The following is a 115,343-nucleotide window of genomic DNA, read 5'->3' as shown; positions in this document are numbered from 1 at the left end:
TAGATACGTTGGTGGCAACCGGAATATTCCAAACTGTGGCCAGGCGCAGAAGGGCTTTAACATCCGGATCATGAGGCACGGCGTTGAGTGGATCCCAGAAGAAGATCAGCACATCAATTTTCCCTTCAGAGATCAGTGCGCCGACCTGCTGATCGCCGCCCATTGGACCGCTAAGCATGGCGTTGACATCCATGCCGGTCGCGCGTTGAATGAGATTTCCTGTCGTGCCTGTCGCATAGAGGACATGCTTTTCTAACAATGGCTGGTGGCGTTCTACCCAGCTCATCAGCATCTGTTTACAGTGATCATGTGCAACCAGCGCAATATGCTTACGCGCCGGTAAAGTGCGAGTCGTCAGTTCCATAGTACAGCTCCCAAGTTAACCTTATTACAGAGTACTGGAAGCGTTTGACGCTGCAAGAGAAAGACAAAAAAAATGCGTAGGTGAACATAAACGTCATGAGGGTGGCTGTTTCTCTGCCCATTGCAGAAAATTACTTCGTGTTTGCGCATCGGCCTGGCCAAACCAATATTTCAAACGCTGTTCGGTGAGTGTTTGTGACTGCGGCGGCACCCGATCCAGTTCAGAGACCCCTGAGAGCAATGCGCTGTCATCTGCCATCATAGTAGCAAATTGTGGGAGTGAAGCATGCTTAGACGATTTGTTATAGCGTTCAGTCTCGAGTTCATAATCCACGATTTTTGCCGATGAGGTAATCGACAAAATATCCAGCTTGACCGGAATGGGCATGGAATCGCCATCTAATAGTTCCACTCGGGGAGCTTCATCGAAATGCGTTGCGTCACGTTCGTTGTTCAGACGGGGGAGATGAAAATTGACCTGACTAACCAACTGAGTATCAAAACTGATGACCAGCGGAGGAGAAATATACAGACGTTCTTCATGGCTGGAGAGACGAATCGTTTTCTCAACGCGAAAGACAAGCTGATGCCGACCATTCTCCAGCTCAATACTGTCGGCACCGCGCAGTAAAGAGCTGGACACCTTTTTTCCGTCCAGCACCAGCAGGTCAATATCATTAGACAGGCGCAAAGAGGTCGCACAAACGGTTACCGGCAAAAACAGAGCAATCAGGGCTGTCACAATGCCGGTTTTCATAAGGTTCTCCTGTCCAGAAGATTTCTGTATAAGATGTATCTAAATTTTTCGACAATCATGTTTACTAACATATAGACATATTTTCTAGTTTAGCTCTCATGCGCCAGTATGGGATGAATGGTTGCGACGTCAGCTTTGTCGTACACTTTGCAAAACAGCCTGGAGGAAGACGATGAAAGAGACCGATATTGCTGGCATTTTGACATCTACCCGTACGATTGCGCTGGTAGGAGCAAGCGATAAACCCGATCGCCCGAGCTATCGGGTGATGAAGTATTTACTCGATCAGGGTTATCACGTTATCCCCGTGTCTCCTAAAGTTGCCGGGAAAACGCTGCTGGGGCAGCAGGGCTATGCGACACTGGCAGACGTACCAGAGAAAGTGGATATGGTGGATGTCTTTAGAAACTCAGAAGCAGCATGGGGAGTCGCACAGGAGGCTATTGCTATTGGTGCGAAGACTTTGTGGATGCAGCTTGGCGTGATTAATGAGCAGGCTGCCGTGCTGGCGCGCGATGCGGGCCTGGCGGTAGTGATGGATCGTTGCCCGGCGATTGAAATCCCCAGACTGGGACTGGCGAAGTAAGGTTGTACTGTTGCCGGATGGCGCATTGTATATCCGGCCTACAACTGTGTTTGTCGTAGGCCGGATAAAATGTTGTCAGTTGCGCAGGCGTGGAGCCTGGAGCTGTTTACGGATTGTCCGTGCCAGTTCATCCATCGATGGTTGCTCTGGATGTTCTTCCTGTAGCTCGCTACTCAACTGTGCTTCAGCCAGATACGTATGTACTGGCAGGCCATTATCGTCTTCCATCACCACGTGATACCAGGGAGCGGCGCGAAGTTCGTCGTTAACCGCCAACTCATCAGGTGACGGGTCATCAAGCGAATATTCCGGGTCGATATCCACGACCACTCCGAGGTAACCTAACAGGGAATGGCGGACCTGCTGGCCGATACCGAATTTGCTGGCAATCATAGTCACCTCCCGGGAAATAGATACCCTCTATGTAAGGGTAATATTCCACTTTTCAAGTTACATGATGCGACAGGCAAACCCTTTCAGATACAGCCCTTCCGGGTAGGTAGCGATCACAGGATGATCGGCGGCCTGACGGAACTGCTCTATAAATTGTACATCACGCCCGGCATCTATTGCGGCATCGGCGATGATTTTCTGAAATAAATCGGTGGTCATCAATCCGGAGCAGGAGAATGTCAGCAGTACGCCACCCGGATTCAGCAACTGAATTGCCAGCATATTGATGTCTTTATAGCCACGGCAGGCGCCCATCAACTGGCTCTTGTTTTCGACAAACTTCGGCGGGTCCATCACGATAACATCAAATTTCTCACCACGATCGCGATATGCGCGCAGCAACTTGAACACGTCATCACGCACAAACTCAGCTTTGCTCAGATCCAGCTTGTTCAGCTCTACGTTCTGGCGGGCAATATCGAGCGCTTCCTGGGAGGTGTCGACGCTGACCACCTGACGGCATCCGCCCATTAATGCTGAAACCGCAAAGCCGCCGGTATAAGAGAAACAGTTCAGGACACGTTTGTTTTCCACGTAACGACGCGTGGCCAGGCGGCTGTCACGCTGATCGAGGTAATAACCGGTTTTATGTCCGTGCTGAATATCAACCAGTAGTTTCATCCCGTGCTCTTCAATCGGCAGTAGAGCTGGCGGCAGTTCACCCGTGACGGGGCCCTGAGTCAGTTCCATGCCTTCTTTTTTACGCACGGCAACATCGCTACGGTCATAAATTCCGCACTCCGGGAAGACAACCTGCAGGGCGCTAATCAATGCGGCGCGTTGATATTCAGCACCGGCGCTGAGCAACTGCAATACCAGGAAGTTGCCGAAGCGGTCAATGGTGACGCCCGGCAGACCATCGGATTCGCCGGCGATCAGACGGTAGCTATCCAAACCATCTTTGTTCGCCAGCCAGTCTCGCCATTTCTGTGCTTGTTGCAGACGGCGGGTAAAGAAATCAATATCGATGGATTCAGACTTGTCGAATGTCCAGACGCGTGCACGGATCTGCGACGCGGGTGAGTACGCGCCGCGTGCTAACCATTTACCCTGATGGTCAACAATATCGATGGTTTCACCGAGGTTGGCTTTACCTTCCATACGTGCGACGGCACCGGAAAATACCCACGGATGGCGACGAAGTAATGATTTTTCGCGCCCTTTGGCTAACACTAAACGTACACTCATAATTTACTATTCTGTCAATTCAAAGAAATGGGCGCCATTGTCCTGAGTTTTACGTGTATTTGCAACGCGCACCGCGATGATAAGGAGAACCATAATGTCGAAAGTCTGCATAATTGCCTGGGTCTATGGCCGGGTACAGGGGGTGGGGTTTCGCTATACCACTCAGCATGAAGCGCAACGGCTGGGATTGACTGGCTACTCGAAGAATATGGATGACGGCAGCGTAGAGGTTGTCGCCTGCGGTGAAAGCGACCGGGTGGAACAACTGATGAAGTGGTTAAAAGCCGGGGGCCCGCGTAGCGCCAGGGTAGACAGAGTCCTCAGCGAACCGCATCGGCCTGGCGAAGAGTTAACGGGATTTAGTATCCGCTATTAAATACATTTGACCGGTTTTGGCAGACCGGCAATTTTGGTTGCCTGCTTGGCCGGACCTTTCGGGAACAGGCGGTAGAGATAACGGCTGTTGCCTTTCTCTTCGCCAAACTTATTGGCCATCGCTTTGACCAGCATACGAATAGCGGGGGAGGTATTAAACTCCAGATAAAACTCGCGCACAAAGCGCACTACTTCCCAGTGTTCAACTGACAGCGTAATTCCTTCGTTTTCAGCAATGGCAACTGCCAGCGGTTCGCTCCATTCGGTTGTGTCTTTTAAATAGCCTTCGCTATCAGTACTGATTTCTTTACCTTCAAAGATCAACATAATTCTTCACTGCGTTAGTCAAACTGGCGGCAGTTTACCAAAAAAGAAAGCCCCGCATAAGCGGGGCTGGATAATGTACGTAGTCATTTTAATCGCGGCTGGCGAAGCCCAGAATGCTCAGCAGGCTGACGAAGATGTTGTACAGCGATACATACAGGCTGACGGTTGCACGGATGTAGTTGGTTTCACCACCACGGATGATGTTGCTGGTTTCAAACAGGATGGCACCTGAAGAAATCAGGATAAACACCGCGCTAATCGCCAGATGCAGCGCTGGCAGTTGCAGGAAGATATTCGCAACCATACCAATCAGCACCACCACGATACCTGCCATCAGCATACCGCCGAGGAAGGACATGTCTTTACGCGTGGTCAGAACATACGCAGAGCAGCTGAAGAAGACCAGCGCCGTACCACCCAGTGCCATACCGATCACGTCACCCATACCTGCCGACAGGTAAGTGTTCAGAATCGGTCCCAGGATGTAACCCAGGAAACCGGTGAAAGCGAAAGCAGACAGAATACCTACTGGTTTATCTGCCGTTTTGTAGGTCAGGAACATCAGACCATACATACCAACCAGCGTCAGAATCAGACCCGGAGATGGCAGCATCAGTACTGTACTGGCAGTTGCGGTGATCGCTGAAAACGCCAGCGTCAGGCTGAGCAGGAAATAGGTATTACGCAGCACCTTATGTGTGCTGAGTAGCGATGTACGATCGCGCGAAGAACTAATAATACGATCCATGAGTCACTCTCTTATGACAGATGTAATTAATGATGGAGGATAATGAAATCAAGGGGAATGACACAGCGGTTTTACCCATCTTTACGCATTTTAACACGCCAGGCTTAAGCATATTATTTCAACAAAAGCTCCCGAATCAGATGTTAGCACTATAAGTGCAAAAATGTCAGATCCACCTCTCCCAGGTAACTGAAAAATATTGCGTTATTCCCGAATCTCTCTGACAGTGACAGCGGTGTTTACATAAAACAGAGCAATAAGGTAAAGGGAATGACTCAACATAAATCGAAGATATTGACGTTTACGCTGTTGGCTGTCTGTTTGATGTCTATTAACGGCGCGGCAAGGGCGGCAAATGTGCCTGCAGGTACACTACTTGCAGAAAAACAGGAGCTGGTCAGAAACAACGGCAGTGAGCCAGCCTCACTGGATCCGCATAAAGTCGAAAGCAACGTTGAGTTTAATTTAATCAGCGATATGTTCGATGGGCTGGTGGCCGTAAACCTGGATGGCACTATTGCGCCCCGTCTTGCTGCCTCCTGGGAGAATAAAGATAACACTGTCTGGACCTTCCATTTACGCCCAGGCATAACCTGGTCAGATGGATCGGCTATTACTGCACAGGATGTCGTCTGGAGCTGGCAGCGCCTGGTTTCACCGCAAACTACCTCACCCTATGCCTCTTATCTGGGCAATATACATGTCGCAAATGCGGTTGATATTGCTCAGGGGAAAAAAGATCCCGCGACGCTTGGGGTCAAGGCGCTGAATGACACCACGCTGGAAATTACCCTGACGCAGCCGACAGCGGCATTTTTAGCGATGCTGGCGCATCCATCGCTGGTGCCGCTGGATAAAGTGCTGATTGGCCGCTTTGGCGATAAGTGGACTCGTCCGGAGCACTTTGTCAGCAGTGGTGCGTATAAGTTGTCGCAGTGGGTCGTCAACGAGCGGATTGTTGCCGTGCGCAACCCGCATTACTGGGACGATCAGCACACGGTCATTAATAAAGTGACGTATTTGCCCATCAGTTCAGAGGCTGCAGACGTTAACCGTTACAAAGCCGGGGAAATCGATATTGTTTTTAGTGTTCCGGTCAATCAGTTCGCTCAATTGAAAAAGACGATGGGTGATGAACTCCATGTCTCACCTCAGCTTTCAACTTATTATTATCAGTTTAATACCACGCGTGCGCCGTTTAACGACCCACGCGTGCGTCGGGCGTTGAATATGGCGCTGGATAAGGACATCATCGCACAAAAGGTGATGGGACAGGGACAGCGTGCGGCGTGGGTTATCAGCCAGCCTGAAATTGGCGGGGTAAAATTACACGCGCCGGACTACGCATCATGGCCACTCGACAAACGCATTGCCGAGGCAAAAAAACTGCTGGCGGAAGCGGGCTACGGCCCTGAGCATCCGCTTAACTTAAATCTGCTCTACAACACTTTCGAAACGCATCAGCGAATCGCGATTGCCGCCTCGTCAATGTGGAAGAAAAATCTTGGCGTTGAGGCAAAACTGCAGAACCAGGAATGGAAAACGATGCTGGATACCATGCACACCGGCAATTTTGACGTCGTACGCTATGCATGGATAGCGGATTACGACGATGCGTCGAGTTTCCTCAATATTTTCCGCACAGGTGATAGTGAAAACACCACCCGATACAGTAATCCAGCCTTTGACGAAGCGATGCACAATGCGGCGAAAGCAACTTCGCTCCAGGAGCGAGGCAAATATTACCAGCAGGCTGAAGACCTTTTAGGGGAAGATGTGCCAGCGATTCCGGTTTACCACTATGTTCGTACCCATCTGGTGAAGCCATGGGTGGGGGGATTTGCACCGGATAACCGGGGAAACTACTACACCAAAGATATGTACATCAAAAAACAGTAAACAGCAGCAGCCCGGATTTGTGCTGAATAAACGGTCAATTTGTTGTTATTTAAGTCGATTAACAACATTTTGGCTGTTTTTTAGGCAAACGAACACATTGGTGCTTTACAGGTTCGTTCGGGATGTTTATAGTGCGCCTCATTGGAAGCGTGGCCGAGCGGTTGAAGGCACCGGTCTTGAAAACCGGCGACCCGAAAGGGTTCTAGAGTTCGAATCTCTACGCTTCCGCCAATTTATTAACAGAATCAATAACTTAAGAGTTAGTTTTGATTTTGTACTGCATAAAGTATTGCATCAAAAGCCCGTGTAAACGGGCTTTTTTTGTATCTAAAATCCCTGTTTTTCATCAAAAAACTTATCCAGTCTTCATCCCTTCCTGTACAACAAAACCCTTTAAAAGCAGAAATACGATAGCAGGGAGCCTCCGGAGATTTAGTAATCGACGGATGATTTCACACCAATCTTAAGAACCTACCAGCAATAAGCTCAGCTGACCTACGCCATTACTGGACAACCTGTTGTTCTGTCAGTTAAAACAACTAAAAAAGGTAAAACGGACAGCACAGTAATGAAACGAAGTGAACTCAGGAAACTATTGGAAGAATGGTTTGATGTAGAGCGGTATGAAGCGATAAAGGAACTCACCCTTCAGCAATTCTATGTTGAGGTTGAGCGGCGTATCTTGGCTTACAAGATGTTGCTGAAACGGGATACATTACCGCCTCTGAACAGACTTTTATTAGATGATTACCGCTATAAGATCCTCAGAGGTGAAATTTTTTTTAGCGGCGACACGTCCACGCAAGGACATGGGCTTGCCAGAACTTACGCAGTGGTCCCCGTAACCCGGAGCAACGCACAATTATATGCGAAAAGTTTAACTCTGATTGGAACCCATCCTGAAACATCCCAAAGAAGTCAGTCTGAATATATGTCGGAGTACCTGAAGGAATCCGGCATCAAAAGTCTGTCCTCAATTACTGTCGATATCTTCCTGCAAGAGGCTTCAACCGAAGATATCATCGAACACCTGAAGGTGCTCATTCCCCAATGGAAAAAACAGCTAAAAATGAACGATCCGGCTGTTCGGAAGTATCGTTTTGGTAAAAGCACGTTGAGAAAAATCATCGACTATCGACTCATCCCTATGATGGATCTCATTTTTTGGGGGGCAGATAATAATGATACCAAAATCTCACTGTCGCTGATGTCATCGCTGCTTCATGAGAACAGCGAGAAGGATAGGGATGAGGGAATGCTTAAGGTGACTGACTATCCGCTGGCTATGGCGTTGCTGACAGACGAGAACTATCTGAAATCGTTTGAAGATTACATGATGGAAAACAATGTATTAAAAGACACAAAAATTGTAGATCACGTCAAAGACGAGAAGAAGAAAGAAGATAAGTAAAAAAGGGTTACGTTCGCCCTGAGCGAACGTGATCACATCCATCCTCAACCATTTTTTTTCTGTTCACCTACCCCCATTTTTTTCGAAAAAGTCTTTTGCCAACATCCCTAAAACGCCATAAGCGAATTAGCTATTATTGTCCTCGTTGAAACAACAGAGGAAAAAACAAATGAGAAATGAAATCGCAGGTAAAAGATTAATCCGTGTTCCTGAAGTTCTTAGAAGAGTCGGATTTAGTCGAACCACAATGTATGAGCTTATTAAGGAAGGCCGATTCCCGGATAAGGTAATCATAGGGGCAAGATCTGTAGCCTTTGTGGAAAGTGAGATTGATGCTTGGATTGAAAATACTATTTCAGATTCACGCAAAAATAATAAATAACATAAAAGAGGAAGCGAAAATGAAAGTGCAAAAAATAGAAATAAATGTTAGCAATGATGATACAAAATACTTTGTTCTGAAAAGCGGGGAAGACTATGACTACTATTTGCGATGTATGCATGAGTATATGGGGGAAAGATTCTATCATAACCTTGAAGACGATGGTTATATGGAGGGTGTTTTAAAATCAATAATAGAGAATGGTAAGAAAGATTTTAATGAGTTCTTGAAAAAACATAAATATAAAGCATCGATTAAAAACGTATATTTTGATGAAGTGCTTGTCAACCTGAGGCAGATACATCATGTGATGAGTCACTATATTTTATATACATAATCGCTGTCGTCATCTATTCGGCCCCGCAAGGGGCTAATATAAAACGAAATGAATAAAATAAGCATTTAATTATGAGGATATAAGTATGTCTAAAGAAACTGTTATTGAAAATAAATCAACAGAACTGTTTTATGATCTTGCTTGTAGATCGTTTACAGCAAGCTGGAATCTGTTCATGGAAGTGAATGGTGATGGAGATGCCAATGACTATCTGGATGATCCGGATTTTATGAGTCCATTTATTATTTATGTGATTGACCATATTCAGAATAACTTTGAGAGATTTACCACGCAAGAAGGAAACTGTGGTGATATTAATCAGGTCAACTTTGAACAAGTAGCAGCCTTACTGGTAGGGTATTCAGAAAACTTTAGAAAGTAAGAACTAATCTTGCCCCGGAAGGGGCTAACTATAAACAAAAGGAAAAACAGATGAATAATGATATGACAGTAATCGTAAGTATGTTATGTGAAAAAACACCTAAAGTGATGAACCTTATCCAAGAGAGCTTGGATATATTTATCGCATTAAGAGGTAGCTCTGTCGAAGAAATCATGAATGATAAGACCTTGTTAGATGATTTAAATCGTTATGTAAATGAGACACTGTATGATGAGATGGATGTGGAATATGGTTCTGTAATCATCAAAATAGTATCTAATAAATAGTATTAATACCTTCTCGATATGTATCTAATGTTTAACTTAATAAAAGGAATCAGTATGAAAGAGATTATTTTAAATGAAAGTAATAAAATGGTAGTAGATTTTATCACAAATGTATTACAGGGGTATTGCGAAACGATCTATAGTATCTCTGAAAAACAGCCTGAAACAGCCATGAATATTTTAACAGGGGAAATGTTATCAGAGATACTTTATGATGTGTTGATTACCTGTGAAGTTGAAGACTATGTTAAAAGTGGAAGAGGCAAAGATGTATCTGAGATCAACATGGATAAGTTAAAGGAAACGATTTTATACTGGCATAAAGAGCATATCATTGAACTTGTACTGAAAAACATAAAACCGGATGGTGCTGAGGAGCGTATTTACTGGAAGTTAAAAATGACTGTGAATCAGTATTGAAAAATGGCAATATTCCCTCGTGTGTAGGGAAATAATCCTGTAATGAACTGGAGATAACCAATATGATTGATGAATTCCATGTTATGTATATGTATAAAAAAATCCAAGCTGAAGCTGCGACGACAGATATGAAAACACTGGAACAGCTTTTGAAGAAGTTCCGCCAAGTTGTCGCGGAGCGCCGGGAAGAATACTATCAGGAGATTGGTGAGAAAAAGGCTCAGAAATTGAGGGCCAAGAGATTACAACAGTTGCTTGAGATAATGGGGCGTGATCGTGTATCACCGGTGGATCTCATTGACTGGCGATAGCCAGTCATAATATTGTAGCTTCAACAAGCAACGGAGGTGTCTATGGGCTGGGAGCTTCATATAATAAGAACGGAAAATTGGTTCGATAGCGCAAGCAATCCAATCAGTAGTGAGGAATGGCTCCAGCTTGTTAATGATGATAAAGAACTATCAATAGATCGCAAGAATGGGGAGTTTTTTGCTATATGGAGTGGTCAAAGTGAACACGATGAACGTTGGCTTGATTGGAATGATGGAAGGATTTCGACTAAGCATCCAGACGAGGCGCTTTATTGTAAGATGTTGCAGATAGCTGATAAGTTAAATGCTGTAGTTGTTGATGAGGATGACCATAAATATTTGCTATCAAGCGAACTGATGAATCCGTTATGGGCTAATTCGTCATATACTAGTAAAAACACATCTTTATGGCACTGGTTAATTTCAAAGATAAAATAATATTTCCCATAATAAAATAGTTGATTGTTATAACATAAGACAAATTAACGGTTGTATTTAACTACTATATCTAAATAGATGGAATGAAAAATGACATCTTACGCTAGTGATTTAATTATTTCGCCCTTTTATTTTTGCTAGGTTAGTGTATAATGACTCTTTGAATATAGTGAAAGTACATTTGAGTGTATATTACTTTTTATAGTGATCAAAATGGACAAAAAAATAGAGTTTCTCTATCAATCTATCAGTGATGTTCAGAGTACAATTAGGGCGATTGATGTTAAAATTGGTTTTCTGTTTGTCGTTGCTTTCATGCCAATAACGTTGGTGAAAGATATATCTGACGCTGTTTTGTTGTTGTGGAAACAATATGATATCTGTAAGCTGCTCATCATTATAATGATATGTTCTTGGATTGTGTCCGTGTTGTATTTGTTTTTAGCATTAACTTCTATATCAAATCCTACTTCTGGGATTTATGGGCAAAAACCGAAAGGAATATTTTACGGTGATGGCATTTTTAAAATTGAGTATTCATTTATTGGATCTTTTATAAAAGCAAAGGCAAACTACACGGTAAAAGATGTTTTTGATCTGTTACCCGATGAAACGCAGATAATGCATGAGTTAATTTATGAAAAGATGAAGTTAACTTATATCAGGGAAATGAAGTTCTGCCGATACGCTATTTGCACGAAGTTTATTTATGTCTGGCTATCATTAAGTATTGGATTGTATCTTTACTCCTTAACTATCAAGTAAACATTATGGATAATGCAAAAAAAGATCAGATAAAAGATATTGTTAATACCGCTCTGGACCGGGCTGAATTGCATTGGGAAAATGGTGGGAAAACAATAGTTGTTCATGAAAGCCTTGCAAAAGCTAATTTAGGAATGGAAGGATATGCGATAGATGCCGCTGTTCCATCAATGTTGCCCGGACACCCTTGGGTCTCTGAAGATGAGACAATCATTAGTGAGTTTGTTGCTTTCGTTGCCGATATGCGCGACTCAACAAAACACTTATTAAACGCAATATCTGCAAGGACAGCTAAAGTATCGCAACTGCAACGGGTATTTTATGAAACCTCGGCGCTTTTACCTGCTTTAGCAAAAACAGTAGAATTTGAAGGGGGGCAAGTAACAGAGTATTTAGGTGATGGTATTCTTGCATTTTTTAAAGTGAGCGAAGATGACAGAGCCGATGCTATGTATCGTGCTAGACGAGCAGCAATTGATTCAATAGAGGATACGCGTAATATTATTAATATGGCTCTTTCAGAGCGATATTCATTACCAGCGCTGGATATTGGTGTAGGACTTGCAATGAGCAAAGCTATTGTCTCGTTAGTTGGATTGCCTTCAAGTAAGCAACCTAAAGCATTTGGTGAGTGTGTATTTAGGGCGACGAAAATGTCTTCAGGAAGAAATGAAGTTTGTGTAGATGAGCGTATGCAGAAATTCTGGCCTAAATCAAAAGGTGGGCGTGTGGTTTTTAGGCTAAAAACGTTTGGAGAGGGAGAAAAGGCTGTTTCTGGATATCTGATGGGGAAAAGTTAATATTCATAATATTAGAGAAGTAAGCAGTAGCGAAAATCTGTACTTAATCAAAGTAACTCACGTCTTGGCAGAAACTGTATAGAATAATAACTTTAACGTTTCTGCCAGATTAGAAGAAGTGAATTTAATCTTTAAATATTTTTTATGCTTGCCCTCTTGCTATTGCAAGTACATGATCAACACTATTTATCAATAGTGCTTGATGAGAGGAAAATTGAGTATCAAGTGGTGGTTTTAGATCATTGTGTGACCCAAAATCATCTTTATTCGCAGTAACGAATATGATTTTCTCATTAAAACCAGCCCCCCGTAGTTCTTGACATAACTCTAAAAAGCATTCAACAATTTCACAATCTTTTGGCTCAAGTTTTCCTTTTCTAGCTGGTGCTTCAAGTTTGCGAACTCTCTGCATTGCTTTTAGCGTATGATCATTAGTTCTTTCAATACACCGACAAGAGTTTAGAAATGATTCTGATAAGGACTTTATTTTACTAGATATACTGAGACCTGAAAATTTCGGTGGCATAGAGTAATTGGTATTTAAAACTAAGTTAGTCACGTTAATTGTCGAACTTATACTACGATCTAGCTTTTTTATTTCTTTCTCCATAGTAGAAAGAACAGCATCTATATTATCAATCCACTCCTCGTTAACGTTTTGGCAGGAAACTAACCAACAAGACTTGCCATTTATTTTGATGAGTTCAAGCATGTTGCTTGCATAAGATTCTGACAATCCATATAAATGGATAGAATTTAATATATCTAATATTGAGCATGTATCAAAGAAAAACACAGGTTGTTCATCTTTCAACAATTCATCTTTGACTTTGTTTATTGATAAATACATGAATCATCGCTCCATGTATGTGATTAGATCTCTAGCAAACTCATACTCTATAACTAGCTTATGTGCTGAATCTTCGCTCCAACCTTGTTCACATAATACACGTACAAGATCAGAAGTATTCACATGTTTATCTTTTTTACATGTTTCGACAATAAATGCAAACCATCTTTCTTGATCACTAGGATGTGAACTTCCTGTTGATTTATTCGCTAAAGCTGAAAATTGCTTTAATAGCTTTCCAGCTTCATCTCCTACAACATCTTCTGCAGTTAAGAAATCCGAGGTTATTTCAACATCAATTTTTAACTCTAGTGCAACTGGTTTCAAGCACGAGTTATAGAAATCCGTAATTATTGCATTATATTCCTCGTAGTTTAGCTGTCCTTTTTCTAAAGGTACAACATTAGGAATATACCAAATATTATTTTCTTTCTGGAAGATGCTTAGACCAGCATCAGGTAAAATGTTATCACCTGACCGTTTAAAGCTAAAAGCAATTTCGCCTAAGTATTTTGAGTTTTCCTCACTTTCATATGCTCGACTCCAGTGGTTTTTTGTGGCATCAGTAACCTTTGAAATAAAATCTTTTATCGATTTATCATCAATTTTTATAAATACATCTTTGAATGTTTTCATTTTTATCCTCGTGGTGACGATTTTTATCATTAACTATTTTTATAAAAATCAGATCAAATACAGACATAGTGGTTTCGAAATAGCTTTTGCAAAAAATAAATTAACTCGAACAACACGCATCATTTATATGATTAAAAATTTTCGACTAGGCTCATAATCTAACATTAGGGTAATTAGGTCAAGAACAGATTTGAAGATGGGTATCTATATCAAACTCGACGATTCTGGAGCGTAGAAGAGCAGGGGACCAGTAAAAACGGATTAAATATTGAGTTTGGAATTGACGGATGGTATCCCAGCTAGTCGATCTTATGATTTTAAACAGCCATTTTCCTTCGTTTTGGACTTGATGACTCAAAATCTAATGAGATAGAAGAAAGCTGTTCGAGACTCAGCTCAACAGAGCGCTGGAACTCAAGAGCGGCCTCTGTGCGTTGTTTTATCACCAGAGCAATGATTTCGGCATCACTTTTTTCTTCAATGGCTTTCCTGTAAAGTATTCGGTCATTAATTAAATCAAAATTCCCTGATGATTTAGCAGCGGTGTTAGCTGCTGAGTGACTTATAGGATTAAGCTCACTAATAAAGCTACCCAAAAGAGATTGTCTCTTCTTATCCAGTCTGCGCAGCGTAGTATATGCAGATCTATATTTATTAATTTCATATGCAAATGCATCATCATCACGTAGTTTACGGTATCCAGTTCTATATTCCTCCATCGATGGATGATTTTTGAGTTCTTCAATCGTATTAAAATATGCTAATAAATCACTGTTGTCTAATTGTACTTTTCTCATATATACCTCGTTAATAAAGAGTGGATATATTTATATATTAAGGTATATAGAGAAGGTGTCAAATTAATGATAGGGTTAAATATTTTATTTTTACTTTCGTAGAATAAAAACTATCAAGTATGTTTTTTCCCTTATTGTTGTCCTGTTTTAGGATGCAGCTTTTAAATAGATGTCGATATCAGCTACTTCTTTTCTTGCCGCTTCATTTTCTTTTGTTCTTTTATATGCTTTTCTTGGTTTATCGATCTGGACACTGTTTTTAGCATTAGGAACAGCATTATTTTTCTTCTTCTTGCTAAAAACAAAGGCATCTGTGTAGATCTCTTTATTTTTAGTATCCAAAGATAAGTTTCGTCTTTCTTTCTGTGAAAGATCTGCATAATACTCTGGATATTGTTCAATATCAGCATTGAGGCTTTTAGCATTACTCAAATGCTCTTTACGTTTCTCATCAAGTTGATGACTCATACCCTTGGCAAAAATATTAGAGTTGATATACAGGTGTCCATGATGTTCAACCAGAATACCTTTTTGTTTTAGCTTTTTGAATATGTTTGACATATTACCGGATGCGATATTCAACGCTTTACAGAGTGATGATTGTGAAAGGTTGATTAGGTTTCCAAACTCCATATATTCTAAGATATAAGTCAATACGCGGAATTCATTCTTCGATATGTCCAGATCAGAAAAAACACGAAAGTTAGAAGTGAAAGCAAATACATAAGGCTGTGCAAATGAGATCGCTTTATCTTCTTCTGCTGCAATAACGGTGGTTGATTTTATATCTTTGTTTTGTAGCAAGTGTCTTGCGATATCAATCTTTTGCTCTGTGGTTAATGTTTCAAATAAGCGAAGTAGTTCAGTGTCATTAGTATTCATATTATTCTCTCTTATAGTTTTTATTATTCTTATTTTAATACTATGCAGAAAAATGAAAGTCAATAGTAAAACTATAAATAAAATAGAACTTTTATTATTATGACATTGCTATATGTTAAAAAAACTATGTTTAAACATAGATTCCGCTATGTTTAAACATAGGACGGTTCTATGTTTAAACATAGGTATCTGCTATGTTTAAACATAGGAAAAAAAGGTGTGAAGCCTTGATTTTATTGGGCTGGGACAGTGCTTATAATTAAATAATTAGTAAGAAGTTAAGAGAGTCTAGCTTTCCTTTTACCGTATGTGCAGAGAGTTTTACGTAAAAATATGTGGTTTCTGGAGAGTTATTTGCAGCGAAGTGATTGTTTCATACAATCACGCAGCGCTGCTGGTGTTTCAGGAATACTGCAATTGTTTTACCTTTATTTTATTGGCGGCTGTCGCCGCTATTCTCTATGGATAAATCCATCATTAACAGGGGTGAACCCTGTTTCAGCAATGTGATTGTCTTGAGCAATCACTAAGTGCTGCTTCTATGAATATAGTTTTCCTATGCGTTTAAGAGCAAATGCTATATGTTTTAGTGCTAACATTATTTTGATATATAGGATCATATATATCTTATTATAATTAAAAGAACAGAGATTGATCCTTTTGGCTTTTCCCTCAAACATAGCAAATACCATTGTTAAAACGGTAAATATATTTTACAGCGTTAGGGCGTAGCCGTGCGTCAGCACATGAGCTTTAGCTCATAAGATAAATATCTCTTCAAAAGAATAAGATAAAACAGGTAACGCGTTAATTAACAGAAGTTAAATTTGATTTTCACCAATTTTATATGGTATTAAATGACAAAAAAGAAGGAAAATAAAGGATGAACAACATTAAGATTATTACGCTCTATCATACAAATGAAAAAATACCATTTATAACTTGTATAGTTAAAAATGTTGAAGAGAATGAACAAGGAATAAAACTCACTTTGGAAAGTGGTGATAATATCCATGTCAAAGATTATGACTATTTCTTCTTATCAGAATCAGCAAATGAGTTTGATCAGGAACGAATGATTAATACATACAGAAGATTGATTTCTGAACTGAGCCAAGTTAGCGAAGAAACAATAGAGTCATTGCTACCGAAGACGCTAAGTTATATAACAACTCAACTCACCACATAACACAGGTAATTGATCTGGATGATTATGATTATTGCAGGGGATAATAATCAATACATCTTATTGGCTCAAGCTGATAAACGTGTGGGATCTAAATAATATACATAAAACTCTTTAATGTTGTATCGATACACAAACTCTACCGATAAATGTTTTATAAAGAGTTTTAGCGTGGAATGAAATGGATAAAAGGTCATTTTTAAAAAGCCTTAACCTTGTCGTAAAGTTAAGGCTGTCAGATATAGTTATTTAGTCAATATAGATAACGTTTTTAGCATCCAACTTACTTGTTCACTAAAAGGGTATTTCCCAAAAAGTAGATCATCATGCGTTATCCATATTGGGTTAAAAATTAATAATGCAGATGTGAATACACTAATTAGTATCAAGCTAATGAACCATCTACTGCGTAAAATACCTTTATCAATACTCCAACTGGCTAAATGTTTATCTAATCTAACTTTAATCCAATTTCGTCGCCAAATATAACCAGTTGTAGAAATAATCAAAGACATAATTATGATGAATAATCCACAATAATGTGCTACCGATTGAAGGGAATCCCAAAGCTCTTGCTGAGTTCCCCATCGACTGAACGGAGTCATATATATATTTTTTGTATCTTGCTGCCAGTGATGGTTAAAAGCTGTATAGATTGGCATAAGCAGGTAGATTATAAGAGAACTCATAATGGCCCACTTAATGACGGACCAGCGCTGGATTGCTGTTACGACTCGCTTGAGGCTGGTTAATGCTTCATCAAGATATGTTGTAGTGAACCCTCTGTTGAGTGCCTCGCGCAGCATATCACCGGATTTTCCTCGCCTGTTAGCTTCAAGCATATCCTGATGTGCTTCTGATTCCATAAAGGTATGGATCGTTTTTCGACTGATTGACGCAATAAGAGGATTGAGTAATTTGTTTTTTGTTGTACTGTAGACAAGATTATCCAAATCACTTTTAAGCATTAGCTCGATCACATGACCCGCATCAAGTATATGAGGGTTAATTCCGTAAACAATCCAGTGAATTTGATGATTATTTGCCTGTGGTAGTGGGCTGTTAAAACGAGCAAATGGAACTGAAGCGTCATAGCGGAAATTTACCTGACGTGCTTCATCATCAATCCCATCTGACTGCAACTCGACTTCACCGTATTGAGCAAGATTGGGTATTCCCGCTTTATAGAGGCCATCTTTGATAAAGGTTTGTACGTCATGGCTGAAATACACTAACTGGTATGTTGGCACTGCCACACTGTGCAACTGAGTGATCTGTGTTATTTCTCCTGTACCTTTACAGGGAGAGCATTGTTGGCGACCTGAACCATGACAATAACTACATTTAACTCTACCGCCAGAGCAAGAAGTACAGTGCTGATAGTAACTTTCACTACGCATTTGCTTTGTGTAATGATCATAATGACTACGGTGTGCTAGTATTTGACCATTACCGCCACAGCTCGAACAAGTCGTTTTACCAGAACCATGACAATGTGAACAGTTTATCTGTCCTCGTCCATTACAGTTAGAGCAGTCCTCTGTCAGGCAAACGTGGCGAGGGTGGGAATAGATCTTGGTATCCTGACGGACCTGCCCGTATGGTCGAGAAAGTATCAATGCACGAGCCTCTCGCAACGTCTCTTGACGTGATAGTACCGCGCTGGTTTCTGCTTTGAGTGCATCTGTATATCTGAGTGCATTGTAAAAAACCAATGTGCTATCTGTCGCTGCTACTCGTCCTGCTTGGCTATGTTTCTCGGCCTCAGTACGGAAATCAAGTCGTAAGCTAATCTGGTAGCTGAAATCAATCTGTTCCTGAAGTGTTAGTATGAGTTTATCTGATTGTAATCTTGTAGAGCGTTCAACAAAGTCTTGTATGTTTTTCGTGCAGGACGATAACCAAGCTTCTTTCATATTTAATCCTTTATGAAGCATGTATCAATTCGAAAAAGATTAAATGAACGGCATTCAATGATCAACAGAAAAACGAATAAGAAGTATTTTCTCATTATTTTTAATAGTCTCTGTGGTTTTGAGTGTAATTTAACTTAAGGGCGATGAAAAATCGTCAGGTAGGTTAAATAAAAAATAATATTGCAATGGAGATATTAATAGTGGTGTTTTATGAACAGCAAAAAATAAAAATCATACTGACGTAAGTCCCTTTTTGTATTGAGTGAGATTCCAGCAAAGTGGTATTTGAAATATAAATTACTCTGCTTCCCCAACAGAACCAATAGAGAACACTATCTAATCATGGGAAGGGCGTATTAGCTTTGTCCAAGAATGAAACTATCCTCTTCACCCTGCCTGCATCAACATTCGAATGAGCGACGTGTTACGCCGCCTCTCCTGATTCATATCTTACGATATGCACTCTCAATTGATCGATATTAAAGATCGATAATTTATATTTGATAGTCCTTAGCTATCAAAATGAGGTGGATTGATCGGTGTTTTAATTGTTTATATCGATCGATTATAAGCATATGATAGCTTTATCCTATCAAATGATTTGAATTCGATCGATACAAACGATATGACGAACAGGAAAATAAATTGAATCCTATCAATTGATTAACGCTTTTTTACAGCCCAGAGAGACCAACCTATGGGTAGGGCTGTCTTTGACATAAAGTTTCCACACATTGGGGATAGATATGAAATTACGGATAGTGATGCCACTGGTGCTGTCTGCCGCCGCACTAACAGGATGCCAGCAGCTCAACGATGGCGTGAATACAGTTAATGGAGCAATCAGTTCTTCGTTGTCTTCAGTAGGTAAAGCGCTGGGGGGAACTGCCACCACTCAAAGCCTTGGCCCGGTATCGTCTGTATCTGGCCTTGGTGCTGTCTGCAAAGACTATGAAGAAAATGCAATGGCAGCAGAAAAGAAATGGACAGGCAAAAGGATCTCTATCATCAATGCCACTGTTCTTGAAGTTACGAAGGGCAGAAGTGCCAGCGATATGATGACGGGAATGCCCAAAACAGCCCCTAACTATTACCTTTTATTTAAAACCTCTGATACGAGTTACTGCGGCGGTATGGTCTGGCTGGATTACTACTCTGGTATTGATGATGCAGTTCTTACTTATAAGAAAGGGCAGAAAGTCAGCGTCACCGGAACGGTAAACAATTTCGAAGTCCGTGGGTTCGCTACCGTCAACAATGCCGATATGCCAGTTCGTCTGGTTGTTCTGAAAAACGGCACAATCAATCATTAATTCCGGGATAACACTATGCGTAAAATTTTACTCGTGGCGGGTCTTGCTGTTCTTGTATCGGGATGCGGTGAAAAAGGCGATTTTAAGAAAGCGATCAACGCGAAACTATCACAATCAAAGCTGTGCTACTCCCTGCAGGACAACGACATTGTATTCAATAAAGGTTTTCCGATTAAGGTTAACCGTGGCTACCATTCTGCCGGATACAGTGCTAGTGATGAAATCCTTAAGGGACTTGTTGAACAAGGGCTGCTCACTGTTTCACAACAGGCAAATGGCTTTAGCAGTGTTGATGTTCTGGAAGTCACGGACAAGGGCCAAGAGGTTGAGTTTTGGGACCGTGAGAAAGGTGCCTGTGTTGGTCATCGGGAAGTTGCTGAGATAAAGGAATGGACCGAACCGGGAAATGGTAATCAGAAAGTTGTTCGCGTTTCTTATACATGGAGGTTGGCGGATGTTCCTTCATGGGTGGACAAAAAAGCGTTCTCCAGCGTCAAGGGCATGAATGAACCTGAAGATGGCATGATTAATCTTGTTAAAACCAGCAATGGCTGGAAAGCGATTTAAGGGGGCTATTATGGAAAACAATACAATCCAGTGTCCGTTTTGCCTGAAAGAGAGCCAGCGCGGTGTGTATGTTTGTACTGGCTGCATGGCGACTGTTTTATATGGGGCTTACCCCAGCTGGTATGCTGCTATTGCTATCTTATTGTCCTTCGGCTTGTCTGTACTGATTGGTATGTCTACAGGCATGGCAGGGGCTGCTATCAGCCTACCGATAATTGCAGCTGTTGGGTTTGTCGCTGGCAAGGCGATCTTCTCTGACAATGTTGTGTTTAGGCGAAGAATGTAATATTAAATTATAAGTATTTAAACCACATCTCATAAAACAGGATGTGGTTTTTTATTTTGCAAGTATAAAAAATAAAATAAGGACTAATATTTGACATAACAGTATGGATGGTTTAAATAATTATATATTTTATGATAGAGGTTAATTAATGAAAATCCATGATTGTGCAATGAAAGGGGATGTCATATCCCCCGAACAAAATGAATCTACCCTTGTAAGAAGGGATTCTTATTCAAATGAGAATAAATCGATTCCGAAGATACTGTTTGATAACTCCCATCAATGGAAAGTTTTTCAATCAGTACTAAAGAAGCTAAAGGAATATCCTGTAAACAATAATACCATGTAGGAGATTTTCCTAGAAAAGTAGGATCTTTTACCATCCTTGCTATTTCCTCTAAGTGTACTTGTTCTTCAGCTTCACCGTGAGGATAATATGCTGAGGCTGCCAAGCATTTTATCATAAACATATCATTTAGATGAAAATCAACTGCAGCAATAATGTCTAAATTTTGTGGGTTAATTTTTAGTCGGAACTCTCTGTGATTTAGACAGTATGTCTTATTATTAATAGTAAAACATCTGTGGCCGAATACTAAAGCTTGCTTGTCAGTAATCTCACGTCCATCAGGTAGACCATGCCCTTCAGGGGATAAATCGGTTGTAAGGCAAACTGATTTAAGCTTTATTGCTTCATTAACATAAGTATCAGTCGCCAGAATACGCCCAGAATCCAGAATACCTTTTAAACCAATTGCTGTCGTAAAATGATGAAATTCGTGCATTTGGTGAACAACCTCATTTAAATTAGCTATTCAAGCATATGAGCATGGATGACATACACCAGTCAACCAATTTTGACTTACTATAAATGGTGGTGAAATGAATGGTAGTGGAGTATGACTATATTCTGTTTATTTATTTTTATTAGGTTTTTTATCTTATCATTACTTAAATATGGAAAGACAAGTATTGAATAAGTGTCTATACTTTTCTCAATTGCATTGATGCCAAGATCTGTATCGTTAAGTCCGGTTCATGGTTCGTGATGTTTTGCGATTGTTCAGAGCATACTCACCGGCCTTGTATTCCCTTTAGAGAGTTACTATTTGGTATAGCTATATAGCAATCTGTGAATTGACTTGTTTTCTTTTGAGGCATAAAATCACGAAATATTATTCGTATTTTATTAACTAAAGTTTTTATGGTGAATAGGTAATGAATAATAAACTTAGTCAGTTATACATCAAGAATATTAATGCTCTCAATGAATATAGTAAAAAGCATTCAGATAAAAATCTACATGGACCACTTCTTTTAAATATCAGTAATTATTCATCTCAGAAATTAAAGCTAATGGTTGTGGGGCAGGAGACGTTTGGCTGGAATAAATCTCCTTCTATAGTAGATCAAAGAGCTACGTATCAAAAATTTAATTTTGGATCATCATATTATAGTAGTGCTTTTTGGAATGTAATTAGGAAGGTGGAAAGATCACTAAATATTGAACCATATGCTATAGCGTGGTCAAATCTCAATCGATTTGATGTTGATTGTGGGTCACCAGATCGCACGGAACTTGCACAAGATATTGCTTCTCTAGACTATCTCGTTAAGGAAGAGGTTAGTATTCTTAAACCAGATATATGTATATTTTTTACGAATCACAAGTATGATAAAAGACTGAGTGATTTATACCGAGATCTGGTTTTTGATAATGTTAATGGATTGCCAAAGAAACATTTTTCAAGATTACATCATCCAGATCTTCCGAAGTATACGCTTAGAGCGCCACATCCTAGAACAATCAGAACGCAGCGATGGGAAGATGATTTTATTATGGCTGTTTCACAATTTAAAAATGGTTGATTAGCAATTTATTATTTAATAACACATGCCATGAAAAAGGAGATATTGGATGTAATTATTATCTCTTTTTTCTTATTATCTATGATTTGGCGGTTTTAAACGCGGTATATATTTTCTTTTGCTTTCAGACTGTATGGGAGTAATTAGATCTGGACTAATATTATGTTCTGTCTGAACGAGTTTAGGACGACTTGGAAAACGCCTGATCTCCTCTTTGGTTGGACTATAAGTGTCACTGTTAAATCTGGCACGTCTTTCATACTCAGCGCGTGACACATAGATGCCTTGGACCTCATCAAAGACATAGTTTTCAGCGATACGTTTATCATGTTCAGCATCCACTGAAACTGGGGACTGTTTCTTTCTGGCCCAGACGAATTTCTCTTTTATGTATCCGACGACCAACAGTGTGAAACGTTTGAAAATCCCATCCTGACGAGGTTCAACATGCTTCCTCTTAGCTTTAACAGGAGCGCGTTTAATCGCTCTTGTTGTTGAAGAGGATGGGTTTTTCAGCGTAGTGCGTGTATGAGGTGCAGGGGCAACCAGAACAGGCTTTTGCGTGTCTGAAGATGAAGCTTTCCCGGTATTATCCGGGATAACAATTTCTTCAGGTTTAGAAAGTGCATGAACCGTAAAGCTGGCAACATCAACAACGATGTCTAATGGTAAATCCTTAAAGGCAAAGTAGGCTTCAACAGCTTCTTTTTTCTGCTCATCACGTATGGCTTGCTCTGCAGCACGTTGTTCCTGAGCGGCTACAGTGCCCCAACGATCACGAGGGATATGAAGTATTGGGTCGCGGTTTGTTTCAATAGCTTTAGCCAGCCAGATTGCTTTCTCTTCATTGGTAGCGGCAGCGGTAGCCTGTTCTAGGGCTTCCTCATACTGAACCCTGATAGAACGGTGATCAACGCGTTCATCACGACCATACAGTTCAAGGAAGCTATTACAGATGTCCTGCCAGCCTTTACGCCAGCTATCAAGGGTTTCAGGTTTATCCCACTCACGGACCTTTTTACCAAAGCCGGTAGAAAGAACCTCACGGGTTGTTCCCATGATATGGATATGCGGGTTATGACCATTAATATCGTGGATAACAACATCAGCAATGATGCCTTGCTTGGTAAAGTGCTCAAGAACAAAAGCTGCAGTGAGTTCAATGCTCTGCTCGGGCGTTAGCTCAGCAGGAAGGGCAATTTTAAACTCTTTGGCAAGACGGGCATCTTTTCTCTTCTCTGAGGCTTCGACAGCATTCCAGAGTGTTTCACTGTCAACAATCAGGGCAGGTGGGGTATTTTCAGGTGCAAAAATGTGCGCAAAGGCAAGGTCCTTTTTATGTGCTGTTTTGCGACCACACACTTCACCTGTTCTGTTATCGAAGAACACTTTACGGTGACGATATGCAGCAGAGTTAACCGAAGACTGGCCTTCGCCTCTGCTGATGTTCACCATTTTAAAACTGTATATCGCCATCCAAGTATTCCTCAATGCCAAATGCTGCTTTTCGTTTTACGTAAGGAAAACGCCGGGGTTGACGTTGACCTTGATTTTGTTTCCGAAGGAAACGGTTTTAGCCTGCGGCAGGCAACCGTCGGTAGACCCCACGGCATTAGAGCGAAGCGATAATGCGTAAGTGGGCATTGCTTTATTTTTTATCGCCATAAATGGCTCAAAAATAACGGCAATGTATAAGGCTTTCCTTTATTAATTAATACTAAATATATGAATGGCTGTAAAACAAACCGCCGAATTAAGCGGCGCAATCTGGATGGGCGGGCGAAGTATTCCGCGATATTACACAAATTGGACTTTGATAGCGTCCGTAGGACAAAAAGAGTGTTAATTTATCCCGTTTTAAGGCGGGAAAGCACTAAAACAAATAAAATGGCTGAGGTTATAGTTTGTTTTCCCTGTTGCACAATGAACAGGTGAGGATAAGAAACTAGAGTAGAATATCGGAAGGTGAAATGAAAATCACTGATAAACAAAAATAAGTAACGTGTAGAGTATTAGACAAAATGGTTAGTGATTAATATTGCATAGGATTGCTTGATTTTATATTTCAGATGTTATTTATACTGAAGGATCTCCGCTGGAGATGGATGGAAAGATGTTCCAGTGCTGGAGGGAAAGATCGCTCTACCAGTTGGCATAATATTGAACTCGCACAATCTTATAAATTGAAAGAGAGGGCGGGTAATGCAATCACCAAAAAATGATCAAACCACAGGGTTGCTGACTCTCATAGGATGGGAATCCGAAGTAGACTTGAAGATTGTATTTAAATGAATAATGTAGGTGAGGATAAATAAAAATGTATTAAAAAACCGCAAATGGAGCGTTCAAGCTTTTAAGCTATTCGACAGTGCTTTTCGATTAGCATCAAGCTGAGTGAGCGTAAACGATTTTATTTTTACCTGTGGTAGATGGGAGAATGCTTTATAGATAATAGGCAGCTTCAAAGAATAACTTGTAATCTCAATAACAGGGCAGGGATACCTATCAGCCTCGCTCATGAGCTGATCGATCATATCTGCGGCTAAACTTTCCCCCAATACATCCTCAAACGATGGAGTTCTTGAGGGAAAACTGATTACCTTACTCATTTGCTACCACGACGACGAGATTCACCATTCGCTTCGTTCAACAACTCCTTTGTTACTGATTGTGTTGTTGATTTGACTACTTTTTCTATAATTGCTGTAAGGCCGCGTGGCCCACCTAACGTTTTGATTCTACCGTTACGTGCAGCACCACCCGAAGACACTTTCTTCGTTCTGGGGTTGTTGTATGGTTTGCAAAACTCATCAATCTCAGCCATAGGAGCCTCACTTATAAGATTTAGAACGAAAAAACGTTGTATCAGTCAAGCTCAACGTTAACAAGATCATTTTCTAAGTCAAGACTATAAAATTTTGGTATCAGCTAACTATATAAAAACACAGACTTTATTTTTGAGACTTTCTCATTGAGCATTTTCTGTGTCATAGTGATATCAAGATTGTCATAAACCTACTCCCTGTCAGGAAGGTTGCTGGTTTACTCACTCTTTTCTTGACATAAAATTTGGTCCGCAACTTTAAGATGTATTAATTGCTTGGCATCAGTTATTTTCTTTAGTGAACATGGACCTTCCTGATATACATCATAAAATTTAGTTTTTTACACATAACAGCTTTTCCAGTAATTTATTGAGGCAAGCAGTATCGCCATCCGATATGAAAACTTTAGTTATCATCTTAAGTTAGATGATGTTAATTCAAGCATAATTTGCCAAAGTAAATTATTTACTATAAAAGAATATAAGAACATAACATTAACGGGGTGAATATGAATATAGGTGAATTATGTGAGTCAGAAATAATAATGATCTGTGTTAATGCTGCATTATGGACTATTAACATTGGCTTTATGAGCATTTGGGTTGTCAGATAAAATATTACACCTTACTTATTGATTTATCTGTAAATTGTGTTAGTACATAATCAGGAAATCAATACAGGGAGGTTTTATGTATAAAAATAATGATGAAGCCATCGATCTCGAAGCAAAACGATTACTTGATAATGGAATCTATACCGATCTGGAAAAGGCATATAGTGAAGCAGAAAAGATAATAACAGAGGTGCGAGTTGAATTTAAAAAGAGGCAGGAAAAAAAACAGTTCCGATCTCGGATTAAATCAATCAAACGAGCACTTTCAGATGATGAGTTCAGGAATAATGTTCCTTATAATCATAGAAATCAATGGAGTAAATAATGAATGATGATGAAATAAAAAATACCTATCTAACAGGTAAAGCCTTTCTGGGGGATAGAAGCAGGGCCGAAATAAAGAAAACACTTGAGCAAAAAATTGCGGGAGCACAAAATAAGCTCAATTATCTAAAAGCGAAAGAAAAAAGAGATAGCAAAAAAGAAAATACACGACAAAAAATAATTCTCGGTGCAGAGGTTGCCAAGGTTTTAAACTGTGATATTAGTGAGGTAGATAAACAATTACTATTTGGTTTGTTGTTGGAGGTTCCATCCTTACATACACATGATATTGAACGGTATAAAATAAATGGAAAAATCTACATCGAAAGAGTCCTCAAAAAATTCAGACCATAAAATCAATTCACGTCCGAACAGCTCTCCGGCTTAAAACTTGTTTTAGGCTGGGGAGCTGTTGACCAAGCCCCAGAGGGCGCGGTAGTCAATTTTTACGGCCATCCGTGGCAATAAATTACAACCAAACTCAGATGGCAAAGTCTTCAAGAGCTTTACCACCTTCTAGTGCAGCAGCAATAGCTTTTGGTGTACGACCTTGACCCGTCCATGTCTTTTCATCACCATTTTCGTCAATGTACTTGTATTTAGCAGGACGAGGAGCACGAACAGTAGCCGGACGGGAAGATTTAGGATTGCCCAGCAGTTCAGATGGATCAATACCATCTTCAAGCAGTTGTGCACGAAGCGCTTCAATTTTGGCCTGACGTTCAGCATTTTGTTGCAGTGCAAGTGATTCTTCTTGGCGTCTGTCTTCAACAATAGCAGTTAATTTTCCCAGCATATCTTCCAGAGTAGCCAGATCTGTTTCTCGTGCCTGAGCGCGAAGGGTACGGATGTTATTAAGTGCTTTAATAGCTTCAGTCATTATCTTTTATCCTGAATGTTTAAGGTCATGAGCAGGATAACATAAAAAAGATGATAATGGATAAAATTACCCCTCTTAAAATTATTTATTAAGTGTTTTTTATGGATTATATCTTAACCAACCTTGACCTCTTTTTTATTTTTGTTAATTGATATGTACGTGAAACAAAAAGGACGATGAAAATGAAAAAACAAAATAAGAAAGGGTTCTCATTACTGGAACTCATTTTGGTGCTGGGTGTCGGTAGTATGATGGCTTTTATGCGTTTTCAGGATATGAGAAATGATCAGGAAACGGTGATTGCTAAGGCTGTTGGTCAACAAATGAAGCAGATAGGGGAGGCGGTAAATGGATATATTAATATCCGGTACGACAAGCTTTCTACTCTGACCTCAAGCAGTAGTCAGTCAAGCGATCCGGGTCCCCGTACCTGTAATGGTTCAGGTTGTGAAATCACTTATCAGACACTCATTAATGAAGGGTTATTGCCAATATCATATACCGGGGTAAATGCCCAGAAATCTTCTTATAAGATAATGTTAAAACGTTCAGGAGCTACTCCTAACTATGTGGTTAATGGCTTAATCACAACAACTTTACCTTGGAGTGAAAGCGGAAAACTTCGCTACGATTTATTAGGTAAAGCTATGCAGGAAGCGGGTATTGATAGCGGAATGACGCAATCAGCAGCTTTAGTATCAGGTCTACAGGGCGCATGGACCGAGACATCATCAGCTTTTAATAATATTACTGCAGCGGGTCTACTGGCGTATCGTGTTGGATACGATTCTTCTATGTATTCAGTGTATTTGCGTCGTGATGGCACATTACCTATGACAGGTAATTTAAACATGGGTAATCAGGACATAAATAATGCCAGAAACATAACGGCAGTGGGAATCACAACTACGGAGGCATTACGAACTAGCGGGGTAGCGGTGATAGGCACAACATTAGACGTTGGCGGTGTGGCAACATTAAACTCTGATTTGGTTGTAGCGGGTAATGGCCAAGTCAATGGAAATTTAAATTCTAATAATAGCGTATCAGGAACAACCATAACGTCCAGAGGTGAGACCTATACTAATAACTGGTTCAGAACTATGGGAGATGGGGGGATTTATTTCCAAAAATATGGTGGTGGATGGAATATGACAGATTCCAATACTATAACAGCATATAATGGTAAAAACATTCAGACTTCAGCAGGATTATATGGCGGATACGTTAAATCAACCGGGAATATAGATGCTAATGGAACAGTTAACGCTGGATATGTATGGGCATCAGGAAACCTTAATTCTAACTACGTACACTCTAACGGCAATATTGATGCAGCTGGAAAAGTTTATGGTGCTGGTGGAGTTGTGTCAGGTGGTAGAACAACAGTTGGAGAGTATCTTCATCTAAATGGAGTGGCCTATGCTGGAAATGGATGTTCTCCTAATGGTTTGCAAGGGCGAGCAGTTGATGGTTCTATATTATCTTGTACTAATGGTGTATGGAAAGAAGGAGGCGGAAGTGTAAATAGGATGTTTATTATTGTTGAAGGGAAGTGTTATGTTCCAAATAAAGATACAGGAGGTTGTTCTTGTCCAAACGACCCTAATCGTCTAAAACAAATAGAAGTGTCAAGATATCGAGGAAATGAATGTAATAATGGTGGAAGTAACTGTAGAGAGCCGGATAGAAGACTATACACATTTAATTAGGTGACTGGCGGGATTCCGAGCAGTTCATTTTGCCATGATGACGAATCACCTACGACTGGTAATTTAAACATAGATAATCAGGGTGCAAATAATTTCAGAAATATAATGGAAAAAGTTGCAACAATTTCATGGATATTACATTTGACTGTTAGGTTAATGGAGTGCTCAATTAAATAACGCTGTTTCAGGTGAAACGATATCATCTCAGCGGGAATCAAAAAATGGTTTTAATTAAGTGCTGGTGAATATTTTCAACTCAATGGCGTTGCTGTCAGTGACGTAGGTCGTTCACCGAATGGTTTATAGGGAAGAACCAGTGGGGGGACAACTTTTATCCTGTGTTAATAGCGTGTGGCAAGGAACAGGAAGTTGATTCTTTAAAACGCCACTTCCTCAAACCGTACAGTGTACTTCCCGAAATAGTTCAGGTAATGGAAGACGAATCTATATGGCTAAAATAGATGAATCAGGTCAATTATATATAGGAGTTTCTTCAAATTTTGGTATGGATACAGGTTGGGCTAAAGGCACTCTCAATGCATTTGTTGATTTTAAGGGGAGTTCTATAACTCAAAATTTGATTTTAGTGAGCGTCTATAGCTGGCTTGACTCTACCAGATATCTTATCTTGAAAGATTATAAAGTAATAAAGGCAAACTAAACATGTTAAATTGTCTTAATATTTAATTTAATTTTTACTGATGTTATCTATATGCTTTGGTCTGTCCAGTTAGTGAGATAATTAAATAAATAACAAAGATAAGTCATACGGTTTTGATTATAGTCTTTAATCCTGTGCAGTGTGCGAACGTGTTTAAAAGGGCCGAGAGACCCTTTCTTTCGACTCGGTCTAAATGACATTGTTCATGTCAATTGAATATCCTGCTTCCTTTAATTCTCTTGCTAACCGCACTTTCCATCCTTCATTAGAATCTATTTTTTCATAGGTAATACCAAGAGCATCTGTTGGAATTTCAATGTCATCTTTTATAAGAACCATTGTCTTCTCTCTACCTAACAATGCTGTAAAATAACCAAGTTCGAGAATGACGTTTTGACGAGCTCGTAGACTTTTGTTTTGCTCTTTATTTACAGGATAGCCATAGTCATCAGGAGTCATCAATATTACTGCGAAACCTGCTCTTTTAGCAAACTCTTGAAATTTTTCAATTATAGTCATTCCTTTATTTATTTGCTCTTGCAAGATTACTGGTTCAACTCCAAGTTTTTCTAAAAATCTTGCAACTGAATGCTTCGTACCATCGTCATGACCATGAACTAAGAAAACAGAGTTGTTTTCGGGTAATTCTGTTTTTAGTTCTGACTCATCAAATTTTTCCGCATTAAAAATACCCTCAGTCCCTATACTTGAAACCCATTTTCCTCTTAACTTATTTTTATTAATTAAAGTGCAAACTACTGTAACCTTCCCTAACATGACCATTGGGTTTTTATTACCCGGACTTAGTTCAAGATATAAGTTTTCATCTATTTTACCAGAAATTTGGTATTCGTATGAACCAAGTGCAAGTTCATGAATCTTTGCGGACCCACTTACATTATTATTTTCTACATTTAAAGTAAAACTAATTCCACCTTGGTTTGTGCCTGATATATCACCAGTCCAATAGCCAGAATAGACATCATTTAACATCTTCTTCTCCTTTTACGTATGTTACATGTAAGTGATTTATTATGCAGGAATACGTTTACCGATAGCTTGTCCTGCGAAATGACCTTAGCTTAAGGGTTCCATTATTTCACTATATACAGAAGTTCGTCCATTCATTCATTAACGCAACCCGTTTAGGCCATAATGTCCCACGTTGATATGCTGCTTCGGCCTTATCTGCCAACTGGTGAGCCAGCGCATGTTCAATGACCTCACGTTGATGATCTGTGGTTTCGCCAGCCCAATCACGAAAGGTTGAACGGAAGCCATGTTGTGTTAAGCCACTGTGTCCCATCCGTTTCAATACAGCCAGCAATGACATATCTGATAGCTGTCCTCCACGCGGGGCAGGGAATACGAGATTATTGTCCTTAAAGCGCGGTAAATCCTTTAACAGGACAATGGCTGCATCAGACAGTGGAACCCTATGTTCTTTGCTGGCTTTCATTCTGCTGGCAGGGATGGTCCAAGTTTTATTCTTCAGATCTATTTCTGACCATTCAGCGCCACGGACTTCACCAGAGCGCGAAACTGTCAGTATTGAAAACTCAAGTGCTCGCGCTGAAATGCCTGCTCGTTTACGTAGTTCGGTCATGAACGAACCGATCTCGTTGTAGGGTAATGCAGCATGATGCTTTTGGGTCTGAACCTTGCTTGGCATTGGCAGGAGGGGCTTAAGCATACCTTTCCATGAAGCAGGGTTATCGCCCTCAAAGTATTCTTTCGCTTTTGCGTAATCAATGATCGCTTCAATGCGACCACGCAGACGGCTGGCAGTTTCGTTTTTTGTTAACCAGATTGGTTCAAGTATCGCTAATAGGTCAGTCTTTGTAATCTCAGCGATGGGTTTTTGACCAATAACAGGATAAGCATACGTTTCCAGCGTGGACCGCCATTGGGCAATGTGTTTCTGGTTCTTTAGCTCTTTGGTCTTAATTGCGATAACGTCTTCAGCACAGCTAGCAAAGGATTTGTTCTTGTGGGCCAGAAGTTCCTGATGCGCTTTATGGGCGTGCTTTTCTGCAAGAGGGTCAATGCCATTACGGATTTGTTTACGCAGCTCACGAGCTTTATCACGCGCTTCTGCTAATGAAACTTCAGGGTAGGGGCCTAGGCCCATGTTTAAACGTCTCGGAACGGTTCTTCCTAGAGCATTTACTCTTACCCCCATAGCAACGCAAAGCACCCATGAACGCGACTGGCCTCTGTTTCGAAGATACAGGCCGTCAACGCCACCGACGGCAAAAGAACCTTCTTTTTTCAACTTAGCGACTGCGAGTCCGGTGAGTTCTTTTGCTTTTTTCGGCATAGTAAAATCCTGTCATACAAACCGCCATGCATAAGGTACTGCATAAAATGTCAGATTTTTTCGGATGTAGCAAGACGTCTTTGAACAATCTGTTTTGACAACTTATTGTTTATTAATGGTAAAAATAAACAATTTCTGACATTCTCGGACATTAAATTGGCGGACTACGCTTCCGCCAAACATGAAAAGGGGTTACCGAAAGGTAACCCCTTTTTGCTTTTGAAGCATTAGAATAGACTTGCAATCTTCACCAATCCCCTTATGTAACATTCAAACACTTGCCTACCCCAATCCCAGGCTTTTCTTTTTAGTGCTATACGCTGCAATTTAACTGCACATTGAAAGTCTTTCCATATTGGCGTGGCTGAAGGCATGGCCATGATGTATTCATGACCTGTAAAAGCCTTAACTGAACCCAGGCCAGTCCAGTAGTGTTTGCCTGGGGGGCAAGTTCAGATCATCAGCAAATTGATGCGTTGCGCAGAAGGACATTGTCGGTACTAGTGAGACGGTTACCCATAAACGTTATTTCTGGCTAAAAAGCTGACGCGGATAGAGTCATTCATCCACAGTTTTTCTGAATGTCTGCCGGGCAGGTACCGAGCTGGGCAATCCGTAGCCGAGAAATCGAATCTGATGAGTTTGGTTTTTTATAAAAAATACGCCCTGCTTACCTGTAGGTGCGGCTCATCGCCGCACTCTTAACATATTCACGGATGGCTAATAAATCGGGACAGGCGTTGGCGCAAAAAGCGGTTTTCCTGCCGCAGTTGCGCGTTCTCCTCGAGCAACGTCAGTGCGACGGCAATTCCTGGCCAGTCAAGCGCCAGTTCATGGCGCAGACGCAGTGCGCGTTGCACCACGGTCAGTGCATGGTCATCAAAGGTCTCATCTTCACGGGGTTCGATTACCCCTAAACCGACAATTTCATTCAGTTCTTCTGCAGAAACACCGGTATGCAGACAAAACTCGGTAATGGTAAAGGTAACGGTCACGTTAGCCATTATGCTTTCCCCCACTCTTTGCGCGGATCAAAGGACTTCTGCGCATCCGCCAGCTGTTGCCACAAGGCGGCGCTGTTGTCGTCAGGTTTCGGCGGCATCACGATTTTGATGACCGCGTACAGGTCGCCAGTCTGTTTTTTACCGACCAGACCTTTGCCTTTGATACGTAATCGCTGTCCAGCCTGGCTTCCTGCGGGGATGGTCAGCAAAATACTCTCTTTGAGTGTTGGTACAGTCACTTTTGCGCCCAATGCGGCTTCCCATGGGGCAAGCGGAACGACAACTTCCAGATCCTGATTAACAATATCAAACAGCGGATGCGGCGCGATATGAATCACCAGCCACAAATCACCGTTCGGGCCACCGTTTTCACCAGGGGTTCCCTGACCTTTCAGGCGAATGCGCTGCCCATTGCCGACACCGGCCGGGATCTTAACGTTGAGGGTTTTGGGGATTTCCCGCTCGATCATGCCAAACGCATTGTATACCGGCAGGTTGTAACTGATGGTGCGGCTATGCTCAGCAAGGGTTTCTTCGAGGAAAACGGCGACCTCGATTTCAATATCATGCCCGCGACTGGCGTGGCGCTGCCGTGACTGATGTGCGTGCTGGCCAAAAATTGAAGAGAAGATATCGTCGAAATCTTCAGCGCTGTAGCTTTGACCTTCTCCTTGCTGGAACTGACGATTAAACTGCGGGTCGTTGCGATGCTGCCACAGCTGGTCGTATTCGGCGCGGCGCTGTTCATCGCTCAGTACTTCCCAGGCTTCGGCAACTTCTTTAAAACGAGCTTCAGCGTCGGGTTCTTTGCTGACATCGGGATGGTATTTTCGCGCGAGACGACGGTAGGCGGTCTTGATTGTCTTGAGATCGTCTGTCGGCTTCACGCCCATAATGGCGTAATAATCCTTTAATTCCATAGCGTTCTCTCGTGTAAATCAACACATGAAGAAGGCAATCCCTCTCAAAAGGTATCACCGTTAAGTTTAGGGTAATCCCGATAGGCGCGAATGCCAACCATGAAAAAGGGGGGCGCAGGTCATAAAAGGGTCACCGGCTAATGCGGTGAGCCTGCTTGTTTATTTACCTGTCATACTCACATTTTCCCTTTTCACCAGACTGTTCGTTGTTGAGCGAAGCATCGCATTTTATCCAGTAATAGAGTGGCTGAAATTAACAAGGGAGAGATACTGAATGATCGCCGTTATTTTTGAAGCAGATGTGCATCCTCAGGCTGGAGAGCGATATCTTCAACTGGCCTCAGAGCTGAAGCTGTTGTTGGCAGAGATCCCTGGGTTTATTTCTATCGAACGATTTCAGAGCATTAATACGCCCGGGAAAATGCTGTCACTTTCATGGTGGGAGGATGAGGATGCAGTGCGCAGGTGGAAATGCAACGTCAGGCATCAGGCCGCACAACAGGAGGGTAAGCAGTTGATTTTTCATACTACAGAATACGTGTTGCCTCTGTTTTGAAGGATTACGCCTCTGAATAAGGTTCTGCCAGCGTATATGACAGCTGACAGTCAATAATGTCTGCCTGTAGCAACAGGAGCCAGAACAGGCTCTGGCTCCTGTTGGTGGTGCGTCAGTAATATTAACGGCTTATCAAGGTCTGGAAAAAAGAAAACGAACGGTATCAGCGTAGTTCTGGACAAAAGCGTTAACGTTATCTGATTTTAATCCTTTCGGGTTAATCATATATTTACCCTTGATAAAGATAGCCGGTACACCTTTCAGGTCTACCGCTTTAGCCAACTCCTGTTGCTTCGCCGTTAATGATTTTACGGCAAAGCTATTCCAGGCAGCATCATAGTCATTTGCACTGACACCAGCGCGGATAAATACATTGCGAATATCATCTGCTGTTTTAACAGTTTGTTTTTTCTGCACGGCATCAAACAGTAAAGGTTTTACTTTATCTTCCACGTTTAACAGCATAGCGACAGACCACGCGTGCGTCATCTCCGGCCCCAACGGACCTAAGAAATCAACGTGATACTCAGTAAGTTTGACATCAGTAGGTAATGCTTTTTTCACATTATCAGTGACTTCCAGAACTTCATCGTATTGGTAGCATGAAGGGCAATAAAATGAAAAGAACTTAAGCGCAGCGGGCGCTGACGCAACTGGCTTTTCAAGTGAATTATATTCCTTGCCATCGGTAAATGTTGCTGCCTGAACGCTCACAGTAAAAATCAGGCCTAGAAGAGGAAGTAAGATTTTTTTCATTTCCATATACTCTAAATAACATTTAACAAACAATTGTTTTGATGATGAACATGATGTTCATGGCGGTAAGTTATAATACAATATTTATCCGAAAATGTGCTGGCCCTTACTTTCATTTACGCAGGCATATCTGCTGGCATACTTGTCATTCAATTTCATGGTCAGTGGTGAAATACTTGTAGGGACGCTTTGTGAATAGTAAATAATAAACCCCGTGATATTTTTAGCTTTGTTTTATTAGCGTCATTATTTTGCAATAATGAAATTAATTAACAATATTAATTATCATTTCTGGGCAGCGCGCTGGGGCGGAATGAGAATTGACCGGCCTCTGCCGACATAACTTTACAGGGTAAAGGTTGCCAAAACCTCGCCAGTGACTAAGATAACTCGCGTCAATCAGTGAGGGTATAATGGCGAAACGTCAACGGATGGGATGGTGGTTCCTCTGCCTGGCATGTGTTGTGGTGATGGTATGCACCGCGCAGCGCATGGCGGGTCTGCACGCGTTGCAGATGAACACCACGACCACTGCTGTTGTCGCGAGCGCCCAGGCCGATACCGATGAAGCTTCGCCCGTTACGCCTTGTGAGCTGAGCGCAAAATCATTGCTGGCTGCACCGCCAGTATTGTTTGAAGGCGCGATTCTGGTGCTATGTTTGCTGCTGTCGCTGTTGGCACCCGTGCGGGCATTTCGCCTACCTTTTTTCCCTCCGCGCGCTATCTCGCCGCCCACTCTCCGGGTGCATCTCCGATTTTGTGTCTTCCGTGAATGACAGCGCAGCCGTTGCAGACTGTTAGATAATTATTCACGGAGAAAAAATATGAAGACTGTTTCCAGGCAGGCGCTGCTCTGCCTGTTATTGCTATGGCTGCCCGTATCCTGGGCGGCTGATATCGGCTGGCAGCGTTCACCCGATAACAATCACGCCAGTGTGCGGTTACGTGCCGATACAGCAGCAGACGGTGAAACCCGTCTGCTGCTCGATGTTAAACTGGAGGATGGCTGGAAAACCTACTGGCGATCGCCGGGTGAGGGCGGTGTAGCACCGTCCATCGCCTGGAAAGATAAAATGCCTGCTGTTGATTGGTACTGGCCGACTCCCGCGCGTTTTGAGGTCGCCAATATCACCACCCAGGGATATCACGATAATGTCACCTTCCCGATGGTAGTACGTGGCACCACGCCAGCCGCCCTTAACGGTGTATTGACCCTATCAACCTGCAGCAATGTCTGCCTGTTAACGGATTTTCCCTTTTCCGTGACGCCGAGCGTCCAGGACCCGTCTTTTGCTCATGACTATGCGCAAGCGATGGGGCAGATACCGCTGGCCAGCGGGCTGACCGATGCGCTTAGTGCCGGGGCGCGAGCCGGAGAGCTGGTGGTTGAGGCTCGTCGTGTGGGGGGCTGGTCTGCGCCAGGCCTGTACCTGGACACCGTTGATGATGCGGATTTTGGTATGCCGCAAATCCGCGTAGAGGGCGAAATACTACGGGCAACGGTTCCGGTTCATGACAGCTGGGGGGAAGGGGCGCCGAATCTTCGTGGTAAACAACTTACACTGGTGCTGGCAGATAACGGTGTTGCCCAGGAAAGTCGTCTTGCGATTGGCGAAGCCCCGGTTGTTGAAAACGCTTCACTCCCGCTGTGGCAAGTGGCGCTTATGGCGTTATTGGGCGGTTTGATTCTCAACCTGATGCCCTGCGTTTTACCGGTTCTGGGCATGAAGCTGGGCTCTATTTTACTGGTTGAGGAGAAAAGCCGTCTTCAGGTTCGCCGCCAGTTTCTGGCATCGGTGGCTGGGATCCTGGTCTCTTTTATGGCTCTCGCGCTGCTGATGACGGTGCTGCGCCTGACCAATCAGGCGCTTGGTTGGGGGATCCAGTTCCAGAGTCCGTGGTTTATCGGCTTTATGATGCTGGTGATGCTGACGTTCAGCGCCAGCCTGTTTGGGCTGTTTGAATTTCGCCTTCCTTCAGCAATGACCACCATACTGGCAACTCGCGGCGGTAACGGCTTGTCAGGGCATTTCTGGCAGGGCGCGTTTGCGACGTTGCTTGCCACGCCGTGCAGTGCGCCGTTCCTGGGGACGGCAGTGGCGGTGGCGTTGACCGCCTCGCTGCCGACGCTATGGGGGCTGTTCCTCGCGCTCGGGCTGGGGATGAGTTTGCCATGGTTGCTGGTGGCACTGCGTCCGGGTCTGGCGCTGCGTCTGCCGCGTCCGGGGCGTTGGATGAATATCTTGCGGCGTCTTCTTGGCGTGATGATGCTTGGCTCGGCTATTTGGCTGGCAACATTGCTGCTCCCGCACCTGGGGTTCGCAAGCCAAAGTACAGCCAAAGAGAGTGTGAACTGGCAACCGCTGAGCGAGCAGGCCATTGAAGATGCACTGGCTCAGCATAAGCGCGTAGTTGTAGATGTGACGGCTGACTGGTGCATTACCTGTAAAGTCAATAAATTCAATGTCCTACAAAAAGAAGATGTCCAGACTGCACTGCAACAACCCGATGTGGTGGCTCTGCGGGGTGACTGGACGCTGCCCTCTGAAGCGATCACCGAATTCCTGAAAAAACGCGGCCAGGTTGCTGTGCCGTTCAACCAAATTTATGGTCCCGGTTTGCCGCAAGGTCAGGCATTGCCGACGTTGTTAACCCGCGATGCGCTGCTGAATACACTGGCCGATGCCAAAGGAGTGAACCCATGAAAATGATGATTGTCCTGCTGCTAACCCTGTTTTCTGCCGTCAGTATCGCGAAAGAGCCTGCACCGTTTACCCTGGAACAGGAGAAGCAAATTGAAGCATTAATTCAGGAAGCCCTGTTTAACGATCCCAACAGCCCGCGGATTGGCGCAAAGCAGGCAAAACTGACCCTGATAAACTTCACCGATTACAACTGCCCATACTGCAAGCAATTGGATCCGATGCTGGAAAAAATTGTACAGAAATATCCTGATGTGGCGGTGGTGATTAAACCGCTGCCGTTTAAAGGGGAGAGTTCGGTTCTGTCGGCGCGAACCGCGCTGACGACCTGGCGTGAGCATCCGCAGCAGTTTCTGGCGTTACATGAGAAACTGATGCAGAAGAAGGGCTACCACACGGCAGTGAGTATTAAACAGGCACAGGAGAAAGCCGCTGCCAGCCCTGTGACGCTGGATGCACAAAGTGAGGAGACGCTGAGCACCAACCTGCAACTGGCACGTCTGGTCGGTGTGCGAGGCACGCCTGCAACGATTATTGGCGATGAGCTGATCCCGGGTGCAGTACCGTGGGAAACACTGGAAGAGGTGGTCAAAGAAAAGCTGGCGGCCGCAAATGGTCAGTAAACTGCGCCGCTGGCTGCGCGAAGGACTGATCTTACTGGTGTTATTCGCCGGGGCGATGTTGTTGATGGATGCCTGGCGAGCGCCCCAGCTTCCCGTAGCGTTTGACAGTACGCCTTTGCAGACGCTGGATGGTGAAAACGTTACTCTGGCCTCGCTCAGCAAAGAGGAGCCAGTGCTGATCTATTTCTGGGCGAGTTGGTGCGGCGTGTGTCGGTTCACGACACCGGAAGTCGCCAGACTGTACTCAGAAGGCGAGAACGTGATAACCATTGCGCTGCGTTCTGGTAATGAGGCGGAGGTGACGCGCTGGCTGGCGCGTAAAGGCGTAGACTTTCCCGTCATCAACGATGCCGACGGGACCATCTCCCGCAGCTGGGACATCAGCGTCACGCCAACGCTGGTCGTGATGTCGCACGGTCGCGTGGTGTCGACAACCAGCGGCTGGACCAGTTACTGGGGAATGAAGCTACGCCTCTGGTGGGCAAAAAACGTCTGATTCTGATGCCGGGGAAACCCGGCATTTTTTTACGATAAAAAGGTAAGAAAAACATGTTGTTCTGATATTGGATCCTGAAATTATATACTAATAGTTATATATTTTTGATTTTTTCTGTAGTTGCAAATTCACAAAGGTAATGGCATATCTGATGGTGTTTTAAATATCTTATTTCTCGCAGGGATTAAAGAATAATGCGCAAGGGTAAAGTTATTGTTATATCAATGATGTTTTTTTGTATCCTTATTTTTATTGCTGCTATTGTCTGGTTTATGATGTATCAGGGGGAACTCGCTGAACCTACCGGTGAAGAGAAACATGCCGCCATTCTGCATGCTTCAGGCCTGTTGAAATCAGATGCGCAGGATAAAAAAACAATTAACAATTTGTATCAACGTTATATTTTAGCGCGTAAGGTTAATCTGGATTCCGGTGAATGGGTAGCTGATGACGTCCAGACGCAGGGATGTAAAAAACTCGCTCCGGAACATGATCCCGCGAAGATCCATCAGCGCTGTACGATTGCAGATGTATATCTTGTAAAAGATAAAAGCAATAAAATTCAACAAATTATACTCCCTGTTTTCGGTAAGGGCGCGAAGTCAATGATGTATGCCTTTCTGGCTCTTGACCCAGACGGACGTACGGTTAAAAACCTGTATTACTATCAGCAGCGGGAAACTCCTTTTTTGGGAGCCAGAGTGGAAGATGAGAGTTGGCGCAAGCAATGGCCGGGTAAAAAAGTGGTTGATAATAACTGGATGCCAGCACTAAGAATAACTCAGGAGAAACCACAGAATATCGATGAATATACAGTAGATGGTATTTCTGGTGCGACCCTGACATCGAATGGGGTTGAGAGAAGCATCAACTACTGGACAGGCGAACAGGGTTACGGCCGTTTTTTACAACGGATTACTCGTGGTCCTGATATAATAGTTCCCTGATCGCTTTTGTTTTAAATAACGTTTATCTTCATACTCATTGCCGGCCTCATTTGCGTCAGTGAGTATGGGGCAACTCAATTCCATATCACTGATAAATTCTCCTGTATTGACGGCATCATTAATAAATCCCGAATGTCTCAATTTCGTATTCATCACATTTTCATGAGATAAATTTACATAACTTGTTACCTATTGACATTTTTATGATCCAGGTCATGTACAACGCAAGCCAAAATCGATAATGATAATAATTATCATTTGTATTTTACGGGATGCGTACCGTGCGTAAGTTCTGTGTTTTCCTGCTGACCACTTTGTGTAGCTTGCTTGTAAGCCTTCATGTATGGGCCGCAACAAACTATGCTCCGTTAATTGAGGATATTGAACAACGTCTTGATAAAACAGCAGAACTTTACTCTCAGCAACAAACTGATGAAGCGCGGCGAACGGTGCAAATGGCTTACTTTGAGGTATTTGAAAACCTTGAAGGTCCTATTCGAATCAACATTTCCGCCAGCAAAAGTTATGAGATGGAAAGCGCTTTTGGTGAGATTCGTCGCATGATTGGCGAAAAAAAATCGCTCTCTGACGTGCAGTCTAAAATCGACTGGCTCAAAGCCTCGCTGCGCGAAGTTGAACCTGTGTTAGATGGCGGACATCGCCTGGTTGCCGAAGAGCAGCACAATGCGTTTTCCAGGACAGATATCGCCGTACACTGGCAAGAAAGTTTTCGCGTTATCGACGATTTGTTGGCTCAGGCAGTAAATAACTATCAGGCCGGGAATTTAAGCGTAGCCAGCCAGAACGTTCAACAAGCGCACTATCAGGGTTTTAAAAACTCAGAGATGGAAATGTCGGTCAGACAGAATCGATCGGCAAAAGACGCTGCTGCGATTAACCAGCAATTTTCTGCGTTGATTGCGCTCACCGCAGAGCCGGATCGCCTTAATGATGTCTCTTATCAGGTCACGACGTTGTTACAGGATATTGAGGATCTTCTGCCTGGTCTGCCTACTACCCGTGACGAACAGCAGGTTACGGCGGTGCAAAACACGGGGAATACGCCCACGGCACAGGATGATATAGCCCGCGCAGACTGGGCTGCCGTCTCGTTGGGTATCCATCAAAGTATTCAGAAAGCGATTGCCCGTTACCAGGAGGGCGATGCGAAGAATGCCATTCTGGATGTGCAAGACAGTTATTTTGACCGCTTTGAAGCTAGCGGTATGGAAAACAAAATCGGTTCTCGCGATTCGGCATTTAAAACCTCGCTGGAGGCTTACTTCACGCGTCTGGTTAGTCTGATGAAAGCGGGTCAGCCAGTGGAAAGACTCAACGCTGAAGCCAGCGCACTGGAGCAGGATTTACAAAAAGCAGTGGTGATGTTGGGGGAAGGAGAAGAAACCCAGTGGAGCCTGCTGCTCTACAGCCTGATGATTATCGTGCGCGAAGGACTGGAGGCCCTGCTTATTGTGGCGGCCATCGTGGCTTATATGGTGAAAAACAATCACCAGGATAAGCTTCCGTTAATTCGCCAGTCGGTGATTGTCGCGTTAATCGCAAGCGTTATTACCGCTGTGATATTCCAACTCCTGTTCACGAATTCCGGCGCCAGCCGAGAACTGCTGGAAGGCGTAACGATGCTGATTGCCGTCGTCATGCTGTTCTTCATGAGCTACTGGTTACTGTCTAAAGTCGAGGCTCGCCACTGGAAAGCATGGCTGGAAGGGAAACTGTCCCACTCACTTTCCCGTGGTTCACTGGTTGGACTGTGGCTTACCAGCTTCCTGGCGGTTTACCGCGAAGGGGCGGAGACCGTGCTGTTTTACTACGCCCTGATCGGGGATGCGAATGATATTTCTGGGCATATGGCGATTGCGGCAGGTTTTGTTATCGGCTGTGTTGTTCTGCTGGTCGCCTGGCTCATCATGCGCTACTCGGTTGTACGCCTGCCTTTGAAGCCGTTCTTTATGTTTACCGGCAGTTTTATGTACCTGATGGCCTTTGTATTTGCGGGCAAAGGGGTTCTGGAACTGGTGGAAGGTAAGCTGTTCCAGCCAACGTTGATTAACGGCTTCCCTGAAATCAGTTGGTTGGGAATTTATCCCTACGTGGAAACGTTATTACCGCAGGCCATATTGCTACTTGCGGCGCTGGTGGCGCTGTGGGTGATGCGGCGGAAAAGCACTGTTCCTGGGGAAACGATAAAAACTAATCTATAGCTGTTATTTGAGACGAGAGGATATGTCTGATGACCATGAAGAAAACCCTGATTGCCAGTGCAGTGATGGCCGGTATTTTCACTGCTCCGGCAGCGTTTGCCTTTAAGGAGTATCCGGCAGGCGAGCCTGTCACCATGAATGAGATGGAACTGGCCGCTGTGTACCTGCAGCCAATCGATATGGAACCGCGTGGCATGGGATTACCGGCAGCAAAAGCCGATATTCACCTTGAGGCGGATATTCATGCCGTGGAAGGCAGTAAAAATGGTTTTGGCGCAGGCGAATGGATCCCTTATCTGACTATCAGTTACACCTTGATTAACAGTGATACGGGTGAAAAACAAGAAGGTACGTTCATGCCGATGGTTGCCAGCGATGGCCCTCATTACGGTGCGAACATCAAAATGATGGGGGTGGGTAACTATAAAGTGACCTATCACATCGAACCGCCGTCAAAAGCAGGTATGCACCGTCATACAGACAGTGAGACCGGCGTTGGTCGCTGGTGGAAACCATTTGATGTGAGTTATGAATTTAAATACGTCGGCCTGAACTAAGCGCTTTTCCATCAGGCTGCTTGATTTGCCATTTTAGACCGGGCAGTGCTCACAATCTTACGTACGAAGTGTACCCACGATTTGTTTTGCGCTGCTCATGTCTTAACTGACCGCGAACTTATCCCCCTGATGGGCAGGCTCTAAATTATCGATGTACCTGGATAGTTACATCATTCAATCCGCCGTACAGAGTCGATGTTATGAGTTATTTTTTTGTCACGACGCTACAGGTTTTTTTCTGCATTGCGCTGCTCTCCGGGGTTCTCTGGAGTCGCATCGATCCCCCTTCATTGCGCCCACTCGTCTGGACCTTATTCACAGGCTTAATCCTTGGCGTGCTGGTGGGACTTACCCTCCGCGGCTCGCAGCCAGTGCAATTGTTGCTGGTTGGCACAGAAGTGATGATTACGCTGCTGTTTGTGTTGAGCTTCTGGTGGGTATCAAAGCGCATTCGCTACCTGTGGCAAGGGATTTTGGTGTTTGGCGCAGCCCGACATTGGGCTTTGGATCCCAATCTCGGCGGATTAACCAGCACCCATGTGCTAAATACCGATCTGCTGTTGAATCTGACGGCAATGCTATTGGCATTTGCGATCCTCTGCCTGGCGGGGGTACTGAGCGCCATGCTGTTGCGTCGTATTCGTGGACTCTACTGGCCGTTGACGCTGATTCTGATGGTCATGATTTGGCTGCCATTAAGCGGTAATTTGTTGCTGCTGTTAATGAAACTGCAGGTGCTACCGCTGGCGAAATCGCTATTGAGTTTCGTGGCCAAAGTGACAAACAACGCGGCGATGTATAACTGGTTGGGGGCCGCCTTATTACTTGCTCTGGCACTGTGCTGGGTACCGGCGTTGTTACACGCGATCCGCCAGACGCGTAAAGCCGATGAGCCGATTGCTTATCGACTGGCGCTGGCGCATCGTCGAAATGCATTTCGTCTTTGGCTGGTCACGTTAGGTTGTGCGGTGGTGGTGATCGCCGGGCAACTGTGGTGGGAAAAAGTCGCCTCTCAACCGCCGCAGTTGTCAGAAGCCATTCCGGTACAACTTGCCAGTGATGGCATGGTTCATCTGCCAATAGAACGACTCCGTGATGGCAAGCTGCACCGCTTTGTTTGGGTGGCCGATGATGGTAAAGCGGTACGTTTTTTCGTGATTAACCGCTATCCCGACAAGTTGCGTTTGGGGGTGGTTTTTGATGCCTGTCTACTGTGTGGCGATCAGGGTTACGTGATGGAAGGTAATCAGGTTATCTGCGTGGCATGCGGGGTACACATTTTCATTCCTTCGATTGGTAAACCTGGTGGTTGCAATCCGGTGCCAATTGAAAACTGGCGTAATGATGAGAAAGAGCTGGTGATCCCAGGTAAAGAGCTGGCTGCTGGCGTGAATTACTTCTCGACGGTCATGACCATCAAGGTGACCGACCCAGTTGATGGTTCCACATTGACCAATACTTCTGCTGACTACAAATACAGCTATGGTGGCAAAACCTGGTTTTTCTCGTCCGAGGCCAATTACGATCGCTTCCGTAAAACTCCGGAACAGTTCGTCCCTGCTGAATTGAGGGAGGAGTAACAAAATGCTGTGGCGAATGTTACGACAATCCTGGGGGCGTAATCTCCGACGCAAGGGGCTGGCTATTATGACCGTCTTTCTTGCGTCCAGCCTTATCTCCGCCCTGCTGGCGGTGTCGATTGATATTGGCGATAAAATGTCCAGAGAATTGAAGTCCTATGGTGCCAATATTTTGATTGAACCTGCCGGACAGGCGGCGCTGCCTGCACTTTTCAGTGAAAACAGTAATCCACTATCAGGACAGGATTTCCTTGATGAAGCGGAACTCCCCAACATTAAGGATATCTTCTGGCGCAACAACATTGTCGGCTTTGCCCCTATGCTTGGCGGTGATGTCGACGTTAACGGCAAAGAAGTACGTATTCTCGGCACCTTCTTCAGCCAACCGGTAGATATTCCAGATGAAGAAGGGTTTGAGACGGGGCAAAAAACGGTAAGCCCGTTCTGGCAAGTGACAGGCCACTGGCCGCAAGAGCCTGCTGGTGATGCTCCTCAAACACTGGTAGGGCATGCGTTGGCGCGACAAACGGGCTGGAAGCCAGGCGATCAACTGGTGATCCGTACCAGCAATACAACGGTGAATGTGACCGTCAGCGGCATCCTCTCCAGCGGCGGGGATGAGGATAACCAACTGGTTATGCCGTTGAGCACGGCGCAAACGTTGCTGGGTTTACCCGGCAAAGTGCAGGCCATTCGTGTCTCGGCGCTGACGGTGCCGGAAAATGAGTTGTCGCGTCGGGCGCGTGAAAATCTCGATGCACTGAATGCTGAAGAGTACGACCTTTGGTACTGCACGGCCTATGTCTCGTCCATTGCTCATCAACTGGAGGAGGCTATTTCCGGTGCAGAAGTTCGCCCTGTGTGGCAGGTTGCTGCATCTGAGGGGGTTGTAATCGATAAAATTCAGTTGCTGATGGCCGTCGTGACCGTCGCAGCACTGGCAGCTTCGGCTATGGGAATCGCGTCACTGATGACCAGCACCATTATGGAGCGCGCTAAAGAGATCGGCCTGATGAAGGCGCTTGGCGCGCATCAGTGGCAAATCATGCTGTTGTTCTATCTTGAAGCCGCGTCCAGTGGACTGGCCGGTGGGGCATTGGGATGTGTTGCTGGATGGGGAATGGCGAAAGCGATTGGCCTGATGCTATTTGATGCGCCATTGAATTTTGCCTGGATTGTGGTGCCATGTGTATTGGTTATTGCGGTCCTGATTGCCCTGATTGGCACCTGGTTCCCGGCCCGCCGTATTGCCCGCCTGTATCCTGTGGAGGTGCTGTATGGCCGCTAAACGTACCATGCTCTGGTTGCTGGTATGGCGGGCGCTGCGTCTGCGTTTTCAGCGAGTTAGCGTAGTATTTGCCGCATTGATGGTCGGGGCGACCATTGTGACCGCGCTATCTGCGGTGTGGTTCGACATCAATACCAAAATGAGTGAAGAATTGCGGACCTTTGGCGCAAATTTCTACATCGGGCCAGGCCATGGCTCCAGCATGCCGCAGCAAGCGTTGCAGACTATTTTAGATCAGGCACCGCAAGGCCTGGTTCACGGAGCCAGTCCTTGGCTTTACGGTATGGCGCGTACCGAGCTGGAGAAGGTGGTGATTGTCGGCGTGTGGTTTGAATCCTTGCAAAAGCTGGTGCCGTACTGGCAGGTTCAGGGGAGTTGGATTGGTGTTAGCTTTGACGATCGCAATGCGATGATTGGCGTCAAATTGGCTGAGCGTCTTAACGTCCAACCGGGCGATAACATCATCCTGGTGGATCACAATCAGCGCAAAAACTTACAGATAAAAGGCATTGTTGAAGCCGGTGATGCGACAGATAACATGCTAATTGTGAGTCTTGATGTGGCGCAGGCGTGGTTGCATCAGCCCGATAAAATCAGCCATGGGCTGCTGAGTGTCAGTAACGATGTCGGTCAGGTGGAAAACTATGCCAGCCGATTGCAGGCTCAATACCCGGATCTGGAGATCCGTCCTATACGGAAAGTCTCCGCATCAGAAGGACAGGTACTGGATAAAATAAAAGGGTTAATGGGGCTGGTATCGGTTGTGATCCTTGCGCTGTCATCTTTGTGCGTGAATACCACGTTGATGGCCATTGTGGGTGAGCGGGCCAGGGAATTTGCGCTGCAAAAAGCGTTGGGGGCCAGCAACGGTGATATTGTCCGGCAAATTCTCCTTGAAACCTGCATTATCGCGCTGGCTGCAGTGGTTTGTGGGTGGATCTTAGGGTACATGTTGGCCCAACTACTGGGACTGACCGTATTCAATGCCGCAATAGCGCTACGCTGGCCAGTGCTGCCCATCACCCTGACATTATCTTTACTGGTCGCCATTCTGGCGGCGATTGTTCCGGTCCGTCGCGCGGTTAGCGTCGAACCCGCAAAAGTGTTGAAAGGAGAGTAACGCAATGTCCGTTGTGCAGACCCCGTCAATGGCGATTGAAACCCGCCATTTATATAAACGGTTCGGCGATGTTACCGCCTTAGATGACATTAACCTGCAAATAGTGCAGGGGGAGTTTGTCGCGATTATGGGCGCTTCTGGTTCGGGTAAAACGACACTGATGAATATTCTGACCTGCCTGGACACCGCGACAGAAGGTCAGGTGTTTTTAGATGGGATTGATGCTGCCGCACTGGATGAAGAGGGGCGTCGCCGTTTTCGTGCTGAGAAAATAGGGTTGGTATTCCAGCAGTTTCATCTGATCCCGTTTTTAACCGCGCTGGAGAATATCATGCTGGCGCAACACTACCATAGCGTGGTAGATGAAGCGGCGGCCAGGAAGGTTCTGGAACAAGTCGGTCTTGGGCATCGAGTGACGCACCTGCCGAGTCAACTTTCTGGGGGAGAGCAGCAACGGGTGTGCATTGCCCGGGCGCTGGTCAATGAGCCGCCGGTGATTTTTGCCGATGAACCTACGGGTAACCTTGACGAAGAGAATGAACAGCGGGTGTTGGATCTACTCACTGACCTGCATCGGCAGGGGCGCACGATTGTGATGGTGACGCATAATCCGGCGCTTGGGTTATTTGCCGATCGTATTATCCGTTTGCAGCATGGCAAATATCAGGGTGAGGAGGCGAATCAACATGCGCTGGATTAACATATTAACTTTCGCCATTTTGGTTCTGATTAGTGGGTGTAAAGAAGAGAAGTTGGTGGTTGGGCAGCAAGCCCCGGCGCTGGCAACATTCGACCTGCAGGGGGGAGAAGCAGGGCTTGAACGCTGGCGTGGAAAGGCTGTTTATCTAAACTTTTGGTCGGCGGGATGCGGTGGCTGTCTTGCCGAAATGGACGCGCTGGAAGCGCTAAGTAAAAAGTGGGGCGATAACGTTGTGGTCGTGGCCGTGAATACCGATCCGGCGACGGTTAACATAGATAACTTACTGGCGAAACATCAGGTTTCTTACCCGGTACTCCGCGATCAGCTTAAGATTTCCCAGGAGCGCTATCAGGTCATCGGCACGCCAACCTCTGTGTTAATTGACAGGGACGGTCGTGTACTGGAATTACACCAGGGGATGCGGAAACCGCCTGAGTTAGATGCAACGTTTGCGCGACTGGCCGCCCGATGAACGCGATACAAAGAGAAACACTATATGGCATTCAGGTGGAATAAAGAGAGTCTGGCCGTCCTGCGTGAAAACGCAGGCGTTCTCACGACGGAGCAGATTGCGGGGATGCTTCGCACTAATATTACGGTTGTGCGCAATATGGCGTACCGACTGAAACTCAGCCTGCGGGTATCCGCCTACAATCAAAAACGTATTGAGCAGGTACAAACTCTCTATACGTCTTCTGAACCACTAAATCTGAAAGAGATTGCTGCAAAAACTGGACTGACATTCAGTACGGTGCAATACATTGTATATGTGAAATTAAAAAGTAAACCATATACCAAACGGGAATATGTTTCCTTTGAAACTGATGATGCGGTTCATTATCGGATACAACGAGAGTTCATTGATACTGAGCGTTCCCTTTTACACAACATCCCAGATAACACGTGCTTTCATCAATTGTATCTGACAGACGGAACCTTATATTGTGCACGTAATATCCGCAGCGAAGTGATTATCTGCGAATAATTGGATGGCATATTTCGTCACCCGACGAAGCAAGTATTCATAGTTGCGTTTAACCTGGCTTATCTTTTTTTGTGGGAAAATAAAGAATGGCCAATGTATACGCATTTGAACCCTCCCTGGTGATGATGATTACCGTCACGTTTGTCCTCGCCGGGATGGTGAAAGGTGTCACCGGTATGGGTTTGCCCACGGTGGCGATGGGGATCCTCGGATCGCTTATTTCTCCGGTCGCGGCGGCGGCGATGTTGCTGTTACCCTCTCTAATTAGCAATCTGTTTCAGTTTGGCGGTGGTGGTAACACTGGCCGATTGCTGCAACGATTGTGGCCTATGCTGCTGGCGGTGGTGATTGCCACTTTGCTTGCCAGTGTCTGGATCACCGGGGGCGACACAACCCGGACCCAGTTTGCGCTGGGTATGGCACTGGTTGCTTATGCTATCTGGACGCTGGCGGGAAAGAAAATTACCGTGGATCCGCAGCGTGAAAAACCCTTTTCCCTTGTCATTGGATTCGTGACCGGTTTATTGACGGGGGGAACGGGGGTATTTGTCATGCCCGCCGTGCCATGGATCCAGTCTTTGGGCTTTGAAAAGGATGAACTGGTACAGGCGCTTGGGATCTCTTTTACGTTTTCGACACTGGCGTTAGCACTGGGCTTGTGGTGGCACAACGCGCTGCCCGTACAATCCCTAAGTTTGTCGGCTTTGGCCATTGTTCCTGCACTTATTGGCCAGTGGATAGGAACCCGTGTGCGAAGAGTTATTTCTCCGCTCGTGTTTAAACGCTGTTTTCTGTTTTGTCTGATCGGGCTTGGCGTAGAGATGATGCTGCGAGCGGCGTGACCTGTGCAGTGACTTTAGGGCGCTCTCATGGCATCGTTCATTCAGCTATTTAGGGTCAAAGGGGGCGTTATGGCATCAGTGGTGTTAAATGAAGAAGAGGACGATCTGGAGTCGAGAATGGCGCTTACTGCGGCGGCAATGGCCGATAAGTCGCGCTCGCGTATGCTGTGTGCTTTGATGGATGGGCGCGCCTGGACTGCAACCGAACTTAGCGCTGTGGCGGATGTGTCTGCGTCGACCGCCAGCGCGCATCTGGCGCGTCTGTGCGAACAACGCTTTGTTGTGGCGCTTGCGCAGGGCAGGCATCGTTATTTTCGCCTTGCGAGTCACGATATCGCCGAACTGCTGGAGCGCCTGATGGGCGTGGCGTGGAGCACATCCGTACCACGAAAAATTACTACGCCGTTAAGCTTGCGGCATGCGCGAACTTGCTACGATCATCTGGCTGGAGAGGTGGCGGTAAGGCTGTTCGATACGCTGGTTTCCCGCCAGTGGTTAACGCCGGATGGCGAAACGCTGACATTACTTGGACAGGAAAAGCTGGCGCTGATGGGGATTGTCCTCACTGCTGGCTCATCCCGGCGGAAATTAACCTGTGGTTGTCTGGACTGGAGCGAACGACGTTATCATCCCGGCGGCGTGCTTGGCGCATCGCTGCTGCGCTGGTTGATTGAAAAGCAATGGATAAAAACGCAGACAGGCAGCCGCCACGTTACCTTTACCCCACTTGGTGTGCGCAAACTTCAGACGGAGTTTGGCATCCAAACGACACGGTAGATGCCCCATTTTTGCGAAAGCCTTCCCGGAAAAATGTCATATATCTGTCACACTCTGTGGTGATTGATAACAACAAGAGGTCGTAGGGATGAATAAATCGTTAATCGCCGCCGCTGTGGCAGGGGCTGTATTACTGTCCACCGCCGCGCAGGCGCAGACCGCGCCGGAAGGCTATCAGCTTCAACAAGTATTGATGATGAGTCGGCATAACTTACGCGCACCTTTAGCCAATAACGGCAGCGTTCTTGAGCAGTCCACCCCCAAACAATGGCCAGAATGGGATGTCCCCGGCGGACAACTCACCACCAAAGGCGGCGTGCTGGAAATCTATATGGGTCACTATATGCGAGAGTGGCTGGCAGAGCAGGGGATGGTGAAATCGGGCGAATGTCCGGCACCGGATACGGTTTATACCTATGCTAACAGCCTGCAGCGCACTGTTGCTACGGCGCAGTTCTTTGTCACCGGTGCTTTCCCTGGTTGCGATGTTCCGGTCCATCATCAGGAAAAAATGGGCACCATGGATCCCACCTTTAATCCGGTGATCACCGATGATTCCGCCGCCTTCAGCCAGCAGGCCGTACAGGCCATGGAGAAAGAGCGTAGCAAAATGCAGCTCAACGATAGCTATCAGTTGCTTGAGCAAATGACCGACTACAAAGACTCTCCATCCTGCAAAGAAAAACAGCAGTGTTCCCTGACCGATGCCAAAGATACGTTCAGCGCGAAATACCAGCAGGAGCCAGGCGTATCGGGGCCGCTAAAGGTGGGAAATTCGCTGGTTGATGCCTTCACCTTGCAATATTACGAAGGCTTCCCGATGGACAAGGTTGCCTGGGGCGAGATTAAATCCGATCAACAATGGAAGGTGCTGTCGAAGCTGAAAAACGGCTATCAGGACAGTCTGTTCACCTCCCCGGAAGTGGCGCAGAACGTCGCTAAACCGCTGGTGAAATATATTGATAATGCGCTGGTTACTGAACGCGCGAAAGCACCGAAAATAACTGTGCTGGTGGGACATGACTCAAACATCGCTTCGCTGCTCACCGCGCTGGATTTCAAACCCTACCAGCTTCACGATCAGAACGAGCGTACGCCGATTGGCGGGAAGATTGTCTTCCAGCGCTGGCATGACAGCAACGCAAATCGTGATCTGATGAAAATCGAGTATGTGTATCAGAGCTCGCAGCAGTTGCGTAATGCAGACGTTCTGACGCTGAAATCCCCGGCGCAGCGCGTAACGCTTGAGCTGAAAGGATGTCCGATAGATGCGGATGGTTTTTGCCCGATAGATAAGTTCGACAGCGTGCTGAATGAGGCGGCGAAGTAAAAGAAAAACTCCCCCGTGTTTGCGGGGGAGTCTGAGCGCTAGACGTTTTTACGTTCGATAGTCTGTTCACCCCAAAAGAGCGAATCTTTGTCTGTTTTTTCAAAGGCTTTGATGAGTACCTCGTCGCTACCTTCTTCCCAAATTTTTTCCGCCAGTTTTTCGTCATAATTCGCGACTTCAAAAATGGCTTCGGCTATTTCCGGCGATGTATTGCGCAGACTTGCCCATTCACCAACGTGATGAGCTTTCGCTTCTTGAGTTGGCATTCGAATCCTCCTGTTGAAGATTAGCCGTTGAGTTTTACTGCCAGACCCGCGACATATTCACCCTGATAGCGGGCGATAGATAACTCTTCCTGACTTGGCTGACGAGAGCCGTCGCCTCCGGCGATGGTCGTTGCGCCGTAAGGTGTGCCTCCACGAACTTGTGAGACATCAAACAGTTCTTGCGCCGCATAACCGATGGGTACAATCACCATCCCATGGTGGGCAAGTGTTGTCCAGGTTGATGTAATGGTTTGTTCCTGACCGCCGCCAGTGCCTGTTGAGCTGAATACGCTGGCGAGTTTGCCGTAAAGGCCGCCAGAAGCCCACAGTCCGCCAGTCTGGTCGAGGAAGGTGCGCATCTGGCCGGACATATTGCCAAAGCGTGTCGGGGTACCAAAAATAATGGCGTCGTAATCAGCCAGTTCTTGCGGGGTGGCGACTGGTGCGTTTTGGGTTTTGCCGCCAGCCTTGAGGAAAATCTCAGGCTGCATGGTCTCTGGTACGCGCTTAATAATCACTTCCGCGCCATCTACCTTATTTGCGCCTTCTGCGACTGCATGGGCCATAGTTTCAATGTGTCCGTACATGGAATAATAAAGCACCAGAACTTTTGCCATTTTACACTACTCCTCGAGTTAACTGTGTCCGTAGCGATTCGCTACCTCCCTTTAAAGATATGACGTACGGCCAGGAGTGCAAATTTCACAATCACTTCTTTGATTTATAACAATTTTTATAACAACTGTTTTTGTTGCAAAATGATACATTTTTAACCGAGCGGAATTTGGTAGCCATAAGAAAGACTTATTGATTTCATGCCGCGATTATTAACATCTGGCGGCCATTCCTGTTGCAGAATATTACAGTTCGCCGGTTATCCGGCTACTCTTCACTATGCTTAATCCCACGCAGTAAAAATCAGGGCACGGCCCTTGCGCTGCGTGAGGTATCACTCCTCAGTACCTATGCAATATGATGGCTAATCAATGACGGAGGTCAGTAATGGCAAACCATCGGGGCGGTTCCGGCAACTTTGCGGAAGACCGCGAAAGAGCATCAGAAGCAGGTCGAAAAGGTGGCCAGCACAGCGGGGGCAACTTCAAGAATGACCCGCAACGCGCTTCAGAAGCAGGAAAAAAAGGGGGCAAGAATAGTCACGGCAATAACAAATCGTAATTGTCGGGCTGTCTGTTAGAGATATCGTGACGGCTGAGTGTTCAGAGACAGACGTTACGTCGCCACCGCCGCCGGGTCGTTCCGGCGGTTTTTTTTGTCTGCAAGGTTGAACTGTAACAAAACGCAACGCAGACTAATGACATTCAGATAATCGGGTGTCTCATGTCATTACTTTCTCGTTATTCCTTCTCTGTTAAACCCCAGGAGGCGATCCTCATTGTGATCACCATGTTCTGGGGCGGAACGTTTTTGGCTGTGCAATATGCTGTCACGCTGAGCGGTCCCTTTTTCTTTGTCGGCGTGCGTTTTGCCACCGCCGCGCTGGCGGTCGCGCTTTTGTCGTTATGCACATTGCATAAGCTAACGTGGCTGGAATTCAAAGCAGGCGTGGCAATCGGTATCGCCATTGCGCTGGGCTATAGTCTGCAAACCTGGGGACTACAGTTTATTCCCAGCAGTAAATCGGCGTTTATTACTGCGATGTACGTGCCACTGGTACCGCTTTTACAATGGCTGTGTCTGGGACGTATGCCCGGACTGATGCCGTGTGTCGGTATTGTGCTGGCTTTTATCGGGTTGATTTTTCTCGCCGGGCCAGGAGGCAATTTGCTGGCTTTGGGCGAAGGAGAGTGGATCACGCTCGCCGGCGCGGTGGCGATTGCGGCGGAAATTATCCTGATTAGCGCGTGGGCGGGAAAAGTGGATGTGCGGCGGGTAACGGTGGTACAACTGGCAACTGCTTCAATCGTGGCGTTTATTGCAATGGCCCCAGCCGGAGAGTCCGTACCGCCGATGTCAACCGGATTGCTGGTTGTGGCGTTGGGGCTGGGGATTTTCAGTGCGATTATCCAGGTCACCATGAACTGGGCGCAGCGCAGCGTTTCGCCGACACGCGCAACGGTAATCTATACCGGTGAGCCTGTATGGGCGGGGATTTTTGGTCGACTCGCAGGGGAACGCCTGCCGCTGCTTGCTCTGTTGGGGGCGGCATTCATTATCATTGGCGTACTGGTCAGCGAACTCAAGTTCAAAAAGAAGAAAGCCGTCCAGCAGGAGGCTCCGCCCGAGTCGCTTTAATTTAACGTTTCAGTGTGCGATTTGTTATGCTGGCGCCCTCAGAACAAGGAGAGGGTGCATGGCTCAAGGCGCAGAGAAAAAAACAGGTAAACGCTCGCAGGCCGTGAGTGCAAAACGCCAGGCTATCTTAACCGCGGCATTAAATGTCTTTTCCCAGTATGGCATTCATGGCACGCGTCTGGAGCAGATTGCGGAACTGGCGGGGGTGTCTAAAACGAATCTGCTTTATTACTACCCTTCTAAAGAAGTGCTCTATATTGCCGTATTACGCCAGATCCTCGATATCTGGCTGGCACCGCTGAAGGCCTTTCGCGAGGACTTTGCGCCACTGGCGGCGATTAAAGAGTACATCCGACTCAAACTGGAAGTGTCCCGCGATTATCCCCAGGCATCGCGACTATTTTGTATGGAAATGCTGGCAGGCGCGCCGTTGTTGATGGCTGAATTAACTGGCGATCTCAAAACGCTGATTGATGAGAAATCTGCGCTGATTGCTGGGTGGATTAAAAGCGGGAAGCTGGCGCCGGTCGATCCGCATCATCTGATTTTTATGATTTGGGCTTCAACCCAGCATTACGCCGATTTTGCCCCACAGGTAGAGGCAGTGACGGGCGCAACACTGCGTGATGAAGCCTTTTTTAACCAAACCGTTGAGAGCGTACAGCGGATGATTATTGAAGGGATCCGCGTGCGTTAACCTGCCGGCGGTAACGGGCAGCTTAAGTCACCCTCTTCGCACTGTAAGAGCGAGGCGAGAAACGCTTCGCGCTCGTTGGTTTTGTCCGTTAAACACTGGCTGGTGATCATCGACTGTATGCTGCCGCCTTCCGTGCCTGAACTGATCAATGCGCAGTCTGCATCGCGCAGGGTAATCCATGCGACCTGTGCTTTTTTCAGTAAATCACGTTGGGTGGGGGCGGCGCGCTTCAGTGCATTCTGATAAGTATCATTTAGCTTTGCGTCGGCCGTCTTATACTGCTCAGCGGCGCAGGTATTCATTTCAATTTGGTTGTTCGCGTTGGCGCAGTCATCCGCCAGCACCTGGCCGCTCAGCAGCAGTGCGGCACAGGTCAGTACAATTCGTTTCATGCTTCCCTCTGGCTTCATAAAAAAGGCTCCGTTGCCGGAGCCTTAATTAACCACAACCTTAGCCGATTGTCATCAGGCTGGCGTTCCCCCCGGCAGCGGCAGTATTGACGCTCAGGGAACGTTCAATGTACAGCCTCTCCAGCAGAATATTGCTTTCGCCACGGGCAAAGCCCTGGACCGAGACAATCGCCCCTTCGCGGGCTGCCACAGATTCGCACAATGCGCGAAGCTGATCGGAATCGCCGTGGAAAATAACGGCATCAAACGGCTGCGAGGCGATGTTGTCCGCTTTGGCAAATTGAATGCGCCCGGAGACCGCGGCTGGCAGGCGTTTTGCCAGGTCGCGATGGAACGTATCATCTGGCCACAGGATTAAGCTACCAACGGAAGCCACCGCGGCAACCTGTACCAGTGCATCCTGCTCATCATCGGCGATACACAGCACGCGTTCGCGCGGCAACAGCGTCCAGGTATTGCGCTCGCCGGTTGGTCCTGGCAGCAAACGCTGGGTACCGGCCTGTGCCAGTTCGCCAAACTGCTGACAGAGCGCATGCAGCGACGGGCGATCGATTGCCCATGCGGTGAGCGCTTCCAGCGGTTGAATCAGCGCTGATTTAAGCTGTGCATCGACAGGGTAGTCTGCATCCTGACGCGCAAGCGTAATGCCTAACGCATTTTCCGGACGGTTAGCCAGCAGGCGGTACAGATACAGCGGTCCACCCGCTTTTGGTCCGGTGCCTGACAAGCCTTCGCCACCGAATGGCTGTACGCCGACAACGGCACCGACCATATTGCGGTTAACGTACAGGTTACCCACATGTGCCGATCCCGTGACCTGGGCGATGGTTTCATCGATGCGGGTGTGCACGCCCAGCGTCAGACCGTAGCCGGAGGCATTAATTTGCTCAATCAGGCTGCCCAGATTGTTACGGGTGTAACGCACGACATGCAGTACCGGACCAAACACCTCTTTTTGTAATTCATCGAAGCTTTCCAGCTCAATAAGCGTCGGGGCGATAAAGGTACCGGTTTGCCATTCCCGCGCATCGTCGCTATTTTCGCGCACGGCCTGGAACACCGGACGCCCTTTGGCGCGCATGGCCTGAATATGGCGCTCAATATTGGCTTTGGCTTCTTCATCGATAACCGGCCCGATATCGGTAGTCAGGCGGCCCGGGTTGCCCATGCGGCATTCCGACATCGCGCCGCGCAGCATTTTCAGCGTATGGTCGGCAATATCATCCTGCAGGCACAGGACGCGCAGTGCCGAGCAGCGTTGTCCGGCACTGTCAAAGGCAGAGGCCAGAACGTCGACCACGACTTGTTCCGTCAATGCTGAGGAGTCGACAATCATTGCGTTCATCCCACCGGTTTCGGCGATAAGCGGGATTGGACGCCCCTGAGTATCGAGGCGGGTCGCGATATTGCGTTGTAACAGCGTGGCGACTTCCGTGGAGCCAGTAAACATCACGCCGCGAACGCGCTCATCGGAAGTGAGCTGCGCCCCGACCGTTTCACCCTGACCAGGCAACAGTTGCACCACGCCCGGCGGGACTCCCGCTTCGAGTAAAATCGCGATGCCCTGGGCGGCAATCAGTGGGGTTTGCTCCGCAGGTTTCGCCAGCACGCTATTGCCCGCCGCCAGTGCGGCAGCAATCTGTCCGGTGAAAATAGCCAGCGGGAAGTTCCATGGGCTGATACAGACCACCGGGCCTAACGGACGATGGGTTTCATTATCGAAGTCATCGCGCACCTGGCCGGCATAATAGTGCAGGAAGTCGACCGCTTCGCGTACTTCCGCAATGGCGTTGCTGAAGGTTTTACCCGCTTCTCGCACCAGGATGCCAATCAACTGCTGCATCTGACCTTCCATCAGCACGGCGGCGCGATGCAAAATAGCGGCGCGCTCTTGTGGCGGTGTGGCGAACCAGATCGGCGCGTTATTTACCGCGTTCTGTAATGCCTGTTCCACTTCGCTGTGAGTCGCTTCACGCACGTAACCGACAATGTCTTTCGGTTCGGCCGGGTTGACGACGGGCGTCATTTCACCGTCAGCGACCGGTTGTTCAAGCATTGGTTTGGCGTGCCATTTTTGCAGCGCGCTATTGAGCAGGGCAGAGGACAGCGAGGCCAGACGATGTTCGTTAGCTAAATCCAGTCCGCCTGAGTTTTCCCGGCCTTTACCGTACAGGTCATGCGGCAGGGCAATCTTCGGATGCGGCAGCCCGGCCTGACCTTCCTGCTGTGCCAGTTTTTCAACGGCTTCAACAGGATCGGCAACCAGTTCGTCCAGCGGCAGGGTGGTGTCTGCAATACGGTTGACGAATGAGGTGTTGGCGCCGTTTTCCAGCAGACGACGCACCAGGTACGCCAGCAGCGTTTCGTGCGTGCCGACCGGCGCATAAATGCGGCATGGACGGTTCAGCTTGCCATCAGCGACTTTGCCGGTGACCTGCTCATACAGCGGTTCGCCCATACCATGCAGACACTGGAACTCATACTGACCTGGATAGTAGTTTTGACCCGCTAACTGATAAATGGCCGCCAGCGTATGCGCGTTGTGGGTGGCAAACTGTGGGTAGATCAGATTCGGTACAGCAAGCAGTTTTTTCGCACAGGCCAGATAGGAAACGTCGGTGTACACCTTACGGGTGTAAACCGGATAGCCTTCCAGACCGTCCATCTGTGCGCGTTTGATTTCGCTATCCCAGTACGCGCCTTTGACCAGGCGGATCATCAGTCGGCGACGGCTGCGTGTAGCCAGATCAATGAGATAATCAATGACATACGGACAGCGCTTCTGGTAGGCCTGGATAACAAAACCGATACCGTTCCAGCCCGCCAGCTCAGGTTCAAAGCACAGTTTTTCCAGCAGATCGAGGGAGATCTCCAGTCGGTCTGCCTCTTCAGCATCAATATTGATACCGATGTCGTACTGGCGGGCCAGCAGAGTAAGCGACTTCAGACGCGGATAGAGTTCATCCATCACGCGGTCATACTGCGCACGGCTGTATCGCGGGTGCAGTGCAGACAGTTTGATGGAGATCCCCGGGCCTTCATAAATACCGCGCCCGTTTGAGGCTTTACCAATGGCATGGATCGCCTGCTGGTAGGAGACCATATAAGCCTGGGCATCAGCGGCGGTTAGAGCCGCTTCACCCAGCATGTCATAAGAGTAGCGGAAACCTTTTTCTTCCAGTTTACGCGCGTTAGCCAGCGCTTCGGCGATAGTCTCTCCGGTGACAAACTGCTCGCCCATCAAGCGCATTGCCATGTCGACGCCTTTACGCACCAGTGGTTCACCGCTCTTGCCGATAATACGGTTGAGTGAGCGTGAAAGGCTGGCTTCATTATGCGTAGAAACCAGACGACCGGTAAACAACAGCCCCCAGGTCGCCGCGTTGACGAAAAGTGACGGGCTGCGTCCAATGTGCGACTGCCAGTTGCCGTTGCTGATTTTGTCGCGGATTAACGCATCGCGGGTTGCCTTATCAGGAATACGCAGCAAGGCTTCCGCCAGACACATCAGCGCAACGCCTTCCTGTGAAGAAAGGGAGAACTCCTGCAATAAACCCTGAACCATCCCTGCGCGGCCGCTGGCGGTCTTCTGGTTACGCAGTTTGTCGGCCAGGCTGTATGCCAGCTTGTGCGCTTGCTCAGCGATGGGTTGCGGCAGACGAGCCTGCTCCATCAGCATCGGCACTGCGTCGGTTTCGGCGCGGCGGTACGCGGCGGTGATTGCTGCGCGGGAAACTGACTGCGGCAGGATCTGCTCGGCAAATTCAAGGAAAGGCTGGTGCGCTTCATTCTGCGGCGTGGTTGGCTCCTCACCCTCATTCGCGGCACCCGCCAGCAGGGCCGGTAGTTCAGGAAGCGCGTCGTCATTTTCCAGTCTTTCGAGATAATTAAAGATGGCTTGTTTGATCAGCCAATGTGGCGTGCGATCGATTCGTGATGCTGCTGTTTTAATACGCTCGCGAGTGGCGTCATCCAGCTTAACCCCCATCGTGGTAGTTCCCATGCCGTTTACTCCTGTTGTACTGAAATACGGGTCTGATAGTTACCGAGAAATATCCACTATGTTGCAACTTTGTGCAACCGTGTTAAATGTGACTTGGTTTGCAAGCTTGGAAATGAATGAAATGTTAATAAATGTGAGTTTTATGATGTGGGCTGTAAAAATTACAAAATCTTTTTCTCTGCGGTAGTTAACACTTTTAAAAGGTGCAACCGAAAAAAATGTGAGAGAGTGCAACCTACAGAAAAATGCTATCTACTCTGGATCAAATTTGATGTAAATGGTGTGTTAAATCGATTGTGAATAACCATCGCTTCCGGCAGGATACGGTCGCCCTGGTCAACATAGATATCTTTGCCACGTTCCGGCAGGGTAATAAAACGGCAAGCCACGGCATTGCTGATACATAATTTTGGAGAGTTTTGATGGCTATTAGCACACCGATGTTAGTGACATTCTGTGTCTATATTTTCGGCATGATATTGATAGGGTTTATTGCATGGCGTTCAACCAAAAACTTTGACGATTACATTCTGGGGGGACGCAGTCTGGGTCCATTCGTGACCGCGTTGTCCGCCGGGGCATCTGACATGAGCGGCTGGCTGCTGATGGGGCTGCCAGGCGCAATTTTCCTGTCGGGCATTTCAGAAAGCTGGATCGCCATCGGCCTTATTTTGGGCGCCTGGATCAACTGGAAGCTGGTGGCCGGACGTTTACGCGTACACACCGAATACAATAACAATGCGCTGACGTTACCGGATTACTTTACCGGTCGCTTTGAAGATAAAAGCCGAATTCTACGTATTATCTCCGCGCTGGTTATTCTGCTGTTTTTCACCATCTATTGTGCTTCAGGGATTGTGGCAGGGGCGCGTCTGTTTGAAAGCACCTTTGGCATGAGCTACGAAACCGCGCTGTGGGCGGGCGCGGCCGCGACGATCATTTATACCTTTATTGGTGGTTTCCTGGCTGTTAGCTGGACCGATACCGTCCAGGCCAGCCTGATGATCTTTGCTCTGATCCTGACACCGGTGATGGTAGTCATTGGCGTGGGTGGATTCGACGATTCGCTGGAAGTGATTAAACAAAAGAGCATTGAGAACGTGGACATGTTCAAAGGGCTGAATTTTGTTGCCATCATTTCCCTGATGGGCTGGGGTCTGGGCTACTTTGGTCAGCCGCATATTCTGGCGCGCTTTATGGCTGCAGATTCCCACCATAGCATTGTCCACGCACGTCGCATTAGCATGGCCTGGATGATTCTGTGTCTGGCTGGCGCGGTTGCCGTTGGGTTCTTCGGCATTGCTTACTTTAACAACAACCCACAGCTTGCCGGTGCCGTTAACCAGAACGCCGAGCGTGTGTTTATTGAACTGGCGCAAATCCTGTTTAACCCGTGGATTGCCGGTATTCTGCTGTCTGCGATCCTCGCTGCGGTTATGTCGACGCTGAGCTGCCAGCTGCTGGTATGCTCCAGTGCGATTACCGAAGATTTGTACAAAGCGTTCCTGCGTAAAAATGCCAGCCAGAAAGAGCTGGTATGGATTGGGCGTATCATGGTGCTGGTCGTGGCGCTGGTGTCCATCGCGCTGGCGGCAAACCCAGAGAACCGTGTGCTCGGCCTGGTGAGCTACGCCTGGGCTGGCTTTGGTGCTGCCTTTGGTCCGGTTGTTCTGTTCTCCGTAATGTGGTCGCGTATGACCCGTAACGGCGCACTGGCAGGGATGGTCATTGGTGCAGTGACGGTTATCGTCTGGAAGCAGTTTGCCTGGTTGGGCCTGTATGAAATCATCCCGGGCTTCGTGTTCGGCAGCATCGGGATTGTGGTCTTCAGTCTGTGGGGGAAAGCGCCATCAGCAGCAATGCAGAAACGTTTTGCCGAGGCTGATGCGCATTATCATTCAGCACCGCCGTCGCGTTTGCAGGAAGAATAATCAGCCTCTGTCCTCAAGCCCGCCGTGTGCGGGCTTTTTTATTGACCCGGTCGTAAAACCGTCATAACCGTTACCTACCTAACCTTTTACATTCAGTCATCATTCTCAAAACATTCTGCTTGAGTTTTTCTTTGCTGTAATGATAATCACTATCACTGTAATTTACTTTTCTTTGCATCAGTTGACTGAGAATAACGTTAAAGGGTACTTCGCATGTTTGTTCCATTTCTAATTATGTTGCGCGAAGGGTTAGAGGCCGCGCTGATTGTCAGCCTGATTGCCAGCTACCTGAAACGGACTCAGCGTGGCCGCTGGATTGGCGTGATGTGGATTGGTGTGTTGCTGGCGGCGGCGTTGTGCCTGGCGTTAGGCATTTTCATCAACGAAACCACCGGTGAATTTCCGCAAAAAGAACAGGAGCTGTTTGAAGGCATCGTGGCGCTCATTGCCGTGGTGATCCTGACCTGGATGGTCTTCTGGATGCGTAAAGTATCGCGCAACGTCAAAGTACAACTGGAACAGGCTGTCGATAACGCGTTACAGAAAGGCAATCATCATGGCTGGGCGCTGGTGATGATGGTCTTTTTTGCCGTTGCCCGTGAAGGGCTGGAGTCTGTCTTCTTCCTGCTGGCGGCATTTCAGCAGGATGTGGGTATCTGGCCACCGCTAGGTGCGATGCTGGGACTGGCTACTGCGGTGGTACTGGGTTATCTGATTTATCTCGGTGGGATTCGCCTCAATCTCGGGGCTTTCTTTAAATGGACCAGCCTGTTCATTTTGTTGGTTGCCGCAGGCCTTGCTGCGGGGGCCATTCGTGCATTCCACGAAGCCGGGTTATGGAATCATTTCCAGGACGTGGCGTTTGATATGAGCAGCGTTCTGTCAACGCATTCGCTGTTTGGCACATTGATGGAAGGGATCTTCGGTTATCAGGAAGCGCCAAGCGTCAGTGAAGTTGCTGTCTGGTTTATCTATCTGATTCCGGCATTGATTATGTTTGCACTACCGCCGCGTTCAGGCACTACGGCATCGCGTACCGCACCTTGATAAAAACGCGATGCAGAATACTTTTTAGTTACAACATACTTATTTATAGGGATAGGTTATGACGTTTAATTTTCGCCGTAGTGCGCTGCAGTTGGGTATTGCCGCGCTGTTTGCATCCGCTTTTTCTGCACAAGCCGCCGATATTCCGCAGGTGAAAGTCACGGTTAACGACAAACAGTGTGAGCCGATGACCATCACGGTGAATGCCGGGAAAACGCAGTTCATCATCCAGAACCACAGCCAGAAAGCGCTGGAGTGGGAAATTCTTAAAGGCGTTATGGTGGTTGAAGAGCGCGAAAACATTGCACCAGGCTTTAGCCAGAAAATGACGGCTAATCTGCAGCCGGGCGAATATGATATGACCTGCGGTCTGCTGACCAACCCGAAAGGCAAGCTGATCGTGAAGGGGACTGCAACGGCAGATGCCGCGCACAGCGACGCTCTGCTGAGCCTGAGTGGTGCAATTACTGAATACAAAGCCTATGTAACGGCAGAAACCGCGCAACTGGTGACAGGCACGAAAGCCTTCACGGATGCCATTAAAGCAGGCGATCTGGAGAAAGCCAAATCGCTGTATGCGCCAACCCGCCAGCATTATGAGCGTATTGAACCAATTGCCGAATTGTTCTCCGATCTCGACGGCAGCATTGATGCGCGTGAAGATGATTATGAGCAAAAAGCCGCCGATCCGAAATTCACCGGCTTCCACCGCCTGGAGAAAGCGCTGTTTGGCGACAATACCACTAAAGGTATGGACAAGTACGCCGACCAATTAAACAGTGATGTTCTTGACCTGCAAACGCGTATTAGCGAGCTTGCTTTCCCACCGTCTAAAGTGGTTGGCGGAGCAGCAGGGCTGATTGAAGAAGTTGCTGCCAGCAAAATCAGTGGGGAAGAAGATCGCTACAGCCATACCGATCTGTGGGATTTCCAGGCCAACGTCGATGGCGCGCAGAAAATTGTCGATCTCCTGCGTCCTCAATTACAAAAATCCAATGCTGAACTGCTGGCGAAGGTGGATGCGAACTTCAAAAAAGTCGATACCATTCTGAGCAAGTACCGTACCAAAGACGGTTTTGAAACCTATGACAAACTGACCGATGCCGATCGCAATGCGCTGAAAGGGCCAATCACGACGCTGGCGGAAGACTTGTCGCAATTACGCGGTGTTCTGGGTCTGGATTAAGCACTATGCAGCAAGAAAATGAAAACGGCGTGAGCGAACCGTCACGCCGACGTTTACTGAAAGGGATGGGCGCCCTGGGTGGGGCGCTGGCGCTGGCGGGTGGATGCCCGGTCGCTCACGCGCAAAAAACGCAAAGCGCGCCGGGAACACTGTCACCTGATGCACGCAGTGAACAACAACCGTTTTATGGCCAGCACCAGGCCGGGATCCTGACGCCGCAGCAAGCCTCAATGATGCTGGTGGCGTTTGATGTGCTCGCCAGTGATAAGGCCGATCTTGAGCGTCTGTTTCGTTTACTAACCAGCCGGTTTGCGTTTCTAACCACCGGTGGGCCGGCGCCAGAAACGCCGAATCCACGTTTACCGCCAATGGATTCCGGTATTCTTGGGGCATACATAGCGCCGGATAATCTGACGATGACGCTGTCGGTTGGCTCTTCACTGTTTGATGATCGCTATGGTCTGAAAGCACAGATGCCGAAAAAACTGCAAAAAATGACGCGTTTTCCGAATGACTCACTGGATGCAGCGTTATGTCATGGCGATTTGCTGTTGCAGATTTGCGCCAACACGCAGGACACCGTTATCCATGCGCTGCGCGATATCATTAAGCACACGCCTGATCTGCTCAGCGTGCGCTGGAAGCGGGAAGGGTTTATTTCCGACCACGCCGCACGCAGTAAAGGTAAAGAGACACCTGTCAATTTGCTGGGATTTAAGGATGGAACCGCGAATCCCGACGCAGCCAATGCAACGCTGATGCAAAACGTGGTGTGGGTCACTGCGGAGCAGGGGGAACCGGCATGGGCACAAGATGGTAGCTATCAGGCCGTCAGGCTCATCCAGTTCCGCGTGGAATTCTGGGACCGTACGCCGCTTAAAGAGCAGCAAACGATTTTCGGCCGCGATAAACATACCGGCGCACCGCTGGGTATGCAGCACGAGCATGATGTGCCGGATTACGCCAACGATCCCGAAGGCGAGGTAATTGCACTCGACAGCCATATCCGTCTGGCAAATCCGCGCACCAAAGAGACTGACTCCAGTTTGATGATGCGCCGTGGCTACAGCTATTCGCTCGGCGTGACCAATTCTGGTCAACTGGATATGGGACTGTTGTTTGTTTGCTATCAGCACGACCTGGAAAAAGGGTTTTTGACGGTGCAAAAACGCCTGAACGGTGAAGCGCTTGAGGAGTATGTCAAACCTATTGGTGGGGGATACTTCTTTGCCTTGCCGGGCGTCAAAACTGCAGACCATTATCTGGGACAGGCCCTGCTCGAAGCATGATGATTGTGCCCCGCAGTGCGGCGGGGCATTTCCTGACACTCTGATGAATGAAAAAATTATTTTTCATGATCGGCGGCGACTGAAATAATTCTGTCATCTCTCTGCAAGAGACTGTTGCTGGCGATAAGATGAAATTAAGTTAACAATAAGTAAAAACGTTGTTGCATTAACGAAGGGTTATGATGTAATTATAAGTAATAGCGGTAGTTCCCGGCGGTGATAGTCGTTCACTATGGAGATCGCGAATGGAAAAGTCCTGTACTGGACATGTTTTTCAACGTTATTGCAGTCCCTTACGCGGACGTTTCTCTTCCGGTAGCCATCTCGTCACCGTTAAATCTCTCTCCCTTTCACTTCTTATCCTTGTAACTGACACCCTGTACGGTGCGCGTAGCCGTGTATGGCGTCTTATCCGAAGGCAGGCAATGGCTTACAAGGAAGCCAACCCTCAGATGTTCGTGCGCATAATCGTGCCGCCAACGGCGCGTGTGATGTATACCTACAACTCAAGGTGCTATCCATGGGAAGACAAAAAGCAGTGATCAAAGCTCGTCGCGAAGCAAAACGTGTGCTGAGGCGGGATTCGCGTAGCCATAAACAGCGCGAAGATGAATCGGTCACCTCGCTTGTGCAGATGGGCGGCGTAGAAGCGATTGGTATGGCGCGTGATAGCCGCGACGCCACACCGATCACGGCGCGAAATGAAGCTCAGGCGCACTACCTGAATGCTATCGAGAGCAAGCAGCTGATCTTCGCCACCGGTGAAGCCGGGTGTGGTAAAACCTGGATCAGCGCGGCGAAAGCAGCAGAAGCCCTGATCCACAAAGATGTGGACAGGATCATTGTAACCCGTCCAGTTCTGCAAGCTGATGAAGACCTCGGCTTCTTACCTGGGGATGTCTCCGAGAAGTTCGCTCCCTATTTTCGTCCGGTTTATGACGTGCTGGTAAAACGTCTGGGAGCCTCCTTTATGCAATATTGCCTGCGACCTGAGATTGGTAAGGTAGAAATCGCGCCGTTCGCGTATATGCGGGGACGTACATTTGAAAATGCTGTTGTTATTCTGGATGAGGCTCAGAATGTGACTGCTGCGCAAATGAAGATGTTTTTGACTCGCCTCGGAGAGAATGTGACGGTGATTGTGAATGGGGATATTACCCAGTGCGATCTCCCCGCTCATGTTCGTTCAGGGCTAAGCGATGCGCTGGCCCGTTTCGAAGAAGATGACATGATTGGGATCGTTCGATTCAACAAAGATGATTGCGTTCGCTCGGCACTGTGTCAGCGGACGCTCAATGCTTACAACTGATCTGTTTTGCGTCTTCAAGGCCCGGGAAACCGGGCTTTGTTTTTTGTACCCCTATGAGCACAACGGACTGATGGCGTGGCCAACATTGTTGGTGAGGTCAGGTGTTCACGTTGTATCCCGCATGGGAAAATAGCTATAAAAAAGCCGCTGGTCGCGGCTTTTTAAATAAAACTGAGGTTACTGTGGGAACCACTGGTCACTGATTTTCTGGTACGTGCCGTCCGCTTTGATAGCGGCCAGCGCACTGTTCAGTTTTTCCAGCAGTGCTTTGTTATCCGGGCGAACAGCAATGCCAAGACCCGTACCAAAGTATTGCGGATCGGTGACTTTTGCCGTTGCAGTACCTAACTGTGGATTAGTTTTCAGCCACTCATTGACGACGGCAGTGTCGCCAAATACGCCATCAATACGGCCATTTTTCAGGTCGATAATCGCATTCTGATAGCTGTCGTAGGCCACGGTTTTTACTTCAGGATGTTTGTCCTGCAGGTATTTCTGGTGCGTGGTGCCGTTTTCCATCCCAATACGTTTGCCTTTCAGATCATCAAAGCTTTTATAGGTGTCTTTCTTCGCAATTACCAGCGCTGAGTTGGCATAGTACGGCTGGGTGAAGGAAACCTGCTTGCTACGTTCAGGCGTGATGTCCATGCCGGAAATCACCGCATCATATTTTTTGAATTTCAGCGCGGGGATCAGGCTGTCAAAAGCGTGATTGGTGAAAGTACAGTCAGCCTGCATTTGTTTGCACAGCGCCGTTGCCAGGTCGATGTCAAAACCGACAATTTTATTGCTGGCGTCCAGCGACTCAAATGGCGGGTAAGTCGCTGATACACCGAAATTAATTTTATCTGCAGCTGAGGCGCCAGCGGCGAAAGTAGCAAGTAATGCGGCCAGTACTAACTTTTTCATGGTGGAACTCCCGTCTGTCAATCTTATGATTATTTACCGTGTCTGCGGCGTGGATTAACAATGCCATTTAATGAATTTATATGCAATAAAAATGATTAAGTATTTTTATTGATGTAAAAAAGACGGGCTATTGTGAGACTTGCCCGTCTTGTGTTTTTAGGTTTATGCAGTTATTTGGCTTAATTACGGTGTTCAAACGCCAGCGCTTTACGTTCGATTAAGCGCATCATCAGCGTCAGCAAGCCGTTGACGATCAGGTAAATCACGCCGGCTGCGCCGAAAACCATCACGTCATAAGTGCGACCGTACAGCAGCTGGCTATAACCCATGACTTCCATCAGGGTGATGGTGTAAGCCAGTGAGGTACTTTTAAATACCAGCACCACTTCGTTGGAATATGAGGAGAGGGCGCGTTTAAAGGCGTACGGCAGCAGAATGGCCAGCGTATCCTTTTTGCTCATCCCCAGCGCACCACAGGACTGCCACTGGCCTTCCGGGATTGCTCGAATCGCACCGTAAAACAGTTGCGTGGTATAGGCCGCACTGTTTAAGGACAGCGCGATTAACGCGCACAGCCACGGTTCTGACAGCAAATGCCAGAGCACCGGATATTCCTGCAGCGCAGGGAACTGCCCTGGTCCGTAGTAGATCAGGAAAATTTGCACCAGCAGCGGTGTACCGGTAAACAACGTGATATAGGCGCGAACCAGCCAGACCACAATCGGCGTCTTAAGCGTCAGGATGACAGTGAAAATCAGCGCCAGCACCAGAGCAACTACGATGGAGGCGACCGTCAGCGTCAGGCTGGTATGCAGCCCTTTCAACAATTCAGGTAAATACTCAAGCATCAGCCCGGTCTCCGCTCAAAACGTGTCGCGCGCAGGTCAATGCGTTTGAGAATGTACTGACTCACCAGTGTAATCACCAGGTAAATAGCGGCCGCCACAATGTACCAGGTAAAGGGTTCCTGGGTACGGGTAGCGATGCTCTTGGTTTGCAGCATCAGATCGTTCACGCTGATAAGGCTGACCAGCGCGGTATCTTTCAGCAATACCAGCCACTGGTTACCGAGCCCCGGCAGCGCGTGACGCCACATTTGCGGCATCACCAGGCGAAAGAAAATCGCGGTTTTAGATAAACCCAGCGCCTGGCCTGATTCCCATTGCCCGAGTGGTACGGCCTTCAGCGCGCCACGCAGCGTTTGCGACGCGTAAGCGGCATACAGCAATGACAGTGCAATGACACCGCACAGGAACGGGCTGACGTCGAAGTTTTCGATCTGCATCTGAACCGGGATTTGTACAAACCCGAGATTGATCGTAAAGCCATCGGCCAGCGTCAGCAGCAGTTGTGAGGAGCCGAAATAGATAAACAGAACCACCAGAATTTCTGGTAGACCGCGCAGGATGGTGACCAGGGCCGAGCCCGCCCATGCCACCGGGCGCCATTTTACTGACTCCCAGACGGCAAAAAACATGGCGAGCGCAAGGCCAATGATCAGCGCACAGACGGCAAGGCCGACGGTCATCCCGGCGGCGCTTGCTAAAGGAAAAAATTCATTCATCAAATATTACTTCTGGAACCATTTGTTGTAGATGGTCTCGTAAGTCCCATCTTTCTTCACTTTTTCCAGCGCAGCGTTAAATTTCTGCTGCAGCTCGGTATTACCCTGGCGCACAGCAATGCCCAGACCGGTACCGAAGTAATCTTTATCCGTGACTTTGTCGCCAACCGCGGCCAGTTTCGGATTGTCTTTCAGCCATTCCGTTACTACTGCGGTATCACCAAAGACGCCGTCAATACGACCGTTTTGCAGATCGAGTTTGGCATTCTGATAGCTGTCATACGGCACGGTAGTCACTTCCGGATGTTTATCCATGATGAATTTCTGGTGCGTAGTACCGTTTTGAACACCGACTTTTTTGCCTTTCAGCTGCTCAATGCTGGTGTATTTACCCTGTTGGCCAACAAACAGCGCAGAGTTGTCGTAATACGGGGTGGTGAACAGAACCTGTTTTTCACGTTCAGGCGTGATGTCCATACCGGCCATCACCGCGTCAAAACGACGGAATTTCAGGCTCGGGATCAGGCTGTCGAAGGCCTGATTGGTGAAGGTACAGGTGGCGTCAATCTCTTTACACAGCGCATTCGCCAGATCAACGTCAAAGCCTACGATCTTGTTGTTAGCATCGATCGATTCAAATGGAGGATAAGACGCTTCGGTGGCGAAACGAATGGTTTGGGCTGCGGTAGCGGAAAGGCTAAAACCTGCGATTAGCGCGGCAATCAGAACTTTTTTCATTGTATTGTCCCGAATCTTAGTGAGAAAGATAGTTTTTAAACGCTTCGGTTTGCGGGTTGGCAAAGCAGCTCGCATCCCCAAACTCGACGATATGACCGTTTTCCATGTACACCACGCGACTGGCCGTTTTACGAGCAACTTCCACTTCGTGGGTGACGATCACCTGAGTAATATTGGTTTCCGCCAGCTCACGAATGATGCTGACGATTTGGGCGGTGATTTCCGGGTCAAGCGCTGCGGTAGGCTCATCAAACAGCAGCACCTGTGGTTCCATCATCAACGCGCGGGCGATGGCCACACGCTGCTGCTGGCCGCCGGACAGATGCAGTGGATAGCGATCGCTGTACGGCTTCAGACGCAGACGTTCCAGCAGTTTCTCGGCACGCGCCATCGCTTGCTCTTTTGTCAGACCCAGTACGCGGCAGGGCGCTTCAATCAGGTTCTGCACCACCGTGAGATGCGGCCAAAGATTATATTGCTGGAAGACCATGCCCACGTTTTGACGCAGATCCCGAATGGCTTTATCTGACGGGGTTTTCGTGAAGTCGAAACGGTTACCCGCAATAGAGAGCGTGCCCGAGCGCGGCATCTCAAGCAGGTTGAGTACGCGCAGTAGCGAGCTTTTCCCGGCTCCACTTGGGCCAAGTAACACCAGTGTTTCACCCTGAGGGCAATCCAGCGTGATATCGAACAGCGCCTGATGTGCGCCGTAGAAGCAGTTAATGCCGTTTAATTGAATACTCATTGACACTCGATACTGGCAGTCTGATAGCTATTGAAGCCGCAGATACTACCTTTGACAGAATAGTTATGCAATATTTATGCGTTAAAAGTTAAATGCAAACCGCATTCTTATCTAAACATAGCACAAAATAGCGGGGCTACCAGCGGGCAAGAATAATTGTCGGCATTCTATGCAGAATGCCAGACAATTTATGGGGTTTATGATTTTGACGGTGAATGGGGCGGTTAGCGGTTTTCGACAGACTGGCGCAGCGTCCCGGCTGGCGCGTGTACGCGGCCGCCCAGATAACGCACATCATCGATCACCCAGCACTGGCCTTCGCGGATCATTAGCACTTCATCGCGCCAGCTCTGATCGCCTTGTTTGAGTTCGACGCGCAGCGGAATATTGCGTGCATCACTATTCGGAATGGTTGATGCGCTGGCGACGCTGGCGCTATCTGGTAATGTGGCGCGACTGGAAAACGGATCGCTGTTAAACAGAGCGCGATGCGCGTTATCACGGCTGGCATCGTTCAGCAGTTTTGCCAGGTTGTCGCTGAGGTATGGGCGCAGGGCGGTAAGATCGTTGTTTCGATGCTGAATACGGTAATCATAGAATTGTTGAGCCACGCTGTCTGGCCCACCTTCTACGCATGAACCGCTACGCGCGCCGTTATCTTTATAAACCGGCGTCACGGTAGTACAGGCGCTGAGAAGGAGTGCACAGGGAACCAGCAGAGAGAGTTTCGAGTAGCGCATAATGATTTCCTTATTAGCTTTCTACTATTAGTGTTCTACGTTGATAGAATATATCCTTTCAATGATAGTGGATCGGTTCGATAATGCTTTTGAGATCGTGCTCTTAGCGCAAAAAGGAGATTAACCATGCAGTTTTCGACTACCCCTACGCTGGAAGGGCAGAGCATCGTGGAATACTGCGGTGTTGTTACTGGCGAAGCCATTTTAGGCGCGAATATCTTCCGCGATTTTTTCGCCGGCATTCGCGATATTGTCGGCGGTCGCTCCGGCGCGTATGAAAAAGAGCTGCGTAAAGCGCGTGAAATTGCTTTCCAGGAGCTGGGTGAACAGGCCAAAGCGCTGGGTGCTGATGCGGTGGTCGGTATTGATATTGATTACGAAACCGTGGGCAAAGACGGCAGTATGCTGATGGTGAGCGTCAGCGGCACGGCGGTGAAAACCCGCCGATGAAGCGTCTGCTGTATCTACTGGTATTTACGCTGTTGCTGGTGGGATGTGCTGGCGAAAAAGGGATTGTCGACAAAGAAGGGTATCAGTTAGATACCCGCCGTCAGGCGCAGGCTGCTTACCCGCGTATTAAAGTGCTGGTTATCCATTACACGGCGGATGATTTTGACTCTTCTCTGGCTACGCTGACCGATAAAAACGTCAGCTCGCATTATTTGATCCCGGCTGTGCCGCCGCTCTACCACGGCAAACCGCGTATCTGGCAACTGGTGCCGGAAAAAGATCTGGCCTGGCATGCGGGGATTAGCTTCTGGCGTGGCGCTACGCGTATTAACGATACCTCGATTGGCATTGAGCTGGAAAATCGCGGCTGGCAAAAGTCGGCAGGGATAAAATATTTTGCGCCGTTTGAGCCCGCGCAGATTCAGGCGCTGATCCCATTGGCGAAAGATATTATCGCCCGCTACGACATCAAACCGCAGAACGTGGTAGCCCATGCGGACATCGCGCCACAACGTAAGGACGATCCCGGACCGCTTTTCCCATGGAAAGTGCTGGCCGAACAGGGCATTGGCGCGTGGCCGGATGCTCAGCGTGTGGCGTTTTATCTTGCCGGGCGAGCGCCTCATACGCCGGTAGCAACCGAATCTTTACTCGACCTGCTGTCGCGTTACGGCTATGAGATAAAATCTGATATGACGCCGCGCGAACAGCAGCGGGTGATTATGGCCTTCCAGATGCACTTCCGCCCGACGCTGTGGAACGGTGTGGCGGATGCAGAAACTCAGGCGATTGCCGAAGCGTTACTGGAGAAATACGGGCAGGGTTAACGCAGAACACCAATGCCTGATGGCGCTTCGCTTATCAGGCCTACGGCTAATTTGGGCTGGTTTTTTGTAGGCCGGATAAGGCGCCTGCGCCGCCATCCGGCAATGGTTAACGCGGCAGCTTACCGTGGTCGCGCAGCCAGGCCGCGGTACGTTCAATCCCTGCATCCAGCGTCACAACGGGCTGATAACCCAACTCTTCCTGAGCGCGGGTAGTATCCAGCGTAAAATCAAAATTTAGCTTCGAGACGCCGTAATGCGTCAGCTTTGGCTCTTTTGCCGATTTATTGCCTAAACGTTCCATGCTGCGGGCAATCATGTCCAACATCGGGTAGGGAACTGAGCGGATCCGACAATCAATATTCAGCTCGTCGATGAGCTTCTGCACAATGCTGCGCAGAGTGCGATGCTCGCCGTTGGTAATGTTGTACGCGCGACCTGAAGGCAGCTTATCGCAGGCTTGCTGACTTGCCAGCCACATCGCGTGCACTGCATTTTCGTAGTAGGTCATATCTACCAGCGCACTTCCGCCGTGCGGCAACAGGATGCTGCCATAGTGGTACATCATATGGGCCAGGCGCGGGATAAAGACCTTATCGTGTGGCCCGAACAGGCTTTGCGGACGCAATACCGTAAAACGCGTCTGCGGGTTGGCCTGTGCCAGCAACGCGATCACGTCTTCGCCAGCTGCTTTGCTGCGGGCAAATTCATTGGCGAAGCGGTGCGGACGAAAGTCCTCTTTGATATCGCGATGGTGGTGATAATCAAAATAGAGCGACGGCGAGGAGATATGAATGAAGTTACGCACGCCCCAGGCCACGGCCCACTCGCCCAGGCGGCGAGTAGCGCGAACGTTGGCCAGATCGAAGGCTTCCTGAGTTCCCCACGGTGAGGTAAAACTGGAGCAGTGCCACAGCGTGTCGATGCCGGCAAGCATCACTTTTGCCTGCGAAGAAACCAGCTCGGTCAAATCGGCATGTACAAATTCTGCGCCCATTTTTTCCAGCAGTTTGCCCATCGCTTCGTTGCGACCGGTCGCTCTGACGCTGACGCCTCTGCTGCATAAAAACTCAACCGCGTTTCGGCCTAAGCCGCTGGTGGCTCCGGTAACCAGTACCTTCATATCAATCCACTGTGTTTAAAAAACGTCGTGCGCATTCTTCCGTGAATTACGTCTGTATGCAATGGGAAACATGAAAGAATACAGTCTCTTTTTCGCATTAGTCTGTGATTTGTTCTGCAAGTTTGGCAATACGCTTCGCCATCCCTCTGAAAATGAACAGATGGGCTGGAATCATCAACAGCCAGTAGAAGAGGCCAGGCATGCCGTGCGGATGCCACCAGGCGCGTACATCAATGCGTCGGTGATCGCCTTTATCTTCCAGTGTGAAGCTCAGGCGACCCAAACCAGGCGCTTTCATTCCAAACAGCAGCGTCAGCTGTTTCTCGGGTTCAACAATGATAACTTTCCAGCTATCGACAGTATCGCCAACCTGTAATAGTGGGTGTTGTGGTCGGCCTTTTGCCAGCTTATGGCCGACCAGCAGATCTAACGCCGCACGCGTTTTCCACAAAATGTTGCCAAAGAAGTAGCCTTCTTTGCCGCCGAGTCGATTCACAACCTGCCACAACGCTTTTTTGCTGGCGGAGGTTTCGACGCTAAAGCCAGCCTGTTTGGCAAAATAGCCATATTCAGGACGCCAGCGGGCAAACGCCTGCGCGTCGTAACCCCAGTCGCTGGAATTGACCAGCTTTTCTTCTTCCTTCAACGTGCTGCGCACCGCGTCATCAAAGGCAATCAGCTTTTGCGGGATCAGCGCACGTAGTTCGGTGTCATCGGCCAGCAGGTCGTGTTTTAAGCCCTGGATCAGCGCTTTGGCCGTGGTTGGCGGCACTGACGTAATGACGTTTAAAAACCAGACCGAAATCCAGCGGGTAGGAAAGGGGATGGGGATGAGCAGGCGATGTTTACCGCTGACCGCCATAAAATGCTCGAACTGTTCCTGATAGCTCAACACCTGCGGCCCGGCGGCTTCGAGTACGCGGTTATGTTGTGTGGGATGGTCTAACAACGCCACCAGGTAATACATTAAATTCTCCAGCGCGATAGGTGTGGTGCGTGAGCGTACCCAGCGCGGAGGGGTGAGTACTGGCAGGTTGTAGACCATGTCGCGCATCACTTCAAAGGCAGCGGAACCTGCCCCCACGATGATGCCCGCACGCAATTCCGTCATCGGTACGCCTGATTCACGCAGGGTGTCTGCGGTTATTTGCCGCGCACGCAGATGATCGGATTGTTCATGCCGGGGAGCCTGTAATGAGCTCAGGAAAATAAGCTGATTGACCGGTGTATTACGCAGCGCATCGCGCACGTTCATCGCCACCTGACGTTCGTGGGCGATAAAATCACCGCCTTCACCCATGCCATGGACCAGGTAATAAACCGTATCAACGCCGGTCAGCAACGGCGTAAGGTTATCTGGCCAATTCAAATCGACCTTATGGCAACTGACGTTGGCCAGTTGCTGCTTTTCCAGCCGTTCAATGCGGCGTGCCGCAGCCAGCACCTGATGCCCTTGCTGGCTGAGCGCCTGTACCAGATGCTGACCAATGTAACCACTGGCGCCAAGAACCAAAATCCGTTGCGGCACGCCCATCTCCTTAGCGGGTTAAAAAAGCGCGCCAGTGGGCGACGACTTCGGTAAGTTGTTCACGCGATACGTCCAGATGCATCACCAGGCGCACAATCGGCGAGGCGTTAATCAGCACGCCTTGTGCTTTCATGTATTCGCCCAGCGCGGCAGCGTGCTCTTCGCCAACACGAACAAACAGCATGTTGGTGTCGTGGCGCATGACGTCCGCCCCTGCTTCGCGCAGTTGCTCCGCCATCCAGGCGGCGTTGTCATGGTCTTCCTGCAAACGCGCCACGTTATTTTTCAGCGCATACAATCCGGCCGCCGCCAGAATACCCGCCTGGCGCATTCCGCCGCCGGTCATTTTGCGCCAGCGAATGGCACGCTTGATGTACTCGTGGCTGCCGACCAGCAGCGAGCCTACCGGCGTTCCCAGACCTTTGGAAAGACAAATGGTGAACGAGTCGCAGTATTGCGTGACATCTTTAAGCTCACAGCCATAGGCGACGATGGCGTTAAAAATACGCGCGCCGTCGACGTGCAGGGCAAGATTGCGCTCCCGGGTGAATTCCCAGGCCTCTTTCAGATACTCGCGCGGCAGCACTTTGCCGTTATGCGTGTTTTCCAGGCTGAGCAGACGGGTGCGGGCAAAATGGATATCGTCTGCTTTGATTTTTGCTGCAACTTTGTCCAGCGGCAGGGAGCCATCCGGAGCGGCATCAATGGGTTGCGGTTGAATGCTACCAAGCACCGCTGCGCCACCCGCTTCGTAGAGATAGTTATGCGCGCCCTGACCGGCAATGTACTCTTCGCCGCGCTGACAATGGCTGAGCAGCGCCACCAGGTTAGCCTGAGTACCGGTAGGTAAGAAAATGGCGGCTTCTTTGCCAGAAAGCTCAGCCGCGTATTGTTGGAGGGCATTAACGGTAGGATCATCACCGTAGACGTCGTCCCCGACCGGGGCGGCCATCATCTCTTCGAGCATGGCGCGACTGGGTCGGGTGACGGTATCACTGCGTAAATCAATCATGGTATCTCCTTATTACACTTCATCCTTCAAGCTGCCTCGGCGTTGGCCGCATCCTCAAACCCCAGTCACATAGTATTCCTATGCTCCTGGGGATTTTCGGGCTTGCCGCCTTGATGCATCATGAATGATTTTGTGTGTGGTTTAATAAGGATGTTTTACCTGAGCCAGTTAGTTTTCGCCAGTTCGATCACTTCATCACCGCGTCCGCTGATGATTGCGCGCAGCATATACAGGCTAAAACCTTTGGCTTGTTCGAGCTTGATCTGCGGCGGGATTGCCAGCTCTTCTTTCGCCACAACGACATCGACCAGAACCGGACCATCGATTGACATGGCGCGTTGCAGCGCCTCATCAACCTCTGAGGATTTCTCCACTCGAATGCCCGTAATACCGCAGGCCTCGGCAATCCGCGCGAAATTCGTGTCGTGCAGTTCGGTGCCGTCATTCAGATAACCACCAGCCTTCATCTCCATCGCCACAAATCCCAGTACGCTGTTGTTGAAGACAATAATCTTCACCGGTAACTTCATTTGTACCACCGACAGAAAATCGCCCATCAGCATGCTAAAGCCGCCGTCACCGCACATTGCCACAACCTGGCGTCCCGGTTCGGTCGCTTGTGCGCCGAGTGCCTGCGGCATGGCATTAGCCATCGACCCGTGGTTAAACGATCCAATCAGGCGGCGTTTGCCGTTCATTTTCAGATAGCGTGCCGCCCAAACCGTTGGCGTGCCCACGTCGCAGGTGAAGATGGCGTCGTCAGCGGCAAAGTGGCTGATTTGCTGTGCCAGATACTGCGGGTGAATGGCTTTATCACTGGGTTTGGCTAAATCATCCAGCCCTTTACGCGCCTCGCGATAGTGTTCCAGCGCTTTATCCAGGAACTGTCGCTCGGTTTTTTCTTCCACCAACGGCAGCAGGGCGCGGAGGGTGGATTTAATATCGCCTACCAGCGCCATATCCACTTTGCTGTGTGCGCCAATGCTTGCGGGATTGATATCAATCTGAATAATTTTGGCATCAGAGGGGTAGAACGGGCGATAGGGGAACTGGGTGCCGAGCAAAACCAGCGTGTCGGCATTCATCATGGTATGGAAGCCGGATGAAAAGCCAATTAACCCGGTCATACCCACGTCGTACGGGTTGTCGTACTCAACATGCTCTTTCCCACGCAGAGCGTGAACAATCGGGGCTTTGATTTTAGCCGCAAACTCAACCAGCTCTTTATGCGCACCGGCGCAGCCGCTGCCGCACATCAGGGCGATATTGCTGGAGTAGCGCAGCAGTTGCGCCAGTTTTCTCAGTTCTTCCTCTTCCGGGGTCACTATCGGGAGCGGCGCATGATACCAGTGCGTGGTGGCGCTTTCAGGGGCAGGTTTTAGCGCGACGTCACCGGGTAAAACCACCACGGAGACGCCACGGTTGAGCACCGCTTTACGCATAGCTATAGCCAGCACCTGGGGGATCTGTTCTGGGCTGGAAACCAGCTCGCAATAGTGGCTACATTCGCGGAACAACTCTTGCGGGTGGGTCTCCTGAAAATAACCGCTGCCTATTTCACTGGATGGAATATGCGCGGCGATTGCCAGTACCGGAACGTGGTTGCGGTGGCAATCAAACAGGCCGTTGATCAGGTGCAGGTTGCCTGGCCCACACGAGCCTGCACAGACGGCCAGTTCGCCCGTCAACTGCGCTTCAGCGCCCGCGGCGAAGGCCGCAACCTCTTCATGGCGGGTTGGCATCCAGTCAATTGTTCCCATACGATTCAGACTGTCACTCAGACCATTTAGCGAGTCACCCGTCACACCCCAAATGCGTTTTACGCCAGCCTGTTCGAGTGTTTTAGCAATAAAAGCGGCAACCGTTTGTTTCATGGTTTTCCTTCTCCTCTAATGTGATACCGGTTACAAGTTTAGATGAAGATAATCGTTATGCTTCTCATTTCCCCCTTATTTCCGGCAGGTTTCATTTAACCCGTATTAAGCGTAGTTTGTTATTGGACATGGTGAAACAAGGAATAAATTCAAATGGTTATAAAACTATTAAATTCAGTTAACCGAGTACTGACTCACGAAGATTTTGGCAAGTTTTTGTTACGCCTTGCCGTCGGTGGGCTGATGCTGTTTCATGGGCTGCATAAACTGTTTGCTGGTATTGATGGCATCAGCGGCATGTTGATAGCGAAAGGTTTCCCGGGCTTTATTGCGTACGGCGTTCTGCTGGGAGAGGTTGTAGCGCCGTGTCTGATTATTCTAGGCATCCTGACGCGTCCGGCGGCGTTGGGGCTGGCGTTTACGATGGTTGTGGCATGGCTGATGGTCGGGATGGGCGAAACCTGGACACTGGATAAAACCGGTGCATGGGCGATTGAAAGTCTGGTGTACTTTTTTGTTGGCGCGATGGCGGTGGCGTTCCTGGGCGCGGGAAAATATGCCCTGGGCGGCAATTCAGCCTGGCGGTGATAAATGACCGGATGACGGTATTAATACTCCGTCCGGCCTACAACGGTTCTTGTAGGCCGGATAAGTATGCCATCCGGCAATGACTCTTTACGCAAGTACCAGATCACCCTGCGGATGACAGGAACAAGCCAGAACGTAACCTTCCGCAATTTCCGCATCGGTCAGCGTCATGGTGCTGCTGACCGTGTAGTTACCGTCAACCACTTTGGTTTTGCAGCAGCCGCAAACGCCTGCACGGCATGCGGCAACGACCGGAACCTTGTTGCTTTCCAGTGCTTCCAGTAGCGTCGTGCCCACCGGCGCATAGAACTCTTGTGCGGGTTGCAGCTTGGTGAACTTCAGACCACTGGTGGCGGCTTCGGCAACAGGTGTGAAGAACTGCTCTTTAAAGAAGCGTGTTACGCCAAGCGCTTTCACTTCTTTTTCGACCAGATCCATATACGGTGCCGGGCCACAGGTCATCACGGTACGCGAGGTCAGATCCGGGACGTTCTTCAGCAGTTCGGTGGTCAGTCGGCCGGAAACAAAACCCTGAGTGGCATTGTTTTCAGCGACTAATGTCACCGGATATTCACGCCATTCATCGGCAAAGATGACATCTTCTGGCGAGCGAACGTTGAAAATCACCTGCACGTCGGCTTGTGGACGGTACTTCGCCAACCAGCGACGCATCGACATGATTGGCGTTACGCCACAGCCGGCAGCCAGCATCAGGAACTTGTCTTCTGCTTTATCTTCACAGGTAAATTCACCCATGGCATCGGACAGCCAGATGTAGTCGCCGCGCTTCACGTCACGGGTCAGCCACTGCGAACCTGCACCCTCGTCAATGCGGCGGATGGTCAGCGTAATGTATTCGCTAACGCCCGGCGTTGAAGAAATGGTGTAAGCACGCAGCGTGTCCGCTGAATTACGTACGCTGACCAGTGCATACTGCCCGGCGCGGTACGGATAATAGTCGTGGCACAGCAACGAAATTGTCCATACATCCGGCGTTTCCTGATGGATGTGGTGAACCTGCATCCGCCATGGGCACTGATGAGTTGGCATTGTCATTCTTTACTCCTTACGCGCTCAGCAGTTGCTTCATGTCTTCTTCAACGGTGGTCACGGAACGCAGACCAAATTTCTCGTTGAGAACTGCCAGCAGATCTGGCGTGAAGAAGCCAGGCGCAGTCGGGCCAGTCACGATGTTTTTCACGCCCAGCGACAGCAGGGTCAGCAGAATAACAATCGCTTTCTGTTCGAACCATGAGAGCACCAGAGACAGCGGCAGATCGTTCACGCCACAACCCAGTTTCTCCGCCAGCGTGACCGCCAGGATAATGGCAGAGTAGGCATCGTTACACTGACCGGCATCGACCAGACGCGGCAGACCTTCGATATCGCCGAATTCCAGTTTGTTGAAACGGTATTTACCACAGGCCAGAGTCAGGATCAGGCAGTCGTCTGGTACGCTGGTGGCGAAATCGGTGAAGTAGTTACGTTCACCACGTGCGCCGTCGCAGCCGCCAACCAGGAAGATGTGACGCAGTTTTTCACGGCTCACCAGGTCAATCAGGGTATCAGCTGCACCCAGCAGCGTCTGACGACCGAAACCAACGGTGATCAGATGCGGAATTTCGCTGTACGGGAAGCCAGCCATCTGCTGCGCCTGAGCAATAACCGGACCGAAGTCATCACCTTCGAGGTGGCTCACACCCGGCCAACCGACGATGCTACGGGTCCAGATGCGGTCATCATATGCGCCAACGGTTGGGTCGATGATGCAGTTAGAGGTCATGACGATTGGGCCAGGGAAGCGAGCAAATTCAACCTGCTGGTTCTGCCAGCCGCTGCCGTAGTTACCGATCAGGTGTTTGAACTTACGCAGCTCCGGGTAGCCGTGCGCCGGCAGCATTTCACCGTGGGTATAAACGTTAACACCGGTGCCTTCAGTCTGCTCAAGCAGGTTGTACAAATCTTTCAGGTCGTGACCGGAGATCAGAATGCACTTCCCTTCGGTTGCTTTTACGTTGACCTGAGTTGGGGTCGGGTGACCGTATTTCGTGGTTTCACCGGCGTCCAGAATGCTCATCACTTTAAAGTTCATCTGGCCGATTTCCATTGAACACTCCAGCAGAGCGTTCATATCGGAAGGCCAGGTACCCAGCCACGCCATGATTTTGTGGTACTGAGCGTAGATATCGTTGTCGTACTGGCCGAGAACGTGTGCGTGCTCCATGTAAGCTGCCGCACCTTTCAGACCGTACAGACACAGCAGACGCAGGCCGAGGATATTCTCGCCGATGGTCGCTTTGTCTTTGTTCGGAGTAAATTCAGCTGCCTGACGTTGCAGGTCGCCCAGATCGTCGCTGACCAGTTGCAGGTCGGCCATCGGGTTTTCAACAGTGGCGTTAGCATCAATGTTCAGGCATTGCGCTTTCAGTGCATCGCGCATGGCGATAGCTTCACGAGCATAGCCAACAATACGCGGGGAATCGAAGTTCACGTTGGTCAGCGTGGAGAAGAATGCACGCGGCGCAAAGTTATCAACCTCATGGTCGATGATGCCGTATTCACGTGCTTTAACAGCCCATGCAGACAGACCTTGTAGGGCAGCAATCAGCAGATCCTGCAGATCGGAGGTTTCAGCCGTTTTACCGCACATACCCTGCGCGTAAGAGCAGCCGTTTCCTGCCGGAGTACGGATGGTTTGTTCACATTGCACACAAAACATGGTCACACCTTTTAAAGTTATATTTGATATACATGTTTAAGGTTATGCCTGCGCGCGAAGGGATTAAAGGGATTTCTGCTACAACTTGCAGGGAGATTGATTTAGCGCAATTTTGGCGGTAGCTGACTACCGCCAGAGAGGTATTTGTCTGTGTATCAGGCGGAGAAAAAGGCCATTAACAGTGGCACTAACAGACTCAGAATAAAGCCGTGCACAATGGCTGCGGGAACCATCTCCAGACCGCCACTGCGTTGTAACACGGGCAGCGTGAAATCCATTGACGTCGCCCCGCAAAGACCCAATGCGGTTGAACGGCTGCGGACCGCCAGTCCAGGGATCAGCATAATGGCAATCAACTCACGCGCCAGGTCGTTAAAGAAGGCGGCGCTGCCAATTACTGGACCGAATGATTCGGTCAACAGAATGCCTGACAGGGAATACCAGCCAAAACCCGATGCCATCGCCAGTGCTGTTTTCAACGGCAGGCCGAGGATCAGCGCATTGATGACGCCGCCCAGCAGAGAACTGGCCACCACGACCACGGCAACAATCATGCCCCGACGGTTCAGTACAATCTGCTTTAATGTCATACCGCTGTTTCGCAGTTGGATCCCGACCAGGAATAATAAAAAGATCAGCGTATATTCGCTGGCTTCGGTCGCGTGCTGCAGCATCGACAATCCGCTAAGACCCAACAGAAAACCCAGCACCACGACGCCGCAAAGCTGTAGCGACTCAAGCGCCATCGCGATCCGGGAGGGGAGCTTCTCTTGCTGGTGGCTGTGTCGCCAGGGGAGTGAGCGCTCCAGCCACAGCAGCGCTGCGATATTACACAGCAGAATGACCGTCACACTAACGGCAGAATAATAAAGAATGGATAACAGATTACTGGCGAGATTATCCAGAAACGCCAGACTGATCCCCATAAAAAAGAGAATAAGGTAGACGATCCAACTCAACAGCCGATTGATAAGTTTTAATGCGGCTCTGTGTCGAAGCGGAATGAGGTAACCCACAATAAGGGGTACCAGAATGATTAACAGCCCTGAGAACATGAAACCCCGATCCTTGCTGAGAAGTAAGACGAAATGCACAACTATAACCTAAATAATTCAAGTTGCAGGAAGGCGGCAAGGGAGTGAATCCCCGGGAGCGTACATAAGTACGTAACTGGGGGGAGCGAGCGCAGTCAACACATCTGCAACTTGAAGTATGACGGATATACACACTACTGAAAGCAAAGAGGGGAGTAAAGTTGCAAATAAAAGGAAATATAGCGAGGAAAAAAAAGGCCTGACAATTCATCAGGCCTTGTTGTTAGCGATTAATCGCGTTTTTCCAACAGGGTGCGGTAAATAAGACCGCCGACGATCCCGCCGATAATCGGCATAACCCAGAATAACCAAAGCTGTTGTAATGCCCAGCCACCCTGGAAGATAGCAACCGCAGTACTACGAGCCGGGTTTACGGATGTATTGGTGACCGGGATACTGATCAGGTGAATCAACGTTAATGCAAGACCGATGGCAATTGGCGCAAAACCTGCCGGAGCATGTTTATCGGTCGCACCGTGGATCACTAATAAGAAACCTGCGGTCAGGACGATTTCAATTACGATGGCAGAAAGCATGGAATACCCGCCAGGTGAATGCTCACCGTAACCGTTTGAGGCGAAGCCACTGGCTGCTGCATCAAAACCGGCTTTGCCGCTGGCAATAAGATAAAGTACTGCTGCTGCTACAATGCCGCCCACAACCTGAGCAATAACATAACCAATAACGTCTTTCGCCGGGAAGCGACCACCAGCCCATAAACCGAATGTCACTGCAGGGTTAAAATGGCCACCTGAAATATGACCCACAGCGAATGCCATGGTTAATACTGTCAGACCAAAGGCCAGGGCGACACCGGCAAACCCAATACCTAACTCCGGGAAAGCCGCGGCCAGAACGGCACTACCACACCCACCAAAAACAAGCCAAAACGTGCCGAAGAATTCGGCTGCTAATTTCCTGAACATAACCACCTCAATTAAAAGTTCCGGGTTAGTTTTTCTATCCCGGTATTTAATCGCTAAAAGGGACGATGATTAAAACGCGCTTATTCTAGAAAAAAATCTCATCCCTTCGCCACTTAAATTAATAAAAAAATTTGATTTAAGGCAATGTGATGCGAATCCTTTTTGGAGTTCAGGTGAATAAAGCATAGTTCAGTTATCAGAAGTCTGATGATTGACGTCTGAAATTATATTCAAAAGTAATTTTTAAAGAGAATATTCTTAACTCTTTCGATTTATCTGCGGATGATATCGGGTGTTCTGAGCGCCCGCTTACCGTTATACTCCTGATAACTTGAAGGAAAAAGTGAGCATTTCCGGAGGCTATATGATTCTCGAACGCGTTGAGATTGTTGGGTTTCGTGGTATTAATCGGCTGTCGTTGATGCTGGAGCAAAACAACGTGCTGATTGGGGAAAACGCGTGGGGTAAGTCCAGCCTGCTGGATGCGTTAACCCTGCTGTTGTCGCCAGAGTCGGATTTGTACCACTTTAACCGCGAAGATTTCTGGTTCCCGCCGGGTGACATCCAGGGCCGGGAACATCATCTGCATATTGTCCTGACATTTCGTGAATCTCAACCGGGTCGCCATCGTGTGCGTCGATATCGCCCGTTAGAAGCGTGCTGGTCGCCGTGCCATGATAACTATCACCGTATATTTTATCGGCTGGAAGGCGAGTGCGCTGATGACGGCAGCGTCCTGACATTACGCAGTTTTCTTGATGGCGAAGGCCACCCATTACCCATCGACAATATTAACGATCAGGCGCGTCATCTGGTGCGTTTGATGCCAGTATTACGTTTACGTGATGCGCGTTTTATGCGGCGCATCCGTAATGGAACGGTGCCGGATTCCGCGGATGTTGAAGTGACTGCACGCCAACTGGATTTTATGGCACGTGAGTTGGCCACCCGACCGCAGAATCTGACAGATGGGCAGATTCGCCAGGGGCTTTCGGCGATGGTTCAACTGCTGGAGCACTACTTTTCAGAACAAGGTTCCGGTCAATCCCGCTATCGTCTGATGCGCCGACGCTCCAACAACGAGCAACGCAGCTGGCGTTATCTGGATATTATCAACCGTATGATTGATAAACCCGGAGGGCGCACGCACCGTGTGATTCTGCTGGGACTGTTTTCTACGCTGTTACAGGCCAAAGGGTCGCTAAGACTGGATAAAGATGCTCGTCCGTTGCTACTGGTAGAAGATCCTGAAACGCGCTTACACCCCATTATGTTGTCTGTTGCCTGGCAACTGTTGAATCTGCTTCCCCTACAGCGGGTGACGACGACCAACTCTGGTGAACTGTTATCGCTTACGCCCGTTGAACATGTGGTCCGTTTGGTTCGAGAATCTTCCCGCGTCGCGGCCTGGCGACTGGGACCGGGAGGACTCAATGCGGAAGATGGGCGGCGCATTGCCTTCCATATCCGTTTTAATCGGGCGTCTTCACTGTTTGCCCGTTGCTGGCTGTTGGTGGAGGGAGAAACAGAAACATGGGTCATTAACGAACTGGCTCGTCAGTGTGGGCATCACTTTGATGCCGAAGGGATTAAAGTCATTGAATTTGCCCAGTCAGGGCTTAAACCCCTGGTGAAGTTTGCCCGCCGGATGGGAATTGAGTGGCATGTGTTGGTCGATGGCGATGAGGCGGGGAAAAAGTATGCGGCCACGGTACGCAGCCTGCTGAACGATGACAAAGAGGAAGAGCGCGAGCATTTGACCATGTTACCTGCGCTGGATATGGAACACTTTATGTACCGCCAGGGGTTCTCGGACGTTTTTCATCGGGTGGCGCAAATACCGGAAAATGTGCCGATGAATATGCGGAAAATTATAGCGAAGGCGATCCATCGCTCGTCAAAACCGGATCTGGCGATTGAAGTGGCGATGGAAGCGGGGCGACGCGGTGTTGAAGCGGTGCCAACGTTGCTGCGGAAAATGTTCTCCCGCGTGCTGTGGTTAGCACGCGGGCGAGCGGATTAGCGGCGGAACATGACTGATAACTGCGAGTGGATACTGTCGAGTAACTGATAGCGGCGGCGATATTCCGCGCGCTTCTTACTGGCAATATCTGTTTCGCTTTTACGCGCCAGCGTACGCGGAATATGATAGTAGCCATTGCTGTCACATTCGCCGCCAACTGACTCCCAAAATGAATTGTAGTCAGAAAGAATAACCTTGTTTTTATCATGGTAACGCTGGCTGCGAAAAATATGCTGGTCATTGCTGACGGCCAGTACTTGTTCAATATTCAATTGTTCTGCAAAACGACAAATAGCTTCCATTACAATACGTTTAGGAAACAAACCATGGCATGATTTTGTCGCTTTTTGAATTTCTTCGTGCGGCATTAATCGGTTACCCCCCTGCAAGCCACCAATAAAAAGCGCGCTGCGCCCTTCATAGTTGCACAGGGTGAAGGTCATTTCTGCTAATGTCTCGCCCTCACTATTACGGACAAGAATGGTACTTTCACCTTCTTTATCCAGGGCAATAAATGATGACATTATAATGGTGTATATTGCGCTGTCTTTGCCTTCAATTTGTGCCAGTTGTAACCCATCGGCACTTAAATAATCATTAAATTCTGTCGATGAAAAAGCGTTGCGAATAACATTGTAATGAAAACGCACAGCATCGAGTTTTGTTTTACGGTCAAGGTTTACTGCGAGATACGCGCGATGCAGGCGAACCGGTATACGGGGTTGGATCGCGAGAATTTTTTCGAGATCCGGCCATTGCGCCAGCTCAGCCATCCATTCACGTGTTAATCGTGGCATCAGCAATGAGCGCCATACAAACTTACGGCGAAAGCTTCGTTGATGCCAAAATTTACCTGGCCGCCATTGTCCAGTTGTCAGACGACAAAAAAGACTAAAACTTGTGGCGGGTCTGGAAGAATGAAAAGTGCTTTCTGTTAGCTGGCTCATAATAACAATCCAATAGATACTCTGATACCAATTTCAGCACAGTGGACCTTAACGGTTCATCAATAACTCTGTTATTCTTTGCACTTTTCAACGTCTGTTAATTTATCGTTGATGGTTATCACTCCACTCTGGTAGGCGTATTGGGGGACACTGGGACATTTATGAAGCTCAAGGGAAAAATTAAAAAACGTTATTTTCTGCTCGCCATCATCATTATTGTGGCGATGATTTCACTTTGGCGAACGCTTAATGCGCCACTACCACAGTATCAAACGTTAATTGTACGTCCAGGCGATCTCCAGCAAAGTGTGCTGGCTACCGGGAAACTGGATGCGTTACGCAAAGTTGATGTTGGTGCACAAGTGAGTGGGCAGTTAAAAACGCTGTCAGTAGCCATCGGCGATAAAGTTAAAAAAGATCAGTTGCTCGGCGTTATCGATCCTGAGCAGGCGCAAAACCAAATCAAAGAAGTAGAAGCGACGCTCATGGAGCTGCGGGCTCAGCGTTTACAGGCCGAAGCTGAGTGGAAACTGGCGCGCGTAACGCTTTCTCGTCAGCAACAACTGGCGAAAACGCAGGCGGTTTCGCAGCAGGATCTCGACACGGCAGCGACCGAAATGGCGGTCAAGCAGGCACAGATTGGCACTATTGATGCACAAATTAAGCGTAATCAGGCTTCCCTTGATACGGCAAAAACGAACCTCGATTACACGCGAATCGTCGCGCCAATGGCGGGTGAAGTGACGCAAATCACCACCCTCCAGGGGCAAACCGTGATTGCCGCCCAGCAAGCGCCCAACATTTTGACGTTGGCAGATATGGGCACCATGCTGGTAAAAGCGCAGGTCTCCGAGGCAGATGTTATTCACCTGCAGCCAGGCCAAAAAGCCTGGTTCACTGTGCTGGGCGATCCGCAGACACGGTATGAAGGCGTGCTCAAAGATGTCCTTCCGACGCCTGAGAAGGTGAATGACGCCATTTTCTACTACGCCCGCTTCGAAGTGCCTAACCCGAAAGGGATCCTGCGCCTTGATATGACCGCGCAGGTGCACATCCAGCTCACAGACGTTAAAAATGTACTGACGATCCCGCTGTCGGCGTTGGGCGATCCTATTGGCAACAACCGCTATAACGTCAGGCTGCTGCGCAATGGTGAAACCCGCGAGCGCGAGGTGGTCATCGGTGCCCGTAATGATACCGACGTAGAGATTGTGAAAGGGTTGGAAGAGGGTGATGAAGTTATCACCGGTGAGGGTAAAGCGGGAGTAGCACAATGACGGCATTGCTTGAGTTGAGCAATATCCGCCGCAGTTACCCGTCAGGCGAGGGACAGGTCGAGGTATTAAAGGACGTTTCCTTGCGCATCCAGGCCGGTGAAATGGTGGCGATTGTCGGGGCGTCAGGCTCGGGTAAATCGACGCTGATGAACATTCTGGGATGCCTGGACAAGGCGACCAGTGGAACCTATCGGGTTGCGGGGCGGGATGTTTCCACCCTGGATAGCGATGCGTTAGCGCAACTGCGGCGTGAGCATTTCGGCTTTATCTTCCAGCGTTATCATTTGCTGTCACATTTAACGGCGGCACAAAACGTAGAGGTCCCGGCGGTGTATGCCGGGACTGAACGTAAGCAGCGTCTGGCGCGTGCTCAGGAATTACTTCAGCGCCTGGGATTGGGCGACCGGGTTGATTATCAGCCTTCCCAGCTTTCCGGTGGTCAGCAGCAACGTGTCAGTATTGCGCGTGCGTTGATGAATGGTGGTCAGGTTATTCTGGCCGATGAACCCACTGGCGCGTTGGACAGCCACTCCGGCGAAGAGGTGATGGCTATTCTGCATCAGCTACGCGATCGCGGGCATACGGTAATTATCGTCACGCACGACAGCCAGGTTGCCGCCCAGGCAGAACGTGTCATTGAAATTCGTGATGGCGAGATTGTGCGTAATCCACCACCACAAAAGCCCACTGCCGGACGTGATATTGATGAACCAACGGTAGCGACGGCTTCTGGCTGGAGCCAGTTTGTCAGCGGTTTTCGTGAAGCATTGACCATGGCATGGCTGGCCATGGCCGCCAACAAGATGCGTACACTGCTCACAATGCTGGGTATTATCATCGGTATCGCTTCGGTGGTGTCGATTGTGGTGGTGGGCGATGCGGCAAAACAGCTGGTGCTGGCAGACATCCGGGCGATTGGTACGAATACTATCGATATCTATCCGGGCAAAGATTTCGGTGATGACGACCCACAATATCAGCAGGCGCTGAAGTATGACGATTTAGTCGCGATTCAGAAGCAACCCTGGGTCAGTTCCGTTACGCCTGCGGTATCGAAGAACCTACGCCTGCGCTATGGCAATATTGATGTCGCCGCCAGCGCAAACGGCGTTAGCGGTGATTACTTCAACGTCTATGGCATGACGTTCAGTGAAGGCGCCACCTTTAATGCAGAACAGCTGGCGGGGAGGGCGCAGGTGGTGGTGCTTGACAGCAATACCCGACGTCAGTTGTTCCCCAGCAAAGCAAAAGTGGTGGGTGAGGTTATTCTGGTGGGAAATATGCCAGCCACCGTTATTGGCGTCGCGGAAGAAAAACAATCGATGTTTGGCAGCAGCAAGATCCTGCGCGTCTGGCTGCCATACAGCACCATGTCAGGGCGGATCATGGGGCAATCGTGGTTAAACTCTATTACCGTGCGGGTAAAAGAGGGTTTTGATAGCGCCCAGGCCGAGCAGCAACTCACCCGTCTGTTATCGCTGCGTCATGGCAAAAAAGATTTCTTCACCTGGAACATGGATGGCATCTTGAAAACCGCCGAAAAAACCACACGTACATTACAGCTCTTTCTGACGCTGGTGGCGGTGATTTCGCTGGTGGTGGGCGGGATCGGTGTGATGAACATTATGCTGGTATCGGTGACAGAGCGTACGCGTGAAATCGGTATTCGGATGGCCGTAGGTGCGCGGGCCAGCGATGTATTACAGCAGTTCTTAATTGAGGCAGTGCTGGTGTGTCTGGTGGGAGGCGCGCTCGGCATCAGTTTGTCGATGTTAATTGCCTTTACGCTACAGCTGTTCCTGCCCGGGTGGGAAATTGGTTTCTCTCCTGTCGCGCTGCTAACGGCTTTCCTGTGTTCAACCGCCACCGGAATTTTGTTTGGCTGGCTTCCGGCCCGTAATGCAGCGCGTCTGGATCCCGTTGATGCTCTGGCACGAGAATAACGTGTTGTATTGCATAAGAAATAAAAATGCCAGCCTCAGGGGCTGGCATTTTGTCTGCGGGATGTACACAATGAGACAGAAGAGCTATGCGACAGCTTCTGCTTCAATGACGGGCACGATAAGACTGGCATGATTGCCTTTTGGCCCCTGGTGGACATCAAACTGGACAGACTGTCCGGCTTTTAGCGTTCTGTAACCATCCATCTGAATGGTGGAATAATGGGCGAAGATATCTTCACCACCGCCTTCGGGGCAGATGAAACCAAACCCTTTGGCATTGTTGAACCACTTAACAGTACCCGTTTCCATACTTCGACATCCTTCGTAAATCTTATATAAGTAAGATGGAATGAACCGGTGGCGGAGTGGGGGCTGTTCAAAACCTCGCCAACTCTCGAAACTACAATTTAGAGAAATCAGGCGAGGCGTCAAGCGCCAGGCAGGTGGAATAGGGTAAAAATGCATCAAAATTTGAAGCAGTTAACGCTATTGTCGGATATGTGACAGATGTCGCGGATGGCACTGATAGATGATAGTTATCTAATACTTGAGGTAGATTGATTGTGCGCATAGGCTCTTGTCAGCGGCAAGTTATTCTGCCGGTAACCGTAACTGAAGATGACGACTGACAATGGGTAAGACGAACGACTGGCTGGATTTCGAACAGCTGGCGGAAGACAAATTGCGCGACGCGCTAAAACCGCCATCTATGTATAAAGTGATATTAGTCAATGATGATTACACTCCGATGGAGTTTGTTATTGACGTGTTACAAAAATTCTTTTCTTATGATGTAGAACGTGCAACGCAACTGATGCTTGCCGTTCACTATCAAGGTAAAGCCATCTGCGGCGTATTCACCGCCGAGGTTGCTGAAACCAAAGTGGCGATGGTGAACAAATATGCGAGGGAAAACGAGCATCCGTTGCTGTGTACGCTGGAAAAAGCCTGAATGCAGGCATAAATATTGGGGGAGGTGCCTATGCTCAATCAAGAACTGGAACTCAGTTTAAATATGGCTTTCGCCAGAGCGCGCGAGCACCGACATGAGTTTATGACCGTCGAGCACTTGTTACTGGCGTTGCTCAGTAACCCATCGGCCCGCGAAGCGCTGGAAGCGTGTTCTGTGGATCTGGTGGCGCTCCGTCAGGAACTCGAAGCCTTCATTGAACAAACCACACCCGTATTGCCTGCCAGCGAAGAAGAACGCGACACGCAGCCGACGCTGAGTTTTCAGCGTGTTTTGCAACGCGCTGTCTTTCATGTTCAGTCCTCCGGGCGCAATGAAGTGACTGGCGCTAATGTGCTGGTTGCTATCTTCAGCGAGCAGGAGTCACAGGCGGCCTATCTGCTGCGTAAGCATGAAGTCAGTCGCCTGGATGTGGTGAATTTCATTTCTCATGGCACGCGTAAAGACGAACCGAGTCAGTCTTCTGACTCCGGGAATCAGCCAAATAACGAAGAGCAAGCTGGCGGGGAGGACCGTATGGAGAACTTCACGACTAACCTTAACCAGCTGGCTCGCGTGGGCGGGATTGATCCGCTTATTGGCCGAGAAAAAGAGCTGGAGCGCGCCATTCAGGTACTGTGTCGTCGGCGTAAAAATAACCCACTGCTGGTGGGTGAATCCGGCGTCGGGAAAACGGCGATTGCCGAAGGTCTCGCCTGGCGTATCGTCCAGGGCGACGTGCCGGAAGTGATGGCTGATTGCACCCTTTACTCTCTGGATATCGGTTCGCTGCTGGCTGGTACCAAGTACCGCGGCGATTTTGAAAAACGCTTTAAGGCGCTGCTGAAACAACTGGAACAGGATACCAACAGCATTCTGTTTATCGATGAGATCCACACCATTATCGGTGCGGGTGCGGCATCGGGCGGCCAGGTGGATGCGGCTAATCTGATCAAGCCGCTGCTCTCCAGCGGGAAAATCCGTGTGATAGGTTCAACCACTTATCAGGAGTTCAGCAATATCTTTGAGAAAGACCGTGCGTTAGCGCGTCGCTTCCAGAAAATCGATATCACTGAGCCGTCAGTGGAAGAGACCGTGCAGATCATCAACGGTCTGAAACCGAAGTACGAAGCGCACCATGATGTTCGCTACACCGCCAAAGCGGTACGTGCAGCGGTCGAACTGGCGGTGAAATACATTAACGATCGTCATCTGCCGGATAAAGCGATTGACGTGATTGATGAAGCGGGCGCACGTGCGCGTCTGATGCCGGTCAGCAAGCGCAAGAAAACCGTCAACGTGGCAGATATCGAGTCCGTCGTGGCCCGCATTGCGCGGATCCCGGAGAAGAGCGTTTCGCAGAGCGATCGTGATACGCTGAAAAATCTGGGCAACCGTCTGAAAATGCTGGTATTCGGGCAGGATAAAGCCATTGAAGCACTGACCGAAGCGATCAAAATGAGCCGTGCTGGTCTGGGACACGAGCATAAACCGGTCGGGTCGTTCCTGTTTGCCGGGCCGACTGGCGTTGGTAAGACCGAGGTCACGGTACAACTGTCCAAAGCGCTCGGCATTGAGCTGCTGCGTTTTGATATGTCCGAATATATGGAGCGCCACACCGTCAGCCGCCTGATTGGTGCGCCTCCGGGTTATGTCGGTTTTGACCAGGGTGGTTTACTGACCGATGCGGTGATTAAACATCCTCATGCGGTACTGTTGCTGGATGAAATCGAAAAAGCGCACCCGGACGTCTTCAACCTGCTGCTGCAGGTGATGGATAACGGTACGCTGACCGACAATAACGGGCGTAAAGCGGATTTCCGCAACGTGGTGCTGGTGATGACGACCAACGCCGGGGTACGTGAAACTGAGCGTAAATCGATTGGGCTTATTCATCAGGACAACAGTACTGATGCGATGGGCGAAATCAAAAAAGTGTTTACGCCGGAATTCCGTAACCGCCTCGACAACATTATCTGGTTCGATCATCTCTCTACTGAGGTGATTCATCAGGTGGTGGATAAATTTATTGTCGAGCTGCAGGTTCAACTGGATCAGAAAGGTGTCTCTCTGGAAGTGAGTCAGGAAGCACGTAACTGGCTGGCGGAAAAAGGCTACGACCGCGCAATGGGCGCACGTCCGATGACGCGAGTGGTTCAGGACAACCTGAAAAAACCATTGGCCAACGAATTGCTGTTTGGTTCGCTGGTGGATGGCGGTCAGGTTACCGTCGCACTGGACAAAGAAAAAAATGAGCTGACCTATGGTTTCCAGAGTGCGCAAAAGCACAAGCCAGAAGCTGCCCATTAATTTCTAATTACATGATAAACCGGGTGTAATGCCCGGTTTTTTTTCGCCTGAAAGTAGTGATTTGAATTGGGGGGACTCGGAGAGTATAAACGGCAGGCAAAAAATAAGCCTGCGTAAGGGAGATTACGCAGGCTAAGGAGGTGGTTCCTGGTACAGCTAGCATTTATGGGTTATGTTTTTCAGCGGAGGGGATAATACCCTTAATGAACGAAACGGTATGTGATCGATTTCTAAGAATCTTCCGAACGCTGAAAAATAACCGTAATTAACTACTTAGCATGCGGGTTGCGCGTGGACTCACCGGCAAAATTACGCATCAACAATGCATAATTCAGATCGATATCCTGCGGTACGGGCATCCATACGGTATAACCATCACCAGGCGCAACTGGCATAGCTTCGCCTTTCGCGTTTTCCATCTGCTCAAGGGTGAAATTGACGTTACCCTGTGGGGTCATCAGCTCCAGACTGTCACCGACGGTGAATTTGTTTTTCACCAGTACAGCGGCCAGATCGCCTTTGCGTTCGCCGGTGAATTCGCCGACAAACTGCTGACGTTCGGAAACAGAAAAACCGTATTCGTAGTTCTGATAGTCGTCATGCGTATGGCGGCGCAGGAATCCTTCGGTATAACCACGGTGTGCCAGGCCTTCCAGTGTTTCCAGCAGTTGCGGATCGAACGGTTTACCGGCTGCAGCATCGTCAATGGCTTTACGATAGACCTGTGCGGTACGGGCGCAGTAATAGTAAGACTTGGTACGGCCTTCGATTTTCAGCGAATGCACGCCCATCTGGGTCAGGCGTTCAACGTGGGCAATTGCGCGTAAATCTTTTGAGTTCATGATGTAAGTACCGTGTTCGTCTTCGAACGCGGTCATGTATTCACCCGGACGCTGGGCTTCTTCAATCATAAACACTTTGTCCGTAGGCACGCCGATCCCAAGCGTCGGTTCCACGTTTTGTACCGGTATGGGTTCATATTTGTGTACGATATTACCCACTACATCTTCTTTCCCTTCCTGCACGTTGTATTCCCAGCGGCAGGCATTGGTACAGGTACCCTGGTTAGGGTCGCGTTTGTTGATGTAGCCGGAGAGCAGGCAACGGCCGGAGTAGGCCATGCACAGCGCACCGTGCACGAAGATTTCAAGCTCCATATCCGGAACCTGGGTGCGGATCTCTTCAATTTCTTCCAGCGACAGTTCGCGAGACAGGATCACGCGGGTCAGCCCCATTTGTTTCCAGAATTTCACCGTTGCCCAGTTTACGGCGTTAGCCTGTACTGAAAGGTGAATGTCCATCTCCGGAAAGTTTTCGCGCACCAGCATGATAAGCCCTGGATCGGACATGATCAGCGCATCCGGCCCCATTTCCACAACGGGTTTCAGGTCACGAATGAAGGTTTTCAGCTTGGCGTTATGCGGGGCAATGTTCACCACCACATAGAATTTTTTACCCAGTTCATGGGCTTCATTAATGCCGAGCTGCAGGTTTTCGTGGTTGAATTCGTTGTTGCGTACACGCAGAGAGTAACGCGGTTGGCCCGCATACACAGCATCTGCGCCATAGGCGAAAGCGTAACGCATATTTTTCAGCGTTCCCGCCGGGGAAAGGAGTTCCGGTTTAAACATAGTTTTCTCGTTCTGATGACAGGTCAGACTCGCTTCACTGAATGAAGCGGTTGGGGGAGTGCCCCCATATTAAGGGCGGGCATTGTATCGCTGCGTGACGGGTAGGTAAAGTTATTGTGCCGGGTGGGCGTTTCGCCTTACCCGGCCTTTTTGACTTCTGGCAGATTAAGCAATCCGGCAGGCATCGGCTTCCCAGCGATATCCTACGCCATAGACCGCGCGGATAAACGACTGCTCTGTATCAAGCGATTCCAGTTTACGGCGCAGGTTCTTGATATGGCTGTCGATAGTGCGGTCGGTAACCACGCGGTAATCGTCGTAGAGATGATTAAGCAACTGTTCGCGAGAGAATACTTTTCCCGGTTCATGCGACAGCGTTTTGAGTAAGCGGAATTCGGCGGGTGTTAAGTCGAGCATTTTCCCACGCCAGGACGCCTGAAAACGACCTTCATCGACAATCAGCGGGCTGTCTGCATCCATTTGTTGCAGTTCGCGCTGCGGCTTGCAACGGCGCAGGATCGTTTTCACTCGCGCGACGACTTCCCGCGGGCTGTACGGTTTACAAATGTAGTCATCGGCGCCGATCTCCAGCCCCAGCAGGCGGTCAATCTCTTCGATTTTGGCGGTCACCATCATGATGGGGACTTCCGAGAAACGACGAATCTCCCGACACAGAGTCAGACCGTCGGTACCTGGCAACATCAGATCTAACAAGATCAGATCGGGCGGCGTCTGGCGTACGTAAGGCAACACCAGATCACCGTGATTGATGAGCGTAGGGGCATAGCTTGCCGCACGCAGGTAGTCGATTAGCAGTTGCCCCAGCTTGGGTTCGTCTTCCACGATCAGAATACGCGGCGTGTTTTCATCAATGGGTAACTCAGTCATACATCTCTCTGTAAATCGCGTTCCAGCGGTAATTCTACTGTAATGCTAACCCCGCCAAAAGGCGAATGGGCGGCGCGGATCAGACCATTATGCGCCTGGACGATGTTGACGCAAATTGCCAGCCCCAGCCCGGACCCTCCGCTGGCCCGGTTACGGGACCCTTCGGTGCGGTAAAAACGTTCAAACAGTTTCTGTAGCTGTTCGTCGCTAACGCCGGGGGCGGAATCGGCGAAGGTTAATAACACCATCCGCTCGCGCTGTTCGGCGCTGATATGCAGACCGCCACCGCTGTCGGTGTAGCGCAGGCTGTTTTCCAGTAGGTTGTTAAACAGTTGCATCAGGCGATCCCTGTCGCCAAAGACTGTCATGCTGTCCGGGAGTGAAAGTTGGATCGTCAGTCCACGGCTGGCAAAACGTTCACGAAACGCGCCGCTGGCCACTTCCAGCAGAGGGATCAGGTCCAGCGAGGTTTTCTGATAGGCCAGCGCACCTTCATCAGACATAGAAAGCTGATGGAGATCGTCTACCAGTTTGGTGAGCGTACCGACTTCGGCCTGCAGTGAGGCTACCGAATCCGGCGTGAACTGACGTACACCATCCTGGATGGCTTCGAGTTCGCCGCGCAAAACTGCCAGCGGCGTGCGCAGTTCGTGAGAAATATCGGCCATAAAGTCACGGCGCATCTGCTGGTTTTTTTCCAGCGTACTGGCGAGCTGGTTAAAGTCCAGCGCCAGTTTACCCAGCTCATCCGTACTGGTCGGCGCAACGCGAGTGGTGAAATCACCAGCGGCAAGTTTGTGCGTGCCTTCCACCAGCCGTTTGACCGGGGCCAGCAGGCTACGCGCCAGCGTAAACGTTGCCAGCGCCGCCAGGATCGTGGAGAGTGCAACGATAAGCCAGCTGGAACGTCTTTGCTGCATGTCGAAATTGATATCGGTATTGCGCGTTAAGCGCTCCACCGGAGAGGCAATCACAGCACCCACTTCGCTACCGTTGACGCGGATGGGATGGCGCATACCGTCGCGGGGGACCGGAGCCCGCGGGCCGACCAGTACGTGGGCATTTTGATCGACAACCCAAAACTGTGTACGCCAGCCGTGCGGCGGCATACCTGGGCCCGGTTTATCATCGTCGTTGTCGTGTTCAAAAGAACGTAGGATCTGAAAAACAAACCGATCGTTATTGCGCAAAAATCGCCAGTTGCCATGTTGTTCATACTGTTCGCCGAGCGCATCGCTCAACATTTGCAGCCGCTGTTCGTTACCGTGCTTAATATAGTCGATAAAACCGCGTTCGAAGCTTATGCGTACGGCCCAGTGCATGCTGATCAGCAACACAATGCAGGTGGCGAAAATCGCCAGAAACAGTTTGCCGGTGATACCGGGCCGCCAGAACTTCATCAGGTGCTCCTTTTGCGCCGTGAAATCACCGCGTTGGTCTGCGTGTCGTCCGGCACGCGGGCAAAAATGATGGCGGGCAGTGCGATAAGGAACGCAATGCACAGCCAGGTATACATAAAGACGGTATGCGTAGACGCGCTGTCGATGGCGATATGTTGCTGCCCGAACATGCCTAACAACAGACCGGCGATGGTTACCCCGATACTCATCGACAGTTGCATGATCATCGACAGCAGGCTGTTGCCGCTGCTCGCGAGGTCATCCGGCAGGTCTTTTAGCGTCAGCGTGTTCATTGAGGAGAAGCGGGTAGAATTGACCATTCCCTGTAAGAACAGTATGAACGGCAGGGCGTAATACCAACCGAGTAACGCGGTGCTCATCAGCAACAAGCTGACCATCGACAGGCCAAGCGTGGTGGTGACCAGTACGCGACGGTAACCAAACCGGTTGACGACCTGCACCACGATGCGTTTCATTCCCATACTGCCCAGCACCATCGGGATCATCATCAAGCCAGCATGAAATGGCGAAAAGCCCAATCCAATCTGCAGGAATACCGGGGTCATGAACGGTAACATCCCGCTACCAATCCGCCCGGCAAAGCTGCCAAACAGGCCTAACGAGAAGGTGTGTGTACGAAACAGGTGCAGGCTAAACAGTGCACGAGGGTTGTTGTGGGCGTGTTTCAGATACAGCAGGATCGCCAGTACGCCACAGATAACCAGTGCTGCCAGCGTGATGTGGGAAATGCCGGTTCCCTTACTACCATCAAGCGCTAAGGTGAGTACCGCCATGCCGACAGCCAGCATCATGAATCCAGAAAGGTCGAAACGGCGAGTTTGCATAGTGTAGTTGGGCATCAGCATTAACGTCGCTATTGCCCCGACAATGCCTACCGGAATGTTAATCAAAAAGATCCAGTGCCAGGAGGCGTACTCAACCAGAATACCGCCTAATGCCGGGCCCAGAAGTGGACCAATCTGACCGGGCAAGGTGACGAATGTCATTGCCGCCATGTATTGCTCGCGTGGGACGATTTTCATCACCGTCAACCTGCCGACCGGCACCATCATTGCGCCGCCTACACCTTGTAACACGCGAGCCATCACCAGTTCATTCAGCGTTCCGGACCAGGCGCAAAAAAGCGATCCCAGCGTAAACAGAATGATAGCGGTGAAGAATATATTGCGCACACCGATTTTATCAGCCAGCCAGCCGCTGGCGGGGAGCATTACGGCAACGGTAAGCACATACGACACAATGACCATGTGCATATGCAGTGGGCTTTCCCCGAGGCTTTTGGCCATCGAGGGAAGCGCGGTGTTGACGATGGTGGTATCCAGCGACTGCATAAAAAAGCCAAATGCCACAATCCAAAGTTGCCAGCGGGTGCTGTCGGGAAGTTCTGTCATAACTCTGCTACCGGTTTGCTGTTTTTACGCGAAAAACGCAGACGCAGACGGTCGAAAAAGAGATAGACCACCGGAGTGGTGTACAGTGTCAGTAGCTGACTGACAACCAGCCCGCCAACAATGGTTATCCCCAGTGGTTGACGCAGTTCAGAGCCGTCACCTGCGGATAATACCAGCGGCAGCGCACCAAACAGGGCCGCCAGCGTGGTCATCATTATTGGGCGAAAGCGCAGCAGGCAGGCCTGGAAAATCGCTTCTTCCGGCTGCAAATTGCCATTTCTCTGCGCTTCCAGCGCAAAATCGACCATCATGATGGCGTTTTTCTTCACAATGCCAATTAATAGCATGATCCCTATCAGGGCGATTAGGCTGAACGGGGCATTGAACAGCTCCAGCGCCAGCAAAGCCCCAACGCCCGCTGAAGGTAGCGTGGAGAGAATGGTCAGCGGGTGAACATAGCTTTCATACAGCATGCCCAGCACGATGTAGACCGTGGCAATAGCGGCGATGATCAGGATCACCTGTGAGTTCATGGTGTCCTGAAATACCTGCGCCGTACCGGCAAAGCTGCCGCGAACCGTCGAGGGAACGCCGAGCTGGGTCATGGTTCGGTTGATGGCCTCTGTCGCCTCAGATAAAGAAGAACCTGTTGGCAGGTTAAACGACACGGTTGAGGCGGCAGATAATCCCTGATGGTTTACCGATAGCGGCGCATTCGCCGGTTGCCATTTGGCAAAGTACGATAACGGGATCGCCTTACCGTCATTGTTGATGACGAACATTTTGTCCAGCGCGCTAATGTCCTGGGTGTAACGCCTGTCGACCTCCATCACCACTTTGTACTGGTTCATCGGCTGATAGATGGTTGAAATTTGTCGCTGACCAAAGGCGTTATTCAGCAGGCTGTTGGCGGCTGCGACGTCGATCCCCAGACGAGACATGGTGTCGCGATCGTAGATAAGATTCATCTCCGCGCCATTGTCCTGCTGATCGGAGTTGACGTCAGCCAGTTGGGGCAGGGCGGCAAGCGCCTTACGGATTTTCGGTTCCCACTCGCGTAGTGCTGCGAGGTCATCTGATAACAGAGTGTATTGGTAGCTGGCATTAGCCTGGCGACCACCGACGCGAATATCCTGCACCGCCATCAGAAACAGGTTTGCGCCGGGTTCTTTGGCAAGCGCGACACGCAGGCGGTCGATCACCTGTTGCGCCGTTTCGTGACGTTCGCCACGTGGCTTCAGGGTGATAAACATCATTCCGCTGTTGACGCGTGATCCGCCGGTAAACCCGGTAACGTTATTCACCGCAGGATCGTCGCGGATGATCTTCATAAAGTCCTGCAGTTTGCCGCGCATCGCCTGGAAAGAGATGCTCTGGTCGGCCTGGATCCCGCCCATGAGTACGCCGGTATCCTGCTCCGGGAAGAAGGTTTTGGGGATTGAAATATAGAGCCAGACGTTCAGGGCAATGGTTGCGAGTAGCACCACGCCCACCATGCGCGTGTGGCGTAGCACCCACTTCAGCGAGGTGGCGTAGCTTTGTTGTAATGCCACCAATACACGGCCAAATCCCCGCTTACGCGATTGTTCGCGTGGCGTGCTGGATTTGAGCATCCAGCCGCACATCATCGGCGTCAACGTTAGCGATACCAGCAGTGAAATACCGATGGCAACCGACAGCGTGACGGCAAATTCGCGCAACAGGCGTCCAGGCAACCCGCCCATTAACAGCAGAGGCAGGAAAACCGCCACCAGCGACAGGCTCATGGAGAGCACCGTGAATCCTACTTCGCGCGTACCCTGTAATGCCGCCTGGAGTGGCTTCATTCCCGCTTCCAGGTGGCGGGCAATATTTTCCAGTACCACAATGGCATCATCGACGACAAATCCCGTTGCAATGGTTAACGCCATCAACGACAGGTTATTCAGGCTGAATTCGCACAGATACATGGCGGCAAAGGTACCAATCAGCGAGACCGGAACCGCTACTGCGGGGATTAAGGTCGCGCGCCCGGAGCGCAGGAAAACAAACACCACCAGGATAACCAACGCGACGGAGATAATCAGCGTCTGTTCGACTTCCTCCAGCGAGGCGCGAATAGTCGGCGAACGGTCCTGGGCGATTTGCAGATCGATGGCGGTCGGGACCAGCGTTTGTAATTCCGGCAATTTGGCGCGAATGCTGTCTACTGTCTGAATAATATTGGCTTCCGGCAGTTTGCGGATCATCAGCAGAATGGCCGGTTTGGCGTTGGTCATCCCCGCGTTACGAACGTCCTGTACCGAGTCGGTTACAGACGCAACGTCACCCAGCCGCACCGCAGCGCCGTTGTTATAGTGGATGATAATAGGTTGATATTCGGCGGCGGTTTTCAGCTCATCGTTAGTTTGTACCTGCCAGCGATGGGTTTCATCTTCGATAGCGCCCTGTGGCTTACGCACATTAGCGTTGTCGATCGCGCTACGCACTGCGTCCAGTGATACACCCTGGTTAAACAGCGCCTGCGGATTAAGCCCCACACGCACGGCGGGAAGAGAGCTTCCTCCGACATCCACATCACCGACGCCATTGATTTGTGCGATGGTCTGCGCCAGTTGCGTCGATGCGAAATCGTACAGTTCACCCTGTGAGTATGTGTCAGACGTGAGCGTCAGGATCATGATTGGCGCATCAGAAGGGTTGGCCTTCCGATACGTCGGGCGGCTGGGCATCCCGCTGGGCAGCAAGCTTTGCGCGGCGTTAATGGCGGCCTGTACGTCCCGTGCTGCACCGTTGATGTCGCGGTCAAATTTAAATTCGAGAATAATGCGCGTACTGCCAAGCGAACTGCTTGATGTCATCTCATTTACGCCCGCGATCCGCCCAAGTGAGCGCTCCAGCGGAGTTGCGACCGAAGATGCCATCGTTTCAGGGGAGGCACCGGGTAATGATGCGCTGACCATAATCACCGGGAAATCAACCTGCGGCAGTGGAGCGACCGGCAGCAGACGAAAGCCCAGAATGCCGCACAGCGTAATCGCCACCGAGATGAGAATGGTCGCTACCGGACGATGAATGAAAAGCGCGAAAAAGTTCATTTACGCTTCCTCTTCCTGACGTGGGAAGCGGCTTTTCACGTACAGCGACAGTCGATCAAACAGCAGATAAATCACCGGCGTGGTAAACAGAGTTAATACCTGACTTACCAACAGACCGCCAACCATGCCAATCCCTAACGGACGGCGTAACTCCGCGCCCACACCGGTACTTAACATCAGCGGCAACGCGCCGAGCAGCGCTGCCAGCGTAGTCATCAGGATCGGGCGAAAACGCAGTAAACAGGCCTGGAAAATAGCATCGCGCGGCACCATGCCTTGTTCGCGCTCCGCGGCAAGGGCAAAGTCGATCATCATGATGGCGTTTTTCTTGACGATACCGATGAGCAAAATAATGCCAATAATCGCGATGACGTCCAGTTCGCTGCCGGCAATCATTAACGCCAGGAGCGCCCCGACGCCCGCCGTCGGCAGCGTGGAGAGAATAGTAATTGGGTGAATAAAGCTCTCATACAGCACGCCGAGGACGATATACATCGCGACAACCGCCGCCACAATCAACCAGATGGTATTACCCAGCGCAGCCTGGAAGGCGAGCGTGCTGCCCTGGAACTGGGTAGTAATATTTGCGGGCAGGTTAAGCGTTTTTTCGGCATCCAGAATCGCCTGTACCGCATCACCCAGCGAATGTTCGTCTGGCACGTTGAACGAGATGGTGGTGACCGGGAACTGATCAAGATGGTTAATCGACAGCGGGGCAAAACGCTGTTCAATACTGGCGATCGCGCTGAGCGGTACTATGCCACCGTCGCTACTGGTCAGACGTATTGTATCCAGTGCCGCAAGCCCCGGCGTATTGTTGGTGTTATGTTCTAACACCACGCGATACTGATTTGCCTGGGTGTAAATAGTCGAAATCAAACGCTGGCCGAAGGCGTTGTACAGGGCGTTGTCGACATCTGACATGCTGATGCCCAAACGGCTGGCGCTGTCGCGATTGACGTTCACATACGCTACCAGCCCTTTGTCCTGCCAGTCACTACTGACATCGGACAGTTGCGGTAGCTGATTTAGTTTTGCTATCAGCTGTGGAACCCAGGTGCTGAGGGCATCAAGGGATGTTGCTTGCAGCGTGAACTGATATTGCGTCCGGCTGACCTGGGTATCAATTGTCAGGTCCTGGGTCGGCTGAAGGTAGAGGTCAACGCCGGGGACTCTGTCAACCGCGTCCTGTAACCGGGAGATCACTTTCTGCACGCGATCGTCACGTTCATCCAGCGGTTTAAGGTTGATTTGCAAACGCGCGCTGTTTAATGCCGGATTCGTACCATCTACGCCAACAAACGCGGTCAGGCTCTCTACCGCCGGATCTTTAAGGATGACATCTGAAACCTGACGCTGGCGCTCGGACATGCTGGCAAATGAACTGGATTGTGGAGCCTGTAGCGTGCCCTGAATAATGCCGTTGTCCTGAATTGGGAAGAAACCTTTGGGGATGAAAACCCACAGCATGACGCTCAATGCCAGCGTGCCGAGCGCCACGCTCAGCGTCAGCCACGGATGGTTAAGCACTTTTGCCAGCCAGTGACCGTACCCGGCAATCACACGATCGAACATGCGCTCCGAGGCGCGGGAGAAGCGGTTTTGCTTACGCAACGAGGCCTGACTAAGCATACGCGCGCACATCATCGGCGTGAGGGTAAGTGAAACGACGGCGGAAATCAGAATCGCCACGGCCAGCGTAACGGCGAATTCACGGAACAAGCGCCCGACGATATCGCCCATGAATAGCAGAGGGATCAATACCGCAATCAATGAAAACGTCAGGGAGATGATGGTAAAACCAATCTCGCCTGCGCCTTTCAGGGCGGCAGTCAGCGGTTTTTCCCCTTTTTCGATATAGCGCGAAATATTCTCGATAACCACGATAGCGTCATCCACCACAAAGCCCGTTGCGATGGTGAGCGCCATTAAGGTCAGGTTGTTGATGGAGAAATCAAGAAATACCATCACCGCGAAAGTGCCGACTAGCGATAGCGGTACGGCGACGGCGGGAATAATTGTCGCCGGAACATTGCGCAGAAACAGGTAGATAATCATCACCACCAGCGCTATCGCCAGCATCAGCTCGAACTGGGTGTCTGCCACAGAGGCACGAATATTGGTGGTACGATCGGAAAGTACGCTGACCTTAACCGATTTGGGCAGGCTTTCGGTGAGCTGCGGCAGCATCTGACGGATACTGTCAGCTGTGGAGATGATGTTTGCCCCAGGCTGGCGCTGCACATTCATCACAATGGCTGGTTGCTTATTTGCCCATGCACCCAGCCAGCTGTTTTCTGCCCCTTGTTCGACGGTAGCGACATCGCCCAGACGAACCGGCGCACCGTTTTTATAGGCAATAATCAGCTGACGATATTCATCTGCGGACTGCATCTGGTCGTTAGCTGAAAGGGTAACGGCACGTGTTGGGCCATCAAGACTCCCTTTTGCTGAATTGACGTTGGCACCGGTGATGGCCGTACGGATGGTTTCGCTGGTTAAACCGAGGGCGGCAATGGCCTGTGCGTTAAGCTTCACGCGGACCGCCGGACGTTGTCCACCGGAAAGGGTTACCAGACCGACGCCGGAAACCTGAGATATTTTCTGCGCGACGCGGGTTTCGACCATATCTTCCACCTGCGTCATCGGCATGGCGGTCGAGGTGACGGCCAGCGTCATGATTGGCGGATCGGCTGGATTAACTTTGCTGTAGACCGGTGGGTTAGGTAGGTCACTCGGCAATAAATTGGTAGCAGCATTGATGGCGGCCTGAACTTCCTGCTCGGCAACATCCAGTGGCAGGGTCAGTTGAAACTGCAACGTGACGACCGATGCGCCACCGGAGCTTTGCGAGGACATCTGTTTTAAGCCAGACATCTGACCGAACTGACGTTCAAGCGGCGCGGTAACCGCAGACGTCATGACATCCGGGCTGGCTCCGGGATAGAGCGTTATGACCTGAATGGTGGGGTAATCCACTTCCGGCAATGCCGCAATGGGCAGGAAACGATAGCCGATGATACCCGCAAGCAGAATCGCGACCATCAGCAACGTGGTGGCGACGGGGCGCAGAATAAACAGGCGGGACGGGCCGCCTGTATTGCCGGGAGGTAACACCTGCATCAGGAGCTCGCTCCTTTTTTGCCATAGCCGCGCGGTGTGGCTTTGTCGTCGCTAGTGGTGGCGGCGTGAGCCTCCACGACCTCGACTTTAGCTCCTTCCGTCAGACGATCAATCCCGTCGGTGACGACGCGATCGCCCGCGGACAACCCTGCGGCGATCACCACTTTTTGGCTGTCCTGAATACCCGGTTTAACCAGATGTTTGCTGACTTTGTTGTTGCTGTTCAGCACCCAGACAAAGTGGCCTTCGTTGCCCATCTGCAGGGCGGCTGTTGGGATCACAACGGCATTTTGCTGCGTGTCGACCAGCATGCGAGCGTTAACAAACTGATTCGGGAACAAGGCATCGTCCTGGTTGTTAAAGCGGGCCTTTGCTTTGATGGTGCCGGTGGTGGCGTCAATCTGGTTATCGAGGCTCAGCAGCACGCCTTCGCTCAGTTTTTGTGAGTTGGTACGGTCCCAGGCCTCAACTTTCAGTGGCGTCCCCGATTTCTGTGCCTGTACTACGGTCGCGATATCGTTCTCTGGCAAAGTGAAAACCAGATCAATAGGATGGGTTTGTGTAATGACGACAATCCCGGTGGTATCGCTGCTGGATATCTGGTTACCCACATCCACAAGCTTCAGGCCCACCCGACCATCAACAGGTGCCGTTACCCGGCTCCAGTCGAGCTGCAATTGCGCGCTGGCGACGCTGGCTTCATCGGCTTTTATCGTCCCTTGTGTTTCGTTGACCAGCGCCTGTTGCGCATCCAGTTCCTGACGAGAGACCAGATTGGTTTTAACCAACTGCTGATAGCGTGCGAGGTCGCGACGAGCATTGGCCAGCGTGGCTTTATCTTTTGCCAGTTGCCCCTGCGCCTGCGCCAGTGCGACTTTGAACTGACTGGGGTCTATCTCAGCCAGCAGATCGCCGGCTTTCACCTGTTGCCCTTCCTGAAAGTGTATGGCGATGAGTTGGCCGTCCACGCGACTGCGTACCGTCGCGGTGTTCGCGGCAGTAATGGTACCCAGCCCGGTCAGATAGCGTGGAACCGCTTGTTCGACTGCCGTGGCCGCCTGAACCGGAGCCAACGGACCGGAACGCATTCCTCGCCGTCCCGCTGTCGGAGCGGGTTGCGTCTGACGGGTTGCGCCGGGGGCTGTTCCCTGGGGCTCGCTGCGACTTTGCCAGAACCAGAAGGCGGCGATGGCGGCCACGACGATCACGATTACTATCACCCAGCGGGATTTGTTACGGCCTTTCATTGTTATGAGTTTCTCATCCTGAAACGTTTCGCGGAATGATACTAGTTTAGCCAGTGAACAAGGGAGAAAAATGGAGGAATTATGAAACACTGTCGGGATTCGTCTGAATGACGGCGCGGCTTTGCGAGGCATTACGCAACAATTTGCGGCGAAAATAGCGAATGCGTCATTGTGCGTTAGAGTGCGGTCAAGGCAAAAGGAGGTAAGCCAAAGATTTCAGCGGGATGCTGGAACGGGAAAGCCCCTCCCGAGGAAGGGGCCAAAATAAGGAAAGGGTTATGATGAAGTACGTCATCATACTGGTGGTACTCTTAGTCATTAGCTTACCGGCTTACTAAGACACCAGGGGGAGGGGAAACCTTCCCTAACCCTCACTCCTGAAAATAAGCCACAGTAACGATGATGTCAATACGCGCACCTTTGAGCCTGCGAGCCGCTTAGCGGAAAACAACGTCAGCCCAGCGGGCCAGTCCGGCGGTGACAGAGCCGAAATCATCGCCACCGGCGATAGGGATCCCCGGAAGCTGTTCAGCAAGGGCTTTTTTGATCAGCGGTGAACGGGCGCTACCGCCGGTCAGATAAATGACATCCGGTTTTTCCTGCGCGTTATCCAGCGCTAAGTGAACCTGCTCAAGAATACGTGCCAGCGGTTGATTTAACGCCATTTCCAGTCCTTGCTGGCTGATAGCGGTGGCCAGCGCATCGCTGATAAACGGCAGTGCCGCGGTAACATTTGTCTGGTCAGAAAGCGCAATTTTGCTCTCTTCTGCGCTGCGTACCAGGCGATAACTCAGGCGTTCACGCCAGACTTTAAGCAGCAGCGCGACTTTGTCTGCTTCACGCGCGTCGCGGACAAGATCGTTGAGTAAACGTCCATTGGCGGTACTGTAGAAATCACTTTGCGCGGGAACATCGTTGATCGCGACCGCATTCCACCAGGGTAAAATCGGCAATGCGATGCCTTTTTCCGTTTCGCCGCCCATGCCCAGCAGTGGCATCAGATGTTTAAAGGCTAACGCAATATCCAGATCGTTACCGCCCACGCGGCAACCGCTGTGTCCCAGCAGGCTGTTTTCGCGATCGGCGCGCTGATGCCATTGCGGCCCCATCAGCAGTAGCGAACAGTCAGTGGTGCCACCGCCGATGTCCACCACCAGTACGCGTTTTTCTTCCTGCAAGGTTGCTTCAAAATCCAGACCCGCGGCTACCGGCTCGTACTGGAAGACGACATCCTGAAAACCGGCGCGTTTGGCCGCACGTTCCAGAATACCCTGCGCCTGGGCGTTGGCGTCATCACCGCCTAACCCCTGGAAGTTGATCGGGCGACCGATAACGGCCTGGGTGATCGCTTCCGGCAGCTGGTTTTGCGCCTGATTGCGAATATGCAGCATCATCGCGCAGACCAGATCCTCAAACAGCGCAACCTGCTGCGGCTTCAGACCGCTGGCACCCAGGAATGATTTTGGCGATTTAACAAAGTACACCTCTTCCGGGTCGTCAATGTATTGCGCCAGTGACGCCAGACCAAACTGCACGCTATTGGCGCTAACATCGATGTCTTCATCGCGGTTATAGCGCATTGCACGACTCAGTAGCGCCTGTGTTTCGGCATCCGTCGTGGGGACATCATGATGGCGATACAACCATTCGCTCACCGCTTCGCGCGTAGGCGCACAAAGCATTGAGGGCAGTAACGTGCTGTTGTTTTCCATTTTGAGCAAGTGTGGCTGCCCGTCACGCATTACGGCTACTGAACAGTTTGCCGTACCGTAGTCAAAACCAATAAACACCGTAGAAATCCCCATGCCAGTGAAGAAGGGGCGTGACTTTAGCGAAATGTCGCCGCCCCGACAACTGGAATATGAAAGCAAGGCGTATCGATTGAATACTGTTTATGCTGTAGGTTTAACTAAAAAGGACACCTGAATGTTAACACTGAGCTGGCAGCCGCCCTATGACTGGCCCTGGATGCTAGGGTTTCTTGCCGCCCGTGCGGTGGATGGCGTCGAAACCGTCGGGGAGCTGTATTACACCAGAAGCCTGGTTATCGGTGAATATCGTGGACTGGTGAGCGTAGTGCCTGACCTGAAGACACACCAGCTGCAGGTCAGGCTAAGTCCGGGGTTACAGCCCGTTGCGCCAGAATGCCTCGCCAAAATTGAGCGGTTGTTCGATCTTCGCTGTTGCCCACAGCATATTGCTAACGCGCTGGGCAGCCTGGGCGCAGCGCGTCCTGGACTGCGGCTGCCTGGCTCTGTCGATGCCTTTGAACAAGGTGTGAGGGCGATATTAGGCCAGTTAGTTAGCGTTGCAATGGCGGCAAAACTGACCGCGAAAGTTGTACGCGCCTACGGTGACAGGCTTGATGACGCGCCTGAGTATGTTTGTTTTCCCACACCACAAGCGCTGGCTGCAGCTGAGCCTTTGCATCTGAAAGCCTTAGGGATGCCGCTCAAACGCGCCGAAGCGCTCATTCATCTGGCACGAGCAATGCTTACCGGAAGGCTTGCATCGGTTGCACCAGTTGATATTGAGCAAGGCGTAAAGCACTTACAAACGTTTCCCGGTATAGGGCGCTGGACTGCCAATTATTTCGCGCTACGCGGTTGGCAGGCGAAAGATGTTTTTCTTCCTGACGATTATTTGATCAAACAACGCTTTCCGGGCATGACACCAGCCCAGATCCGGCGCTATGCCGAGCGCTGGAAGCCGTGGCGCTCCTATGCGTTATTACATATCTGGTATACGGAAGGGTGGCAGCCGTCAGTTGATAGCGAAGTTGCTGGTATTGAGTAGCAGATCCAACGGCTGAGCATCAGCAATGATGTCGCCGTAGATCATATCAATACCGATACCAGAAAGTGCGTCCATAGTAAGCGGCATTTGCACGGGGCCGGCGATCGTTTTGATATCCAGTCGCTGTGCATGACCCTGGATAATAGAAACCCACATTTCATCCATCAGGTTGCCGTGAACACTGGCGCTGATCTCACTGTCGAGTAACAGGTAATCGACGGTGTGAAACTTCAGGTTTTCAACAATCTCTAAGTCGCGTCCTACCTGGCTTAAAATAATCCGACAACCCGCGTGACGAAGTCGCTGAATGGCCGATAGGCTCTGAGCTGGATGCGATTTCATCACTCCGGCTGGAACGGTCAGGTGTAATAAGCGTGGTGGTAGCGGACTATGCTGCAACTGCGCCAGCAGTTCATCCACAAGTTCGGTACTCAACAGTCCGGCGGCAGAAAGGGGCAGGGCAATACTGAGCCCCTTACTGGCAATCGCCGTCGCTGCATGCTGGAAAAATTCGTTAAAAACCCGGCGGTCAAGCGCATGATTAAGCGTGGGGTCAACGAGTCCGGTACGGAAAATATGCTCTTCGATAACATCACCGTCCTCTGTTCCCAGGCGCAGTGAGAGTAGCCAGAAGCTGAATGTCTCAGGAATGCGTGGAGAGGCCACTCCCCGGGCGATCATGAGCATCGGGTTGTGCGCAATAATGTGCTTCTGTTCATCAAACGACAGCAGTTCCCGTGAGTCGTGCGTCTGACTTTGCTGGGGTTCATACACGCAGACCCGGCCACGCCCACTATTTTTGGCGGCATAACAGGCGATATCTGCCTGAGACATGACCTCAGTCGCGACATGATTTTTCTCATCGATCAGCGTAATACCCGCACTGGCGCCTATGCGGTGCAGACGGCCTTCCCACCTGAACTGATACTCGTTGATGGCGCTGATAATACGGCCTGAGATAAAGCGAGCGCTTTCGATGTTGCAATCCGGCAGCAACAGGCCGAATTCATCGCCACCGAGACGAGCCAGTACATCGCTGGTACGCAGCATGCTGAGCATCAGAGAAGCAAGTTCGCGCAGCAGGGCATCGCCTGCAGCATGGCCCGCGCTATCGTTCACGGCTTTAAACCTATCCAGATCGATAAAGACCAGAACATGGCGCTGATGCGTATTGTGTACGGCTTGTAGCAATTGTTTCAGATGGTTCTCGAAGCTGACCCGGTTAGCAAGATGGGTGAGGTCATCATGCGACGCGCTGTAGCTCAGTTGGCGTAACATCTTACGCGACTCGGTGATATCCTGAATGACCAGTACGGAGCCAATGCTACCACCGTCAAGGGTACTGAGTGGCGTAATGCTGTACTGAATGTCGTAACTGCTGCCGTTACGGCAATGCAGAACCACCTCCTGCTCTATGGCAGTACGCGACATATCGGCACTGTAGATGTTTTCCATCAATGGGCCGTTATCGCCAAAGGTAATTCGCAGCACTGTCAGTAACGGAATACCTATCGCGTCGTCCTGCTGCCAGCCGCTCATCTTCTCGGCAACCGGGTTCATGAAGGTCACGTTCATGTCGACATCAATGCAAATCACCGCTTCGCCGATTGAGTCCAGCGTGATGTGCAGGCGCTCTTTTTCCTGGTACAGCGCTTCGTTAAGCTGCTTCACTTCGGTCATATCCAAATTGATACCGAGTAAGCGTTCAACTTCTCCGTCTTTATTCAGTACCCGGTTAGCCAACGAGCGGATATGGCGTACGCCGTCACGTACTGCAATACGAAATTCGAGCTTAAAGGGAATTCGTGCGGCCAGAGAGTCGCGAATCACATTTTCAGCATGCTCGCGATCTTCCGGTACGACGCACTCGTACCAGACTTGCCAACTGGGTTTGATATGTAGCGGGACTTCATAGAGATCGAACATGCGCTTATCCCAACTGATCACGTCGGGTTGCAGTTCCCACTCCCAGATACCGATACCGCCCGCTTCGTTGGCGAGGGTAATGCGTTCCATCAGCCGCTTATTCATCCACTCGGTGTGCTTCAGGTCGTTTATGTCTTCAACCTGTGCAATAAAGTAGAGCGGGGTGTTGTCGCTGTGGCGTACCAGCGAAACGGCCAGCAATGCCCAGACAACGTCGCCCGCGCGCGTGTAATAGCGCTTTTCCATGGAGTAACTGTTGATTTCACCACGGACCAACATGCCGAGTTGTTCGAGGTCGTTATTCAGATCTTCCGGCCAGGTGAGCTGCTGGAAGGTCAGCGCTCTCAGCTCTTCCTGGCTGTAGCCAAGAAACTGGCACAACGCCTTGTTTGCCTGTAACCACTGCCCTTCGGTACCGACCAGCGCCATGCCAATCGCGGAATATTCCATAGCATTACGAAAACGCGATTCGCTTTCCGAGATGTGTTTTCGCTCGGCCCGAAATGCGTACATCACCATAGTCATCATGTTGGCTGGCAACAGAATCATCAAAAACGGCAGCCACGGAATACTTGTCATCACATTCGCTTTCGGGGTGTAGAGCAGCGATGGGTTGGCCGCCAGCATCAGAGAGACCATCAGGACGGTGCTGAGGAAAATTAAAAATGCTTCCATACGCGGCAAACGGACGGCGCTCCACATCAGCAACACAATGACGCAGGTAAACGGCCACGGCACGTACATCATGGAAAGCCAGCTGAACGTTAAGGTGACGAGCAGAGTGATGAGGGTCTCAAGCAGTAAACGTGGATCGCGGTGGCGCAGCAGATAATGAGGCTTGAATAACAGACCTAATGGCACCAGCGCCAACGCGCCGATGGATTCGGAAAGCACCCAAATGAGAAATGTATTTAACGAGGTTCCCTCCGGGAGCAGTAGCCACATCAGCACACCACCTAACAGCGGAGGGATGACGGCGCTACCCAAGGCCAAACGCGCCCAGTCATTCAGATTCTGTAAAGGGTTATACCAGGGGAGCAGTTTGCGCAATAACATCGCGCCGGCGACCGCTTCAATAATATTGATGGTCGTATAAGTATAGTTAAGCGAGCCTCCAGGAAAAAACAGCAAAGACGCGCCGATGCTGCCGAATGAGCAAGCCAGCGCTATCCCGGGCCACATTTTTCCTGCATGGCGGTAAAACGCCACCATCATGATTGAGGTTGGAAACCAAAGCGGTGCCAGTTGGGTACCGAAGCGCGACAGCTCCAGCGAAAATAGCGTAAAGATAAATGCTACCAGACCTAAACTGGCCAGGCGCAGCAGAGGATGGGGTAGGGTAACTAAAACATGTTGGAATTGTTTACTCATTACCACTTTACCCAAATAGCCGATGTCGGCCAGCAGAGTTACCGGCCGCATCACGTTTAATCTTCGTTTATGCTAGTACAAATAATTTACAATTTATACGCCAGTTGCTCATAAATTAACACGCCCAAGCCATTAATTCCTAAGGCGGGTGAATAAAATTTGAGCCTGCTTTAAAATTAACCGTTTTAATTTGCGACAGGGAAAGCATTGGTGCAGCCTGGGCTGGCATCGCGCGGCTGAAATCCCTATAATTGCCGCGTTTGGCGTTTCGACGCCGCCCTTCCTTACATCCAGGTTAATCAGGTCGCTAAATTTATGACTGATCAGTCCCATCAGTGCGTCATTATCGGCATTGCCGGCGCATCGGCTTCCGGCAAGAGTCTTATTGCCAGTACCCTTTATCGCGAATTGCGTGAACAAGTCGGTGACGAACATATTGGCGTTATTCCCGAAGACAGCTATTACAAGGATCAAAGCCATCTGTCGATGGAAGAACGCGTAAAAACGAACTACGACCATCCGAACGCGATGGATCACAGTTTGCTGTTTCAGCATCTGCAAACACTTAAACGTGGTTCCGCCATTGAATTGCCCGTTTATAGCTATGTTGAACACACGCGCACACAAGAAACTATTCATATTGAACCCAAGAAAGTCATTATTCTGGAAGGCATTTTGTTGCTGACGGATGCGCGTTTGCGTGATGAAATGAACTTCTCTATTTTTGTTGATACGCCGTTGGATATTTGCCTGATGCGCCGTATCAAGCGGGATGTGAATGAACGTGGTCGTTCAATGGATTCGGTGATGGCGCAATACCAAAAAACCGTACGTCCGATGTTCCTGCAATTTATTGAGCCTTCAAAACAATACGCCGATATCATCGTGCCTCGCGGGGGTAAAAACCGCATTGCTATCGATATTCTGAAGGCGAAAATCAGTCAGTTCTTTGAATAAGTTCAGCGAATTGTGTACCGTTCAGTGATAACCTGGTTCACCCTTAACGCGCCTGGCATTAAGGGTTTGAAGCACGAAAGGAGAAAGTGCCATGCGTTTATGTGACCGAGATATTGAAGCCTGGTTGGATGAAGGTCGTCTGTCGATCAATCCACGTCCTCCTGTCGAGCGTATCAATGGCGCAACGGTAGATGTGCGCCTTGGTAACAAATTTCGTACGTTCCGCGGTCATACGGCGGCGTATATCGATTTGAGCGGACCGAAGGATGAGGTCAGTGCTGCGCTTGACCGCGTAATGAGTGATGAAATTGTCCTCAAAGACGGTGAGGCGTTTTTCCTGCATCCGGGTGAATTAGCGCTGGCGGTAACTTTCGAATCCGTTACGCTGCCTTCCGACCTTGTTGGCTGGTTAGACGGCCGTTCTTCGCTGGCACGTCTGGGCCTGATGGTACACGTTACGGCACACCGTATTGATCCGGGCTGGTCGGGGTGCATCGTCCTGGAATTTTACAACTCAGGAAAATTACCGTTGGCTCTGCGCCCCGGTATGCCGATAGGGGCACTGAGCTTCGAACCGCTTTCCGGCCCGGCAGCGCGACCTTACAACCGTCGCCAGGATGCGAAGTATCGCGATCAGCAGGGCGCGGTAGCCAGCCGGATCGATAAAGACTGAGTGTTTTCAGTCCATTGGGGATAGCATGAGACGATTTCTGACGACGCTGATGATTATTCTGGTCGTGCTGGTGGCCGGTTTCTCTGCGTTAGTATTGTTGGTTAATCCGAATGATTTCCGCGCATACATGGTGAAGCAAGTTGCTGCGCGTAGCGGATATCAACTGCAGTTGGATGGTCCTCTGCGCTGGCACGTATGGCCCCAGTTGAGCATTCTCTCCGGGCGCATGGTGCTAACGGCCGAAGGTGCCAGCGAACCGCTGGTTCGTGCCGACAATATGCGTCTGGACGTCGCCTTGTGGCCGTTGTTGAGTCACCAACTCAGCGTAAAGCAAGTCATGCTCAAAGGCGCGGTGATTCAACTCATACCTGAAACCGAGGCTGTGCGCGGAGTCGATGCCCCTGTTGCGCCAAAAGATAATACACTGCCGGATCTGGCAGAGGATCGTGGATGGTCGTTTGATATCGCTCGCCTGCGCGTGGCTGACAGCGTTCTGGTATTCCAGCATGAAGACGATGAACAGATAACGGTTCGTGATATTCACCTGAATATGGAACAGGATGCCCAGCATCGTGGAACGTTCGATTTCACCGGACGCGTTAACCGTGACCAGCGCGACCTGACGTTGTCCATCAGCGGCGCTGTCGATGCGTCTGACTATCCGCATGATTTAGTCGCCAATATTGAGCAACTGAGCTGGCAGTTACAGGGCGCTGACTTGCCGCCGCAGGGGATCCGCGGCCAGGGGCAGCTTCAGGCTCGGTGGCAGGAAGAGAAAAAACAGCTCAACTTTACGCAGATTAACTTAACTGCTAATGACAGTTCACTCGCCGGGCAAGCTCAGGTGACGCTGGCGGAGAAACCCGCATGGGACGTCAATCTGAAATTCGGCCAGCTCAATCTGGATAATCTGATTGTACAGCATGATGCTCTGGCGGCGACAGATACCGGGGCACAGCAGAGTCAGAGCCAGTCGACGCTGGCGCGACCAGTCATTTCCTCGCAGGTTGATGCCGTCTCTTATCAGGGGCTGCAAGGATTTTCCGCCAACATTGCACTACAGGCGGATAAAGTTCTCTGGCGGAAAATGGCATTTGATCATGTTTCTGCAAAAATCGTCAACCAGGCTGGATTGTTGAATATCAATGAGTTGCAGGGGAAAAGTGACGGTGGATTGATCTCACTTCCAGGTTCGCTGGATGCCAGAAAAGGCCCACCACGGGCAGTCTTTCACCCACGGCTGGAAGGCGTAGAAATCGGCACTATCCTGAAAGCTTTTGACTATCCGATAGCCCTTACTGGTAAGCTGTCACTGGCTGGCGATTTTTCGGGCTCTGACATTGATGCGCAGGCATTTCGCCACAGCTGGCAAGGACAGGCCAATGTTGAGATGAGCGGCACGCGTATGGAAGGCATGAACTTCCAGCAACTGGTGCAACAGGCGGTTGAACGTAGCGGCGGTAATGCAGGCTCACAACAGGATTTGGATAATGCGACGCGGCTGGATCGCTTTGTGACCGATCTGACACTGGATAACGGCAAGGTTACGCTGGATAACATGGAAGGGCAGTCTGCCATGTTGGCGCTTTCGGGTAAGGGCACGTTAGATCTGGTTGAGCAAAATTGTGATACTCAGTTTAACGTGCGCGTGCTGGGCGGATGGAATGGGGAAAGTAAATTGATCGATTTCCTCAAAGCGACCCCAGTTCCGCTCAGGGTCTATGGCAAATGGCAGTCGTTGAACTATAACCTGCAGGTGGACCAACTCTTGCGTAAGCATATGCAGGATGAAGCGAAACGCCGATTGAACGACTGGGCCGATCGCAACAAAGACTCTCGCAACGGCAAAGACGTTAAAAAGCTGCTGGATAAACTTTGAACCCTGGTGCCGGATGGCGGCTTCAGCCCCATCCGGCATGTCGCTTATACCTCGTAATCCATCTCTTCTTCACTGCGCAGTGGTATCAACTGGACTTTCTGCACTCGATGGTTTTCTACTTGCAAGGTTTTCAGCAAATAGTCGCCAACCTGTACTTCCTCTCCGGTTTTCGGGATGCGCTGCAGATACTCCATTAACAGCCCGGCAATGGTGTGGTACTCACGTTTCTCATCTAATGGGATCGGGACATACTGCACCAGGTCTTCCAGCGGCATATGGCCGTTTGCCGTCCACGACCCATCGGCATTTTTCTGAATATCATGACGAGCGTCGATCTCTTCGACTTCATTTGGCAAGTTACCCGCGATGGTTTCCATCACGTCGCTGAGCGTCACAATTCCTTCCACCGAACCAAACTCATCGGCCACAAAAGCGAAGTGTGTACGGGCATTACGGAACTGCTCCAGCGCAGGAAGAAGCGGCAGGGTTTCCGGGAATACCAACGGCTGGCGAAGTAAGACGCGCAAATCGAGCGGTTCGCCACGCAGCGACTGTTGCAGAAGGTCAATTACATGCACCACACCGAGCAGTTCTTCCTGTTCATCTTCTCCGGTTACGACCAGGCGCGTATGCTGGTTTTTCTCCAGTAGTGTGCGAATTTCTGCTTCCGGAGCATTGAGATCAATATGCTCGATATCATGGCGTGACGTCATGATACTGCTGACGGTTCGCTGATTAAGGTTCAGTACGCGCTCAATCATCCGCCGTTCTTGTGGTGCAAAAATCTGGCCTTCATGATGATCCGCCAACATAGCGGCAGTTTCGGCATCCAGCTCGGCATCTTCTTTTTGACCGCTTATCAGACGCATCACCGCCTCGGCGGTACGCTGGCGTAACGTGTGGTTAGCCGACAGGAAGCGACGACGGTTAAAAATAGCCAACTGGTTCAGGGCTTCTATCATGACCGAGAAGCCGATAGCCGCGTACAGATAGCCTTTCGGTATGCGAAAACCAAAGC

Annotated in this window: 109 protein-coding genes, 1 tRNA gene and 1 pseudogene (2 of these 111 running past the window's edge); 60 read left to right on the top strand and 51 right to left on the bottom strand. The window is 49.2% G+C overall.

Features of this window, described 5'->3' with window-relative positions:
- Nucleotides 1–364: the 5' portion of a methylglyoxal synthase gene (gene mgsA, locus HV041_RS12195; protein WP_048212106.1), read on the bottom strand. The gene continues 95 nt to the left of window position 1, outside the view; only the first 364 of its 459 coding nucleotides appear in the window; it begins with the start codon at nucleotides 362–364; the stop codon falls past the left edge of the window.
- A gap of 93 nt (nucleotides 365–457) precedes the next feature.
- Nucleotides 458–1,120, bottom strand: a complete 663-nt coding sequence (locus HV041_RS12190; protein ID WP_048212105.1) for a DUF2057 family protein — start codon at nucleotides 1,118–1,120, stop codon at nucleotides 458–460.
- A 172-nt stretch (nucleotides 1,121–1,292) separates the two neighbouring features.
- Between HV041_RS12190 and HV041_RS12185 the strand changes: the two genes are divergently transcribed.
- Nucleotides 1,293–1,706, top strand: coding sequence for a CoA-binding protein (locus HV041_RS12185; protein WP_006685217.1), 414 nt, complete (start codon nucleotides 1,293–1,295; stop codon nucleotides 1,704–1,706).
- 75 nt (nucleotides 1,707–1,781) lie between these two features.
- Here HV041_RS12185 and hspQ read toward each other — a convergent pair whose 3' ends face one another.
- Both hspQ and rlmI read right to left on the bottom strand, forming a co-directional pair.
- Nucleotides 1,782–2,099: a heat shock protein HspQ gene (gene hspQ, locus HV041_RS12180; protein WP_005123508.1), complete on the bottom strand. Its 318-nt coding sequence runs from the start codon at nucleotides 2,097–2,099 to the stop codon at nucleotides 1,782–1,784.
- Nucleotides 2,100–2,156: 57 nt separating this feature from the next.
- Nucleotides 2,157–3,347, bottom strand: a complete 1,191-nt coding sequence (gene rlmI, locus HV041_RS12175; RefSeq protein ID WP_121584429.1) for a 23S rRNA (cytosine(1962)-C(5))-methyltransferase RlmI — start codon at nucleotides 3,345–3,347, stop codon at nucleotides 2,157–2,159.
- Nucleotides 3,348–3,441: 94 nt separating this feature from the next.
- Here rlmI and yccX point away from each other — a divergent pair, with 94 nt between their 5' ends.
- Complete coding sequence (gene yccX / locus HV041_RS12170) at nucleotides 3,442–3,723, top strand: acylphosphatase (protein ID WP_101742817.1); 282 nt, start codon at nucleotides 3,442–3,444, stop codon at nucleotides 3,721–3,723.
- Here yccX and tusE read toward each other — a convergent pair.
- Nucleotides 3,720–4,049 (bottom strand): sulfurtransferase TusE, encoded by a 330-nt coding sequence (gene tusE / locus HV041_RS12165; RefSeq protein ID WP_048212102.1) that lies wholly within the window; start codon nucleotides 4,047–4,049, stop codon nucleotides 3,720–3,722. The two genes, yccX and tusE, sit on opposite strands and share 4 nt — an antisense overlap.
- Before the next feature lie 88 nt (nucleotides 4,050–4,137).
- Entirely contained in the window at nucleotides 4,138–4,797 is a 660-nt protein-coding gene (yccA, locus tag HV041_RS12160) for an FtsH protease modulator YccA (protein WP_003035917.1), read from the bottom strand.
- 270 nt (nucleotides 4,798–5,067) lie between these two features.
- On the opposite strand from yccA, the gene HV041_RS12155 reads away from it, so the two are divergent.
- The 12 genes from HV041_RS12155 to HV041_RS12100 all read left to right on the top strand — a co-directional run bounded on the left by HV041_RS12155 (nucleotide 5,068) and on the right by HV041_RS12100 (nucleotide 12,229).
- The gene (locus tag HV041_RS12155) at nucleotides 5,068–6,696 is read left to right on the top strand and encodes an ABC transporter substrate-binding protein (RefSeq protein WP_121584430.1); all 1,629 of its coding nucleotides are present in this window, start codon (nucleotides 5,068–5,070) and stop codon (nucleotides 6,694–6,696) included.
- A gap of 143 nt (nucleotides 6,697–6,839) precedes the next feature.
- Nucleotides 6,840–6,927: transfer RNA gene (locus HV041_RS12150), tRNA-Ser, on the top strand.
- Nucleotides 6,928–7,264: 337 nt separating this feature from the next.
- Nucleotides 7,265–8,107: a DUF6387 family protein gene (locus HV041_RS12145; RefSeq protein WP_032667114.1), complete on the top strand. Its 843-nt coding sequence runs from the start codon at nucleotides 7,265–7,267 to the stop codon at nucleotides 8,105–8,107.
- A 169-nt stretch (nucleotides 8,108–8,276) separates the two neighbouring features.
- A complete protein-coding gene (locus HV041_RS12140) occupies nucleotides 8,277–8,489 on the top strand; it encodes an AlpA family transcriptional regulator (RefSeq protein WP_016243656.1) in 213 nt (70 codons plus the stop codon).
- Between the two features lie 19 nt (nucleotides 8,490–8,508).
- Nucleotides 8,509–8,826, top strand: a complete 318-nt coding sequence (locus tag HV041_RS12135; protein WP_032667204.1) for a hypothetical protein — start codon at nucleotides 8,509–8,511, stop codon at nucleotides 8,824–8,826.
- An 85-nt stretch (nucleotides 8,827–8,911) separates the two neighbouring features.
- Nucleotides 8,912–9,208 (top strand): hypothetical protein, encoded by a 297-nt coding sequence (locus HV041_RS12130; protein WP_016243654.1) that lies wholly within the window; start codon nucleotides 8,912–8,914, stop codon nucleotides 9,206–9,208.
- 50 nt (nucleotides 9,209–9,258) lie between these two features.
- Nucleotides 9,259–9,495, top strand: a complete 237-nt coding sequence (locus tag HV041_RS12125; RefSeq protein ID WP_032667113.1) for a hypothetical protein — start codon at nucleotides 9,259–9,261, stop codon at nucleotides 9,493–9,495.
- Nucleotides 9,496–9,549: 54 nt separating this feature from the next.
- Nucleotides 9,550–9,915 (top strand): hypothetical protein, encoded by a 366-nt coding sequence (locus HV041_RS12120; protein WP_182294220.1) that lies wholly within the window; start codon nucleotides 9,550–9,552, stop codon nucleotides 9,913–9,915.
- Nucleotides 9,916–9,977: 62 nt separating this feature from the next.
- Nucleotides 9,978–10,226, top strand: coding sequence for a DNA-binding protein (locus tag HV041_RS12115; protein WP_071444977.1), 249 nt, complete (start codon nucleotides 9,978–9,980; stop codon nucleotides 10,224–10,226).
- A 42-nt stretch (nucleotides 10,227–10,268) separates the two neighbouring features.
- Nucleotides 10,269–10,664, top strand: coding sequence for a hypothetical protein (locus HV041_RS12110; RefSeq protein ID WP_071444976.1), 396 nt, complete (start codon nucleotides 10,269–10,271; stop codon nucleotides 10,662–10,664).
- 213 nt (nucleotides 10,665–10,877) lie between these two features.
- Nucleotides 10,878–11,429, top strand: a complete 552-nt coding sequence (locus HV041_RS12105; protein WP_071445268.1) for a hypothetical protein — start codon at nucleotides 10,878–10,880, stop codon at nucleotides 11,427–11,429.
- A gap of 5 nt (nucleotides 11,430–11,434) precedes the next feature.
- Nucleotides 11,435–12,229, top strand: a complete 795-nt coding sequence (locus HV041_RS12100; RefSeq protein WP_071444975.1) for an adenylate/guanylate cyclase — start codon at nucleotides 11,435–11,437, stop codon at nucleotides 12,227–12,229.
- A gap of 142 nt (nucleotides 12,230–12,371) precedes the next feature.
- Here the strand turns inward: HV041_RS12100 and HV041_RS12095 are convergent, their stop codons facing one another.
- The 4 genes from HV041_RS12095 to HV041_RS12080 all read right to left on the bottom strand — a co-directional run bounded on the left by HV041_RS12095 (nucleotide 12,372) and on the right by HV041_RS12080 (nucleotide 15,394).
- Nucleotides 12,372–13,079 carry a PIN domain-containing protein gene (locus HV041_RS12095; protein ID WP_081364661.1) on the bottom strand — a complete coding sequence of 236 codons (708 nt, stop codon included), beginning with the start codon at nucleotides 13,077–13,079 and terminating at the stop codon, nucleotides 12,372–12,374.
- Nucleotides 13,080–13,082: 3 nt separating this feature from the next.
- Nucleotides 13,083–13,715: a hypothetical protein gene (locus HV041_RS12090; protein ID WP_071444974.1), complete on the bottom strand. Its 633-nt coding sequence runs from the start codon at nucleotides 13,713–13,715 to the stop codon at nucleotides 13,083–13,085.
- 317 nt (nucleotides 13,716–14,032) lie between these two features.
- Nucleotides 14,033–14,512, bottom strand: a complete 480-nt coding sequence (locus tag HV041_RS12085) for a DUF4756 family protein (RefSeq protein WP_071444973.1) — start codon at nucleotides 14,510–14,512, stop codon at nucleotides 14,033–14,035.
- Between the two features lie 147 nt (nucleotides 14,513–14,659).
- Nucleotides 14,660–15,394, bottom strand: coding sequence for a DNA-binding protein (locus tag HV041_RS12080; protein WP_071444972.1), 735 nt, complete (start codon nucleotides 15,392–15,394; stop codon nucleotides 14,660–14,662).
- Between the two features lie 883 nt (nucleotides 15,395–16,277).
- Between HV041_RS12080 and HV041_RS12075 the strand changes: the two genes are divergently transcribed.
- Nucleotides 16,278–16,583, top strand: a complete 306-nt coding sequence (locus tag HV041_RS12075; protein WP_071444971.1) for a hypothetical protein — start codon at nucleotides 16,278–16,280, stop codon at nucleotides 16,581–16,583.
- 242 nt (nucleotides 16,584–16,825) lie between these two features.
- Here HV041_RS12075 and HV041_RS12070 read toward each other — a convergent pair whose 3' ends face one another.
- Entirely contained in the window at nucleotides 16,826–18,496 is a 1,671-nt protein-coding gene (locus HV041_RS12070) for a hypothetical protein (RefSeq protein ID WP_182294219.1), read from the bottom strand.
- Between the two features lie 746 nt (nucleotides 18,497–19,242).
- Between HV041_RS12070 and HV041_RS12065 the strand changes: the two genes are divergently transcribed.
- From HV041_RS12065 to HV041_RS12055, 3 genes are read left to right on the top strand one after another with little or no spacing between them, the layout of a single operon-like run.
- On the top strand, nucleotides 19,243–19,809 hold the full coding sequence (locus HV041_RS12065) for a hypothetical protein (RefSeq protein WP_071444969.1): 567 nt from the start codon (nucleotides 19,243–19,245) through the stop codon (nucleotides 19,807–19,809).
- Nucleotides 19,810–19,824: 15 nt separating this feature from the next.
- Nucleotides 19,825–20,376 carry a lipoprotein gene (locus HV041_RS12060; RefSeq protein WP_071444968.1) on the top strand — a complete coding sequence of 184 codons (552 nt, stop codon included), beginning with the start codon at nucleotides 19,825–19,827 and terminating at the stop codon, nucleotides 20,374–20,376.
- Nucleotides 20,377–20,386: 10 nt separating this feature from the next.
- Nucleotides 20,387–20,662, top strand: a complete 276-nt coding sequence (locus tag HV041_RS12055; RefSeq protein ID WP_071444967.1) for a hypothetical protein — start codon at nucleotides 20,387–20,389, stop codon at nucleotides 20,660–20,662.
- 206 nt (nucleotides 20,663–20,868) lie between these two features.
- Here HV041_RS12055 and HV041_RS12050 read toward each other — a convergent pair whose 3' ends face one another.
- Nucleotides 20,869–21,447 (bottom strand): hypothetical protein, encoded by a 579-nt coding sequence (locus HV041_RS12050; RefSeq protein WP_071444966.1) that lies wholly within the window; start codon nucleotides 21,445–21,447, stop codon nucleotides 20,869–20,871.
- Between the two features lie 433 nt (nucleotides 21,448–21,880).
- Between HV041_RS12050 and HV041_RS12045 the strand changes: the two genes are divergently transcribed.
- Entirely contained in the window at nucleotides 21,881–22,531 is a 651-nt protein-coding gene (locus tag HV041_RS12045; RefSeq protein ID WP_071444965.1) for a hypothetical protein, read from the top strand.
- Between the two features lie 75 nt (nucleotides 22,532–22,606).
- On the opposite strand, the gene mobQ is transcribed toward HV041_RS12045, so the two are convergent.
- The 3 genes from mobQ to HV041_RS12030 form a co-directional block, all read right to left on the bottom strand.
- Nucleotides 22,607–24,007, bottom strand: coding sequence for a MobQ family relaxase (mobQ, locus tag HV041_RS12040; protein WP_071444964.1), 1,401 nt, complete (start codon nucleotides 24,005–24,007; stop codon nucleotides 22,607–22,609).
- Nucleotides 24,008–24,876: 869 nt separating this feature from the next.
- Nucleotides 24,877–25,140: a hypothetical protein gene (locus HV041_RS12035; RefSeq protein ID WP_071444963.1), complete on the bottom strand. Its 264-nt coding sequence runs from the start codon at nucleotides 25,138–25,140 to the stop codon at nucleotides 24,877–24,879.
- Entirely contained in the window at nucleotides 25,137–25,355 is a 219-nt protein-coding gene (locus tag HV041_RS12030) for a hypothetical protein (protein ID WP_131820535.1), read from the bottom strand. The genes HV041_RS12035 and HV041_RS12030 overlap by 4 nt, the downstream gene beginning before the upstream one ends.
- Nucleotides 25,356–26,045: 690 nt before the next feature.
- On the opposite strand from HV041_RS12030, the gene HV041_RS12025 reads away from it, so the two are divergent.
- Entirely contained in the window at nucleotides 26,046–26,294 is a 249-nt protein-coding gene (locus HV041_RS12025) for a hypothetical protein (RefSeq protein WP_071444962.1), read from the top strand.
- Nucleotides 26,294–26,647 carry a conjugal transfer protein TraD gene (locus tag HV041_RS12020; protein ID WP_071444961.1) on the top strand — a complete coding sequence of 118 codons (354 nt, stop codon included), beginning with the start codon at nucleotides 26,294–26,296 and terminating at the stop codon, nucleotides 26,645–26,647. The genes HV041_RS12025 and HV041_RS12020 overlap by 1 nt, the downstream gene beginning before the upstream one ends.
- 127 nt (nucleotides 26,648–26,774) lie before the next feature.
- On the opposite strand, the gene HV041_RS12015 is transcribed toward HV041_RS12020, so the two are convergent.
- Nucleotides 26,775–27,173: an H-NS family nucleoid-associated regulatory protein gene (locus HV041_RS12015; protein WP_071444960.1), complete on the bottom strand. Its 399-nt coding sequence runs from the start codon at nucleotides 27,171–27,173 to the stop codon at nucleotides 26,775–26,777.
- Between the two features lie 176 nt (nucleotides 27,174–27,349).
- Between HV041_RS12015 and pilV the strand changes: the two genes are divergently transcribed.
- The gene (gene pilV / locus HV041_RS12010) at nucleotides 27,350–28,885 is read left to right on the top strand and encodes a shufflon system plasmid conjugative transfer pilus tip adhesin PilV (RefSeq protein ID WP_249424103.1); all 1,536 of its coding nucleotides are present in this window, start codon (nucleotides 27,350–27,352) and stop codon (nucleotides 28,883–28,885) included.
- Nucleotides 28,886–29,333: 448 nt separating this feature from the next.
- Nucleotides 29,334–29,546, top strand: coding sequence for a hypothetical protein (locus HV041_RS12005; protein WP_071444959.1), 213 nt, complete (start codon nucleotides 29,334–29,336; stop codon nucleotides 29,544–29,546).
- Between the two features lie 189 nt (nucleotides 29,547–29,735).
- Here the strand turns inward: HV041_RS12005 and HV041_RS12000 are convergent, their stop codons facing one another.
- The 4 genes from HV041_RS12000 to cbpA form a co-directional block, all read right to left on the bottom strand.
- Nucleotides 29,736–30,539: a nucleotide-binding protein gene (locus tag HV041_RS12000; protein WP_096757628.1), complete on the bottom strand. Its 804-nt coding sequence runs from the start codon at nucleotides 30,537–30,539 to the stop codon at nucleotides 29,736–29,738.
- 109 nt (nucleotides 30,540–30,648) lie between these two features.
- Nucleotides 30,649–31,866, bottom strand: coding sequence for a site-specific integrase (locus HV041_RS11995; RefSeq protein ID WP_071444957.1), 1,218 nt, complete (start codon nucleotides 31,864–31,866; stop codon nucleotides 30,649–30,651).
- A 710-nt stretch (nucleotides 31,867–32,576) separates the two neighbouring features.
- The gene (cbpM, locus tag HV041_RS11990) at nucleotides 32,577–32,870 is read right to left on the bottom strand and encodes a chaperone modulator CbpM (protein ID WP_048212100.1); all 294 of its coding nucleotides are present in this window, start codon (nucleotides 32,868–32,870) and stop codon (nucleotides 32,577–32,579) included.
- Entirely contained in the window at nucleotides 32,870–33,790 is a 921-nt protein-coding gene (cbpA, locus tag HV041_RS11985) for a curved DNA-binding protein (protein WP_048212099.1), read from the bottom strand. Before cbpA ends, cbpM begins: the two co-directional genes overlap by 1 nt.
- 274 nt (nucleotides 33,791–34,064) lie before the next feature.
- Between cbpA and HV041_RS11980 the strand changes: the two are divergent.
- Nucleotides 34,065–34,366: pseudogene (locus tag HV041_RS11980) on the top strand (antibiotic biosynthesis monooxygenase).
- A gap of 112 nt (nucleotides 34,367–34,478) precedes the next feature.
- Here HV041_RS11980 and dsbA read toward each other — a convergent pair.
- On the bottom strand, nucleotides 34,479–35,102 hold the full coding sequence (gene dsbA, locus HV041_RS11975) for a thiol:disulfide interchange protein DsbA (RefSeq protein ID WP_121584455.1): 624 nt from the start codon (nucleotides 35,100–35,102) through the stop codon (nucleotides 34,479–34,481).
- 413 nt (nucleotides 35,103–35,515) lie between these two features.
- Between dsbA and HV041_RS11970 the strand changes: the two genes are divergently transcribed.
- The 16 genes from HV041_RS11970 to agp all read left to right on the top strand — a co-directional run bounded on the left by HV041_RS11970 (nucleotide 35,516) and on the right by agp (nucleotide 51,271).
- Complete coding sequence (locus HV041_RS11970; RefSeq protein WP_048212096.1) at nucleotides 35,516–35,878, top strand: hypothetical protein; 363 nt, start codon at nucleotides 35,516–35,518, stop codon at nucleotides 35,876–35,878.
- Nucleotides 35,879–35,926: 48 nt separating this feature from the next.
- Nucleotides 35,927–37,807, top strand: coding sequence for a protein-disulfide reductase DsbD domain-containing protein (locus HV041_RS11965; protein WP_121584456.1), 1,881 nt, complete (start codon nucleotides 35,927–35,929; stop codon nucleotides 37,805–37,807).
- Nucleotides 37,804–38,427: a DsbA family protein gene (locus HV041_RS11960; protein ID WP_121584457.1), complete on the top strand. Its 624-nt coding sequence runs from the start codon at nucleotides 37,804–37,806 to the stop codon at nucleotides 38,425–38,427. Before HV041_RS11965 ends, HV041_RS11960 begins: the two co-directional genes overlap by 4 nt.
- A complete protein-coding gene (locus tag HV041_RS11955; protein ID WP_101741511.1) occupies nucleotides 38,417–38,923 on the top strand; it encodes a protein disulfide oxidoreductase in 507 nt (168 codons plus the stop codon). Before HV041_RS11960 ends, HV041_RS11955 begins: the two co-directional genes overlap by 11 nt.
- A 194-nt stretch (nucleotides 38,924–39,117) precedes the next feature.
- The gene (gene nqrC, locus HV041_RS11950; RefSeq protein ID WP_048212092.1) at nucleotides 39,118–39,870 is read left to right on the top strand and encodes an NADH:ubiquinone reductase (Na(+)-transporting) subunit C; all 753 of its coding nucleotides are present in this window, start codon (nucleotides 39,118–39,120) and stop codon (nucleotides 39,868–39,870) included.
- A gap of 272 nt (nucleotides 39,871–40,142) precedes the next feature.
- A complete protein-coding gene (locus tag HV041_RS11945) occupies nucleotides 40,143–42,092 on the top strand; it encodes an FTR1 family protein (RefSeq protein ID WP_048212091.1) in 1,950 nt (649 codons plus the stop codon).
- 29 nt (nucleotides 42,093–42,121) lie between these two features.
- Entirely contained in the window at nucleotides 42,122–42,649 is a 528-nt protein-coding gene (locus HV041_RS11940; RefSeq protein ID WP_003035987.1) for an iron transporter, read from the top strand.
- Between the two features lie 200 nt (nucleotides 42,650–42,849).
- Complete coding sequence (locus tag HV041_RS11935) at nucleotides 42,850–44,229, top strand: Fe-S-containing protein (protein WP_048212090.1); 1,380 nt, start codon at nucleotides 42,850–42,852, stop codon at nucleotides 44,227–44,229.
- Nucleotides 44,230–44,233: 4 nt separating this feature from the next.
- On the top strand, nucleotides 44,234–45,517 hold the full coding sequence (locus HV041_RS11930; protein ID WP_121584458.1) for an ABC transporter permease: 1,284 nt from the start codon (nucleotides 44,234–44,236) through the stop codon (nucleotides 45,515–45,517).
- Nucleotides 45,507–46,637 (top strand): FtsX-like permease family protein, encoded by a 1,131-nt coding sequence (locus HV041_RS11925; RefSeq protein WP_061067650.1) that lies wholly within the window; start codon nucleotides 45,507–45,509, stop codon nucleotides 46,635–46,637. Before HV041_RS11930 ends, HV041_RS11925 begins: the two co-directional genes overlap by 11 nt.
- 4 nt (nucleotides 46,638–46,641) lie before the next feature.
- The gene (locus HV041_RS11920; RefSeq protein ID WP_048212087.1) at nucleotides 46,642–47,337 is read left to right on the top strand and encodes an ABC transporter ATP-binding protein; all 696 of its coding nucleotides are present in this window, start codon (nucleotides 46,642–46,644) and stop codon (nucleotides 47,335–47,337) included.
- The gene (locus HV041_RS11915; RefSeq protein WP_137346261.1) at nucleotides 47,324–47,809 is read left to right on the top strand and encodes a TlpA disulfide reductase family protein; all 486 of its coding nucleotides are present in this window, start codon (nucleotides 47,324–47,326) and stop codon (nucleotides 47,807–47,809) included. The genes HV041_RS11920 and HV041_RS11915 overlap by 14 nt, the downstream gene beginning before the upstream one ends.
- Nucleotides 47,810–47,833: 24 nt before the next feature.
- Nucleotides 47,834–48,322 carry a hypothetical protein gene (locus HV041_RS11910; protein ID WP_061067652.1) on the top strand — a complete coding sequence of 163 codons (489 nt, stop codon included), beginning with the start codon at nucleotides 47,834–47,836 and terminating at the stop codon, nucleotides 48,320–48,322.
- 86 nt (nucleotides 48,323–48,408) lie between these two features.
- The gene (locus HV041_RS11905; RefSeq protein WP_101741507.1) at nucleotides 48,409–49,164 is read left to right on the top strand and encodes a sulfite exporter TauE/SafE family protein; all 756 of its coding nucleotides are present in this window, start codon (nucleotides 48,409–48,411) and stop codon (nucleotides 49,162–49,164) included.
- Nucleotides 49,165–49,233: 69 nt separating this feature from the next.
- Nucleotides 49,234–49,941: a winged helix-turn-helix domain-containing protein gene (locus HV041_RS11900; protein ID WP_115602274.1), complete on the top strand. Its 708-nt coding sequence runs from the start codon at nucleotides 49,234–49,236 to the stop codon at nucleotides 49,939–49,941.
- An 88-nt stretch (nucleotides 49,942–50,029) separates the two neighbouring features.
- Nucleotides 50,030–51,271: a bifunctional glucose-1-phosphatase/inositol phosphatase gene (agp, locus tag HV041_RS11895; protein ID WP_061067653.1), complete on the top strand. Its 1,242-nt coding sequence runs from the start codon at nucleotides 50,030–50,032 to the stop codon at nucleotides 51,269–51,271.
- A 38-nt stretch (nucleotides 51,272–51,309) separates the two neighbouring features.
- Here agp and HV041_RS11890 read toward each other — a convergent pair whose 3' ends face one another.
- The gene (locus HV041_RS11890; RefSeq protein ID WP_061067654.1) at nucleotides 51,310–51,537 is read right to left on the bottom strand and encodes a YccJ family protein; all 228 of its coding nucleotides are present in this window, start codon (nucleotides 51,535–51,537) and stop codon (nucleotides 51,310–51,312) included.
- A 20-nt stretch (nucleotides 51,538–51,557) separates the two neighbouring features.
- Entirely contained in the window at nucleotides 51,558–52,154 is a 597-nt protein-coding gene (gene wrbA, locus HV041_RS11885) for an NAD(P)H:quinone oxidoreductase (protein ID WP_003832057.1), read from the bottom strand.
- A 385-nt stretch (nucleotides 52,155–52,539) separates the two neighbouring features.
- Between wrbA and HV041_RS11880 the strand changes: the two genes are divergently transcribed.
- From HV041_RS11880 to rutR, 3 genes are all read left to right on the top strand, one after another.
- A complete protein-coding gene (locus tag HV041_RS11880; protein ID WP_003036022.1) occupies nucleotides 52,540–52,713 on the top strand; it encodes a general stress protein in 174 nt (57 codons plus the stop codon).
- Nucleotides 52,714–52,875: 162 nt separating this feature from the next.
- Entirely contained in the window at nucleotides 52,876–53,790 is a 915-nt protein-coding gene (locus tag HV041_RS11875; RefSeq protein WP_165712326.1) for a DMT family transporter, read from the top strand.
- Nucleotides 53,791–53,848: 58 nt separating this feature from the next.
- Nucleotides 53,849–54,487: an HTH-type transcriptional regulator RutR gene (gene rutR, locus HV041_RS11870; RefSeq protein ID WP_048212080.1), complete on the top strand. Its 639-nt coding sequence runs from the start codon at nucleotides 53,849–53,851 to the stop codon at nucleotides 54,485–54,487.
- Here rutR and HV041_RS11865 read toward each other — a convergent pair.
- On the bottom strand, nucleotides 54,484–54,879 hold the full coding sequence (locus tag HV041_RS11865; protein ID WP_116360260.1) for a lysozyme inhibitor LprI family protein: 396 nt from the start codon (nucleotides 54,877–54,879) through the stop codon (nucleotides 54,484–54,486). The two genes, rutR and HV041_RS11865, sit on opposite strands and share 4 nt — an antisense overlap.
- Before the next feature lie 58 nt (nucleotides 54,880–54,937).
- Nucleotides 54,938–58,900: a trifunctional transcriptional regulator/proline dehydrogenase/L-glutamate gamma-semialdehyde dehydrogenase gene (gene putA, locus HV041_RS11860; RefSeq protein WP_121584460.1), complete on the bottom strand. Its 3,963-nt coding sequence runs from the start codon at nucleotides 58,898–58,900 to the stop codon at nucleotides 54,938–54,940.
- A 422-nt stretch (nucleotides 58,901–59,322) separates the two neighbouring features.
- Between putA and putP the strand changes: the two genes are divergently transcribed.
- The 5 genes from putP to phoH all read left to right on the top strand — a co-directional run bounded on the left by putP (nucleotide 59,323) and on the right by phoH (nucleotide 65,662).
- Nucleotides 59,323–60,831, top strand: a complete 1,509-nt coding sequence (gene putP / locus HV041_RS11855) for a sodium/proline symporter PutP (protein ID WP_121584461.1) — start codon at nucleotides 59,323–59,325, stop codon at nucleotides 60,829–60,831.
- A 213-nt stretch (nucleotides 60,832–61,044) separates the two neighbouring features.
- The gene (gene efeU, locus HV041_RS11850) at nucleotides 61,045–61,878 is read left to right on the top strand and encodes an iron uptake transporter permease EfeU (RefSeq protein ID WP_061067658.1); all 834 of its coding nucleotides are present in this window, start codon (nucleotides 61,045–61,047) and stop codon (nucleotides 61,876–61,878) included.
- Between the two features lie 58 nt (nucleotides 61,879–61,936).
- On the top strand, nucleotides 61,937–63,064 hold the full coding sequence (efeO, locus tag HV041_RS11845) for an iron uptake system protein EfeO (RefSeq protein WP_048212076.1): 1,128 nt from the start codon (nucleotides 61,937–61,939) through the stop codon (nucleotides 63,062–63,064).
- A 5-nt stretch (nucleotides 63,065–63,069) separates the two neighbouring features.
- The gene (efeB, locus tag HV041_RS11840) at nucleotides 63,070–64,353 is read left to right on the top strand and encodes an iron uptake transporter deferrochelatase/peroxidase subunit (protein WP_121584462.1); all 1,284 of its coding nucleotides are present in this window, start codon (nucleotides 63,070–63,072) and stop codon (nucleotides 64,351–64,353) included.
- Between the two features lie 520 nt (nucleotides 64,354–64,873).
- Nucleotides 64,874–65,662 carry a phosphate starvation-inducible protein PhoH gene (gene phoH / locus HV041_RS11835; RefSeq protein ID WP_005122110.1) on the top strand — a complete coding sequence of 263 codons (789 nt, stop codon included), beginning with the start codon at nucleotides 64,874–64,876 and terminating at the stop codon, nucleotides 65,660–65,662.
- Nucleotides 65,663–65,839: 177 nt separating this feature from the next.
- Here the strand turns inward: phoH and artJ are convergent, their stop codons facing one another.
- The 6 genes from artJ to HV041_RS11805 form a co-directional block, all read right to left on the bottom strand.
- On the bottom strand, nucleotides 65,840–66,571 hold the full coding sequence (artJ, locus tag HV041_RS11830) for an arginine ABC transporter substrate-binding protein ArtJ (RefSeq protein ID WP_048212074.1): 732 nt from the start codon (nucleotides 66,569–66,571) through the stop codon (nucleotides 65,840–65,842).
- Between the two features lie 179 nt (nucleotides 66,572–66,750).
- Nucleotides 66,751–67,419, bottom strand: a complete 669-nt coding sequence (gene artM, locus HV041_RS11825) for an arginine ABC transporter permease ArtM (RefSeq protein WP_061067660.1) — start codon at nucleotides 67,417–67,419, stop codon at nucleotides 66,751–66,753.
- On the bottom strand, nucleotides 67,419–68,135 hold the full coding sequence (artQ, locus tag HV041_RS11820; RefSeq protein WP_040231854.1) for an arginine ABC transporter permease ArtQ: 717 nt from the start codon (nucleotides 68,133–68,135) through the stop codon (nucleotides 67,419–67,421). Before artQ ends, artM begins: the two co-directional genes overlap by 1 nt.
- A gap of 6 nt (nucleotides 68,136–68,141) precedes the next feature.
- Nucleotides 68,142–68,873, bottom strand: a complete 732-nt coding sequence (artI, locus tag HV041_RS11815) for an arginine ABC transporter substrate-binding protein ArtI (RefSeq protein WP_048212071.1) — start codon at nucleotides 68,871–68,873, stop codon at nucleotides 68,142–68,144.
- 16 nt (nucleotides 68,874–68,889) lie between these two features.
- Nucleotides 68,890–69,618: an arginine ABC transporter ATP-binding protein ArtP gene (artP, locus tag HV041_RS11810; protein ID WP_003027295.1), complete on the bottom strand. Its 729-nt coding sequence runs from the start codon at nucleotides 69,616–69,618 to the stop codon at nucleotides 68,890–68,892.
- Between the two features lie 224 nt (nucleotides 69,619–69,842).
- Entirely contained in the window at nucleotides 69,843–70,358 is a 516-nt protein-coding gene (locus HV041_RS11805; RefSeq protein WP_121584463.1) for a lipoprotein, read from the bottom strand.
- 126 nt (nucleotides 70,359–70,484) lie between these two features.
- Here HV041_RS11805 and HV041_RS11800 point away from each other — a divergent pair, with 126 nt between their 5' ends.
- Together HV041_RS11800 and HV041_RS11795 are read left to right on the top strand one after the other, a co-directional pair.
- Nucleotides 70,485–70,808, top strand: a complete 324-nt coding sequence (locus HV041_RS11800; RefSeq protein ID WP_001160725.1) for a heavy metal-binding domain-containing protein — start codon at nucleotides 70,485–70,487, stop codon at nucleotides 70,806–70,808.
- Nucleotides 70,805–71,635, top strand: coding sequence for an N-acetylmuramoyl-L-alanine amidase (locus HV041_RS11795; protein ID WP_121584464.1), 831 nt, complete (start codon nucleotides 70,805–70,807; stop codon nucleotides 71,633–71,635). The genes HV041_RS11800 and HV041_RS11795 overlap by 4 nt, the downstream gene beginning before the upstream one ends.
- Nucleotides 71,636–71,741: 106 nt before the next feature.
- On the opposite strand, the gene HV041_RS11790 is transcribed toward HV041_RS11795, so the two are convergent.
- The 4 genes from HV041_RS11790 to poxB form a co-directional block, all read right to left on the bottom strand.
- Nucleotides 71,742–72,755: an NAD(P)-dependent oxidoreductase gene (locus HV041_RS11790; RefSeq protein ID WP_115602266.1), complete on the bottom strand. Its 1,014-nt coding sequence runs from the start codon at nucleotides 72,753–72,755 to the stop codon at nucleotides 71,742–71,744.
- 97 nt (nucleotides 72,756–72,852) lie between these two features.
- A complete protein-coding gene (locus tag HV041_RS11785) occupies nucleotides 72,853–74,283 on the bottom strand; it encodes an SDR family oxidoreductase (RefSeq protein WP_061068810.1) in 1,431 nt (476 codons plus the stop codon).
- Between the two features lie 10 nt (nucleotides 74,284–74,293).
- Nucleotides 74,294–75,295: a low-specificity L-threonine aldolase gene (gene ltaE, locus HV041_RS11780; RefSeq protein ID WP_048212067.1), complete on the bottom strand. Its 1,002-nt coding sequence runs from the start codon at nucleotides 75,293–75,295 to the stop codon at nucleotides 74,294–74,296.
- A gap of 155 nt (nucleotides 75,296–75,450) precedes the next feature.
- Nucleotides 75,451–77,169: a ubiquinone-dependent pyruvate dehydrogenase gene (gene poxB, locus HV041_RS11775; RefSeq protein ID WP_182294218.1), complete on the bottom strand. Its 1,719-nt coding sequence runs from the start codon at nucleotides 77,167–77,169 to the stop codon at nucleotides 75,451–75,453.
- Between the two features lie 153 nt (nucleotides 77,170–77,322).
- Between poxB and HV041_RS11770 the strand changes: the two genes are divergently transcribed.
- Nucleotides 77,323–77,757 carry a DoxX family protein gene (locus tag HV041_RS11770; protein WP_121584466.1) on the top strand — a complete coding sequence of 145 codons (435 nt, stop codon included), beginning with the start codon at nucleotides 77,323–77,325 and terminating at the stop codon, nucleotides 77,755–77,757.
- An 87-nt stretch (nucleotides 77,758–77,844) separates the two neighbouring features.
- On the opposite strand, the gene hcr is transcribed toward HV041_RS11770, so the two are convergent.
- The 4 genes from hcr to aqpZ all read right to left on the bottom strand — a co-directional run bounded on the left by hcr (nucleotide 77,845) and on the right by aqpZ (nucleotide 82,496).
- Nucleotides 77,845–78,813 (bottom strand): NADH oxidoreductase, encoded by a 969-nt coding sequence (gene hcr / locus HV041_RS11765; RefSeq protein WP_048212064.1) that lies wholly within the window; start codon nucleotides 78,811–78,813, stop codon nucleotides 77,845–77,847.
- Between the two features lie 10 nt (nucleotides 78,814–78,823).
- The gene (gene hcp / locus HV041_RS11760; protein WP_048212063.1) at nucleotides 78,824–80,476 is read right to left on the bottom strand and encodes a hydroxylamine reductase; all 1,653 of its coding nucleotides are present in this window, start codon (nucleotides 80,474–80,476) and stop codon (nucleotides 78,824–78,826) included.
- Between the two features lie 155 nt (nucleotides 80,477–80,631).
- Nucleotides 80,632–81,531, bottom strand: coding sequence for a lysine exporter LysO family protein (locus tag HV041_RS11755; RefSeq protein ID WP_048212062.1), 900 nt, complete (start codon nucleotides 81,529–81,531; stop codon nucleotides 80,632–80,634).
- 269 nt (nucleotides 81,532–81,800) lie between these two features.
- Complete coding sequence (gene aqpZ, locus HV041_RS11750) at nucleotides 81,801–82,496, bottom strand: aquaporin Z (RefSeq protein WP_048212061.1); 696 nt, start codon at nucleotides 82,494–82,496, stop codon at nucleotides 81,801–81,803.
- A gap of 364 nt (nucleotides 82,497–82,860) precedes the next feature.
- On the opposite strand from aqpZ, the gene HV041_RS11745 reads away from it, so the two are divergent.
- Entirely contained in the window at nucleotides 82,861–84,519 is a 1,659-nt protein-coding gene (locus HV041_RS11745) for an ATP-dependent endonuclease (protein ID WP_048212060.1), read from the top strand.
- Here HV041_RS11745 and HV041_RS11740 read toward each other — a convergent pair.
- Nucleotides 84,516–85,466 carry a VirK/YbjX family protein gene (locus HV041_RS11740; RefSeq protein ID WP_048212059.1) on the bottom strand — a complete coding sequence of 317 codons (951 nt, stop codon included), beginning with the start codon at nucleotides 85,464–85,466 and terminating at the stop codon, nucleotides 84,516–84,518. The two genes, HV041_RS11745 and HV041_RS11740, sit on opposite strands and share 4 nt — an antisense overlap.
- Nucleotides 85,467–85,627: 161 nt before the next feature.
- Between HV041_RS11740 and macA the strand changes: the two genes are divergently transcribed.
- Entirely contained in the window at nucleotides 85,628–86,743 is a 1,116-nt protein-coding gene (gene macA / locus HV041_RS11735) for a macrolide transporter subunit MacA (RefSeq protein WP_048212058.1), read from the top strand.
- Nucleotides 86,740–88,686 carry a macrolide ABC transporter ATP-binding protein/permease MacB gene (gene macB / locus HV041_RS11730; protein WP_121584467.1) on the top strand — a complete coding sequence of 649 codons (1,947 nt, stop codon included), beginning with the start codon at nucleotides 86,740–86,742 and terminating at the stop codon, nucleotides 88,684–88,686. Before macA ends, macB begins: the two co-directional genes overlap by 4 nt.
- 84 nt (nucleotides 88,687–88,770) lie before the next feature.
- Here macB and cspD read toward each other — a convergent pair whose 3' ends face one another.
- Entirely contained in the window at nucleotides 88,771–88,995 is a 225-nt protein-coding gene (gene cspD / locus HV041_RS11725; RefSeq protein WP_005128369.1) for a cold shock-like protein CspD, read from the bottom strand.
- A 322-nt stretch (nucleotides 88,996–89,317) separates the two neighbouring features.
- Here cspD and clpS point away from each other — a divergent pair, with 322 nt between their 5' ends.
- Nucleotides 89,318–89,638: an ATP-dependent Clp protease adapter ClpS gene (gene clpS / locus HV041_RS11720; protein ID WP_005128368.1), complete on the top strand. Its 321-nt coding sequence runs from the start codon at nucleotides 89,318–89,320 to the stop codon at nucleotides 89,636–89,638.
- A gap of 30 nt (nucleotides 89,639–89,668) precedes the next feature.
- Nucleotides 89,669–91,945, top strand: a complete 2,277-nt coding sequence (clpA, locus tag HV041_RS11715; protein ID WP_040231864.1) for an ATP-dependent Clp protease ATP-binding subunit ClpA — start codon at nucleotides 89,669–89,671, stop codon at nucleotides 91,943–91,945.
- Between the two features lie 269 nt (nucleotides 91,946–92,214).
- Here clpA and yegQ read toward each other — a convergent pair whose 3' ends face one another.
- The 8 genes from yegQ to yegD all read right to left on the bottom strand — a co-directional run bounded on the left by yegQ (nucleotide 92,215) and on the right by yegD (nucleotide 106,513).
- Nucleotides 92,215–93,576, bottom strand: coding sequence for a tRNA 5-hydroxyuridine modification protein YegQ (gene yegQ / locus HV041_RS11710; protein ID WP_121584468.1), 1,362 nt, complete (start codon nucleotides 93,574–93,576; stop codon nucleotides 92,215–92,217).
- A gap of 165 nt (nucleotides 93,577–93,741) precedes the next feature.
- Nucleotides 93,742–94,464, bottom strand: coding sequence for a two-component system response regulator BaeR (gene baeR / locus HV041_RS11705; RefSeq protein ID WP_008785214.1), 723 nt, complete (start codon nucleotides 94,462–94,464; stop codon nucleotides 93,742–93,744).
- Nucleotides 94,461–95,864 carry a two-component system sensor histidine kinase BaeS gene (gene baeS, locus HV041_RS11700; protein WP_048212054.1) on the bottom strand — a complete coding sequence of 468 codons (1,404 nt, stop codon included), beginning with the start codon at nucleotides 95,862–95,864 and terminating at the stop codon, nucleotides 94,461–94,463. The genes baeR and baeS overlap by 4 nt, the downstream gene beginning before the upstream one ends.
- Nucleotides 95,864–97,276 (bottom strand): MFS transporter, encoded by a 1,413-nt coding sequence (locus HV041_RS11695; RefSeq protein ID WP_048212053.1) that lies wholly within the window; start codon nucleotides 97,274–97,276, stop codon nucleotides 95,864–95,866. Before HV041_RS11695 ends, baeS begins: the two co-directional genes overlap by 1 nt.
- Nucleotides 97,273–100,353 carry a multidrug efflux RND transporter permease subunit MdtC gene (mdtC, locus tag HV041_RS11690; RefSeq protein ID WP_165712335.1) on the bottom strand — a complete coding sequence of 1,027 codons (3,081 nt, stop codon included), beginning with the start codon at nucleotides 100,351–100,353 and terminating at the stop codon, nucleotides 97,273–97,275. Before mdtC ends, HV041_RS11695 begins: the two co-directional genes overlap by 4 nt.
- Nucleotides 100,354–103,476, bottom strand: coding sequence for an MdtB/MuxB family multidrug efflux RND transporter permease subunit (locus HV041_RS11685; protein WP_121584470.1), 3,123 nt, complete (start codon nucleotides 103,474–103,476; stop codon nucleotides 100,354–100,356).
- Nucleotides 103,476–104,723, bottom strand: a complete 1,248-nt coding sequence (locus tag HV041_RS11680) for an MdtA/MuxA family multidrug efflux RND transporter periplasmic adaptor subunit (RefSeq protein WP_121584471.1) — start codon at nucleotides 104,721–104,723, stop codon at nucleotides 103,476–103,478. Before HV041_RS11680 ends, HV041_RS11685 begins: the two co-directional genes overlap by 1 nt.
- 437 nt (nucleotides 104,724–105,160) lie before the next feature.
- Nucleotides 105,161–106,513: a molecular chaperone gene (gene yegD / locus HV041_RS11670; protein WP_115602257.1), complete on the bottom strand. Its 1,353-nt coding sequence runs from the start codon at nucleotides 106,511–106,513 to the stop codon at nucleotides 105,161–105,163.
- Nucleotides 106,514–106,649: 136 nt separating this feature from the next.
- Here yegD and alkA point away from each other — a divergent pair, with 136 nt between their 5' ends.
- The gene (alkA, locus tag HV041_RS11665) at nucleotides 106,650–107,519 is read left to right on the top strand and encodes a DNA-3-methyladenine glycosylase 2 (protein ID WP_048212048.1); all 870 of its coding nucleotides are present in this window, start codon (nucleotides 106,650–106,652) and stop codon (nucleotides 107,517–107,519) included.
- Here the strand turns inward: alkA and HV041_RS11660 are convergent.
- Nucleotides 107,487–110,816: a diguanylate cyclase gene (locus HV041_RS11660; protein WP_121585475.1), complete on the bottom strand. Its 3,330-nt coding sequence runs from the start codon at nucleotides 110,814–110,816 to the stop codon at nucleotides 107,487–107,489. The genes alkA and HV041_RS11660 overlap by 33 nt on opposite strands.
- Before the next feature lie 315 nt (nucleotides 110,817–111,131).
- On the opposite strand from HV041_RS11660, the gene udk reads away from it, so the two are divergent.
- From udk to asmA, 3 genes are all read left to right on the top strand, one after another.
- Entirely contained in the window at nucleotides 111,132–111,773 is a 642-nt protein-coding gene (udk, locus tag HV041_RS11655; protein ID WP_005128328.1) for a uridine kinase, read from the top strand.
- A gap of 91 nt (nucleotides 111,774–111,864) precedes the next feature.
- A complete protein-coding gene (gene dcd / locus HV041_RS11650) occupies nucleotides 111,865–112,446 on the top strand; it encodes a dCTP deaminase (RefSeq protein ID WP_003036774.1) in 582 nt (193 codons plus the stop codon).
- Nucleotides 112,447–112,471: 25 nt separating this feature from the next.
- On the top strand, nucleotides 112,472–114,325 hold the full coding sequence (asmA, locus tag HV041_RS11645) for an outer membrane assembly protein AsmA (protein ID WP_121584472.1): 1,854 nt from the start codon (nucleotides 112,472–112,474) through the stop codon (nucleotides 114,323–114,325).
- A gap of 44 nt (nucleotides 114,326–114,369) precedes the next feature.
- On the opposite strand, the gene HV041_RS11640 is transcribed toward asmA, so the two are convergent.
- A protein-coding gene (locus HV041_RS11640; protein WP_048212046.1) for a TerC family protein crosses the window boundary here: on the bottom strand, nucleotides 114,370–115,343 show its 3' portion. Its footprint extends 610 nt past the window's final position; the window shows 974 of its 1,584 coding nt (coding positions 611–1,584); its start codon lies beyond the right edge, outside the window; it ends in the stop codon at nucleotides 114,370–114,372.

Source organism: Citrobacter sp. RHBSTW-00029, from assembly GCF_014104295.1.
Lineage (GTDB): Bacteria > Pseudomonadota > Gammaproteobacteria > Enterobacterales > Enterobacteriaceae > Citrobacter > Citrobacter youngae.
The sequence above is the reverse complement of the archived record's forward strand: the minus strand, read 5'-3'. Positions and strand labels throughout refer to the sequence as shown.

Excerpts from the sequence above, each read along its gene's own strand:
- HV041_RS12190 (WP_048212105.1), bottom strand. The coding sequence starts at position 1,120 with ATGAAAACCGGCATTGTGACAGCCCTGATTGCTCTGTTTTTGCCGGTA.
- HV041_RS12185 (WP_006685217.1), top strand. The coding sequence starts at position 1,293 with ATGAAAGAGACCGATATTGCTGGCATTTTGACATCTACCCGTACGATT.
- hspQ (WP_005123508.1), bottom strand. The coding sequence starts at position 2,099 with ATGATTGCCAGCAAATTCGGTATCGGCCAGCAGGTCCGCCATTCCCTG.
- rlmI (WP_121584429.1), bottom strand. The coding sequence starts at position 3,347 with ATGAGTGTACGTTTAGTGTTAGCCAAAGGGCGCGAAAAATCATTACTT.
- yccX (WP_101742817.1), top strand. The coding sequence starts at position 3,442 with ATGTCGAAAGTCTGCATAATTGCCTGGGTCTATGGCCGGGTACAGGGG.
- tusE (WP_048212102.1), bottom strand. The coding sequence starts at position 4,049 with ATGTTGATCTTTGAAGGTAAAGAAATCAGTACTGATAGCGAAGGCTAT.
- yccA (WP_003035917.1), bottom strand. The coding sequence starts at position 4,797 with ATGGATCGTATTATTAGTTCTTCGCGCGATCGTACATCGCTACTCAGC.
- HV041_RS12155 (WP_121584430.1), top strand. The coding sequence starts at position 5,068 with ATGACTCAACATAAATCGAAGATATTGACGTTTACGCTGTTGGCTGTC.
- HV041_RS12145 (WP_032667114.1), top strand. The coding sequence starts at position 7,265 with ATGAAACGAAGTGAACTCAGGAAACTATTGGAAGAATGGTTTGATGTA.
- HV041_RS12140 (WP_016243656.1), top strand. The coding sequence starts at position 8,277 with ATGAGAAATGAAATCGCAGGTAAAAGATTAATCCGTGTTCCTGAAGTT.
- HV041_RS12135 (WP_032667204.1), top strand. The coding sequence starts at position 8,509 with ATGAAAGTGCAAAAAATAGAAATAAATGTTAGCAATGATGATACAAAA.
- HV041_RS12130 (WP_016243654.1), top strand. The coding sequence starts at position 8,912 with ATGTCTAAAGAAACTGTTATTGAAAATAAATCAACAGAACTGTTTTAT.
- HV041_RS12125 (WP_032667113.1), top strand. The coding sequence starts at position 9,259 with ATGAATAATGATATGACAGTAATCGTAAGTATGTTATGTGAAAAAACA.
- HV041_RS12120 (WP_182294220.1), top strand. The coding sequence starts at position 9,550 with ATGAAAGAGATTATTTTAAATGAAAGTAATAAAATGGTAGTAGATTTT.
- HV041_RS12115 (WP_071444977.1), top strand. The coding sequence starts at position 9,978 with ATGATTGATGAATTCCATGTTATGTATATGTATAAAAAAATCCAAGCT.
- HV041_RS12110 (WP_071444976.1), top strand. The coding sequence starts at position 10,269 with ATGGGCTGGGAGCTTCATATAATAAGAACGGAAAATTGGTTCGATAGC.
- HV041_RS12105 (WP_071445268.1), top strand. The coding sequence starts at position 10,878 with ATGGACAAAAAAATAGAGTTTCTCTATCAATCTATCAGTGATGTTCAG.
- HV041_RS12100 (WP_071444975.1), top strand. The coding sequence starts at position 11,435 with ATGGATAATGCAAAAAAAGATCAGATAAAAGATATTGTTAATACCGCT.
- HV041_RS12095 (WP_081364661.1), bottom strand. The coding sequence starts at position 13,079 with ATGTATTTATCAATAAACAAAGTCAAAGATGAATTGTTGAAAGATGAA.
- HV041_RS12090 (WP_071444974.1), bottom strand. The coding sequence starts at position 13,715 with ATGAAAACATTCAAAGATGTATTTATAAAAATTGATGATAAATCGATA.
- HV041_RS12085 (WP_071444973.1), bottom strand. The coding sequence starts at position 14,512 with ATGAGAAAAGTACAATTAGACAACAGTGATTTATTAGCATATTTTAAT.
- HV041_RS12080 (WP_071444972.1), bottom strand. The coding sequence starts at position 15,394 with ATGAATACTAATGACACTGAACTACTTCGCTTATTTGAAACATTAACC.
- HV041_RS12075 (WP_071444971.1), top strand. The coding sequence starts at position 16,278 with ATGAACAACATTAAGATTATTACGCTCTATCATACAAATGAAAAAATA.
- HV041_RS12070 (WP_182294219.1), bottom strand. The coding sequence starts at position 18,496 with ATGAAAGAAGCTTGGTTATCGTCCTGCACGAAAAACATACAAGACTTT.
- HV041_RS12065 (WP_071444969.1), top strand. The coding sequence starts at position 19,243 with ATGAAATTACGGATAGTGATGCCACTGGTGCTGTCTGCCGCCGCACTA.
- HV041_RS12060 (WP_071444968.1), top strand. The coding sequence starts at position 19,825 with ATGCGTAAAATTTTACTCGTGGCGGGTCTTGCTGTTCTTGTATCGGGA.
- HV041_RS12055 (WP_071444967.1), top strand. The coding sequence starts at position 20,387 with ATGGAAAACAATACAATCCAGTGTCCGTTTTGCCTGAAAGAGAGCCAG.
- HV041_RS12050 (WP_071444966.1), bottom strand. The coding sequence starts at position 21,447 with ATGCACGAATTTCATCATTTTACGACAGCAATTGGTTTAAAAGGTATT.
- HV041_RS12045 (WP_071444965.1), top strand. The coding sequence starts at position 21,881 with ATGAATAATAAACTTAGTCAGTTATACATCAAGAATATTAATGCTCTC.
- mobQ (WP_071444964.1), bottom strand. The coding sequence starts at position 24,007 with ATGGCGATATACAGTTTTAAAATGGTGAACATCAGCAGAGGCGAAGGC.
- HV041_RS12035 (WP_071444963.1), bottom strand. The coding sequence starts at position 25,140 with ATGAGTAAGGTAATCAGTTTTCCCTCAAGAACTCCATCGTTTGAGGAT.
- HV041_RS12030 (WP_131820535.1), bottom strand. The coding sequence starts at position 25,355 with ATGGCTGAGATTGATGAGTTTTGCAAACCATACAACAACCCCAGAACG.
- HV041_RS12025 (WP_071444962.1), top strand. The coding sequence starts at position 26,046 with ATGTATAAAAATAATGATGAAGCCATCGATCTCGAAGCAAAACGATTA.
- HV041_RS12020 (WP_071444961.1), top strand. The coding sequence starts at position 26,294 with ATGAATGATGATGAAATAAAAAATACCTATCTAACAGGTAAAGCCTTT.
- HV041_RS12015 (WP_071444960.1), bottom strand. The coding sequence starts at position 27,173 with ATGACTGAAGCTATTAAAGCACTTAATAACATCCGTACCCTTCGCGCT.
- pilV (WP_249424103.1), top strand. The coding sequence starts at position 27,350 with ATGAAAATGAAAAAACAAAATAAGAAAGGGTTCTCATTACTGGAACTC.
- HV041_RS12005 (WP_071444959.1), top strand. The coding sequence starts at position 29,334 with ATGGCTAAAATAGATGAATCAGGTCAATTATATATAGGAGTTTCTTCA.
- HV041_RS12000 (WP_096757628.1), bottom strand. The coding sequence starts at position 30,539 with ATGTTAAATGATGTCTATTCTGGCTATTGGACTGGTGATATATCAGGC.
- HV041_RS11995 (WP_071444957.1), bottom strand. The coding sequence starts at position 31,866 with ATGCCGAAAAAAGCAAAAGAACTCACCGGACTCGCAGTCGCTAAGTTG.
- cbpM (WP_048212100.1), bottom strand. The coding sequence starts at position 32,870 with ATGGCTAACGTGACCGTTACCTTTACCATTACCGAGTTTTGTCTGCAT.
- cbpA (WP_048212099.1), bottom strand. The coding sequence starts at position 33,790 with ATGGAATTAAAGGATTATTACGCCATTATGGGCGTGAAGCCGACAGAC.
- dsbA (WP_121584455.1), bottom strand. The coding sequence starts at position 35,102 with ATGAAAAAAATCTTACTTCCTCTTCTAGGCCTGATTTTTACTGTGAGC.
- HV041_RS11970 (WP_048212096.1), top strand. The coding sequence starts at position 35,516 with ATGGCGAAACGTCAACGGATGGGATGGTGGTTCCTCTGCCTGGCATGT.
- HV041_RS11965 (WP_121584456.1), top strand. The coding sequence starts at position 35,927 with ATGAAGACTGTTTCCAGGCAGGCGCTGCTCTGCCTGTTATTGCTATGG.
- HV041_RS11960 (WP_121584457.1), top strand. The coding sequence starts at position 37,804 with ATGAAAATGATGATTGTCCTGCTGCTAACCCTGTTTTCTGCCGTCAGT.
- HV041_RS11955 (WP_101741511.1), top strand. The coding sequence starts at position 38,417 with ATGGTCAGTAAACTGCGCCGCTGGCTGCGCGAAGGACTGATCTTACTG.
- nqrC (WP_048212092.1), top strand. The coding sequence starts at position 39,118 with ATGCGCAAGGGTAAAGTTATTGTTATATCAATGATGTTTTTTTGTATC.
- HV041_RS11945 (WP_048212091.1), top strand. The coding sequence starts at position 40,143 with ATGCGTACCGTGCGTAAGTTCTGTGTTTTCCTGCTGACCACTTTGTGT.
- HV041_RS11940 (WP_003035987.1), top strand. The coding sequence starts at position 42,122 with ATGACCATGAAGAAAACCCTGATTGCCAGTGCAGTGATGGCCGGTATT.
- HV041_RS11935 (WP_048212090.1), top strand. The coding sequence starts at position 42,850 with ATGAGTTATTTTTTTGTCACGACGCTACAGGTTTTTTTCTGCATTGCG.
- HV041_RS11930 (WP_121584458.1), top strand. The coding sequence starts at position 44,234 with ATGCTGTGGCGAATGTTACGACAATCCTGGGGGCGTAATCTCCGACGC.
- HV041_RS11925 (WP_061067650.1), top strand. The coding sequence starts at position 45,507 with ATGGCCGCTAAACGTACCATGCTCTGGTTGCTGGTATGGCGGGCGCTG.
- HV041_RS11920 (WP_048212087.1), top strand. The coding sequence starts at position 46,642 with ATGTCCGTTGTGCAGACCCCGTCAATGGCGATTGAAACCCGCCATTTA.
- HV041_RS11915 (WP_137346261.1), top strand. The coding sequence starts at position 47,324 with ATGCGCTGGATTAACATATTAACTTTCGCCATTTTGGTTCTGATTAGT.
- HV041_RS11910 (WP_061067652.1), top strand. The coding sequence starts at position 47,834 with ATGGCATTCAGGTGGAATAAAGAGAGTCTGGCCGTCCTGCGTGAAAAC.
- HV041_RS11905 (WP_101741507.1), top strand. The coding sequence starts at position 48,409 with ATGGCCAATGTATACGCATTTGAACCCTCCCTGGTGATGATGATTACC.
- HV041_RS11900 (WP_115602274.1), top strand. The coding sequence starts at position 49,234 with ATGGCATCAGTGGTGTTAAATGAAGAAGAGGACGATCTGGAGTCGAGA.
- agp (WP_061067653.1), top strand. The coding sequence starts at position 50,030 with ATGAATAAATCGTTAATCGCCGCCGCTGTGGCAGGGGCTGTATTACTG.
- HV041_RS11890 (WP_061067654.1), bottom strand. The coding sequence starts at position 51,537 with ATGCCAACTCAAGAAGCGAAAGCTCATCACGTTGGTGAATGGGCAAGT.
- wrbA (WP_003832057.1), bottom strand. The coding sequence starts at position 52,154 with ATGGCAAAAGTTCTGGTGCTTTATTATTCCATGTACGGACACATTGAA.
- HV041_RS11880 (WP_003036022.1), top strand. The coding sequence starts at position 52,540 with ATGGCAAACCATCGGGGCGGTTCCGGCAACTTTGCGGAAGACCGCGAA.
- HV041_RS11875 (WP_165712326.1), top strand. The coding sequence starts at position 52,876 with ATGTCATTACTTTCTCGTTATTCCTTCTCTGTTAAACCCCAGGAGGCG.
- rutR (WP_048212080.1), top strand. The coding sequence starts at position 53,849 with ATGGCTCAAGGCGCAGAGAAAAAAACAGGTAAACGCTCGCAGGCCGTG.
- HV041_RS11865 (WP_116360260.1), bottom strand. The coding sequence starts at position 54,879 with ATGAAACGAATTGTACTGACCTGTGCCGCACTGCTGCTGAGCGGCCAG.
- putA (WP_121584460.1), bottom strand. The coding sequence starts at position 58,900 with ATGGGAACTACCACGATGGGGGTTAAGCTGGATGACGCCACTCGCGAG.
- putP (WP_121584461.1), top strand. The coding sequence starts at position 59,323 with ATGGCTATTAGCACACCGATGTTAGTGACATTCTGTGTCTATATTTTC.
- efeU (WP_061067658.1), top strand. The coding sequence starts at position 61,045 with ATGTTTGTTCCATTTCTAATTATGTTGCGCGAAGGGTTAGAGGCCGCG.
- efeO (WP_048212076.1), top strand. The coding sequence starts at position 61,937 with ATGACGTTTAATTTTCGCCGTAGTGCGCTGCAGTTGGGTATTGCCGCG.
- efeB (WP_121584462.1), top strand. The coding sequence starts at position 63,070 with ATGCAGCAAGAAAATGAAAACGGCGTGAGCGAACCGTCACGCCGACGT.
- phoH (WP_005122110.1), top strand. The coding sequence starts at position 64,874 with ATGGGAAGACAAAAAGCAGTGATCAAAGCTCGTCGCGAAGCAAAACGT.
- artJ (WP_048212074.1), bottom strand. The coding sequence starts at position 66,571 with ATGAAAAAGTTAGTACTGGCCGCATTACTTGCTACTTTCGCCGCTGGC.
- artM (WP_061067660.1), bottom strand. The coding sequence starts at position 67,419 with ATGCTTGAGTATTTACCTGAATTGTTGAAAGGGCTGCATACCAGCCTG.
- artQ (WP_040231854.1), bottom strand. The coding sequence starts at position 68,135 with ATGAATGAATTTTTTCCTTTAGCAAGCGCCGCCGGGATGACCGTCGGC.
- artI (WP_048212071.1), bottom strand. The coding sequence starts at position 68,873 with ATGAAAAAAGTTCTGATTGCCGCGCTAATCGCAGGTTTTAGCCTTTCC.
- artP (WP_003027295.1), bottom strand. The coding sequence starts at position 69,618 with ATGAGTATTCAATTAAACGGCATTAACTGCTTCTACGGCGCACATCAG.
- HV041_RS11805 (WP_121584463.1), bottom strand. The coding sequence starts at position 70,358 with ATGCGCTACTCGAAACTCTCTCTGCTGGTTCCCTGTGCACTCCTTCTC.
- HV041_RS11800 (WP_001160725.1), top strand. The coding sequence starts at position 70,485 with ATGCAGTTTTCGACTACCCCTACGCTGGAAGGGCAGAGCATCGTGGAA.
- HV041_RS11795 (WP_121584464.1), top strand. The coding sequence starts at position 70,805 with ATGAAGCGTCTGCTGTATCTACTGGTATTTACGCTGTTGCTGGTGGGA.
- HV041_RS11790 (WP_115602266.1), bottom strand. The coding sequence starts at position 72,755 with ATGAAGGTACTGGTTACCGGAGCCACCAGCGGCTTAGGCCGAAACGCG.
- ltaE (WP_048212067.1), bottom strand. The coding sequence starts at position 75,295 with ATGATTGATTTACGCAGTGATACCGTCACCCGACCCAGTCGCGCCATG.
- poxB (WP_182294218.1), bottom strand. The coding sequence starts at position 77,169 with ATGAAACAAACGGTTGCCGCTTTTATTGCTAAAACACTCGAACAGGCT.
- HV041_RS11770 (WP_121584466.1), top strand. The coding sequence starts at position 77,323 with ATGGTTATAAAACTATTAAATTCAGTTAACCGAGTACTGACTCACGAA.
- hcr (WP_048212064.1), bottom strand. The coding sequence starts at position 78,813 with ATGACAATGCCAACTCATCAGTGCCCATGGCGGATGCAGGTTCACCAC.
- hcp (WP_048212063.1), bottom strand. The coding sequence starts at position 80,476 with ATGTTTTGTGTGCAATGTGAACAAACCATCCGTACTCCGGCAGGAAAC.
- HV041_RS11755 (WP_048212062.1), bottom strand. The coding sequence starts at position 81,531 with ATGTTCTCAGGGCTGTTAATCATTCTGGTACCCCTTATTGTGGGTTAC.
- aqpZ (WP_048212061.1), bottom strand. The coding sequence starts at position 82,496 with ATGTTCAGGAAATTAGCAGCCGAATTCTTCGGCACGTTTTGGCTTGTT.
- HV041_RS11745 (WP_048212060.1), top strand. The coding sequence starts at position 82,861 with ATGATTCTCGAACGCGTTGAGATTGTTGGGTTTCGTGGTATTAATCGG.
- HV041_RS11740 (WP_048212059.1), bottom strand. The coding sequence starts at position 85,466 with ATGAGCCAGCTAACAGAAAGCACTTTTCATTCTTCCAGACCCGCCACA.
- macA (WP_048212058.1), top strand. The coding sequence starts at position 85,628 with ATGAAGCTCAAGGGAAAAATTAAAAAACGTTATTTTCTGCTCGCCATC.
- macB (WP_121584467.1), top strand. The coding sequence starts at position 86,740 with ATGACGGCATTGCTTGAGTTGAGCAATATCCGCCGCAGTTACCCGTCA.
- cspD (WP_005128369.1), bottom strand. The coding sequence starts at position 88,995 with ATGGAAACGGGTACTGTTAAGTGGTTCAACAATGCCAAAGGGTTTGGT.
- clpS (WP_005128368.1), top strand. The coding sequence starts at position 89,318 with ATGGGTAAGACGAACGACTGGCTGGATTTCGAACAGCTGGCGGAAGAC.
- clpA (WP_040231864.1), top strand. The coding sequence starts at position 89,669 with ATGCTCAATCAAGAACTGGAACTCAGTTTAAATATGGCTTTCGCCAGA.
- yegQ (WP_121584468.1), bottom strand. The coding sequence starts at position 93,576 with ATGTTTAAACCGGAACTCCTTTCCCCGGCGGGAACGCTGAAAAATATG.
- baeR (WP_008785214.1), bottom strand. The coding sequence starts at position 94,464 with ATGACTGAGTTACCCATTGATGAAAACACGCCGCGTATTCTGATCGTG.
- baeS (WP_048212054.1), bottom strand. The coding sequence starts at position 95,864 with ATGAAGTTCTGGCGGCCCGGTATCACCGGCAAACTGTTTCTGGCGATT.
- HV041_RS11695 (WP_048212053.1), bottom strand. The coding sequence starts at position 97,276 with ATGACAGAACTTCCCGACAGCACCCGCTGGCAACTTTGGATTGTGGCA.
- mdtC (WP_165712335.1), bottom strand. The coding sequence starts at position 100,353 with ATGAACTTTTTCGCGCTTTTCATTCATCGTCCGGTAGCGACCATTCTC.
- HV041_RS11685 (WP_121584470.1), bottom strand. The coding sequence starts at position 103,476 with ATGCAGGTGTTACCTCCCGGCAATACAGGCGGCCCGTCCCGCCTGTTT.
- HV041_RS11680 (WP_121584471.1), bottom strand. The coding sequence starts at position 104,723 with ATGAAAGGCCGTAACAAATCCCGCTGGGTGATAGTAATCGTGATCGTC.
- alkA (WP_048212048.1), top strand. The coding sequence starts at position 106,650 with ATGTTAACACTGAGCTGGCAGCCGCCCTATGACTGGCCCTGGATGCTA.
- HV041_RS11660 (WP_121585475.1), bottom strand. The coding sequence starts at position 110,816 with ATGAGTAAACAATTCCAACATGTTTTAGTTACCCTACCCCATCCTCTG.
- udk (WP_005128328.1), top strand. The coding sequence starts at position 111,132 with ATGACTGATCAGTCCCATCAGTGCGTCATTATCGGCATTGCCGGCGCA.
- dcd (WP_003036774.1), top strand. The coding sequence starts at position 111,865 with ATGCGTTTATGTGACCGAGATATTGAAGCCTGGTTGGATGAAGGTCGT.
- asmA (WP_121584472.1), top strand. The coding sequence starts at position 112,472 with ATGAGACGATTTCTGACGACGCTGATGATTATTCTGGTCGTGCTGGTG.